Source organism: Massilia sp. GCM10023247 (assembly GCF_042653325.1).
Lineage (GTDB): Bacteria > Pseudomonadota > Gammaproteobacteria > Burkholderiales > Burkholderiaceae_D > Telluria.
This window is the reverse complement of the sequence record NZ_JBHSIB010000004.1, coordinates 1-115343: the sequence shown is the minus strand read 5'-3', so window position 1 is coordinate 115343 and position 115343 is coordinate 1. Positions and strand designations below refer to the sequence as shown.

General features: G+C 65.2%; 92 protein-coding genes (1 of these 92 running past the window's edge). 35 read left to right on the top strand and 57 right to left on the bottom strand.

The window, feature by feature from the left end:
- The 3 genes from fusA to rpsL form a co-directional block, all read right to left on the bottom strand.
- Window positions 1-1613 carry the 5' portion of an elongation factor G gene (gene fusA / locus ACFPAH_RS01415; RefSeq protein WP_379739501.1) on the bottom strand. Its footprint begins 493 nt before the window's first position, so the window shows 1613 of its 2106 coding nt (coding positions 1-1613); it begins with the start codon at window positions 1611-1613; the stop codon falls past the left edge of the window.
- An 89-nt stretch (window positions 1614-1702) separates the two neighbouring features.
- Window positions 1703-2173, bottom strand: coding sequence for a 30S ribosomal protein S7 (rpsG, locus tag ACFPAH_RS01410; RefSeq protein ID WP_182990690.1), 471 nt, complete (start codon window positions 2171-2173; stop codon window positions 1703-1705).
- A gap of 146 nt (window positions 2174-2319) precedes the next feature.
- Window positions 2320-2703 (bottom strand): 30S ribosomal protein S12, encoded by a 384-nt coding sequence (gene rpsL, locus ACFPAH_RS01405; protein ID WP_091877422.1) that lies wholly within the window; start codon window positions 2701-2703, stop codon window positions 2320-2322.
- A gap of 364 nt (window positions 2704-3067) precedes the next feature.
- On the opposite strand from rpsL, the gene ACFPAH_RS01400 reads away from it, so the two are divergent.
- The 10 genes from ACFPAH_RS01400 to ACFPAH_RS01355 all read left to right on the top strand — a co-directional run bounded on the left by ACFPAH_RS01400 (window position 3068) and on the right by ACFPAH_RS01355 (window position 17241).
- Complete coding sequence (locus tag ACFPAH_RS01400) at window positions 3068-4915, top strand: phosphoethanolamine transferase (protein ID WP_379739498.1); 1848 nt, start codon at window positions 3068-3070, stop codon at window positions 4913-4915.
- Between the two features lie 116 nt (window positions 4916-5031).
- Complete coding sequence (locus ACFPAH_RS01395; protein ID WP_379739495.1) at window positions 5032-6321, top strand: serine hydrolase domain-containing protein; 1290 nt, start codon at window positions 5032-5034, stop codon at window positions 6319-6321.
- A 168-nt stretch (window positions 6322-6489) separates the two neighbouring features.
- Window positions 6490-7755, top strand: a complete 1266-nt coding sequence (locus ACFPAH_RS01390; protein WP_379739492.1) for an efflux RND transporter periplasmic adaptor subunit — start codon at window positions 6490-6492, stop codon at window positions 7753-7755.
- Between the two features lie 42 nt (window positions 7756-7797).
- Window positions 7798-8508 (top strand): ABC transporter ATP-binding protein, encoded by a 711-nt coding sequence (locus ACFPAH_RS01385; protein ID WP_379739489.1) that lies wholly within the window; start codon window positions 7798-7800, stop codon window positions 8506-8508.
- Between the two features lie 9 nt (window positions 8509-8517).
- A complete protein-coding gene (locus ACFPAH_RS01380) occupies window positions 8518-9828 on the top strand; it encodes an ABC transporter permease (RefSeq protein WP_379739486.1) in 1311 nt (436 codons plus the stop codon).
- Between the two features lie 19 nt (window positions 9829-9847).
- Window positions 9848-11080: an ABC transporter permease gene (locus ACFPAH_RS01375; protein ID WP_379739482.1), complete on the top strand. Its 1233-nt coding sequence runs from the start codon at window positions 9848-9850 to the stop codon at window positions 11078-11080.
- A gap of 43 nt (window positions 11081-11123) precedes the next feature.
- The gene (locus tag ACFPAH_RS01370; RefSeq protein ID WP_379739479.1) at window positions 11124-12464 is read left to right on the top strand and encodes a sigma-54-dependent transcriptional regulator; all 1341 of its coding nucleotides are present in this window, start codon (window positions 11124-11126) and stop codon (window positions 12462-12464) included.
- An 11-nt stretch (window positions 12465-12475) separates the two neighbouring features.
- Window positions 12476-13807, top strand: coding sequence for a sensor histidine kinase (locus ACFPAH_RS01365; protein WP_379739476.1), 1332 nt, complete (start codon window positions 12476-12478; stop codon window positions 13805-13807).
- Between the two features lie 45 nt (window positions 13808-13852).
- Complete coding sequence (locus ACFPAH_RS01360) at window positions 13853-14629, top strand: spermidine synthase (protein ID WP_379739473.1); 777 nt, start codon at window positions 13853-13855, stop codon at window positions 14627-14629.
- 137 nt (window positions 14630-14766) lie between these two features.
- On the top strand, window positions 14767-17241 hold the full coding sequence (locus tag ACFPAH_RS01355) for a TonB-dependent receptor plug domain-containing protein (protein WP_379739470.1): 2475 nt from the start codon (window positions 14767-14769) through the stop codon (window positions 17239-17241).
- Between the two features lie 15 nt (window positions 17242-17256).
- Here ACFPAH_RS01355 and ACFPAH_RS01350 read toward each other — a convergent pair whose 3' ends face one another.
- From ACFPAH_RS01350 to ACFPAH_RS01290, 13 genes are all read right to left on the bottom strand, one after another.
- Window positions 17257-17994 carry an SDR family NAD(P)-dependent oxidoreductase gene (locus ACFPAH_RS01350; RefSeq protein ID WP_379739467.1) on the bottom strand — a complete coding sequence of 246 codons (738 nt, stop codon included), beginning with the start codon at window positions 17992-17994 and terminating at the stop codon, window positions 17257-17259.
- 10 nt (window positions 17995-18004) lie between these two features.
- Entirely contained in the window at window positions 18005-19312 is a 1308-nt protein-coding gene (locus tag ACFPAH_RS01345) for a family 1 glycosylhydrolase (protein ID WP_379739464.1), read from the bottom strand.
- A gap of 104 nt (window positions 19313-19416) precedes the next feature.
- Complete coding sequence (locus ACFPAH_RS01340; RefSeq protein ID WP_379739461.1) at window positions 19417-20412, bottom strand: DUF2268 domain-containing putative Zn-dependent protease; 996 nt, start codon at window positions 20410-20412, stop codon at window positions 19417-19419.
- A 40-nt stretch (window positions 20413-20452) separates the two neighbouring features.
- The gene (locus ACFPAH_RS01335) at window positions 20453-21988 is read right to left on the bottom strand and encodes a hypothetical protein (protein WP_379739459.1); all 1536 of its coding nucleotides are present in this window, start codon (window positions 21986-21988) and stop codon (window positions 20453-20455) included.
- On the bottom strand, window positions 21985-23985 hold the full coding sequence (locus ACFPAH_RS01330) for a DUF4175 family protein (RefSeq protein WP_379739456.1): 2001 nt from the start codon (window positions 23983-23985) through the stop codon (window positions 21985-21987). Before ACFPAH_RS01330 ends, ACFPAH_RS01335 begins: the two co-directional genes overlap by 4 nt.
- On the bottom strand, window positions 23969-24952 hold the full coding sequence (locus ACFPAH_RS01325; RefSeq protein WP_379739453.1) for a hypothetical protein: 984 nt from the start codon (window positions 24950-24952) through the stop codon (window positions 23969-23971). The genes ACFPAH_RS01330 and ACFPAH_RS01325 overlap by 17 nt, the downstream gene beginning before the upstream one ends.
- Window positions 24949-25839 (bottom strand): DUF58 domain-containing protein, encoded by an 891-nt coding sequence (locus ACFPAH_RS01320; RefSeq protein WP_379739451.1) that lies wholly within the window; start codon window positions 25837-25839, stop codon window positions 24949-24951. The genes ACFPAH_RS01325 and ACFPAH_RS01320 overlap by 4 nt, the downstream gene beginning before the upstream one ends.
- A 3-nt stretch (window positions 25840-25842) precedes the next feature.
- Window positions 25843-26766, bottom strand: a complete 924-nt coding sequence (locus ACFPAH_RS01315; RefSeq protein WP_379739504.1) for an AAA family ATPase — start codon at window positions 26764-26766, stop codon at window positions 25843-25845.
- A gap of 81 nt (window positions 26767-26847) precedes the next feature.
- The gene (locus ACFPAH_RS01310) at window positions 26848-27468 is read right to left on the bottom strand and encodes a DUF4159 domain-containing protein (protein WP_379739448.1); all 621 of its coding nucleotides are present in this window, start codon (window positions 27466-27468) and stop codon (window positions 26848-26850) included.
- The gene (locus tag ACFPAH_RS01305; protein WP_379739445.1) at window positions 27468-28805 is read right to left on the bottom strand and encodes a TldD/PmbA family protein; all 1338 of its coding nucleotides are present in this window, start codon (window positions 28803-28805) and stop codon (window positions 27468-27470) included. The genes ACFPAH_RS01310 and ACFPAH_RS01305 overlap by 1 nt, the downstream gene beginning before the upstream one ends.
- Before the next feature lie 9 nt (window positions 28806-28814).
- Window positions 28815-30452, bottom strand: a complete 1638-nt coding sequence (locus tag ACFPAH_RS01300; RefSeq protein WP_379739442.1) for a TldD/PmbA family protein — start codon at window positions 30450-30452, stop codon at window positions 28815-28817.
- Window positions 30453-30616: 164 nt separating this feature from the next.
- Window positions 30617-31951 carry a TldD/PmbA family protein gene (locus ACFPAH_RS01295; RefSeq protein WP_379739440.1) on the bottom strand — a complete coding sequence of 445 codons (1335 nt, stop codon included), beginning with the start codon at window positions 31949-31951 and terminating at the stop codon, window positions 30617-30619.
- Between the two features lie 14 nt (window positions 31952-31965).
- Window positions 31966-33603, bottom strand: a complete 1638-nt coding sequence (locus ACFPAH_RS01290; RefSeq protein WP_379739437.1) for a TldD/PmbA family protein — start codon at window positions 33601-33603, stop codon at window positions 31966-31968.
- 360 nt (window positions 33604-33963) lie between these two features.
- On the opposite strand from ACFPAH_RS01290, the gene ACFPAH_RS01285 reads away from it, so the two are divergent.
- Entirely contained in the window at window positions 33964-34752 is a 789-nt protein-coding gene (locus tag ACFPAH_RS01285) for a class I SAM-dependent methyltransferase (RefSeq protein ID WP_379739434.1), read from the top strand.
- A gap of 84 nt (window positions 34753-34836) precedes the next feature.
- On the opposite strand, the gene ACFPAH_RS01280 is transcribed toward ACFPAH_RS01285, so the two are convergent.
- The 3 genes from ACFPAH_RS01280 to ACFPAH_RS01270 all read right to left on the bottom strand — a co-directional run bounded on the left by ACFPAH_RS01280 (window position 34837) and on the right by ACFPAH_RS01270 (window position 39192).
- Entirely contained in the window at window positions 34837-35418 is a 582-nt protein-coding gene (locus ACFPAH_RS01280; protein ID WP_379739431.1) for a PEP-CTERM sorting domain-containing protein, read from the bottom strand.
- 267 nt (window positions 35419-35685) lie between these two features.
- Entirely contained in the window at window positions 35686-37314 is a 1629-nt protein-coding gene (locus tag ACFPAH_RS01275) for a serine hydrolase (RefSeq protein ID WP_379739428.1), read from the bottom strand.
- A 21-nt stretch (window positions 37315-37335) separates the two neighbouring features.
- Window positions 37336-39192: a M1 family metallopeptidase gene (locus ACFPAH_RS01270; protein WP_379739425.1), complete on the bottom strand. Its 1857-nt coding sequence runs from the start codon at window positions 39190-39192 to the stop codon at window positions 37336-37338.
- A gap of 154 nt (window positions 39193-39346) precedes the next feature.
- On the opposite strand from ACFPAH_RS01270, the gene ACFPAH_RS01265 reads away from it, so the two are divergent.
- On the top strand, window positions 39347-39922 hold the full coding sequence (locus ACFPAH_RS01265) for a TMEM165/GDT1 family protein (protein ID WP_379739422.1): 576 nt from the start codon (window positions 39347-39349) through the stop codon (window positions 39920-39922).
- A 139-nt stretch (window positions 39923-40061) separates the two neighbouring features.
- On the opposite strand, the gene ACFPAH_RS01260 is transcribed toward ACFPAH_RS01265, so the two are convergent.
- Entirely contained in the window at window positions 40062-41021 is a 960-nt protein-coding gene (locus ACFPAH_RS01260) for a PfkB family carbohydrate kinase (protein ID WP_379739419.1), read from the bottom strand.
- The gene (locus ACFPAH_RS01255; RefSeq protein ID WP_379739416.1) at window positions 41018-41632 is read right to left on the bottom strand and encodes a glutathione S-transferase C-terminal domain-containing protein; all 615 of its coding nucleotides are present in this window, start codon (window positions 41630-41632) and stop codon (window positions 41018-41020) included. Before ACFPAH_RS01255 ends, ACFPAH_RS01260 begins: the two co-directional genes overlap by 4 nt.
- A gap of 146 nt (window positions 41633-41778) precedes the next feature.
- Between ACFPAH_RS01255 and purB the strand changes: the two genes are divergently transcribed.
- Entirely contained in the window at window positions 41779-43158 is a 1380-nt protein-coding gene (gene purB, locus ACFPAH_RS01250; RefSeq protein WP_379739413.1) for an adenylosuccinate lyase, read from the top strand.
- 237 nt (window positions 43159-43395) lie between these two features.
- Here the strand turns inward: purB and ACFPAH_RS01245 are convergent, their stop codons facing one another.
- Window positions 43396-45366: a TonB-dependent receptor plug domain-containing protein gene (locus ACFPAH_RS01245; RefSeq protein WP_379739410.1), complete on the bottom strand. Its 1971-nt coding sequence runs from the start codon at window positions 45364-45366 to the stop codon at window positions 43396-43398.
- A 203-nt stretch (window positions 45367-45569) separates the two neighbouring features.
- On the opposite strand from ACFPAH_RS01245, the gene ACFPAH_RS01240 reads away from it, so the two are divergent.
- From ACFPAH_RS01240 to ACFPAH_RS01230, 3 genes are read left to right on the top strand one after another with little or no spacing between them, the layout of a single operon-like run.
- Window positions 45570-46103 (top strand): cytochrome b, encoded by a 534-nt coding sequence (locus ACFPAH_RS01240; protein WP_379739407.1) that lies wholly within the window; start codon window positions 45570-45572, stop codon window positions 46101-46103.
- 9 nt (window positions 46104-46112) lie between these two features.
- The gene (locus tag ACFPAH_RS01235) at window positions 46113-46664 is read left to right on the top strand and encodes a YceI family protein (protein WP_379739404.1); all 552 of its coding nucleotides are present in this window, start codon (window positions 46113-46115) and stop codon (window positions 46662-46664) included.
- A 24-nt stretch (window positions 46665-46688) separates the two neighbouring features.
- Window positions 46689-47258 (top strand): YceI family protein, encoded by a 570-nt coding sequence (locus ACFPAH_RS01230; RefSeq protein WP_379739401.1) that lies wholly within the window; start codon window positions 46689-46691, stop codon window positions 47256-47258.
- 83 nt (window positions 47259-47341) lie between these two features.
- Here ACFPAH_RS01230 and ACFPAH_RS01225 read toward each other — a convergent pair whose 3' ends face one another.
- A complete protein-coding gene (locus ACFPAH_RS01225) occupies window positions 47342-48835 on the bottom strand; it encodes a hypothetical protein (RefSeq protein ID WP_379739398.1) in 1494 nt (497 codons plus the stop codon).
- A gap of 297 nt (window positions 48836-49132) precedes the next feature.
- Here ACFPAH_RS01225 and ACFPAH_RS01220 point away from each other — a divergent pair, with 297 nt between their 5' ends.
- The 3 genes from ACFPAH_RS01220 (at window position 49133) to ACFPAH_RS01210 (ending at window position 53036) form a co-directional block, all read left to right on the top strand.
- Window positions 49133-49402 carry a GlsB/YeaQ/YmgE family stress response membrane protein gene (locus ACFPAH_RS01220; RefSeq protein WP_020656446.1) on the top strand — a complete coding sequence of 90 codons (270 nt, stop codon included), beginning with the start codon at window positions 49133-49135 and terminating at the stop codon, window positions 49400-49402.
- Between the two features lie 70 nt (window positions 49403-49472).
- The gene (locus tag ACFPAH_RS01215) at window positions 49473-50750 is read left to right on the top strand and encodes a phospholipase D-like domain-containing protein (protein WP_379739395.1); all 1278 of its coding nucleotides are present in this window, start codon (window positions 49473-49475) and stop codon (window positions 50748-50750) included.
- Window positions 50751-50876: 126 nt separating this feature from the next.
- Complete coding sequence (locus ACFPAH_RS01210; protein ID WP_379739392.1) at window positions 50877-53036, top strand: S46 family peptidase; 2160 nt, start codon at window positions 50877-50879, stop codon at window positions 53034-53036.
- A 230-nt stretch (window positions 53037-53266) separates the two neighbouring features.
- Here ACFPAH_RS01210 and ACFPAH_RS01205 read toward each other — a convergent pair whose 3' ends face one another.
- On the bottom strand, window positions 53267-54733 hold the full coding sequence (locus ACFPAH_RS01205; protein ID WP_379739389.1) for an APC family permease: 1467 nt from the start codon (window positions 54731-54733) through the stop codon (window positions 53267-53269).
- A 181-nt stretch (window positions 54734-54914) separates the two neighbouring features.
- On the opposite strand from ACFPAH_RS01205, the gene ACFPAH_RS01200 reads away from it, so the two are divergent.
- Window positions 54915-55382, top strand: a complete 468-nt coding sequence (locus ACFPAH_RS01200; protein ID WP_379739386.1) for an RrF2 family transcriptional regulator — start codon at window positions 54915-54917, stop codon at window positions 55380-55382.
- A 78-nt stretch (window positions 55383-55460) separates the two neighbouring features.
- Complete coding sequence (locus tag ACFPAH_RS01195; protein ID WP_379739383.1) at window positions 55461-56654, top strand: globin domain-containing protein; 1194 nt, start codon at window positions 55461-55463, stop codon at window positions 56652-56654.
- Window positions 56655-56853: 199 nt separating this feature from the next.
- On the opposite strand, the gene ACFPAH_RS01190 is transcribed toward ACFPAH_RS01195, so the two are convergent.
- From ACFPAH_RS01190 to ACFPAH_RS01135, 12 genes are all read right to left on the bottom strand, one after another.
- The gene (locus ACFPAH_RS01190) at window positions 56854-57969 is read right to left on the bottom strand and encodes an NADH:flavin oxidoreductase/NADH oxidase (RefSeq protein WP_379739380.1); all 1116 of its coding nucleotides are present in this window, start codon (window positions 57967-57969) and stop codon (window positions 56854-56856) included.
- A gap of 138 nt (window positions 57970-58107) precedes the next feature.
- Complete coding sequence (locus tag ACFPAH_RS01185; RefSeq protein WP_379739377.1) at window positions 58108-59106, bottom strand: succinylglutamate desuccinylase; 999 nt, start codon at window positions 59104-59106, stop codon at window positions 58108-58110.
- Between the two features lie 4 nt (window positions 59107-59110).
- Window positions 59111-63802, bottom strand: a complete 4692-nt coding sequence (locus ACFPAH_RS01180; RefSeq protein ID WP_379739374.1) for an NAD-glutamate dehydrogenase domain-containing protein — start codon at window positions 63800-63802, stop codon at window positions 59111-59113.
- A 306-nt stretch (window positions 63803-64108) separates the two neighbouring features.
- Window positions 64109-65452 carry an N-succinylarginine dihydrolase gene (gene astB / locus ACFPAH_RS01175; RefSeq protein WP_379739371.1) on the bottom strand — a complete coding sequence of 448 codons (1344 nt, stop codon included), beginning with the start codon at window positions 65450-65452 and terminating at the stop codon, window positions 64109-64111.
- A 3-nt stretch (window positions 65453-65455) separates the two neighbouring features.
- The gene (astD, locus tag ACFPAH_RS01170; RefSeq protein WP_379739369.1) at window positions 65456-66937 is read right to left on the bottom strand and encodes a succinylglutamate-semialdehyde dehydrogenase; all 1482 of its coding nucleotides are present in this window, start codon (window positions 66935-66937) and stop codon (window positions 65456-65458) included.
- The gene (astA, locus tag ACFPAH_RS01165; RefSeq protein WP_379739366.1) at window positions 66930-67961 is read right to left on the bottom strand and encodes an arginine N-succinyltransferase; all 1032 of its coding nucleotides are present in this window, start codon (window positions 67959-67961) and stop codon (window positions 66930-66932) included. Before astA ends, astD begins: the two co-directional genes overlap by 8 nt.
- A 10-nt stretch (window positions 67962-67971) precedes the next feature.
- The gene (locus ACFPAH_RS01160; RefSeq protein WP_379739363.1) at window positions 67972-68997 is read right to left on the bottom strand and encodes an arginine N-succinyltransferase; all 1026 of its coding nucleotides are present in this window, start codon (window positions 68995-68997) and stop codon (window positions 67972-67974) included.
- 124 nt (window positions 68998-69121) lie between these two features.
- A complete protein-coding gene (astC, locus tag ACFPAH_RS01155; RefSeq protein WP_379739361.1) occupies window positions 69122-70363 on the bottom strand; it encodes an acetylornithine/succinylornithine family transaminase in 1242 nt (413 codons plus the stop codon).
- A 339-nt stretch (window positions 70364-70702) separates the two neighbouring features.
- Window positions 70703-71281, bottom strand: coding sequence for a hypothetical protein (locus ACFPAH_RS01150; RefSeq protein WP_379739358.1), 579 nt, complete (start codon window positions 71279-71281; stop codon window positions 70703-70705).
- Window positions 71282-71747: 466 nt separating this feature from the next.
- A complete protein-coding gene (locus tag ACFPAH_RS01145; protein ID WP_379739356.1) occupies window positions 71748-73553 on the bottom strand; it encodes an AAA family ATPase in 1806 nt (601 codons plus the stop codon).
- Window positions 73554-73632: 79 nt separating this feature from the next.
- A complete protein-coding gene (locus tag ACFPAH_RS01140; protein ID WP_379739354.1) occupies window positions 73633-74574 on the bottom strand; it encodes a GlxA family transcriptional regulator in 942 nt (313 codons plus the stop codon).
- Window positions 74575-74595: 21 nt separating this feature from the next.
- A complete protein-coding gene (locus tag ACFPAH_RS01135; RefSeq protein ID WP_379739352.1) occupies window positions 74596-75498 on the bottom strand; it encodes a DMT family transporter in 903 nt (300 codons plus the stop codon).
- A gap of 120 nt (window positions 75499-75618) precedes the next feature.
- Between ACFPAH_RS01135 and ACFPAH_RS01130 the strand changes: the two genes are divergently transcribed.
- From ACFPAH_RS01130 to ACFPAH_RS01115, 4 genes are all read left to right on the top strand, one after another.
- Window positions 75619-76089, top strand: a complete 471-nt coding sequence (locus ACFPAH_RS01130; protein WP_379739350.1) for a MarR family winged helix-turn-helix transcriptional regulator — start codon at window positions 75619-75621, stop codon at window positions 76087-76089.
- Window positions 76086-76367, top strand: a complete 282-nt coding sequence (locus ACFPAH_RS01125; protein ID WP_379739347.1) for a hypothetical protein — start codon at window positions 76086-76088, stop codon at window positions 76365-76367. The genes ACFPAH_RS01130 and ACFPAH_RS01125 overlap by 4 nt, the downstream gene beginning before the upstream one ends.
- 72 nt (window positions 76368-76439) lie before the next feature.
- A complete protein-coding gene (locus tag ACFPAH_RS01120; protein ID WP_379739344.1) occupies window positions 76440-77273 on the top strand; it encodes an HDOD domain-containing protein in 834 nt (277 codons plus the stop codon).
- A gap of 595 nt (window positions 77274-77868) precedes the next feature.
- On the top strand, window positions 77869-78753 hold the full coding sequence (locus ACFPAH_RS01115; protein WP_379739341.1) for a hypothetical protein: 885 nt from the start codon (window positions 77869-77871) through the stop codon (window positions 78751-78753).
- 462 nt (window positions 78754-79215) lie between these two features.
- On the opposite strand, the gene secF is transcribed toward ACFPAH_RS01115, so the two are convergent.
- The 5 genes from secF to queA form a co-directional block, all read right to left on the bottom strand.
- Window positions 79216-80235, bottom strand: a complete 1020-nt coding sequence (gene secF / locus ACFPAH_RS01110; protein WP_379739338.1) for a protein translocase subunit SecF — start codon at window positions 80233-80235, stop codon at window positions 79216-79218.
- 16 nt (window positions 80236-80251) lie between these two features.
- Window positions 80252-82129 (bottom strand): protein translocase subunit SecD, encoded by a 1878-nt coding sequence (gene secD, locus ACFPAH_RS01105; protein ID WP_379739336.1) that lies wholly within the window; start codon window positions 82127-82129, stop codon window positions 80252-80254.
- A 57-nt stretch (window positions 82130-82186) separates the two neighbouring features.
- Entirely contained in the window at window positions 82187-82519 is a 333-nt protein-coding gene (gene yajC / locus ACFPAH_RS01100; protein ID WP_379739333.1) for a preprotein translocase subunit YajC, read from the bottom strand.
- Between the two features lie 242 nt (window positions 82520-82761).
- Window positions 82762-83901: a tRNA guanosine(34) transglycosylase Tgt gene (gene tgt, locus ACFPAH_RS01095; protein WP_379739331.1), complete on the bottom strand. Its 1140-nt coding sequence runs from the start codon at window positions 83899-83901 to the stop codon at window positions 82762-82764.
- A gap of 19 nt (window positions 83902-83920) precedes the next feature.
- Complete coding sequence (gene queA, locus ACFPAH_RS01090) at window positions 83921-84943, bottom strand: tRNA preQ1(34) S-adenosylmethionine ribosyltransferase-isomerase QueA (RefSeq protein ID WP_379739328.1); 1023 nt, start codon at window positions 84941-84943, stop codon at window positions 83921-83923.
- Window positions 84944-85048: 105 nt separating this feature from the next.
- Between queA and recG the strand changes: the two genes are divergently transcribed.
- Window positions 85049-87109 (top strand): ATP-dependent DNA helicase RecG, encoded by a 2061-nt coding sequence (recG, locus tag ACFPAH_RS01085; protein WP_379739326.1) that lies wholly within the window; start codon window positions 85049-85051, stop codon window positions 87107-87109.
- Window positions 87110-87211: 102 nt separating this feature from the next.
- Here recG and ACFPAH_RS01080 read toward each other — a convergent pair whose 3' ends face one another.
- The 6 genes from ACFPAH_RS01080 to ACFPAH_RS01055 all read right to left on the bottom strand — a co-directional run bounded on the left by ACFPAH_RS01080 (window position 87212) and on the right by ACFPAH_RS01055 (window position 91784).
- Complete coding sequence (locus ACFPAH_RS01080; protein ID WP_379739323.1) at window positions 87212-87580, bottom strand: glyoxalase superfamily protein; 369 nt, start codon at window positions 87578-87580, stop codon at window positions 87212-87214.
- 2 nt (window positions 87581-87582) lie between these two features.
- The gene (locus tag ACFPAH_RS01075) at window positions 87583-87933 is read right to left on the bottom strand and encodes a hypothetical protein (protein WP_379739320.1); all 351 of its coding nucleotides are present in this window, start codon (window positions 87931-87933) and stop codon (window positions 87583-87585) included.
- 98 nt (window positions 87934-88031) lie between these two features.
- The gene (locus tag ACFPAH_RS01070) at window positions 88032-89021 is read right to left on the bottom strand and encodes a Gfo/Idh/MocA family protein (RefSeq protein WP_379739318.1); all 990 of its coding nucleotides are present in this window, start codon (window positions 89019-89021) and stop codon (window positions 88032-88034) included.
- A gap of 8 nt (window positions 89022-89029) precedes the next feature.
- Complete coding sequence (locus tag ACFPAH_RS01065) at window positions 89030-89848, bottom strand: DUF3025 domain-containing protein (RefSeq protein ID WP_379739316.1); 819 nt, start codon at window positions 89846-89848, stop codon at window positions 89030-89032.
- Between the two features lie 9 nt (window positions 89849-89857).
- Window positions 89858-90907, bottom strand: coding sequence for a dihydroorotase (gene pyrC / locus ACFPAH_RS01060; protein WP_379739313.1), 1050 nt, complete (start codon window positions 90905-90907; stop codon window positions 89858-89860).
- Window positions 90908-91058: 151 nt separating this feature from the next.
- Window positions 91059-91784, bottom strand: a complete 726-nt coding sequence (locus ACFPAH_RS01055) for an amino acid ABC transporter ATP-binding protein (protein WP_379739311.1) — start codon at window positions 91782-91784, stop codon at window positions 91059-91061.
- A 191-nt stretch (window positions 91785-91975) separates the two neighbouring features.
- On the opposite strand from ACFPAH_RS01055, the gene ACFPAH_RS01050 reads away from it, so the two are divergent.
- From ACFPAH_RS01050 to ACFPAH_RS01040, 3 genes are all read left to right on the top strand, one after another.
- A complete protein-coding gene (locus ACFPAH_RS01050) occupies window positions 91976-93244 on the top strand; it encodes a dicarboxylate/amino acid:cation symporter (protein WP_379739308.1) in 1269 nt (422 codons plus the stop codon).
- Between the two features lie 76 nt (window positions 93245-93320).
- Entirely contained in the window at window positions 93321-94613 is a 1293-nt protein-coding gene (locus ACFPAH_RS01045; RefSeq protein ID WP_379739305.1) for a metal-dependent hydrolase family protein, read from the top strand.
- A 30-nt stretch (window positions 94614-94643) separates the two neighbouring features.
- On the top strand, window positions 94644-95732 hold the full coding sequence (locus ACFPAH_RS01040) for a type II asparaginase (RefSeq protein WP_379739302.1): 1089 nt from the start codon (window positions 94644-94646) through the stop codon (window positions 95730-95732).
- A 163-nt stretch (window positions 95733-95895) separates the two neighbouring features.
- Here the strand turns inward: ACFPAH_RS01040 and ACFPAH_RS01035 are convergent, their stop codons facing one another.
- Window positions 95896-97746, bottom strand: a complete 1851-nt coding sequence (locus ACFPAH_RS01035) for an ABCB family ABC transporter ATP-binding protein/permease (RefSeq protein ID WP_379739299.1) — start codon at window positions 97744-97746, stop codon at window positions 95896-95898.
- Window positions 97747-97808: 62 nt separating this feature from the next.
- Between ACFPAH_RS01035 and ACFPAH_RS01030 the strand changes: the two genes are divergently transcribed.
- Window positions 97809-98249, top strand: coding sequence for an acyl-CoA thioesterase (locus tag ACFPAH_RS01030; protein ID WP_379739296.1), 441 nt, complete (start codon window positions 97809-97811; stop codon window positions 98247-98249).
- A 1-nt stretch (window position 98250) separates the two neighbouring features.
- Window positions 98251-99816: an alkaline phosphatase D family protein gene (locus tag ACFPAH_RS01025; protein WP_379739293.1), complete on the top strand. Its 1566-nt coding sequence runs from the start codon at window positions 98251-98253 to the stop codon at window positions 99814-99816.
- On the opposite strand, the gene ACFPAH_RS01020 is transcribed toward ACFPAH_RS01025, so the two are convergent.
- Entirely contained in the window at window positions 99803-100804 is a 1002-nt protein-coding gene (locus ACFPAH_RS01020) for a GlxA family transcriptional regulator (protein ID WP_379739290.1), read from the bottom strand. The genes ACFPAH_RS01025 and ACFPAH_RS01020 overlap by 14 nt on opposite strands.
- An 81-nt stretch (window positions 100805-100885) precedes the next feature.
- On the opposite strand from ACFPAH_RS01020, the gene ACFPAH_RS01015 reads away from it, so the two are divergent.
- On the top strand, window positions 100886-101566 hold the full coding sequence (locus ACFPAH_RS01015; RefSeq protein WP_379739287.1) for a DJ-1/PfpI family protein: 681 nt from the start codon (window positions 100886-100888) through the stop codon (window positions 101564-101566).
- Window positions 101567-101677: 111 nt separating this feature from the next.
- On the opposite strand, the gene ACFPAH_RS01010 is transcribed toward ACFPAH_RS01015, so the two are convergent.
- The 5 genes from ACFPAH_RS01010 to ACFPAH_RS00990 form a co-directional block, all read right to left on the bottom strand.
- On the bottom strand, window positions 101678-101932 hold the full coding sequence (locus ACFPAH_RS01010; protein ID WP_379739284.1) for a hypothetical protein: 255 nt from the start codon (window positions 101930-101932) through the stop codon (window positions 101678-101680).
- Window positions 101929-103611 (bottom strand): long-chain-fatty-acid--CoA ligase, encoded by a 1683-nt coding sequence (locus ACFPAH_RS01005; RefSeq protein WP_379739281.1) that lies wholly within the window; start codon window positions 103609-103611, stop codon window positions 101929-101931. The genes ACFPAH_RS01010 and ACFPAH_RS01005 overlap by 4 nt, the downstream gene beginning before the upstream one ends.
- 106 nt (window positions 103612-103717) lie before the next feature.
- Window positions 103718-105427, bottom strand: coding sequence for a long-chain-fatty-acid--CoA ligase (locus ACFPAH_RS01000; RefSeq protein ID WP_379739278.1), 1710 nt, complete (start codon window positions 105425-105427; stop codon window positions 103718-103720).
- Window positions 105428-105591: 164 nt separating this feature from the next.
- Complete coding sequence (locus ACFPAH_RS00995) at window positions 105592-106722, bottom strand: aminopeptidase (RefSeq protein ID WP_379739276.1); 1131 nt, start codon at window positions 106720-106722, stop codon at window positions 105592-105594.
- Entirely contained in the window at window positions 106703-108811 is a 2109-nt protein-coding gene (locus ACFPAH_RS00990; protein ID WP_379739274.1) for a molybdopterin-containing oxidoreductase family protein, read from the bottom strand. The genes ACFPAH_RS00995 and ACFPAH_RS00990 overlap by 20 nt, the downstream gene beginning before the upstream one ends.
- A 148-nt stretch (window positions 108812-108959) precedes the next feature.
- Between ACFPAH_RS00990 and ACFPAH_RS00985 the strand changes: the two genes are divergently transcribed.
- Complete coding sequence (locus ACFPAH_RS00985) at window positions 108960-110153, top strand: M20 aminoacylase family protein (protein ID WP_379739272.1); 1194 nt, start codon at window positions 108960-108962, stop codon at window positions 110151-110153.
- Window positions 110154-110217: 64 nt separating this feature from the next.
- Here ACFPAH_RS00985 and ACFPAH_RS00980 read toward each other — a convergent pair whose 3' ends face one another.
- Entirely contained in the window at window positions 110218-111117 is a 900-nt protein-coding gene (locus ACFPAH_RS00980) for an NAD(P)-dependent oxidoreductase (RefSeq protein ID WP_379739270.1), read from the bottom strand.
- A gap of 105 nt (window positions 111118-111222) precedes the next feature.
- Between ACFPAH_RS00980 and ACFPAH_RS00975 the strand changes: the two genes are divergently transcribed.
- Both ACFPAH_RS00975 and ACFPAH_RS00970 read left to right on the top strand, forming a co-directional pair.
- Window positions 111223-111786: an acyloxyacyl hydrolase gene (locus ACFPAH_RS00975; RefSeq protein WP_379739267.1), complete on the top strand. Its 564-nt coding sequence runs from the start codon at window positions 111223-111225 to the stop codon at window positions 111784-111786.
- Between the two features lie 124 nt (window positions 111787-111910).
- Window positions 111911-113341 carry a DHA2 family efflux MFS transporter permease subunit gene (locus ACFPAH_RS00970; protein ID WP_379739265.1) on the top strand — a complete coding sequence of 477 codons (1431 nt, stop codon included), beginning with the start codon at window positions 111911-111913 and terminating at the stop codon, window positions 113339-113341.
- A 17-nt stretch (window positions 113342-113358) separates the two neighbouring features.
- Here ACFPAH_RS00970 and ACFPAH_RS00965 read toward each other — a convergent pair whose 3' ends face one another.
- Window positions 113359-113658 (bottom strand): hypothetical protein, encoded by a 300-nt coding sequence (locus tag ACFPAH_RS00965; protein WP_379739262.1) that lies wholly within the window; start codon window positions 113656-113658, stop codon window positions 113359-113361.
- A 95-nt stretch (window positions 113659-113753) separates the two neighbouring features.
- Complete coding sequence (locus tag ACFPAH_RS00960; protein ID WP_379739259.1) at window positions 113754-115064, bottom strand: metallophosphoesterase; 1311 nt, start codon at window positions 115062-115064, stop codon at window positions 113754-113756.
- Window positions 115065-115343: the final 279 nt, after the last annotated feature.

Sequence of the window (115343 nt, the reverse complement as noted above, 5' to 3'; positions counted from 1 at the left end):
CCGCCCTTGATGGCGTCGATGAACTCGAAGCCCTTGCCCGGCTCTTGCGGCTCGATCGACAGGACTGCGTGACCGTACTGACCACGGCCGCCCGACTGCTTGACGAACTTGCCTTCGACGTCGGTGACTGCCTTGCGGATCGTTTCGCGGTAGGCAACCTGTGGCTTGCCGACGGTTGCTTCGACGCCGAATTCGCGCTTCATGCGGTCAACGATAATTTCCAGGTGCAGCTCGCCCATACCACCGATGATGGTCTGGCCCGACTCTTCGTCGGTACGCACGCGGAACGACGGATCTTCCTGTGCCAGGCGGTTCAGGGCCAGGCCCATCTTTTCCTGGTCGGCCTTGGTCTTCGGCTCGACAGCCTGCTGAATGACCGGCTCAGGGAAGACCATTTTTTCCAGCGTGATGATGGCCGAAGGATCGCACAGGGTTTCGCCGGTGGTCGCTTCTTTCAGGCCGACCGCTGCGGCGATGTCGCCGGCGCGGACTTCCTTGATTTCTTCGCGCTGGTTCGCGTGCATCTGCAGAATACGGCCCAGACGTTCCTTCTTGCCCTTGACAGGGTTGTAGACGGTGTCGCCCGAATTGACCATGCCCGAGTAGACGCGGAAGAAGATCAGCTGGCCGACGAACGGGTCGGTCATGATCTTGAATGCCAGCGCAGCGAACTTCTCGCTGTCGTCGGCCTTGCGGGTGACCGGCTGGTCGTCCTCGTCGGTACCGGCGACCGGTGGGATGTCCACTGGCGATGGCAGGTATTCGATGACGGCGTCGAGCATGGCTTGCACGCCCTTGTTCTTGAACGCGGTACCGCACATCATCGGAACGATTTCCGATGCGATGGTGCGCTGGCGCAGGGCGGTCTTGATGTCTTGTTCCGACAGGTCGCCTTCTTCCAGGTACTTGTTCATCAGCTCTTCGTTCGCTTCAGCAGCGGTCTCGACGAGCTTTTCGCGCCATTCGTTGGCTTGATCGACCAGCTCGGCCGGGATGTCGGCGTATTCGAACTTCATGCCCTGCGACGCGTCGTCCCAGACGATGGCCTTCATCTTGACCAGGTCGACCACGCCCTTGAAGCTGTCTTCGGCGCCGATTGGAATCTGCAGCGGGATCGGGTTTGCCTTCAGGCGAGCGCGCATCTGCTCGTAGACCTTGAAGAAGTTCGCACCGGTACGGTCCATCTTGTTGACGAAGGCCAGACGCGGGACTTTGTACTTGTTAGCCTGGCGCCACACGGTTTCCGACTGTGGCTGCACACCGCCGACTGCGCAGTAAACCATGCAGGCGCCGTCCAGGACGCGCATCGAGCGCTCGACTTCAATGGTGAAGTCAACGTGGCCCGGGGTGTCGATGATGTTGATGTGGTGCGGCTCGAAGTTCTTGGCCATACCGCTCCAGAAGCAGGTCGTCGCTGCCGAGGTAATGGTAATGCCGCGTTCCTGCTCCTGCTCCATCCAGTCCATCGTTGCTGCGCCGTCGTGCACTTCGCCCAGCTTGTGGTTCACGCCCGTGTAGAACAGGACGCGTTCGGTCGTCGTCGTCTTGCCGGCGTCGATGTGAGCGGAAATACCGATGTTGCGGTAGCGCTCAATGGGGGTCTTGCGTGCCATAATTTTTCCTAAATCTTTGAATGGACAAAACCGAGCAGCATCTTGAATCAAAATGTGCCCGGCCTGAACAGCAGATATTACTTTTTTGCTTAGAAGCGGAAGTGCGAGAACGCTTTGTTCGCTTCAGCCATACGGTGGACTTCGTCACGACGCTTCATCGCGCCGCCGCGCATCTCTGCCGCTTCCATCAGTTCACCGCCGAGGCGTTGTGGCATGGATTTTTCGCTGCGCTTGTTTGCGGCTTCGCGCAACCAACGCATGGACAGCGCCATACGACGGACCGGACGAACTTCCACTGGCACCTGGTAGTTGGCGCCGCCGACACGGCGGGATTTCACCTCGACCATCGGCTTGCAGTTGTTGATCGCGGCCGCGAACACTTCCAGTGGGTCCTTGCCCGATTTTTGCTGGATATGTTCAAACGCACCGTAGATGATGTTTTCAGCGACCGACTTCTTGCCGGACAGCATCAGAACGTTGACGAACTTGGCGACATCGGTGTTGCCGAATTTTGGATCTGGCAGGATCTCGCGCTTGGGTACTTCACGACGACGTGGCATTTCAATTCCTTCCTATCTTCAGTTGAGTGCCTGGCAGCACTCGCGAGGGCCATCATGACCACTCACTTACTCGACCTTCCGGCCGGCTCAACTTAACTTTTAAATGTGACCTCGATGTGACGAGACCGCGAATTGCTACTCCGCTATTACTTCTTCGCAGCCTTGGCACGCTTGGCGCCGTACTTCGAGCGCGCTTGCTTACGGTCTTTGACGCCCTGGGTATCCAGTGCACCGCGAACCATGTGGTAACGCACACCTGGCAAGTCTTTCACACGGCCGCCGCGCAGCAGGACAACGCTGTGCTCTTGCAGGTTGTGGCCTTCACCGCCGATGTACGAAATGACTTCGAAACCGTTGGTCAGGCGAACTTTGGCGACCTTACGCAGAGCCGAGTTAGGCTTCTTTGGGGTCGTGGTGTACACACGGGTGCAAACACCGCGCTTTTGCGGGCAGTTTTCCAGTGCCGGCGACTTGCTCTTCACAACCGCGGCAACGCGCGGCTTGCGAATCAGTTGATTGATGGTTGGCATCGTTCCTAATCCAACAAAGTACTACAGTTGATGACCCGGACATGTGCCCGGGGACTGAAACCTAGTCCCGGATTGTCTGACAGCGGAGGCGACGAAAGCCACTCACCGAAGGAGCGGCTGCGAATGCGTAGGCGATGTGCAGAATAAATCGAGAACTCGCGAGTATAGACCCCTCGCAAAATGCGGTCAACCAATTTGCTGATTTTCTGGGCAGCGGCCCCGGCAAAAAGCCGAACGGCTGTGGCAAGCGTGACACAGACGACAATGTTGCCGGAGGCCTCAGCCCCGCGCGTGCACGGCGAATATAGCCGCCCCGGCAATAAAGGCAGGATAATAGCCGCCTTTGCCCCGCCACCATTTCTTCATGCCATACAAGCTGCGCCCGTTGTTGCGACCATTATTGCGCCCCGCCAACCTGACGCTCGTGCTGACCTACCTGGCCTTGTCGCTGGTGCCGCTGTTCCCGCTGGCGCTGAGCCTGCCCGTTGCGCGGCCGGCCCAGTTGGCCGGCATGGCCGTGTTTGCCTGGATCGGCGCCTGGGCCCTCTTCAAGCGGCCGGCGTATTTCCACTGGCTGCTGCTGCCCAGCTTCCTCGCGCTGCCTGCCGAACTCTACCTGTACGCCTATTACGGCCAGGGCATTTCGACCCACCACCTGGGCATCATGCTCGAGACCAGCCCGCTCGAGGCGATGGAATACCTGGGCGCCCGGGTCTGGCTGATGCTGGCGGTGGTGCTCGCCATGCTGGCCTGGTGGGCCGCCAGCTACCGCGCCGCCCTCGCCACCCGCGACCTCGACTGGAACGACCGCTCGCGCTGGCTCGTGCTCGGCGTGCTGCTGGCCGGCGCCGGCCTGTTCGCCTACGGACTCAAGGCCGGGGTCGCCGCGCCCGGCGGCATACCCGTCCCCGCGGCGTCGAAGCCGGACCCGATGCGCCTCGATGCGGGCGCGCGCAAGACCTCGTCCGGCTCACTACCGTCCTTGCCGCCCTTGCCGCACTGGGCCCAGCCGCCCTTCGACATCCAGGCCTTTGCCGGGTCCTGGCCCTTCGGCGTGGTGCTGCGCGGGCTCGATTTCTACAAGGAGCGCGTGTATCTCGCCGCCCTGCACCAGCGCAGCGCGGCCTTCCATTTCGGTGCCACCCAGGCCGACCCGGCCAATGCCCCGGACGTGATCGTGATGGTGCTGGGCGAATCGGCCCGCTACGACCGCTGGAGCATCAACGGCTACGCGCGCCAGACCAATCCGCTGCTGGGCCAGGAACCGAACCTGGTGACGCTGCAGGACCTGATCACCTCGGTCTCGGCAACGCGCCTGTCGGTGCCGGTCATCATTTCGCGCAAGCCGGCGATGCAAAGTCTCAAGGACGGGTTCACGGAAAAATCCTTCCTCAGCGCCTTCCGCGAGGCCGGCTACAAAACCTTCTGGCTGTCGAACCAGATCTCGTTCGGCAAATTCGACACGCCCGTGTCCGTGTTCGCCAAGGAGGCGGACGAGGTCGAGTTCCTGAACCTGGGCGGCTTTACCCACCGCTCGAACTACGATGAAGTGCTGCTGCAGCCTTTTTCCCGCGCCCTGCGCGATCCGGCGCCGAAGAAACTGATCGTGTTGCACACGTTGGGCAGCCACTGGAATTACGCGCAGCGTCATCCGGCCGCCTTCGACCGTTGGCAACCCTCGCTGGCGGGCGTGGCAAAACCGGTGCTGACCGATGGCGCGATCGAAGCGCAGCTGAACAACAGCTACGACAATTCGATCCTGTACACGGACTGGTTCCTGGCCCAGCTGCTCAAGCAATTGAAGGCGGGCGAGAACGCGGCGGCGCTGATGTATGTCGCCGACCACGGCCAGACCCTGTACGACGGCGCCTGCCGCCAGGTTTTTCATGGCCACAACAACCAGCACGAATTCCACGTGCCCGCCTTTGCCTGGTATTCGGATGCCTATGGCGCGCGCTTCCCGGACAAGGTGGCGCAGCTGCGCGCGCACCGCGCGGCGCGCCTGTCCACCGAAAATGTGTTCCATACGCTGGTCGACCTGGGCGACATCCGTTATCCCGACGAGCGCCTGGAGCGCAGCATCGCCAGCGACAAGCTGAAACGCCACAAGCGCTATGTCGACAGCTACGGCTGGACCGACTACGACAATGCGCGCATGAAGGGCGATTGCCGCGAAGTCATTGATAAAGGCACGCCGCTGCCGCGTAGATAAGTCGAATCGCGCGCCGCAGCCAATTCGCTATACTGGCCCATCGTATTTTCCGGGTTCCTTGATTACCAGAATCAAAGGAGGCGAGCATGGCAGGCGGCGTGATACCAGCGGTATTGATGGCACTCCTCGTACCGGGCAGCGTTTCCGGCGCCGAACAGTTTCCCAACGCAATCGCCTCCGACCCCGCGCGGCTGGGCTGGATGGTCGGCTCGCCCCCGCCGCCGGACCGCATCCTGCGCTTCGATGACGGCAGCTACTTTCAATTTCCCGCGATGCGCTGGAGTGTGTCGCACTTCAGGCAGTTGATGCCGACCGTGAACGTGTCGCGCGGACTGGGCGCGCCAGGCAAACTCAAGCGAGCTCTGCGGGACGATATCGACCGCGTCAGCTTCCTGCCGACCGGCAGCGAGCGCCCGATGAGCTGGCAGGACTCGCTCCTGGCCAACTATACCGACGGCATCGTCGTCCTCCATGAAGGGCGGGTGGTCTACGAGCGTTACTTCGGCGTCCTCAAGCCGGCGGGACAGCACGGCGCCATGTCGGTCACCAAGACCTTCACCGGCACGCTGGCTGCCATGATGGTTGCCGAGGGAACGCTGGACCCGGGCCGCAAGGTCGCCGACTACGTCCCGGAACTGGGACGCTCCGCATTCGGCAGCGCGACCGTACGCCAGCTCATGGACATGACGACCGGGATCAAGTTCAGCGAGGACTATGCCGACCCGAAGGCCGAGGTGTGGAAGCACGCCGCCGCCGGCAACCCCTTGCCGAAACCGAAGGACTACAGCGGCCCGCGCACCTATTACGAATTCCTGCAAACCGTACAGCCCGAGGGCGCGCACGGCGAGGCATTCCACTACCGTACCGCCAACACGGACGCGCTCGGCTGGGTACTTGCCCGCGTGAGCGGACGCTCGGTGGCGCAGCTGCTGTCGGAGCGCATCTGGAGCAAGCTGGGCGCCGAACAGGACGCGTACATGTCGGTCGATTCGATCGGGACCCCGTTCGCAGGCGGCGGCCTGAACACCGGGCTGCGCGACCTGGCACGGTTCGGCGAAATGATCCGCAACGAAGGGCGCTTCAACGGCCAGCAGATCGTCCCCAGGGCGGCGGTCCAGGATATTCGCAAGGGCGGCAATCGCGCCGACTTCGCCAAGGCCGGTTACACGCTGCTCGACGGCTGGAGTTACCGCGACATGTGGTGGGTGACGCACAACGAGCACGGCGCATTCATGGCCCGCGGCGTCCACGGCCAGGCACTCTACATCGATCCGAAGGCAAAGATGGTCATCGCGCGCTTCGCCAGCCATCCGACCGCAGCGAACGCCGCGAACGACCCGACTTCGCTGCCCGCTTATCATGCGCTCGCCAAGTTCCTGATGAATAAGCGTCCGGCCAACAAATAAGCGGGCGTCCAGCACACCCGTCCACCGGACACGCCCGTGTCCGCGTACGTACGCCCGCTCCCGTACGGACACCCCGGACACCCTTCCACTCGAATCGAATCAAGCACTTAGCTGCTGGCACGGATCGTGCAATAACGACCGCATCCACGTCGTTACCGAAAACACATCATGATCCGCGATACATCCCATCAAGACACTGTCGTTGCCGCGCCGCCGGGGCAACACCTGAAGCGCCGCGCCCTCTGGATCGGCGCCGCCGTGCTGCTGTCCGCCCTGGCCGCCGTGCTGTTCTCGCGCTGGGGCGACAGCGCGCATTCCGTCAGCGCCAGCCGCCTGCGCATCGCCGAAGTCGGCCGCGGCACCCTGGTGCGCGACGCTTCGGTCAACGGCCGCGTGGTGGCCGCCGTCAGCCCGACCCTGTTCTCGACCGCCCCGGCCACCGTCAACCTCAAAGTGGCCGCCGGCGACACCGTCAAAAAGGGCGATGTCCTCGCTGTGCTCGAGTCGCCCGACCTGTCGGACGCCCTGAAACGCGAACAGTCGACCTACGAACAACTGAAAGCCGAGGTCGCGCGCCAGCAGATCCTGTCGCGCAAACAAAAGCTGCTGGCCCAGCGCGAAGCCGACGTCGCCGAGATCGACCGCCTGTCGGCCCAGCGCACGCTGGAACGCTACGAGAGCGTGGCGCAGGTCGGCGTCATCGCCAAGATCGACTACCAGAAGGCCAAGGATGCGCTGAACTCGGCCGGCATCCGCGCCAAACACGCGGCCCAGGCGGCCAACCTGGAAGGCGACGACGTGGCGCTGGCGATCCGCACCAAGACCAACGAACTCGAACGGGCGCGCCTGTCGATGGCGAACGCCCAGCGCCGCGTCGACGAGCTGACGGTGCGCGCGCCGGTCGACGGTTTTATCGGCACCCTGAACGTGCAGAACCGGATGGTGGTGGCCGCCAATGCGCCCTTGATGACCCTGGTCGACCTGTCGCGCCTGGAAGTCGAACTGGAGGTCCCGGAAACCTATGTCTCGGACATGGGCCTCGGCATGACCGCCGAGATCGCCCTGCCCGCCGGCACGGCCAGCGGCAAGCTGGTCGCGCTTTCACCTGAGGTGGTCAAGAACCAGGTGCTGGCGCGGGTACGCTTCGATGGCGAGCAGCCCAAGGGCCTGCGCCAGAGCCAGCGCGTCACGGCCCGTTTGCTGATCGAGGAAAAGCCGAACGTCGTGATGGTGGCGCGCGGCCCCTTCGTGGAAAGCGAAGGCGGCCGCTTCGCCTATGTCGTGAAGGATGGCGTCGCGGTGCGCACCCCGATCGAGCTTGGCGCCACCAGCCTGTCCTCCGTCGAAATCATCAAAGGCCTGAAACCGGGCGACAAGATCGTCGTCGCCGGCACCGACACCTTCGAGAACGCAGAGCGCGTCTCGATTAATTGACTCACTGAGCGTTAATAAAAACTTCTCCTGAAAGGACATCCCATGCTGCGCATGACCAACCTCTCCAAGGTGTACCGCACCCACATGATCGAGACCCACGCGCTGCGCGGCTTCGAGATCCAGGTCAACAAGGGCGAATTCGTCACCGTCACCGGCCCCTCGGGCTCGGGCAAGACCAGCTTCCTGAACATCGCCGGCCTGCTCGAGGAATTCACGAGCGGAGAATATGTGCTCGACGGCGTCAACGTGAAGGGCATGAACGACGACGCCCGTAGCCGCCTGCGCAACGAAAAACTCGGCTTCATCTTCCAGGGGTTTAATTTGATCCCCGACCTGAACCTGTTCGACAACGTCGACGTGCCGCTGCGCTACCGCGGCTTCAACGCCGCCGAACGCAAGGAACGCATCGAGGACGCGCTGGCGAAAGTCGGCCTGGCCTCGCGCATGAAACACTTCCCGGCCGAGCTCTCGGGCGGCCAGCAGCAGCGCGTGGCGATCGCGCGCGCGCTGGCCGGCTCGCCGAAACTGCTGCTGGCCGACGAACCGACCGGTAACCTCGACACGCAAATGGCGCGCGGCGTGATGGAACTGCTGGAAGAGATCAATGCCGCCGGGACCACCATCCTGATGGTCACCCACGACCCGGAGCTGGCCGTGCGCACCCACCGCAACGTGCACATCATCGACGGCCAGGTCTCGGACCTGGTGCGCAGAAGCCCGACCCTGGCCGCCAGCGCCGGCGCGCACGCATAAGGAACGGCCATGTTCAGCTATTACTTCAAGCTCGGCGTGCGCAGCCTGCGCCGCAATCCCGCCCTGACCGCGCTGATGGTGCTCACGCTGGCCATCGGCGTGGCCGCCAGCGTCTCGACGCTGACCATCCTGCACATGATGTCGGGCGACCCGATCCCGCACAAGAGCGACCGCCTGTTCGTGCCGATCTTCGACGTCGCGCCGCTCGACGGCTACAACCCCGGCGAGAAGCTGCGCGAAAACCAGGTCACCTACAAGGACGTGGTGAACCTGTTGAAAAGCGGCCAGGGCGTGCGGCGCACCGGCCTGTACGGCATCGCCGGACCGATCGAGCCGCCGCGCAAGGAACTGCCGGTGTTTACGGGCCCGGGCCTGGCACCGACACGTGACTTCTTCGCCATGTTCGAGGTGCCCTTCCTGCATGGCCAGCCCTGGAGCGCCCAGGACGACGAGCGCGGCGCCGACGTCGTCGTGCTCAGCCGCGAGATTTCCGAAAAACTCTACGGCACGGCCAACCCGGTCGGCCAGCGCCTCAACCTGCTGGGTTTCCCGTACACGGTCGTCGGCGTGACCGACAAGTGGAACCCGCAGCCGCGCTACTACAGGCTGGTCGGCGGCGAGCAGTTCGGCGACAGCGAGGACTTTTTCATTCCGCTGGCCAGCGCGATCCGCCACGAAACCGGCCATAACGGCGGCATGAACTGCTCCGAGCGCTCAGACCCCGGCTTCCAGGGCAGGCTGCGCTCGGAATGCACCTGGTTCCAGTTCTGGTTCGAGACCGAATCGAGCGCCGACCGCGCCGAACTCAAGAATTACCTCGACAACTACGCCGCCGAACAGCGCAAGCTGGGCCGCATGAAGCGCGCCGCCCCGATCGGCCTGTTCAACGTCAACGAATGGATGGAAGAGCGCGAAGTGGTCGGCAAGGACACGAAGCTGTCGGCCTGGCTGGCCTTCGGCTTCCTGCTGCTGTGCCTGGTGAACACGATCGGCCTGCTGCTGGCGAAGTTTTCCGTGCGCGCCGCCGAAGTCGGCATCCGGCGTGCCCTGGGTGCCTCGCGCCGCGAGATCTTCCGCCAGTTCCTGATCGAGAGCGCGGTGGTCGGCCTGGCCGGGGGCATGCTCGGCCTGGTGCTCGCGTTCGGCGCGCTGGCCCTGATCGGGATGGGCAGCCGCGAAGCGGCGGTCGTGGCGCACATGGACGTCACCATGCTTGCCTTTACCTTCGTGCTGTCGGTGCTGGCCGCCGTGCTGGCCGGGCTGCTGCCGACCTGGCGCGCCTGCCAGGTGACCCCGGCCCTGCAACTCAAGTCGCAATAACCAACAAGAGATCACCATCATGGAAATCCGTCCCATCCTGTCCGCGCTCCTGCGCAACAAGACCGGTGCAATCCTGGTCGCGCTTCAAATCGCGCTGAGCCTGGCGATCCTGGCCAACGCGCTGCATATCGTCAGCGAGCGCCGCGAAGCAGCGGCGCGCCCGAGCGGCGTCGCCGACGAGCAAGCGGTCTTCTCGATCAGCGTGCGCAACCTCTCCAGCGGCGGTCCCGAGCAGCAACTGGCGACCCAGAAACGCGAGATCGAGGTGATCCGCGCCGTGCCCGGCGTGCTGGCGGCGGCCAACGTCAACCAGATCCCGATGTCGCAGTCGGGCTGGAACAACAGCGTCGCCGTCGACCGCAAGCAGGTCGACGAATCGGCGCCCTCGTCCTTCTACTTCTCGCCCGATTCGCTGATCAAGACCTGGGGCCTGAAACTGGTCGAAGGCCGCGACTTCCTCCCCAGCGAATACATCGACGTCGACGCCAATACCGACATCACCCCGCGCTTCGTCATCATCACCAAGGCCCTGGCCGACAAGCTGTGGCCCGGCACGCCGGCGGTCGGTCGCAACATGTATTTCGGCACCGGGGAAGACGCCATCGAAGTACGCGTGGTCGGCGTGGTCGAACGCCTGCAGACCCAGAGCGCGCAGGTGAGCGAACGCGGCGAGTTTTCCAGCATCGCCCCGATGCGCATGTACGGTAACTATCCCGGCGCGCTGTACACGGTGCGCGCCGAAGCCGGCCAGCGCGAGCGCGTGATCCGCGAAGTCGAAGCGGCCCTGCGCAAGGCGTCGGCAACGCCGGTGGTGCTGGAAACGACGACGCTCGACCAGTACCGCAAGGACCGCTACCGCGCCGACCTCGCGCTGTCGTGGATGCTCGTCACCGTCAGCGTGCTGCTGCTCTTGATCACCGCCAGCGGCATCGTCGGCATGGCCAGCCTGTGGGTCACCCAGCGCCGCAAGCAGATCGGCGTGCGCCGCGCGCTGGGCGCGAAGCGCTCGGACATCCTGCGCTATTTCGTGACCGAGAATTTCATGATCACCAGCGCCGGCGTGGCGGGCGGCGTGCTGCTCGGGGTGGCGCTCAACCAGCTCCTGGTGAGCAAACTGGAAATGGCGCGCCTGCCGCTCGAATACCTGGTCGTCGGCGGCATCGTGTTCTGGTCGCTGGGCGTGATCGCCGTCTACGGGCCGGCCTGGCGCGCGGCCAGCATTTCGCCGGCGCTGGCGACCAGAAGTGCTTGATGGCAATGCACGAATGCTCAGTGCCAATGTTATCCTGACGCCCATGCCTACCGTACTCATCATTGACGACAACGCCGCCGTCGGCATCGCCCTCGACGTGCTGTTCTCGCTGCACGACATCGCCGCCCTGCATGCGGCCTCGCCCGAAGAGGGGCTGGCGCTGCTGGCGCGCGAGCGCGTCGACCTGGTGATCCAGGACATGAACTTCACGCTCGAGACCACCTCGGGCGAGGAAGGCGTGGCCTTGTTCAAGCAGATCCGCGGCCTGTATCCGGACCTGCCGGTGATCCTGCTCACCGCCTGGACCCACCTCGACGCCGCGGTCGACCTGGTCAAGGCGGGCGCCGCCGACTACCTCCCGAAGCCCTGGAACGACGAGCGCCTGCTCGCCACCGTCACCAACCTGATCGAACTCGGCCAGGCCAACCGCGCGCTGGCCCAGCGCGTCGGACGCGAACGGCGCGAGCGGCGCGAGCTGGAAACCCAGTACGACCTGCGCGGCCTGGTCTGGGCCGACCCGGCCACCGAACGGGTGCTGCAGCTGGCCTGCCAGGTGGCGCGCGCCGACGTGCCGGTGTTGATTACCGGCCCGAACGGCACCGGCAAGGAGCGCATCGCCGAGATCATCCAGGCCAACTCGCAGGTGGCGAACGGTCCCTTCGTCGTGCTCAACTGCGGCGCCCTGCCCTCGGAATTGATCGAAGCCGAGCTGTTCGGGGCCGAAGCCGGCGCCTACACGGGCGCCACCCGCGCCCGCGAAGGCAAGTTCGAGGCGGCCGACGGCGGCACCCTGTTCCTGGATGAGATCGGCAACCTGCCGCCGGCCGGCCAGATGAAGCTGCTGCGGGTGCTGGAGACGGGCCGCTTCGAGCGCCTCGGCGCGAACCGCGAGCGGCAGGTGAAGGTGCGGGTGATCAGTGCCACGAATGCCGACCTGGCGGCGATGATCCGCGCCGGCAGCTTCCGCGAAGACCTGTTCTACCGCCTGAACGTGATCGAGCTGCGCCTGCCGGCCTTGAGCTGCCGTCCGCTCGACATCCTGCCGCTGGCCGTCAGCTTCCTCGCGCCCGGCAAACGCTTCGACGCGAGCGCCGAGCGCGCGCTGCTGGCGCATGCCTGGCCGGGCAACGTGCGCGAACTGAAAAACGTGATGGCGCGCGCCAACCTGCTGGCCCAGGGAGAGACCATCCGCGCGGCCGACCTCGGTTTGCCGGCCCCTGCGCAACTGCCGCCGCCGGCCTTCGAGGCCGAGCCCGACCGCGACGCCATCGCCGCCGCCCTGGCGCGCGCCGGCGGCGTGGTGTCGCAGGCGGCCGCCGACCTGGGCCTGTCGCGCCAGGCCCTGTACCGCCGCATGGAGCGCCTGGGCATCGGGCGCCCTTGAACCTCCCGCGCATGCGCCGCTCCCTCCGCCTCTCGCTCGTTACCCGCTTCTCGGCCCTGGTCGGCACCCTGCTGGCGGTCGGCATCGCCATCGCCCTCGGGCTCGACCACCTGCTGCCGGGCCAGCCGCTGCTGGTGGCAGGCCTGTGCCTGGCCTGCGTGGTCCCGGTCGCCGTCATCACGGTGCGCTCGCAGGTGCAGCCGATCCTGTCGCTGTTTCGCGCGCTCGAGGGCACCGTGACGAGCTACCGCGACGGCGACTTTTCGTTCAGCCTGCACTGGCCGCAGAACGACGAACTGGCCGACCTGATCCGCGCCCACAACGAACTCGGCAACGTGCTGCGCGAGCAGCGCCGCGACCTGGTGCAGCGCGAACTGCTGCTCGACACCATGGTGCAGAACACCCCGGTGGCGATGCTGCTGGTGGCGGACGCGCCGCAGCGCGCCGGCACCGTGGTCTACGCCAACCTGGCCGCGCGCCAGCTGCTGGGCGATGGGCGCAAGCTCGAAGGCCATGGCTTGCAGGCGCTGCTGGCGCAAGCCTCGCCGGCGCTGGGCGAAGCCCTCGAACGCGGCGGCGACGGCCTGTTCACCGCCGGGGAAGGCGAGGACGAACAGGTCTACCACCTGGCGCGCAGCCATTTCAGCCTGAACGGGCGCCGCCACGAACTGCTGCTGCTGCGCCACCTGACGGCGGAATTGCGGCGCCAGGAAGTGCAGACCTGGAAAAAAGTGATCCGCGTGATCAGCCATGAACTGAACAATTCGCTGGCGCCGCTCGCCTCGCTGGCCCATTCGGGCGCCGAGCTGGTGCGGCGCGGCCAGACCGAGCGCCTGCCGCAGATCCTGGAGACCATCGGCGAGCGCACGCGCCACCTGGAAAGCTTCATCCTCGGCTATGCGCGCTTCGCCAAGCTGCCGACGCCGCGCCTGGAACGCTGCCCCTGGCCGCCCTTCGTCGCGCGCCTCGCTGCCCAGGTGGACTTCCGCCTGGTGGGAGAGCTGCCGCTTGACCCCGCGCTGGTCGACCAGGCCCAGCTCGAACAGGCACTGCTCAACCTGCTGAAAAACGCCCACGAATCCGGCGCGGCACCCGGCACCGTCGAACTGCGGGTACGCCGCGTGCAGGACCTGCTGCGCATCGAAGTGCTCGACCGCGGCAGCGGCATGAGCGAAGCGGTGCTGACCAATGCGCTGGTGCCCTTCTACTCGACCAAGCGCAGCGGCACCGGCCTCGGCCTGGCGCTGGCGCGCGAGATCGCCGAAGCCCATGGCGGACGCATCCTGTTGTCGAACCGCGCAGGCGGCGGGCTGGCGGTGACGCTGATCCTGCCGGCATCCTGAATCCTGCTCTGGTAAGATCGGCCTTCCCCGCCGATCCAGCGCACCATGTCCAGCAAGCCGCCTCCACTCGATCCCCGCTTTGCCCAGCCGGGCCATCCGCCCGCCACCATCACCGAATTCGACGGCGTGCGTTCGCTGCACCTGGGCACGTCCTGGGAACAGGGCGCGATGCGCCTGGCGCGCCCGGACGCGATCGAACTCGAATACGTGCAGATGATGATGGCCTGGCTGCTGTTCCAGCCGGCGCCGCGCCGCATCGTGCAGCTGGGCCTGGGCAGCGCGGCGCTGACCAAGTTCTGCTACCGCCGTTTCGAGGAGGCGCAGGTGACGGCGGTCGAACTCAATCCGAACGTGATCGCCATCTGCCGCGCCCTGTTCGAGCTGCCGCCGAACGACGCGCGGCTGCAGGTGCTCGAAATGAACGCGCTCGACTTCGTGCTCGACCCGCGCCGCCGCGGCACGATCGACGTGCTGCAGGTCGACCTGTACGACGAACAGGCGCGCGGCCCGGTGCTCGACACCCCGGAGTTCTACCAGGCCTGCTTCGACTGCCTGGCCCCGGACGGCATCATGACCGCCAACGTCTTTGGCGAGACCGGTAACTACGACAAGAACCTGGCGGCGATGATCGACGTCTTCGATGCGGTGGTCTGGCTGCCGGAAGTGCACGACGCCAACATCGTCGTGATCGCCTTCAAGCGCGCGCCCCAGCTCGATTTCTCGACCCTGTACGAGCGCGCAGGCGAGATCCGGCGCCGCCTGAACCTGCCCGCCCGCAGCTGGGTCGACGGCCTGAAGGAGTGGATGCGGGACCAGACCTAAGCGGCGAATCCCTGCCGGCTGTTGCCTACACAACACACCGCCACTGCTTCTCCCGGCCGCCTTGCTCCAGCGCAAGCCCCGAAGAGTTACTGCGAGCAAGATTCCTCAGTCACTGACCCTGTTCAAGAGGAACCGCGATGCCGCACAAAAAACACGCACTGACCCTGCTGGCCGCCGCCTTGCTGGCCGCCTATCCGCATGCGCAGGCGCAAACCCAGGCCCAGGCCAGCGAGGACGACGCGACGCACAAGGTGGTCGTGGTCGGCTCGCGCGGCGCGGCCCGCTCGGAACTCGACACCGCCGTGCCGGTCGGCCTGGTCAGCGCGAAGGACCTGGCCTCGACCGGCTCCCTGGAGCTGGGCAAGGCGCTGCAGGAGCTCGATCCCTCGTTCAACTTCAGCACCACCTTCATCAGCGACGGCACCGACATCATCCGCCCGGCGACGCTGCGCGGCCTGGGGCCGGACCAGCTGCTGGTGCTGGTCAACGGCAAGCGCCGCCACCAGCAGGCCCTGGTCAACGTCCAGCAGACCGTCGGGCGCGGCTCGGCCGGCACCGACATCAACGCGATCCCGATCTCGGCGATCAGCCGCATCGAGGTGCTGCGCGACGGCGCCGCCGCCCAATATGGCTCGGACGCGATCGCCGGCGTGATCAACATCGTGCTGAAGGAGGGCCCGGGCAAGGGACTGGCCAGCCTCAGCGGCGGCACCACCGCCGAGGGCGACGGTGACACGTATGGCGCGAGCGCCTACCGCGGCTTCGCCCTGGGCAGCGACGGCGGCTTCCTCTCGCTGGCGGTCGAAGGCCGGCGCCGCGGCGAGACCAATCGCGCGGGCGTCGACTCGCTGCGCGTGACGCCGGCGCGCGTCACCCAGCGCATCGGCGACAGCCTGGCGAAAGACGCCTATGTATGGACCAACGCGATGCTGCCACTCAAGCATGGCGGCGAACTGTACTGGTTCGGCGGCGCCTCGCGCCGCCTAGGGGAAGCGGCGGGTTTCTATCGTCCGCGCGAAGACGCGCGCAATGTCCCGGCGGTCTATCCGCAAGGCTTCCTGCCGAACATCCTGACCGAGGTGCGCGACGGCTCGTTCGCCTTCGGCTACCGCGGGCAGCTGACCGGCGAGTGGAAGTTCGACGCCAGCTTCAACCACGGGCGCAGCGAACTCGTCTTCAACGAGCGCAATTCGATCAACGTCAGCTACTGGTACGAACCGAACTGCGCCTGCAGCGTCCACGCCGAATCGCCGCGCGAAGCCTACACCGGCACGCTGGGCTTCCAGCAGTCGACCTTCAACTTCGACCTCAAGGGGCCGGTCCGCTTCCTCGGCCAGGAGATCTTCGTCGGTGCCGGCTTCGAATACCGGCGCGACAGCTACCGCATCGAGGCCGGCGAACCGGTGTCGTATCAATATGGCCGCACCAACAATTCGACCATCGTCATCCGCGACCAGCATGGCGGCATCGCCCAGGCCGGCATCCAGGGTTTTCCGGGCTATACCCCGGGCACGCAAGTCTACGAAGGGCGCCACAACACCGCGTTCTACCTCGACGCCGAACATAAATGGAGCGAACAGCTGACCCTGGGCTCGGCCCTGCGCCGCGAACGCTATTCCGACTTCGGCAACACAACGACCGGCAAGCTGATGATGCGCTTCGACCCGCTGCGCGCCTTCGGCCTGCGTGCCAGCGCCTCGACCGGCTTCCGGGCGCCATCGGTGCAGCAAAAGTTCTACAGCTCGGTGTCGACCAACCTGAACAATGCCGGCGTGCTGACCGAGACCCTGACCGCGCGCGAAGGCAGCGCCGTCACCCGGGCGCTCGGCATCGCCCCGCTCAAGGAAGAAAGTTCGCGCAGCGCCAGCATCGGCATGGTGCTGCGCCCGGCGCCCAATTTCTCGCTGACGGCCGACCTGTACCGCACCGGCATCGATGACCGCATCGTTTTCTCGAGCACAATTTCACCAGAAAGCGCGCCGGGGGCCGGAGCCTGCGCCAGCCGCGCGTCCTGCCCGATCCGCGCCGTCCTCGGCCCGCTGCGGGTCGGCCAGGCGCAATTCTTTACCAACGCGATCGATACCGAAACGCGCGGGCTGGACCTGGTGGCCGAGCACACGACGCGCGGCCTTGCCTCCGGCACGCTGGTGCTGTCCGGCCAGGTCGGCCTGAACCGCACGAAGGTCAAGGCGCGCCGCTCGCAGTCCCCGCTGCTCAGCGGCGCCCAGCTGTTCGACGATGCCCAGGTGACCCTGATCGAACGCGGCCAGCCGCGCCAGCACCATGTGGTGGCCGCCGACTACACGCGCGGCGCCTGGAACGCCAATGCCCGCGCCAACTACTACGGCGCAGTGCAGGGCCAGGGCTTTACGGCGCCCTACGTCCAGACCTGGGAAGGCAAATGGCTGCTCGACCTGTCGCTGCGCCACGCGCTCACCCGCAGCCTGTCGCTGTCGCTCGGCGTGAACAACGTGTTCGACACCTACCCGACGCGCTGGGACACGACCCGCGCCGCGCCCTTCCCGCAGATGGGCTTTACGCACTGCTGGGAGACCTGCCCGTTCGGGATCAACGGGCGCACGATGGTGGCAAAGGCCGAGTACGCGTTTTGACCAGGATGGCGGGCGCTACAGCTGGCTGAGGCGCCCGCCGTCGATGAGCAGTGATGCGCCCTGGACGAAGGCCGATTCCCCGGCGGCGAGGAAGGCAATCCCGGCTGCGACGTCCTCCGCTTTTCCTACCTCGGCGGGAACGATATGCTCGACCCCGGAGGCCACCTGCGGGTTATTCCACAACATCGGCGTGTCGATGGCGCCGGGCAAAATGGCATTGACCCGGATACCCTTGGCCATGCCTTCCAGCGCCGCCGAGCGCGTCAGCGACAGCAAGGCCGCCTTGGCCGCGGCATAGGGCGCGACATGGGGCTCGGTCCTGATTGCATGCACGCTCGACAGGTTGACGATGGCCCCGCCCCGCTTCATGTGCAGGAAGGCCTGCTTGATGAAGAAGAAGGCGCCGAGCAGGTCGACCTGCAAGACCTTCATCCAGTCGTCTCCGGTCAGTTCCGCGATCGGTTTGAAGATCATCAGGCCGGCGTTGTTGACCACGACATCGAGTTGCCCGAAGCGCGCCATGGCCTGCTCGACGGCGGCGACGACGGCGCGCTCGTCGCCGACATCGCACACCAGTTCCAGCGTCTCCCCGCGCCCGTGCTCGCGCAGTTTGGCGGTTGCCGCCGGCAAGCCGGCGGCATCGCGGTCGACCAGCACGACGCTGGCGCCCTCGGCGGCAAAACGCATTGCCGAGGCCAGGCCGATGCCGCTGGCGGCGCCGGTGACGAGAACGACCTTTCCCTCGAATCGCATGACTTGCCTCCTATTCCGTGTTTTTCGGCGCGCTGGTGGCCGTGTCGGGGTCGGGCGCCAGGTGCGGGGACACGCCGCCCAGGTCCGGATAATCCTGGCTGAGCGACATCGGCACCTGCAGGCAGACGCTCTGGGTCGGCAGCACGTCGGTCCAGTCCCGGATCAGCTCGCGGTAGGCATGCCCGACCGGGCGCAGCTTGCGCTCGAGGTCGGCCAGGCCCAGCGCGTTGACGCGGCCATTGTTTTCGCGCAGGCCCGTGTCCCAATCGACCTGGTCCGTCAACGAATACCAGGTAAAGCCGACGATGGGCACGCCATTGTTGCGGACCCGTAGCACGTTGGCCCATTCCTTGTGCAGCCAGTTGACGGCCTCGTCGCCGCGCGGCCCTTCGCACAGGTTGGTTTCGGTATGCATCACCGGCAGGCGGTAGCGGTTGTAGTACTGGTGCGTGATGACGGCATAGCCGAAGATTTCGCCGGACGCCCTGGTCGAGCCGTCGGCGGACACCCGATGCTCGTTGGTCTGGTAGTAATCGTTGCCCATCAGGCAATGATGCTTCAGGTTGTTATTCAGGAAAAAATGGTACTCGTCGCGGGTCATCCCGTTGTCGAGCAGGTATTCGTACATGGTGGAGTCGACCCGGCGCCCGTAGTTCAGGTCGAGCGACAGGAAGCGGCGCGCATTCATCGTCTCGGCCGGGCCGATCGCCCTTGGCGTCGCGGCATGAAAATACTCGGTCGATTCGCTCTGGATGAACAGCGCATCCGGACGCACCTGCAGGATGGCGCGCATGGCCAGCAAATTCGCCTTGACGATGTGTTTCAGCGCCGTGACGAAGGCCTTGTCGCTGCGCAATTGCTCGTTCCACCAGCCGTAGAGGGCGGAAAACAGGGCGCAGATCGACATCTCGTTGACCGGCGTGTACAGCTGGAGCCAGGGATAGCGCTGGGCAAAAGCGCGCGCATAGGCGGCGAAGATCTCGGGAAAGTCCGGATTCTGGAAATTGCCGAGGAAATCGGGCAGCCCGAAATGGCACAGATCGACGATCGCCACCAGGCTGCGCCGCCGTAGGTCGGGAAAGACCTCGTCGGCGAACGACCAGTCGTACCGCGCCGCACCGAGCAGCGTCGTGTGCAGCGGCGGGCCATAGCGCAGGAAGCGGATGCCGAGTTCCTGCACTAGGTCGAAGTCGCGCCGCCAGTGCCGGTAGTGCCCGCACTTGTCCATCTCGTCCATGCGGACCCGGCCGGCAGCAATGGTCGGAATGCTGTTTTCTATGCCGGTTGCAAAGATAAAGCCTGGCTGACTGGATACCATATCGCCGTCCCGTTCGCGTGCGCCAACGAAGCCACCACTATAGCGGAAGCGGCAGCAGGTTTCAGCGCGGAACACGCCGGCGGCTCAGGGGGACCCGGCGGGCCTCACAATCCGTAGCCGCTGGCCTTCAGGATCGCCCCCGGATCGCGCAACTCGAGCAGCTCCCGAACGGCAGCGTGTTTGTCCTGTGCACGCGCCACGTATGCTTCAGCGATGCGCATGCCGACCCAGTAGCCCGCTTCCACAGGCCATCCTTCGGGCGCCGAACCATAATTTGCGAGCCAGCGCCGAAAGCGCGGGCTCGCCTTGGGTGTGCGCATGCTCTCGCTGTCCGCCAGCATGGCCTGGCGATCGCGCTGGAACTCTTGCCATAACCAGGATTCCCGCTGGCGGGCCCACGCGTCGCGGTCCAGGTCGGGCACGGTTCCGGTAACCAGGCTGGCAAGGTAATCGGCGACGCCCTCGCGCAAGGACTGGCCCAACAAGGGATCGGCCATTTCTTGCGGCGTCCTTTCTCCCTGCCAGGCATGGACCGTTTCATGCGCAAAAAAGTCACGCATGGTGCTGCGGAACTGCTCGGGCGTGGTACCGGGCAGGCAGGTGACCTCCAGGCCGATGACTTGCGCCTCGGTGTTCGCCGTCCCGCCCGAGTTACCGGCGCCGAAGACGACTTTGATGGCAGGCAGCGGACGTTCCGGCAGCAGGCCTGCATACGCCAGGTAGATCGCCCGCAGATCGCTGCGCAAGGCCGGCAACTGGGGCAGGCACTCCCGGATGGCATAGCGATAGTGCTCGGGCCTGGCAGCAACCGCCTGCGCCAGGCGCTGGGCGTCGACGATCCGGTTCGGCGTGAAGATTTTGACGCCGAGTCCGGCGCCATCCAGGTAAGCGCGCTGCAGGATGTCGGCCGTGGGCAAGGCGCTATCCTGCATGAGCGGCGCGAAACGCAGCGCGTCGCGCGCGTCGATGTCGGCAGTCAAGGGATCGACGCCGGCGGCGGGGACGGCACGGGCCGGTTTTGCGACCTGGCCCGCGACCGGAGCCGCCGCGGCCTGGTGTGCGATGGCGGCGGCGGCAAGGAGAGCGGCAAGCTTTTTCATCGTTGTCCTGATCGGTCGATAGTCAAGTCGAACCAGCGCCTCAGCGCCGCTCGCGCCACCACAAGCCCAGCATGGCCAGCACGAACAGCACGGCGAACGGCCAGGGATCGAGCATCCGCTCCGATGGCGCGCCTGGTACAGGCGTGCGCGCCGCATAGCGGCGGGTGGCGTCGCGCCGCTCGGCGGCCTGCCACAGCGGCCAGTCGCCTGGAGCATGCACGTACACCTGCCCCGTGACCGGCTGGGACTGCGGTTTCTCCCCCTGGGTCTGCATGTGCAGCCAGCCGGCCCGTTTCGGCCACACCGCCACGCAGGACGCATCGACCCGGTCGCTGCGGCGCTGCCAGGCCAGGGTCTGGCCGAGCTCGGGGAAGCTCACGTTACCGCGCACCCCCTGGGCGCAGACTTCGAGGCGCTGGCCGGGCAGCGGCATCTCGGCCGGGGCCAGCCAGCGCACCGCTTCGATCCGCTCGACGCCGAGCGTATCGAGCACGCCCTGCCACCACAGCGCCAGTGCGCGCGGTTCGCCGATCGCATGGCGGTGCCAGTCGGCCACGCCCAGCCAGCCGATGCGGCCCTTGCCCCAGTCGCGCGCCCACACCGCAGCGTCGGACCCGAGCCAGGCCCCGGCCCGGCGCGCGGCCGGGTTGAGCGGCGCCAGCGGCAAGGGCAGCGGCCCGCCGCTCAGGCGCTCGGCCGGCTGCCCCTGCAGGTTCAGGGCGACGGTGCGCGACCACACGGCGGCATCGTTGGCATTGCCGGCCAATACCAGCAGCGCGGCGCCCTGCCCGACCTGCTCCAGCAAGGCCGAACGGGCGCCCGCGGAGGCGCGCTCGAACCAGGCGGCATCGACCACCAGCAGATCCGGCTTGTCGATTTTTTCGCGCGCCGTTTCGCTGCGGGTGACGGTCTTGCCGAGGGCGACCTGCCAGTCGATCACGGCGCGGCTGTGCGCCAGCACCTCGTTCAGGACGCGCAGGTCGAAGGACGGCGCGCCGAAGCGGCCGCGCACCGTCAATGGCCGGGATTCTTCGACCACGACCGGCACCGGCCCCTCGGCCAGCACGGCGTTTTTTTCTCCCAGCAGGCGCGCCCTGAGTTCCAGGGTTTCCGCCAGCGGCGGCAGCCAGGTCACCGTCAAGTCGCCGCTGCCGGCCGTTTCGGCCAGCACCTGGCCGTTTTCGGCCAGCAGTTGCAGGCGCGCCGGCGTCTTGCTGCTCCGTTGCACCGTGAGCGCGAACATGCGGCCCAGCGGCAGGCGGCGCGGGAAATCGAGGCGCAGGGTGTCGGTGGCCGGCGCGGTCCACGCCAGCGGCCGTGCCGGCAGATCCTGCCACTGGGCGGCGCGCAAGCCGTCGCCGGCGAGCGTCAGCGCGCGCACCCCAGTCAACGAAGCGGGCGGCCGGGCGGCGTCGATCGCCAGCGTGCGGCCGGCGTCCCCGGGCAGCGGCACGCCCCCGGCCAGCAGCGCCAGCGCGGTCGCGGCGAGCGCCGCCAGCACGGCGTCGAACCAGCGGCGGCGCCACAGGTAGAGCAGCACGCTTGCCGCTCCAATGAGGGCGATGGCGATCGTCATTTGCCCGCTCCTTCGCGCCAGGCCCGCGTAAACGGCGTGTGCACGGCCGGTGTTGCCTGCAGCAGCACCGGCGCCTCGGCAATGCCGGCGCGCAGCCAGGCGCGCAGGGCCGGACGGCAGCGCAGGCAGCCGTCGGCGACGTCCTGGATCGCGCGCTGGGCGCCGAGCCGTTGCTCGTCGTTCGCCAGGCGCTCGCGCACCCAGTCGTGGGCGGTGCGCGTCCACAGGGCCGGCAGCGGGCCTTCGCTCGACAGGCTTGCTACCAGTTCGCGCAGCGGCGCCGGAATCGCCTCCCCCGCGCCGCTTTGTTCGCGCCCGTAGCTGGCCGCGCCAAGGACGTCGCCCGTCATGCGGATCTCCTCCTTGATCGGCGGCGGCACGAAGGCGGTCTTGTGCAGGTAGATGCGGTCGGCCTGCTGCAGCTCCTTGATCGCCTCGAGCGCCTTGTGTTCGGGCGCGAGCGCGCTCTTCGGGTTGATCGCGCGCAGCGCCTTTTCGGCCTCCCACATCGCCACCAGCGCGCGGCGCAGGATGGTCTTGGTTTTTTCGTCGTACAGCGTCGCGTTCTCGGCTTCGTCGTGGGCGTGCCCGTACTGGTGCAGGATGTCCTGGGTGCCGCCCGCTTTGCCGTGCTCCTCATGCTCGCCTTCGTGCTCGTCACCGTGCTCTTCTCCGCCGAACAGCGTCGATTCCTCGCCCAGGAACTGGCCGTAGCGGCGCCGCAGCTGGCCCTGGTCGGCGGCGATCGTTTCGCTGCGCTCGCGCACTTCGCCAGGAGGGATGCGGGTCGACTTCATGTCGGCGATCAGCTGCTCGGTGTCGATGATGATCTGGCGCTGGCTGCGCAGGCTCTGGGGTTTGACCAGCATCGGCATGGCCGCCGTTTCCTCGTCGTCCTCCTGTTCGGGCGCCGGCAGGCGCAGCGTGTAGGTGGCCGATTGCACCGTGTGCGGACGCGCCGCGTTATCGACGGCGCGGACAAAGAAGTACAGCTCGTCGCCCGGCTCCATGCCGAGCTCAGTCAAGGTCCAGGTCTTGCTCCAGTTGCGCACCTTCGGGTCGTTCGAGGCCGGCAACGGCATTTCACGGTCGGTGAACTTGATGTTTTCCCCGCTGCCGCGCGCCAGCGTCAGGTGCAGCGTGGCACGGCGCACGGCGTAGTCGTCGCGCACGCTGATCGCCATCGCGGCCGTGGTCGCGCCTTCTTTCAGTTCGTGGATCATCTGGGTCGGCTTCGAAATCGTGATCAGCGGCGCGGCGTCCGGCGTGACGCGCAGCAGCCAGCGCGTGCCGCGCCAGCGCCAGAACAGCGATTCGGTGACCACCAGCGCGGCGCATTGATCGCCGACGCGCAGGCTGCGGCCGTCGCTCAGTTCCAGCGTGGTGCTGCCGGCAGCCGGATTTTTGAGGCACCATTCGACGGTGCTGCCCTCGGGCAGGTCGATGTTGCGCGGCGCGCCGGCGCTGCGGGCCGCGCCGGTGTAGGCCGGCGGCGTGGCGCTCACCACCAGCTCCGGGATCACGGCCGCTTTGGCGGCCTGCACGCCGGGCGCCGCCGGCCGGGCCGTCGCTGCCGGCGCTTGGCCGAGCGACCAGACCACGGCCGCCAGGGCCAGCCAGGGCAGCAGCCAGAGCAGGCCGGTCTTGACGTGGGTGCGCACCACGCGCCGCACGGCGGCCGCGTCGAGCGCGCTGTCGAGCCGCGCCAGCAGGCGCCGGCGCTGCAATGCCGCTAGCGGCGTGTCGGCCGCGGCCTCGTCCAGCAAGGCGCTGCTGTCTTCCAGTTCGGGCACGGCGGCGTCGAGCCAGGCGCTCCAGCCGTTCGCCACCTGCTGGCGCAGGCGCGCGCCGTCCCACATGCAAAAGGCCACCCAGGCCAGCAGGCCGGGCAGCAGGCGCAGCGACAGCCAGGGCAGCGTGCCCAGCACCCACAGCGGCAGGCGCCGCAACAGGGCCGCACGCCACAGGCGCCGCGCGATATCAGCGTCGCCGTGCATGAGTGAACATCCTCTCCAGAGCAAACAGGGCGACCAGCGCCATCGTCAATATGTCGCGCAGCGCGCCATCGGCGTGGGCCGCGGCCGGCGCCGCCGACGCCGCAAACTGTGCCGCAGGCGCCGTCCAGGCGACCGGTGCGTAGTGCAGGGCGCGCCAGGATTCCAGCAGCCGGCGCGCCGCCGCGGGATCGCCCGGCGGCCAGGCGTCTGACGTCCACACCCTTCCGCGCGCAGTGTCGGCGTAGCGGATGCCGTCGACGCTGTTCGCCTTTGCCAGTTCCGGGAACGCGGCCGCGTTGGTGACCCACCAGAGCGGCGCGCGCAGGGCCGCAGGCGGCGCGTCCGCCGTATCCCAGACGATCAATTCCGTCTTCGCCGTCGGCGCCGGCTCGACCAGCACGCGCAAAGGCTCGCCCGCGGCGGCGAACATGCGCCGCCATTCGGCTGCGCGCGCGCCGACGATGGCCACCCGCACCTCGCTGCGCGCGCTTGGGGCCGGCAGCGTGCGCAGGTCTACCGGCTGGCGGAACTGCGGCAAGGCGGCAGGCATCGGGATATCCCCGAGCACCAGCAGGCGCGCACCGGGCTCGAATTCGCGCTCGTGGGCACGAATCCAGGCCAGTGCCTCGGCAGCCGGCAAGGGCAGGCGCGTCGCCTGGGTGAACCCGGCCGCCTTGATTTCGCGCTCGGCCCATTCGGCGTCGGTCCCTTGCGCCAGCACCACCGTATTCCCGCGCCATGGCAAGACCGGGTCGGCCAGCCAGGCGATCGCGCAGGCCAGCAGCAGGCAGCGCAGGATCAGCAGGATGATCTCGGACCAGCGCCAGACCCGCATCTGCTTCGGTTCGGTGCGCGGCAGGAAGCGCGCGCTGGCGAGCGGCTCGGCTGTCAGCTGGACGCGCTTCTTGCGATGCCACCAGACCGGCAGCAGCAGGGTCGGCAGCGCCAGCCACCATAAACTATTCATCGGCGCCCTCCCTGCGACTGGCGCAGCCATTGTCTCAGCACCTCACCCGGCGCCTGCTCGATGCGCGCATGCACCAGCGGCACGTCGCTCGCGCGCAGGGCTGCCGTCACGGCGCCGAAATGGGTGTCGCGGTTGCGCAGATACGCTTCGCGCAGGTCGGCGCCGAAGCGGAATATGCCCCCTTCGTTTTCGGGATCGCGGTAGGCGGAAGCCGCATCGAAGCTGCCCGTGCATTCCGCTTCGGTCTGCAGGCAGGCGGCGCGCACGTCGTGGCGCATGTGGCGCAGGCGCACCAGCGCTTCCGATAACGGCGAAGGCCAGTCGAGGAAATCGGTGGCGGCAAAGATCAGCGACGGCGAGCCGGTGAAGCGCAGGCCCGAGCGCAGGGCCTCCGCGTCCGGCAGGCCGCCTGCCGCCTCGGCCTGGGTCAGCTTCGCCAGCACCCGCTGCAACTGGCGCGGGCCGCGCGCGGCGGGCACCAGGTGTACGCGGCCGTTATTCAGCACGGCCAGCCCGAAGGCATCGCCCTGGCGCTGGGCGATCGCCGCCACGCAGGCCAGCAGCGTGCGCGCATAGCCCAGCTTGTCGAGCCCGGGAATACTGCGGCTCGGCTCGGCCATCGAGGCGCTGGCATCGAGCACCAGCCACACCGCGACGTGGCTGTCGCGCTCGGCCTCGCGCACATAGTATCGGTCGGCGCGCGCGAGCAGCTTCCAGTCGACCCGGCGCCACTCGTCGCCCGGCGCATAGGCGCGGTACTCGGAGAACTCGACGCCGGAACCGCGTTCGCGGCCGGCGTGGACGCCCTGCCCCAGGCCCGCCAGCACGTGCCGGATGACGATCTCGAGCTTGGTCGTGTGCGCGATCAGCGCCGAACTAGCCAACATGAATCAATCGATCCTGATCTCGGTGCGGATCGCCTGCAGGATGTCGGCCATCGCCACGCCGTCCGCTTCGGCCTCGAAGTTGCGCAGCACGCGGTGCGCCAGCACCGGCAGCAGCATCGCCGCGATGTCGTCGCGCGTCACCGCGAGGCGCCCGGCCATCAGGGCGCGCGCCTTGGCCGCCAGCACCAGGGCCTGGCCGGCGCGCGGACCGGCGCCCCAGCCGACGTGTTTCTTGACCGCGGCGACCGTGGTCTCCGAGGGCCGGGTGGCGCGCACCATGCGTGTTGCATAGCGCACCAGGTGCTCGCCGATCGCGATGTCGCGCACCAGCTGCTGCAGGCGCAGCAGGGTGTTCAGGTCCATCGCCGGCTCGGCGTCCTGCAGGCCGGCATGGGTGGTCTTCGAGACCATCATGACTTCCTCGTCCTCGGTCGGATAGACGACGTCGATGCGCAGCAGGAAGCGGTCGAGCTGGGCTTCCGGCAGCGGATAGGTGCCGGCCTGCTCGATCGGGTTCTGCGTCGCCAGCACGAAGAAGGGGCGCGGCAGCATGTGGGTGTGGCCGGCAAAGGTCACCGAGCGCTCCTGCATCGCTTCGAGCAGCGCCGACTGGGTTTTAGGCGGGGCGCGGTTGATCTCGTCGGCCAGCAGCACCTGGGTGAACACGGGACCCGGCTGGAAGCGGAACGCGCGCTGGCGCGTGGCCTGGTCTTCTTCCAGGATTTCGGTGCCGACGATATCGGACGGCATCAGGTCGGGCGTAAACTGCACCCGGCGGAACTGCATGTCGGTGGCCTGCGCCAGCGATTTCACCAGCAGGGTTTTACCCAGCCCCGGCACACCTTCCACTAACGCGTGCCCGCCCGCCAGCAGGCAGGTCACCAGCAGATCGACGACCTCTTCCTGGCCGATGATCACGCGCGCCATGCTGCTTTTCAGCGCCCCTACTTTTGCCACCAGGCTTGCCACTTCCGACTCGCTCCAGCTTACTGTTCCATGTTCCGCCACTTAGGCTCCCAACGCATATTGAATGATGTTCACCGCGAAGCGGGTGTTGTCGACCGCCAGGAAGCGCTTGTTCCGGAAGTCGTAATCCCACTCGCAGCCGTAATCCTTGTTCGAGTACAGCACCCGCACCCGGCCGCCGATCTCGATCGCCTTCAGATATTCGTGCACCAGGTCGTCGCCCCAGCCGTTCAGTTCCACCGAGGTGTTCGGCGGGCCGTCGAATTTAAAGAAGCTCGAATACAGCGGATGATTATTTGGAATCTTGCGCAGCGCAGAAGCGCCGAAGATCTTCGCCATCTCGGCTTCGAAACTCTTGGCGAACAGGCCGTCGATGTCGTGGTTGCAGTCGTCGACAAAGACAAAACCGCCGCCGCGCACGTAGCGCTCGAAGTTCTTGCGCTCGGCTGGCGTGAACTGCACCAGCTTGTGCCCGGCCAGGTAGCAGAACGGGGACGCCAAGACCTTCGGGTCGGCCAACGCGATCATCCGCTCGGCCGGGTCCACGCGCAGCGTCGTGTACTCGACGAGCGAGTTGAGCACGTTGCTGGGCATCCGGATATCGACGTCCCAGTCCCCCGACTCGTACATGAGCCGGGTGAAATAGAAGTCATAGCGGGCCATTACACCGCATCGGACAGCGAAGTGAAATTAAAATCGCGCACCTTCATCGGCGGCAGCACCATCTGGTACGGCACTTCGTCGCCGCCGATGACGACCGGCTTGCCCAGCTCCTCGACGTTGTTCAGGATCGTGACCGGGCTTTCGTTGAAGCGGAAGTTCTTGATCGGGTACTTGATCTTGCCGTTCTCGACATAGAAAGTGCCGTCGCGCGTCAGGCCCGTCAGCAGCAGCGACTGCGGATCGACCATGCGGATGTACCAGGTGCGGGTGACGACCACGCCCTTCTTGGTCGACGCGATCAATTCGTCGAGCGACTTGGTGCCGCCGGCCATGATCATGTTGCCGTGGCCGGCGGTAGCCGCCACGCCCTTCTTCTGCGCCCAATAGCGCGAGTAGTCGAGCGAGGCGATGCGGCCGTTCTTGATGATGTCGGTGCGCTGGCGCGCCAGCATCGAGCCGCCGTCCCAGGGCGCGACCGGCACGTCCGGATTCCACGGATCGGCCCAGACGTTGATCTTCTCGTCGAACAGCTTGTCGCCGAGGCGGTTCTTGCCGCCGGCCTTGGTGAGAAAACTGCGGCCCTCGTCGGCGTCGCGCGCATCGAAACTGCCGAACATATTGCCCAGCACTTCGGAGGTCGCCGCCGGCTCGAGGATCACCGTGTAGCGGCCCGGTTCCAGCGCTTTCGCCTCGACCGAGCGCAGCGCCTTTTCGATCGCCACGCCGGCCGCTTCGCGCGCGTCGAAGCGGCTCGCGTCGACCGCCGAGCGCGTGACCCAGCCCGAGCCGCGCCCGTCTTCGGTGCGCACCGTGCAGGTGTAGGCGAGATCCGTCAGTTCCTGGAAGCCGAACACGCCGTTCGAGTTGGCGATCGCCTCGAAACGCTTGGCGTCGTTGAAGAAGCCGGCCGCGACCAGCCCCGCCTTTTTCGCCGCCTCGATGCTGTAGGCCGCGACCTGGGCGCGGTATTCTGGATCGATGTCGGCGGTGCTGCGGATAAAAGTCGGCGTCGGCTTGTATTCCTGCTTGCCCACGGCCGGCATGAACTCCGGGTTTTCCGGCGCCAGGCGCGCCAGCTCCTCGGCGCGGCGCACGGCTTTTTCGAGCGACTTGTCGTCGAACTCGTTCAGTTGCGCGACGCCGGCCTTCTTGCCGAAGGCGACGCGCACCGTCAGCGTCATGTTCTCGTTCAGGCCCGCGGTCGAGATGCTGTTGCGCGCGAAGCGCACGTTGCCCTCGCGCGCGCCGTTGATCGACACGCTGCACTCATCGGCCTTGGAGAACTTGACGACGCGCTCGCAGATGCGTTTTGCTTCTTCCTGGTTCAGCTGTTTCATCGTCTCTCCTTAACCGATCTTGCGAGCGGTATTGATCACATTGATGCCGTTGAAGCGGGTCGTGCTCGAGCCGTGCGAGACCGCGCTGACCTGGCTAGGCTGGCCCTTGCCGTCGAAGAAGGAACCGCCCATGCGCCAATCTCGCTCGTCGCAGATCGCGCTGCAGGCGTTCCAGAATTCCTGGGTGTTCGACTGGTACGCCACGTCTTCCAGGGGATTGGTGATCTTGCCGTTCCTGATCTCGTAGAAGGTGGTGCCGCCGAACTGGAAGTTGTAGCGCTGCTGGTCGATCGAGTAGGAACCGCGGCCGACGATATAAATGCCCTTCTTGACGTCGGCCACCATCTCGTCCGGGGTCAGGCGCGCCTTGCCGGGCGCCATCGACACGTTCGGCATGCGCTGGAACTGCACGCTGCTCCACGAGTCGGCGTACGAGCAGCCGTGCGATTCCTTCTCGCCGATGATGTGGGCCTGGTCGCGCGTGGCCTGGTAGTTGACCAGGACGCCGTCCCTGATGATGTCCCACTGCTTGGCGCGCACGCCCTCGTCGTCGTAGCCGATCAGGCCGAGCGAGGTCGGCGCGGTGCGGTCTGCGATGAAGTTCACGCGATCCGAGCCGAACTTGAATTTTTTCGATTGCCACTTGTCGAGCGTGGCGAAACTTGTCCCGGCGTAATTCGCCTCATAGCCAAGCACGCGGTCCAGTTCCGTCGGGTGGCCGACGGCTTCGTGGATGGTCAGGAACAGGTGTTCCGGCGCCAGCACCAGGTCGTACTTGCCCGGCTCGACCGATTTTGCGGACAGCTTTTCCCGTGCCTGCTTGCCGGCCAGGCGCGCGTCCTCGATCACGTCGTACGACTTGGTGTAGAGCGTGGTGACGCCGCCGGCGGCGCGCACCTTGTGCTCGGGACGCGGGTCGAAATATTCGTAGCCCATGCTGACCGGCGCACCGAGGCCGCCGCGCGAGCGGAATTTACCCGTCGCCTTGTCGACGGCGGTGGCGTTGATCGGTGCCCACAGGCGGTGGATATCCTGGTCGATGTAGGAGCCGTCGGTCGACGCGAAATACTTTTGCTGGTTAATCTGGAACAGGTTCGCCGTCATGAAGCTGGCGCCGGCCTCCAGGCCCGCCTTGTTGGCGGCGATCAGCATGTCCGCCTTTTCCTTGACCGGGACGGCGCGCCAGTCCTTCTTGAACGGCGTGGCCCAGGCCACCTCGCCCACGCCTTTCACCGGGGCCAGCTGCACCGGCTCGGTCTGCAGCTTGGCATTGGCTTTGGCGATCGCCACGGCCTGGCGCGCGGCAGCGGCCACGGCGTCCGGGTTCATGCTGTTGGTGGCGGCAAACCCGTAGGCGCCGCCCGCGATCACGCGCACTCCCACGCCGGTCGATTCCGTATTCGTGATGTTCTCGACGTTCAGGTCGCGCGTCGTGATGAACTGGTTCAGGTAGCGGCCGATGCGCACGTCGCAGTACGAGGCGCCGGCCTTGGTGGCGGCGTTCAGGGCCGCGTCGGCGAGCGTCTTTTTGAAGCTCGTCGCCATCGGATTGAGGAGGTCTTCGGCCGCGATCGCGTTGCCGAATACCGGGACCAGCATGGCGCCCGCCGTGCCGGCGCCGATTTTTAAGAAGTGACGTCGTTCCATTTTGTCTCCGTTGCCGCGGTTTCAATCATCACACGGCGTTTCCACGTAGGGTGGACGGGTCTCCCGTCCACGCGTTCAACCCATGTTTGCATGGCCACCTACGTGTTTCGACATGCATGCGTGCGTTGAACGCGTGGACGGCGGAGCCGTCCACCCTACGATCATCAAACTGCGTCCGACAGCGAGGTGAAATTAAAATCGCGCACCTTCATCGCCGGCACCACCATCGGGTTCGGGCCCTCGTCACCGCCGAGCACCACCGACTGGCCGATTTCCTCGATGTTGTTGAGCATCGAGACCGGGCTTTCGTTGAAGCGGAAGTTCTTGATCGGGTGCTTGATCTTGCCGTTCTCGACGTAGAAGGTGCCGTCGCGGGTCAGGCCGGTCAGGGCCACCGATTGCGGGTCGACCATGCGGATGTACCAGGTACGGGTGACCAGCACGCCCTTCTTGGTGTTGGCGATCAGCTCCATCGTCGTCTTGTCGGTGCCGCCCATGATGAAGTTGCCCGGGGTGCCGATGGCGCGCTTGTTCTTCTGCTTGGCCCAGTACTGCGAGTACTGCAGGTCGGCCACGCGGCCGTCCTTGATCCAGTGCTGGCGCTCGCGCGGCAGCATGTTCTGGTCCCACGGCAGCACCGGCGCCAGCGGGTCCCAGGGGTCGGACCAGATGTTGACCTGCTGGTCGAACAGCTTGTCGCCGACGCGGTTCAGGCCGCCCTGCTTGGACAGGAAGCTGCGGCCCTCGTCGGTGTTGCGCGCATTGAAGCCGCTCATCATGAAGTTCATCAGGTCGTTGGTGGCGGCCGGTTCCAGGATCACGGTGTAGCGGCCCGGTTCCAGCGCCTTGGCGTCGACCGAACGCAGCGCCTTTTCGATGGCGACGTCGGCCGCTTCGCGCGGGTCGAAGCGCGCCAGGTCGCGCGCCGAGCGGCGCACCCAGCCCGAACCGCGGCCGTCTTCGGTGCGGATGGTGCAGGTGAAGTCGAGCGAGGTCGAGGCCTGGTGGCCGAACACGCCGTTCGAGTTGGCCACCGTCTGGAACGAGGTGGTGTCGGTCAGGAAGCCGGCGCTGACCAGGCCCTTCTTGCGGCAGGCCTCGATCGCGTAGGCGGCGGCCTGGGCGCGGATCTCGGGGTCGATGTCGGCGGTCTTCTGGACGAACGTATTGGACGCCTTGTACTGCTGCTTGGCGACGGCCGGCATGAACTCCGGATTTTCCGGCGCCAGGCGCGCCAGGTCCTCGGCGCGGCGCACGGCCTTTTCCAGCGACTTGTCGTCGAACTCGTTGATGCTGGCCGTGCCCTGGCGCTTGCCGAAGGCGACCCGCACCGTCAGGGTGGTGTCGTCGGTCAGGCCGGCGGTGGAGACGGCGTTGCGCGCGAAGCGGATGTTGCCGGCGCGTTCACCGCCGATGCTGACGATGCACTCGTCGGCCTTCGAGAGCGACAGCACGCGGTCGCAGATGCGTTTGGTTTGTTCCTGGTTCAAGATGGTCATGAGTGTTCCCTGCCTTAGCCGATCTTGCGAGCGGTGTTGATCACGTTGATGCCGTTGAAGCGCGCGGTCGAGGAGCCGTGCGAGACGATGCTGATCTGCGGCGGCTGTCCTTTGCCGTCGAAGAACGAGCCGCCCATGCGCCAGTCGCTCTGGTCGCAGATGCCGGCGCAGGCCGTCCAGAATTCCTGGGTGTTGGCCTGGTAGGCCACGTCTTCCAGCATCTCGCCGATCTTGCCGTCCTTGATTTCGTAGAACAGCTGGCCGCCGAACTGGAAGTTGTAGCGCTGCTGGTCAATCGAGAACGAGCCGTCGCCGACGATGTAGATGCCCTTCTTGATGCCCTTGACCATGTCGTCCGGGCTCATCTTCTTCTTGCCGGCCGCCAGCGAGACGTTCGGCATGCGCTGGAACTGCACATTGCTCCACGAGTCGGCGTACGAGCAGCCGTGCGATTCCTTCTCGCCGATGATGTGGGCCTGGTCGCGCGTGGCCTGGTAGTTGACCAGGATGCCGTCCTTGATGATGTCCCACTGCTTGGTCCGGACGCCTTCGTCGTCGTAGCCGACCGCGCCCAGCGAGCCTTTCGTGACCTTGTCCGCGTACAGGTTGACGATCTCCGAGCCGTACTTGAATTTCTTGGTTTCCCACTTGTCGAGCGTCGCAAAACTGGTGCCGGCGTAGTTGGCTTCGTAGCCGAGCACGCGGTCCAGTTCCGTCGGGTGGCCGACCGATTCGTGGATGGTCAGGAACAGGTGTTCCGGCGACAGCATCAGGTCGTACTTGCCCGGGGTGACCGATTTCGCGGTGAGTTTACGCTTGGCGTCGCGGCCGGCAGCGCGGGCGTCGCCGATCATGTCGTAGGAGTCCGTGTACAGGGTGGCGACGCCGCCGGCGGCCTTGATCTTGTGCTCGGGACGGGCGTCGAGGTATTCGTAACCCATGCCGACCGGGGCGCCGAGCGCCTGGCGCGAGCGGAACTTGCCGCTGGCCTTGTCGACTGCCGTCGCGGTGAATGGCGCCCACAGGCGGTGCAGGTCCTGGTCGATATAGGAGCCGTCGGTCGAAGCAAAATATTTTTGCTGGTTCACCTGGAACAGCATCGACTGCATGAAGTTCGCGCCGCCGTCCATGCCGGCTTTATTGGCGGCGATCAAGAGGTCGGCCTTGTCCTTGATCGGCACCGTGCGCCAGTCCTTCTTGTACGGCGTCGCCCACGACACTTCGCCGACGCCTTTCACGGGCGCCAGGCGCACCGGCTCGGTCTGCAGCTTGGCGTTGGCCTTGGCGATGGCCACGGCCTGGCGCGCCGCGTTGGCGATGCCGTCCGGGGTCATGTCCGAGGTGGCGGCAAAGCCGTAGGCGCCGTTGCAGATCACGCGCACGCCGACGCCGGCCGATTCGGTGTTGACGACATTCTCGACATTCAAGTCACGCGTGGTCACGAACTGGTTCAGGTAGCGGCCGATGCGCACGTCGCAGTAGCTGGCGCCGGCCTTGGTGGCGGCGTTCAGCGCGGTGTCGGCAAGCGCCTTCTTGGCGGCGACCGCCATCGGATTGAGCAGTTCCTCGGCGGCGATGGCTCGCCCGGCGACCGGGATGAGCATCGTTCCGAATGCCAGGGTACTGATGTTGAGAAAGGTACGACGTTCCATGGTGTCTCCTGAATTCAACCTGCTTCTTGGGGGCGGCGCGTACACGGGCACTGCCGCGTATGTATATGTAGAACTCCGATGCCATCGGGAACAAACTGAATGGCAAACCGCTAAACATTAGCAGCAACTCAAGATTTTGAATAGGCAATCTTTGTACCAGCTCAAAGTAGTAAATACATACTTGTGGTAAGCCGCTGACAGTGCGATTCGTTCGCGTGAGCAGCCCTTGTCCGGAAGCTGTCCGATCTGTCCGCGCGGACACTTTCGGACAGCTCAGGCATGGTGCATACGCGACTTCGCTTGACTACGCCTGTTGCTTGTTCGATCATCGGGCGCGACCCAACAACGAACGGAGACTTTATGAAACGACTGATCCTGGCCGCCTTGCTGGCATGCAGTGCTGCAGGCGCCGTGCAGGCCGACGACGCCCTGAAAGCCGTCATCGCCGGCGAGCACCGCGTGGACAACGCCAAGCGCGACCAATGGCGCCATCCGTACGAAACCCTGACTTTCTTCGGCATCAAGCCGACCATGACGGTGGTCGAGCTGGTGCCCTCCGGCGGCTGGTACACCGAGATCCTGGCGCCCTACCTGCGCGACAAGGGCAAGCTGATCGGCGCCGGCCAGGCGATCGAGCCGGGCAAGCGCTATGGCGAGGCCTTCAAGAAGAAGCTCGACTCGAATCCTGCCCTGTACGGCAAGGTCGTCACCAGCGTCTTCGAGCCGCCAAGCCGTTATGAGATCGCGCCGCCGAACAGCGTCGACATGGTGCTCACCTTCCGCAACCTGCACAACTGGGTCGGCTTCGGCGACGAGGCAGTCAAGACCACCTTCAAGGAAATCCACAAGGTGCTCAAACCGGGCGGCGTGCTGGGCGTGGTCGACCACCGCCTGCCGGCCACCATGAAGCAGGACGAGAAGGCATCGAGCGGCTATGTGCACGAAGCCTATGTAATCAAGATGGCCGAGAGCGCCGGCTTCAAGCTGGCCGGCAAGTCCGAGGTCAACGCCAACCCGAAGGACACGGCAAACCACGAAAAAGGCGTCTGGACGCTGCCTCCGGTGCTGGCCAACAAGGACAAGGACCGGGAGAAGCTCATGGCGATCGGCGAGAGCGACCGCATGACCCTGAAATTCGTGAAGCAGTAAACCGTTTCGCGGCAAGAGAAATGAAAACGGCCCGGTGATCACCGGGCCGTTTTATTTGATGGGCATCGCGCCCTCGAGCGTGGCTCAGGCGCGGCGGCGGCGCGCTGCCAGGAAGCCCAGCATGCCCAGGCCCAGCAGGGCGGCCGATGCAGGCTCCGGAACGTCGACTGGCGGTACGACGACGACAGGCTCGTTGAAGTTGGCGTACAGATGGGCGCCGGTGACGAAGAAGTCGCCGGAACGGCTCCTCAGCGCAACATTGGCGTTCAGCAGGCCATCGGCTTTCAGGTCATTCAAGGCCTCGACCAGGTCAATCCTGACCGTGGTGACGGTATTACCGTTTGGCACATTATTATTGCCGGCCGGCTCCAGCTTCTGCATATCGGCGCCAGTACCGACCGAGATCGTGTACTGCTCGTTATTCTGGCCCATGCCAGGATCGTTCAGGAAAACGTTGAGGTAGGCCTCGAAGATGTCCGACGAGCTGACACCCCAGCCAGCCAGCAGGCTGGTCAGGTTGAAGTTAAAACCGAAGGAATTGGTGGCCGTGATCTTGACGGGAGACGCCAACAACTGCTCCTGGTCGATGGTGATGACGTTGGCATTGGCAGCACCGACAGCCAGCGAGCACAGCGCGGCAACAAGCATTTTCTTAACGATTTTCATTTTTATTTCCCTTGAGTTTAGGACTGTTCTGTATTCAGCAATCAGGCGGGATGGTTTTATGCGATCCGCGTAGGGTGATAAGCAGATTCCATGCCACAAGGAAAATTTCGTTTCAAATCATTACGTTAGTAAATATCGTGTTCTGCCAAGAATCGGCTGTGTAAAAATTGTCGACAAATCAATAATTGTTTCATTTGTGAAATTTCACAAATGGCCGGCCCAGTTGACCCGGCAGCGCTGCTACCGGATCAACTGGGCCAGGCTCGCTTAGGTGGACTTCTGCTTTACCGGCGTGAACAGCAGGTCGTGGAAGTCGTAGCTGAAGTCGGTCTCGGTGGATACCGCCTTCATCTTGACGTGCTCGATGCTGCCGTCGTGGTCGAGCGCGAAGGTGACGTAGGCGTCGGCATTGAAGTTGCGCTCCTTCCAGCGCACGATAAAGGTGTCGTGCTGGAAGTGCTCCATCTCGCCGGTGAGATCCGGGGTGCGCGTGAACGACATGACCAGCTTGTTCCCCGGCCCGCGCTTGATCTGCATGGCGCCGTACCACGGGTCCTCGTACTGCCCTTCGTAGCCGGCCAGCGCCAGCGAGGGCTTCGAGGCGGCGGCGCGCGTGGTCGCGGCGCCCTTCAGGCGCGCCTTTTCCTTCTCGTGCGCCTCGTGCTCGAGGTCGGCGATCAGCTTGATCCAGTCGGTCGGGGCCGCGCCCGTCATGTACTGGTCGAGCAGGCGGTATTGCAGCGCGTTGAGCGCGCCGCCGCTTTCGGCATTGGTCAAGATCGCGATGCCCAGTTTCGATTCCGGCACCAGCAGCACGCGCGAATAAAAGCCCTGCAGCGCGCCGCCGTGCATGGCGATCAATTGCCCCTTGTAGTCGCGCAGCTGGAAGCCCAGGCCATAGGCGAAGAAGTTCGGCTTCGTGGCAGCCAGCGGCGGCTTCGGCGTGCCGATCTTCATCGGCGTCTGCGCGGTCCACATCTCGCGCGCCTGCGCCTCGCTCCACAGGCGCAGCTCCTTGCCGTCCGGCCCCTTGGCACCCTCGACGCGGCCGCCGTCGAGCAGCACCTTCATCCACCTGGCGATGTCTTCGGCATTCGTGTTGATGCCGACCGCGCCGACGGCGTTATCGACCGGCATCGACTTCACGGCGGCGATCTTGTCGTTGATCTTGCTGTGCGCGTGCGAGGCGTTCGGGTTGCCTGCGTTTTCGGCCAGGCTGGTGGTGGTCGTGTTCATGCCGACCGGTTTGAGGATGCGCTCGCGCACCGTGTCGCCCCAGGTTTTACCGGACTTTTGCGCGATGATCTTGCCGGCCACGATGTACAGCAGGTTGTCGTAGGCATAGCTGTTGCGAAAGCTCGTCGCCGGTTTCACGTAGCGCAGGCGCTCGATGATTTCGTCGGTGCTGAAATTCGTCGTCGGCCACCACAGCAGGTCGCCGGCGCCCAGCCCCAGGCCGCTGCGGTGCACGAGCAGGTCGCGCACCGTCATCTCGCGCGTCACGTAGGCGTCGTACATCTGGAAGTCCGGCAGGTGCTTGACGACCGGGTCGTCCCATTTCAGCTTGCCCTCGTCGACCAGCATCGCCAGCGCGGCGGCCGTGAACGCTTTCGAGTTGGAGGCGATCTCGAACAGGGTCTGGCCGTCGACTTTGGCCGGCGCGCCGAGTTGACGCACGCCGAAGCCGCGCGCGGCCACGACCTGCCCGTCCTTGACGACGGCAATCGCGATGCCGGGCACGTCGAAGGCCTGCATGACGCGGCTGACGTCCTGCTCCAGGTCGAATGCCGCGGCCTTTGCCGGGGCGGCCGCGGGCGCTGGCGCGGCTGGCGCAGCCGATACGTGGGCGCCGGCGGCGCTGAACGCGATCAGGATCGCGGCTGCAATGCGTTTCATGTGCTGCACTCTTCGGTTCCTTTACTGTTTGGCCATCTGTTTGTCGACACTGCCTTGGGTTTCGGGGTGGTAGCGCTCGCGCGCCGCCTTGTAGACGCTCTCGGCCCAGGCGCGGTCCTCCCCGTTGGCGCGCAGCGCCGTGTACAGCGGCACCACGAACTTCTGCCGGCCCACGCTCATCAGGAATGCCTGCAGCTGCGGGCGGATCTCGCGGTAGCCGGCATGCACGGCCGCGCGGTAGAAGCGGAAGGCCACTTCGTTGTTGCGGGTGCTGGCCAGGCCGAAGGCGGCGTCGAGCTCCTTCAGGCGCTGCGCGTCGGCCTTGTTGTCGATGTCGTTCAAGAACTTCATCCACTCGGTGGCGGTCCAGGTCTTCGTGTCGAGCTGGGCGGTGGCCAGGCTGCCCTTGAGCCAGGCGGCCGTGGTCGCGTCCAGCGCGACCAGGCGCTGCGACTTCGCATACTGCGCGCTGGCCGGGATGCCCGGACCGTACAGCCATTCGTCGAGCTCGGCGTCGCTCATCACCTGCGGATGCTTTGCCAGCAGGTTGGTGCGCAGGTAGGCAACGAACTGGTCGGTGGTGACGCTCTGGAAGGCGTGGCTGTCGAACCAGCCGCGCAGGAATGGGTCGAACACGGCGCGCCCGGCGCGCTGCTCCAGGGTGCGCAGCAGCCAGGCGCCTTTCGGATAGGCCAGGCCTTCGTCGGTATAGGTGCCGGAACCGGTGTCGGGGTCGCGCGTGACGAGGGCCTGTTTTTCTTTCGGCAGGTCCTTGAGCGACTCGATCGCCTCTTCCTGCTCGAGCTGCAGGTTCATGGTCGCCACCTCCTCGCCGTACAGCGCCTCGAGGATGCGGGTCGTCACGTAGGTAGTAAACCCTTCGTTGAGCCACCAGTGCTTCCAGGAGGCGTTGGTCACCAGGTTGCCCGACCAGCTATGCGCCAGTTCGTGCGCGATCAGGTCGACCAGGCTGCGGTCGCCCGCGATCATGGTCGGCGTCAGGAAGGTCAGGCGCGGGTTTTCCATGCCGCCGATCGGGAACGAAGGCGGCAGCACCAGCATGTCGTAACGTCCCCAGCGATACGGGCCGTACAGCGATTCGGCGGCGGCCACCATCTTTTCGGTGTCGGCCAGCTCGTAGGCGGCGGCGTCGATGCGCCCCGGCTCGGCGTAGACGCCGGTGCGCCCGCCGAGCGTGCGCGCTTCCAGTTCGCCGATGCCGATCGCCAGCAGGTAGGACGGAATCGGCTGCGGCATCTTGAACTTCCAGCCTCCCTTGCCGGTCGCCTGCGGGTCGTTATCGGCGCTCATCACGACGCGCAGCCCCTGCGGCGCCTCGATCCGGGCGCTGTAGGTGAAGCGCACCGAGGGCGTGTCCTGCACCGGCACCCAGGAACGGGCGTTGATCGATTGCGACTGGCTGAACATGAAGGGGCGCTTGCCCGACAGCGTCTGCGCCGGCGTCAGCCACTGCAGGGCGCTGGCGGTGGGCGCGGTGCGGTAGTGGATGCGCACCTTCGGTGCCTGCTTGTGCAGGTGGATGTGCAGCGCCTGGCCCTTCTCCTGGTCGAACGCGTCGAGTTTGTACTTGACCGGCGCCCAGCGTCCGAGCGCGTCGACCGCTTCGACCTTCGAGATCGTCAGTTCGCGCGTGTCGAGGTCGAGCCGGCGCGCCGACTTGTCGAGCCAGTCGAGCGTCAGCTCGGCATGGCCGGCCAGGGTCTTTTTCGTGAAATCGGCTTTCAGGTCGAGGTGCAGGGCACTCGTCCTGACCTGGTCGTAGTTCGCATAACTCAAGGGGTCGAGCGCGAACGCCGCGCTGCTTGAGAAGCCGAGGATGGCGCAGGCGCTGGCGCGCAGGAGGGTGCTGGTGTTCATATATAGGGTAGGCAGGCTGAGCGGAAGGCGCGAGCAGAATAGCACTTTCAGGATGGGCTTGAAAGCGCCTGCGGCGCAGGCAGACCGGCGTACTGCGGCCGGCCCGACTCTGCTATGATCCGCGCTTTTCCGCTTTTACCCTCCTCGCACCCTTATGGATGCCTTTCTTGTCGCAACCGGCATCGTCGCCCTCGCTGAAATCGGCGACAAGACGCAGCTCCTCGCCTTCCTCCTCGCAGCCCGCTTTCGCCGGCCGCTGCCGATCGTGCTCGGCATCTTTGTCGCCACCCTGCTGAACCACGCCTTCGCGGCCGCCGTCGGCGCCCTCGTCAGCGAGCTGCTGGGGCCATCGGTGATGCGCTGGGTGCTCGGCCTGTCCTTCCTGGCGATGGCGATCTGGACCATGATCCCCGACGAGATCGACGAGACCGAGGCCGCGCTGGCCAGGTTCGGCGTGTTCATGACGACCCTGATCGCCTTCTTCGTCGCCGAAATGGGCGACAAGACGCAAGTGGCCACCGTGGCCCTGGCCGCGCGCTACGGCGAGATGGCGATGGTCGTCGCCGGCACCACGCTCGGCATGATGCTGGCGAACGTGCCGGCCGTGTATTTCGGCGAGCGCATCGCGGGCAAGGTGCCGCTGGCGCTGGTGCACGGGATCGCGGCGTTCATTTTCCTCGGCCTGGGGATCGCGACGCTGCTGGGCGCGGGCGAAGGTTTTGGGTTGTAGACACGGCGTGTCCGTGCGTGGGCTGGTTGAACGCGTGGGCGGGAGACCCGCCCACCCTACTCATAGAAGATGGCGTAGGGTGGGCGGCTTCGCCGCTCACGCGTTCAACCGGTATCGAAAACACCGCAACGCCCGGCACTTACCGCCAGCGCGCCATCCACTTGTCGTAAAACCCCAGGTCGCGCGGCACGGCGCCGGGAATGGCGCAGATCGCGCCGGCGAATTCGTTGGCGCGCGCCAGCGTCAGCTCGAGCGGCCAGGCGCGCGCGCGGCCCAGCAGGAAGATGGCCGAGAAGGCGTCGCCCGCGCCCACGGTATCGATCACGAACGGCGGCGCCGGCGCGTCGCGGGTGTCGATGGTGCTGCCGTCGGCGCCGAAATAGATGGAACCGCGGTGCCCGAGGGTGACGATCAGCGCCTGCAGCCCGAACATCTGGAGCAGCGCGCGGCAGGCGGAGCGCGCCTCGTCGGCCGTCATCGGCGGATCGTTCGGGCCGAGCTGGAAGCGGGTCTGGAACAGGAACTGCAGCTCGTCTTCGTTGAGCTTGGCGATGTCGGCCGCGTGCAGCGCGTCGGCGATGGTGCGCTCGTCGACCTGGCCGTCGCGCAGGTTGAGGTCGAGGAAGCGGGTCGCCGTGGTGCTCGAGAGCAGGGCCTTGAGGGTGCCGCGCGAACGCTCGCCGCGCTGGGCCAGCGTGCCGAAGTACAGGGCGCCGGGCGCGGCGCCGAGCGCGGCCAGCGCCGCCAGCGCCTCGTCGCGGCCGATGTAGTCGTAGGCCTGGTTGGGCACGATGACGAAGCGGTGCCCTTTCGGCGTGCGCTCGACCAGCACGCGGCCGGTTTCCTCGATCGTGTCTACCTGCAGGCCGGCCTGCGACATGGCAAAGCGCTCGAACTCGGCGCGGATGGTGTCGCCGTTGTGGTCGGTGCCGACGCGGGTGACCATCAGTTGCGGCGCCATGAAGGCGGCCAGGTGGCGCGCCACGTTGAAGGGCGCGCCGCCGACGATTTGCTCGGTGGCGAAATCGTCGACCAGGGCCTCGCCGAAGACCACGGTCGCCGCCGTGGCGCCCGCCTCGCTCACCCGGGAGGCGCTCATGCTTCGAACGGGACGGTGTCCTTGAAGGAGGCGCGCTCGGCCAGCTTGTCGTGCAACCTGGCCAGGTTCGGGTAGTCGTCGCGCCAGCCGATGTCGGGGAAGCGGAACGCGAGCCAGCCCAGCGTGCAGCCGACGGCGACGTCGGCCAGCGTGTACGACTTGCCCATGCAGAAAGGCTGCTCGCCGAGTTTTTCGGCCATCACGGCCAGGCCCGCGTGCACCTTGCCGAGCTGGCGCGCGATCCATTCCGGGCTTTGCTGCTCCGGCGGGCGCAGCGTCTTTTCCAGGCGCGCCAGGATGGCGGCATCGAGCACGCCGTCGGCCAGCGCTTCCCAGACCTTCACGTCGGCGCGGTCGCGCCCGTTCGGCGGCAACAGCTTGCACACCGGCGTGAGGGTGTCGAGGTATTCGGCGATCACGCGCGAGTCAAACAGGGCGCTGCCGTCTTCCATTACCAGGCAGGGCACCTTGCCCAGCGGGTTGGAGCGCGGCACTTGCGTCTCGGCGCTCCAGACGTTATCGAGCTCGAACGAATAGTCGAGCTTCTTCTCCGCCATCACGACGCGGACCTTGCGCACATACGGACTGGTGTTCGAACCGATGAGTTTCATAGCTGCTCGCAAAGGGGGATTTATTATGAGTATAGCATCGACCCGGCCGCCGAATCCGGCCGCGCCGGTCCGTTTCAATCTACCCCCGACAAGGGCGCCGGACGCCCACGGTGGTAAAATCCGCGTTTTTGCACGGACCGCCCGCCATGACCGCTACCGCCCCACTTTCCTCCCTGTCGGCCCTGTCGCCGCTCGACGGCCGCTATGCCGCCAAGACCGACAAGCTGCGCCCGATCCTGTCCGAAGCCGGCTTCATGCACCATCGCGTGATGGTCGAGATCGCCTGGCTGCAAGCCCTGGCCCAGGCCGGGTTTGACGAGATCAAGCCGTTCTCCAGCGAGGCGAGCGCTCACCTCGACAAGATCGCGGCGAATTTCGGCGAGACCGACGCCGCGCGCATCAAGGAAATCGAGGCGGTCACCAACCACGACGTCAAGGCGGTCGAGTACTGGCTGAAGGAGCAAGTCAAGGATGTGCCGGAACTGGTGGCGGCCTCCGAGTTCATCCACTTCGGCTGCACCTCGGAAGACATCAACAACACCTCGCACGGCATGATGCTCAAAGCCGCGCGCGATACCGTGATGCTGCCGGCTTTACAAAACATCGTCGCCAAGCTGACCGAGATCGCCCACACCAACGCGGCGCTGCCGATGCTCTCGCGCACCCACGGCCAGACCGCCAGCCCGACCACCCTCGGCAAGGAATTCGCCAACGTCGTGGCCCGCCTGCAGCGCGCCGTGAAACGCATCGCCGATGTCGAGATCCTCGGCAAGATGAACGGCGCGGTCGGCAACTACAATGCCCACCTGTCGGCCTACCCCGGCTTCGACTGGCCGGCCTTCTCGAAGGACGTGATCGAGTCGCGGCTTGGCTTGACCTTCAATCCGTACACCATCCAGATCGAGCCGCACGACTACATGGCCGAGATGTTCGACGCGATTGCCCGCGCCAACACCATCCTGCTCGACCTCAACCGCGACATCTGGACCTATGTCTCGCTGGGCTACTTCAAGCAGAAGCTGAAGGCAGGCGAAATCGGTTCGTCGACCATGCCGCACAAGGTCAACCCGATCGACTTCGAGAATTCGGAAGGCAACCTGGGCCTGGCCAACGCCGTGCTGCGCCACATGGCCGAGAAGCTGCCGGTCTCGCGCATGCAGCGCGACCTGACCGACTCGACCGTCCTGCGCAACATCGGCGTCGGCTTCGGCTACGCGCTGCTGGCCTACGACAGCTGCTTGCGCGGCCTGAACAAGCTGGAAGTGAATGCCGCCCGCCTCGAGCAGGACCTGGACGCGAACTGGGAAGTGCTGGCCGAGCCGGTGCAGACGGTGATGCGCCGCTACGGCATCGAGAACCCTTACGAACAGCTCAAGGAACTGACCCGCGGCAAGGGCATCACCCGTGCAGCGCTGCAGGAATTCATCGGCAAGCTGGCCATCCCGCAGGATGCCAAGGACCTGCTGCTGGCGATGACGCCGGCCAATTACACGGGTATCGCAGCGGAGCTGGCGAAGGCGATTTAATTTCGTCGAGACGCCGCAGTCAAAAAAAAAGCCCGCGCCAGCAATGGCGCGGGCTTTTTTGTAGGGTGGACGGCTATACCCGGGAACTTGCATTGACGCGGCTTATGCGCCGCCCACGCGTTCAACGCACAGTCAACAATCACGGTGCATCCCGGCACCCGATGGTTGAACGCGTGGACGGCGTGAAAGGCGCAGCCTCTCACCCGACCGGGTATAGCCGTCCACCCTACGCCCCCCTCAGTTCTGCCAGACCATCTTGACCGCCACGGTACGCGGCGCCTCCGAGCGCGTCGCGATGGAGCCGTATTCCGGGTGGCTGCCGTTCAGGTTCATCGCCGCGACCGACAGCTCCAGCCCGCGCCGGACGCGCCAGCCGAAACGCGCGTCGACCGCCGTATAGGCCGGCACGGGGCCGATATCGAGCGCCCCCACCTTGCGCACGGCAAGCTCCACGTCGCGCGCCGCGTCGATGCTGTAATGCGAGCGCAGCTGCAGGCTGTGCGAGGGGTCGAAGCCGGCGCGCAGGGCGCCGGCGGCATCGTTGCTGCCGGGTTGCAGGTGGAAACGCTCGCGCATCGCCGTCAGCCCGCCCGACAGGCGCCATGATTTCGTGGCCTGGTAACTGCCCCACATCTCGATGCCGAGCGCGTGGCCGTCCAGCAGGTTCGCGAAACGCACCATGGTGCGGCTCGGCGCCAGCTCCTGGGTGCGCAGGTGGTCGTAATCGTTGTAGAACAGCGTGGCCGAATAGGACAGGCGCGGCAGCGGCTGGCCGCGATAGCCCAGTTCGAACACCTTGGCCACCTCCGAACGCACGCCATTGCCGCCGTCGAGGACGTAGGGAGGACGCCCCGGGATGTAGGCGTCGGCATCCAGGCGCGACGGCGCGCGCACTGCGCGCGAGGCGGCCGCCCAGACGGCGTGGCCCGGCGCCACGCTCCACGACAGGCGCGCGCTCGGCAGGAATTCGTAGCCGGTGTAGTCGTTGCGCTCGGCGCGCGCGCCGAGCGTGGCGCGCAGCGTGGGGGTGAGCGCGATCTCGTCCTGCGCAAACAGGCTGAGCCAGGTCTGGTTCAGGCGCTCCGGCAGGAAGGCGACGTACTCGCTGCCCTGCACCCGGTCCCAGCTGTGGCGCAGGTTCGCGCCCCAGGCGAGGCTGTGCGCGCCCCTCGTTGCCAGCGTGTGCTGGAACTGCAGGTCGACGATATCGAGCGATTCGGTAAAGGTCGGCGGCACCTCGCGCCGGGTATAGTCGTAATACATCTGGAGGTTGAGGGTGCCGCCATCCTGCAGCGCATGCAACCAGTCGGCGGTCAGGTTGACGCCCTCGGTATCGATCGTGCCCAGCTGCGGATCGGTGCCGCCGACACTGATCAAGCCCGGCTTCGGCTGCGCGAAGCTGCCGCGGTTGGCGTTGCCGTTCAGGGTAAAACGGTCGGCACCGCGCTCCCAGTCGGCGCGGAAACCGACCTGCCCCGCGTGCCAGGCATCGTCGACCGGCGCGCCGCCGGCCAGTTCCGTGTGCGAGCGCGCCCGCGCCTTGCCGTAGACGCGCCAGTTGGCGTCTCCCTCGCGCCCGCCCTGGCGGAACGCGACATCGGCGCCGTCGTTGGCGCCGCGCAGCACAGCCAGGCTGCCCTGGGTATCGTGGGCCGCGCGGGTGGTGATGTTGATGACGCCATTGACCGCGTTCACGCCCCACAGGGTGCCGCCCGGGCCGCTGATGACTTCGATGCGCTCGATGTCTTCCAGCATCAGGTCCTGCACGTCCCAGAACACGCCGGAAAACAGCGGCGTGTAGACCGAGCGTCCGTCGACCAGCACCAGCAGCTTGTTCGGGGCACTGTTGCCGCCGCCATTCAGGCCGCGCGCCGTGATCGCGTACGAGGGGCCGTTCGCCTGCGCCACCTGGAGGTTGGGCGCGAGCCGCAGCGCGTCCGGCAAGCTCGCGGCACCGGAGCGGCGGATGTCGTCGGCGGTAATCACGAACACCGACGCAGGCGCCGCGAGCAGGCGTTCGGGCCGCTTCGATACCGATGTCACCTCGATGTTGGCCAGTTCCTCGATCGACAAATCGGCAAAATCGGCAACTTGCGGGTGGTCGGGCTGGACCGTTGCCGCAGCCGTAGCCGACGCGGCAGCCAATGCGCAACCGAGCAGCAAGGCCACACGGTGCAGGCGCGGCCGCCTTCGATAACAGTTGTACATACGATTCCTCGACACGGGGCGAACAGGCTCGCCATGGTTTTCAGGACGCGCTCGCTTGTTTGAATTTTACATTCCGCGTCGCTTGCGCCTGTGCACGTTTAACAATTGCTGGTAGTGTACAAAAGAAACAGTCCTTCGGTGAGCGTCGTCCGTTCTTTTTTGCTATAGTTTAGTTCTAATCAGTACCATATCAGGCATTTCTTATGCAGCGCTACTCTTCCATCGCCATCGCCTTGCATTGGCTGATCGCCCTCCTGATCGTCGCCACCTTCACGCTGGGCCTGGTAATGACGGACATTCCCGGCTTGACGCCGACCAAGCTGCGCTATTTCTCGTGGCACAAATGGGCCGGCGTGACGGTGCTGGCGCTGGCCGCGCTGCGCCTGCTGTGGCGCCTGCGCCGCACCCCGCCCGCCTACCCGGGCACCATGGCTCCGTGGCAACGCCGGGCTGCGCACCTGCTGCACGGCCTGTTGTATGTCATGATGTTCGCCGTTCCCCTGTCGGGTTATTTCTACAGCCTGGCGGCCGGCGTGCCGGTCGTGTACTTCGGGCTGTTCCCGCTGCCGGTCCTGATCGAGGCCGATCCTGTCCTGAAACCCGTTTTGAAAGCGCTGCACTACTGGCTCGCCATGGGCCTGGCAAGCCTGGTCGCCCTGCACGTCCTGGCCGCGTTCAAGCATCTGCTGGTCGACCGCGATGGCGTCATGGGCCGCATGCTGCCCTTCTCCAAATAAGGAAATCCGATGAAAACCCTGCACCTGTTCACCGCCGCCGCGCTGCTGTCGAGCTCGCTGGCATTTGCCGTTCCTCTTAAAACCGACCCCGCCAGGAGCAGCGTCGCCGCCGTCTTCAAGCAGATGAGCGTGCCGGTCGAAGCCAGGTTCAAGACGTTTACGGCGAATATCGACTACGACGCGGCCCGCCCCGAAGCGTCCAAGGCCGCCGTCGAGATCGCGACCGCCAGCATGGACCTGGGCGACCCCGAGTACAATCGCGAAGTTACAAAAAAGGAATGGTTCAACACGGCGCAATTTCCTAAAGCAAGTTTCGTCTCGACTGCGATCAAGGCTGCCGGACCGGGCAAGCTGAACGTGGCCGGCAAGCTGACGCTCAAGGGCAGGACCGCCGACGTGAACTTTCCGCTGACCGTGAAAACCGAAGCCGGAAAACAGGTGTTCGAGGGACAGTTGCCGATTCGACGGCTGGCTTTTAATATCGGCGAAGGCGAGTGGAAAGACACCAGCATGGTCGCCGACGAAGTTGTCATCAAATTCCGCGTCACCGCGGGCCAATAACCCATCAACCAAGGGATGTTACGAATGAAACTCAAGCTCCTGATTGCCGCCACGCTTGCCACCAGCGCCAGTTTCGCCTGCGCCGCCGCCGACACCTACCAGATCGAGCCGAACCACACCTACCCGAGCTTCGAAGCCGATCACATGGGCATCTCGGTCTGGCGCGGCAAGTTCACCAAGACCAGCGGCACCATCGTGCTCGACCGTGCGGCAAAAACGGGCAGCGTCGACATCACGGTCGACATGGACAGCGTCGACTTCGGCCACCAGAAGATGAACGAGCACGCCAAGAAGCCGGACATTTTCGACGTCGCCAAATATCCGACCGCGACCTTCAAGGGCAATAAAATCCGCTTCAACGGCGACACCCCGGTTGCCGTCGACGGCGACTTCACGCTGCACGGCGTGACCAAGCCGCTGACCCTCACCATCAACAAGTTCAAGTGCATCGAGCACCCGATGCTCAAGCGCGAAGTCTGCGGCGCCGACGCCTCGGCCACCTTCCAGCGCAGCGACTACGGCGTGAACTTCGGCCTGCCGCGCTTCTCGCCGGAAGTAAAGCTGGCGATCCAGGTCGAAGCGGTCAAGCAGTAAGCTTTTCGTCCCCAAAGAAAAAGCCCCGCTACCTTCCGGCAGCGGGGCTTTTTTCATCGTGCTGACGCTAGGGTGAGACCGGATTAACGGCCGTCACGGTCCGCGTCGCCCGGAATGGCGCGCTCGACCTTGTGCCAGGCGGCACGGCTGGCCATCTTGGCCTGGTCCCACGACAGGCGCGAGTTGCCGCGCGCGGTGCTCCACTCGTCGGCCAGGTAGTGCTCGTTCTGGTCGTAGCTGCCCGGGTAACGGCTCTTGCCGTTGTAGCCCAGCGCATACGCCGGCTGGTAGTCGTCGTAGGTGTAGCCCGGCGTGTAGTACGACTCGGTCTGGTAATGGTCGCGCCAGTGCGCGTCTTCGTGCGCCGGGTTGACCAGGCCGCCGACACCCTTGCCGGCCATGCCGCCGACCGCAGCGCCGACGCCCGCGCCGACCACCATGCCGACCGGGCCGCCGACCGCGCCCACCGCCGCGCCCGCTGCCGCGCCGCCGCCGGCGCCGACACCCTTCGCCAGGTTATGGTCGTGCAGCTCGTCGCCCGGCTTCGAGTTGACGACCTCGCCCGCGCCCTTGCCGGCAGCGCCGCCAGCCAGGCCGCCGATCACGGCGCCCGCAGCCGCGCCGACCGGGCCGCCGACCGAACCGACCGCCGCGCCGGCCATGGCGCCACCGGCCCCACCGACGCCTTGCGCCAGGTTATGGTCGTTCAGGTCGTCGCCGGCCTTTGGATTGACCACTTCGCCGGCGCCCTTGCCGGCAGCGCCGCCAGCCAGGCCGCCGACAACGGCGCCCGCTGCCATGCCGATCGGGCCGCCCACGGCACCGAGTGCCGCGCCGGTGGCCGCGCCGGTGCTGGCGCCGACGCCCTTGGCCAGGTGGTGTTCGCTCAGGTCGTCACCGGTCTTCGGATTGACCACTTCGCCCACGCCCTTGCCGGCCATGCCGCCGGTGACGCCGCCGATGGCGGCACCTGCAACGGTACCGATCGGACCGGCTGCGGAGCCGATCGCGGCGCCGGCCAGCGCACCGCCGACGGCGCCGACGCCGGTGCCGATCACGTGCGAGCCGCCGTGTTCGGTCCACGAACGCTCGATGTGGGCCGCGTCTTCGTCCGAACGGGCATGCACGCCCATCAGGATGCCGCCGCCCTTGATGCCTTCTTCATAGTGCTTGGCACGCTCTTCCGGAATACCGGCGCCGATCAGCGCGCCGATCAGGCCGCCGGTGATGCCGCCCGCGCCGGCGCCAGCCAGGGCTGCCGCCAGGGGACCCGCCACAACCAGGCCAACGCCCGGCAGCACGAGGGTGGTGCCGACGGCAGCGATGCCTGCCAGGACGGCGCCGATGGTGCCGCCGATGCCGGCGCCGATGCCGGCGCCTTCCGCGGCCTTGCTGCCGAGTTCGGTATCGGTATCGCCGAAGTGGGTCTTGCGGGTGGTATCCGACATCATCAGGTTGACGTCATCCCGGCTGTAACCACGTTCCGAAACGGTGCCGTACGCGCGTTCCGCGCTGGCGCGGTCCGGGAACAGGCCGGTGACCATGCGCGAATTTTGTTTGTTGGTGTCGTAGCTCATGTTGGATCCCTTTCGAAGGTGGTTATGGCGTTCAAGTCTTGCAACAGTTGGGTTGCCAGTGATCGAACAATATGCCCGCTGGACACTAGCTTCTGTTCGCTGACGCACTCACCTCATACATTCCAAAATAGCAATGAATCATGCCGAAAAGCGTGTATGGAACGTCATGTGCAGATTCGTCGTCTAACGTGAGTTGCCGCACCGACCCGCTGTGCCGTACTTCCGTAGACTTTTTCACATGGCCACCGTAATCAATTGGCCTCGGGTAGGTTTTTTTTACTATGAGGAGGAATCAAAATGCTATTCATCATTTGGATCGTTGTCGGTGGTATCCTGGGCTGGCTCGCAAGCATGGTCATGAAGACGGATGCTGAGCAAGGTATGATCCTGAACGTTGTGGTTGGTATCGTTGGCGCCTTCCTGGGTGGCTGGCTGCTGTCCCCGCTGTTCGGTTCCGGTACCATCAATTCCGATGACTTCAGCGTGTCGTCGCTGCTGGTTTCGTTCCTGGGTGCTGTTATCCTGCTGGCAATCGTGAACCTGCTGCGTCGCGGTCGCGTTCGCTAATAAAAAGTTGGTCTGCCCCACATAAAACCAACGCTTTCATGCGTTGGTTTTTTTTCGCCCGGATAAAGCCATGCGTGCCAATACCGTCTCCGTTGCCATTACCACCAGCATCCTGACCCTCCTTGTCGGCTTTCTCGCGCTCAATTTCATGCCGAGCGAGAAGCAGATCGAGACCCAGTTGGTGCGCCAGTACGATGTCCACGACTCCCAGTTCCGGCGCTCGATGGGTGTCCTGCTGGGCCCGCCCATCATCGAGGGCAACAAGGTCGAGACCCTGCTCAACGGCGACCAGATCTTCCCGGCCATGCTCGCCGCCATCCGTGGCGCGCAGAAAAGCATTACCTTCGAAACCTATATCTATTGGTCAGGAACGATCGGCCGCGAGTTTTCCGAAGCGCTGGCCGAGCGTGCCCGCGCTGGCGTCAAAGTCCACCTGATGCTCGACTTTATCGGCAGCATGAAATTGGAGGATGCCGCCATCCAGCGCATGCGCGATGCTGGTGTGCAAGTTCAGCGCTACCATAAACCTGCTTGGTGGAAACTAGCCCGGCTGAACAACCGTACCCACCGCAAGCTGCTGGTCGTCGACGGCATGGTCGGGTTTACGGGCGGCGTCGGCATTGCCGACAAGTGGCGCGGCAATGCCCAGGACGAAGAGCACTGGCGCGATACCCATTTCCGCATCGAAGGTCCCGTGGTCGGCCAGGTCCAGGCCGTGTTTACCGACAACTGGACGAAATCGACCGGCGTCGTGCTGGACGGCCCGCTGTATTTCCCGCCCCTCGCCCCACGCGGCACGATGCCGGCGCAGATGTTTTCCAGCTCCCCGACCGGCGGCAGCGCCAGCATGCACCTGATGTATCTGCTCGCCATCACCGCCGCGCGCGAGTCGATCGACCTGTCGGCCTCGTATTTCGTGCCGGACGAACTGGCGATTCACGCCCTGGTCGCCGCCGCCAAGCGCGGCGTGCGGGTGCGCATCATCACGCCCGGCACGAAAATCGACGCCGAAGTGGTGCGCCAGGCCTCGCGCGAACGCTGGGGCGAATTGCTCGAAGCCGGCATCCAGATCGCCGAATACCAGCCCACGATGTACCACGTGAAAGCCTTGATCGTCGACTCCCTGATGGTCTCGGTGGGCTCGACCAATTTCGACAACCGCTCGTTCAGCATCAACGACGAAGCCAACCTGAACGTGCTGGACGAAGACTTCGCGCGCGCCCAGGTGGCCGTGTTCGAGGACGACTGGCGCCGCGCGCGCCCGATCACGCTGGCCGCCTGGCGCAACCGGCCATGGACCGAAAAGCTGAGCGGCGAGATTTTCTCGCTGTTCGGCGCCCAGCTGTAAATACGCCGGGCGGCACGGCGGGACCAGCGGGAAATAACGGTTGACGACCGGACTGGGGATTACGGATACTCTCGGGATACTCGATAGAGCCCGGACGTATCCGATAAACCTTCTTACCGATCGCGAATGAAAAAGACTCTCCTCTCGCTTGCCATCCTGACCAGCTTCGCCGCACACGCGGACGAAGGCATGTGGATGCCGCAGCAGCTGCCACAAGTAGCCCAGCAACTGAAGGCCGCCGGCCTCGAACTCGACCCGGCAACGCTGACCAAACTGACCGAATTCCCGATGGGCGCGATCGTCAGCCTGGGCGGCTGCTCGGCTTCGTTCGTCTCGCCGCAGGGCCTGGTGGTCACCAACCACCACTGCGTCTACAACAGCATCGCCGTCAACTCGACCCCGCAGAAAGACCTGCTGGCGAACGGCTTCCTGGCCAAGACCCTGGCCGAGGAAGTGCCGGCCGCACCGGGCAGCCGCGTGTTCGTGACCGAGGAAGTGGCGAATGTCACCGACCAGATCATCGACGCCAAAGTGGCCAAGCTGACTGGCAAGGCACGCATCGACGCGATCGAGAAGAACCAGAAGGAAATGGTTGCAGCCTGCGAGAAGACCCCGGGCTACCGCTGCACCGTGGCCAGCTATTACGGCGGTCTCGAGTTCTACCGCCTGAAGCAGCTGGAAATCCGCGACGTGCGCCTGGTGCACGCGCCGCCGTCGGGCGTGGGCAAATTCGGTGGCGACACCGACAACTGGATGTGGCCGCGCCACACCGGCGACTACGGTTTCTACCGCGCTTACGTGTCGAAGGACGGCAAGGCCGCCGACTACTCGACCGACAACGTCCCTTACGTGCCGAAGCACCACCTGAAGATCGCCGCCGAAGGCGCGAAAGAAGGCGATTTCGTGATGGTCCTGGGCTACCCTGGCCGCACCAACCGCCACCGCCTGCCGTCGGAAGTGGCCTCGACCTTCGAATGGAACTACCCGGCCTTCGTGCAGGCCTCGGGTGACGTGCTCGCCATCATCGAACGCGAAACCAAGAACGATCCGGCTGCCAAGCTGAAGTACGCCGGCCAGATCGCGGGCGTGAACAACTACTACAAGAACCGCAAGGGCATGCTGACCTCGTATGGGGAAAGCGACTTCCTGGCGCGCAAGACCGCCGAGCACAATGCGATGAAGGCCTGGGTCAACAGCGACGCGGCCCGTAAAAAACAGTTCGGCGCCGACATCGAAGCGGCCGAAAAGCTGATCGCCGAGCGCGACGCCAAGGCCAAGCAGGGCTTCTACGCGAGCTACACCCAGCCGCGCTTCCTGGGTTCGGCACGCACCCTGTACCGCCTGGCCAACGAGCGCACCAAGCCGGACGCCCAGCGCAAGTCGGGCTTCCAGGAACGCGACATGGCGCGCCTGAACGCAGTCATCACCGGCCAGGACCGCACCTACGACGAAAAGGTCGACAAGGCACTGGTCGCCCACTTCCTCGGCAAATACCTGGCCCAGCCGGTCGCCGAGCAGGACGCGACCTTCAACGCCGCCCTTGGCCTGCGGACCGGCATGAGCCAGGACGAGATCAAGGCTGCGCTCGACAAGGCGTATGCCGGTTCGACCCTGGCCAACAAGGAAGCGCGCACTGCGTGGCTGACCAAGTCGCCGGCCGACTTCAAGGCCAGCAACGACAGCTTCATCAAGGCTGCGGTCGCCATGTACGAGGCCGACCTGAAGAACGAAGCCAAAGAGGAAGAGCTCGGTGGCAAGATCCAGAAGGCGTACTCGGGCTACATGAAGGCGAAGATCGCCTACATGAACAGCAAGGGCCAGGCCGTCTACCCTGACGCCAACGGCACCCTGCGCGCCACCTTCGGCAAGATCGCCGGCCGCGACCATGGCGCCGACGGCACCGGCGCCTGGACCGCGTTCACCACCACCAAGGGCGTGGTCGCCAAGCACACCGGCGAAGGCGAATTCAACGCACCGACGGCGCAGCTGGCGGCGATCAAGGCCAAGGACTTCGGCAAGTACGTCGACCCGGCCCTGAAAACGGTCCCTGTGAACTTCCTGGCGACGCTCGACATCACCGGCGGCAACTCGGGTTCGGCAGCGCTCAACAAGCGCGGCGAACTGATCGGCCTGGCCTTCGACGGCACCCTCGATTCGATCATCTCGGACTGGGATTTCAATACGGCCAACACCCGTTCGATCCAGGTCGACTCGCGCTACATGCTGTGGAACATGAAGCATGTGGACAAGGCGGATAACCTGCTGAAGGAAATGAACGCGCTGTAATCACTGCGCGCTCATGGAAAAAGCCACGCTGCCGCAAGGCGCGTGGCTTTTTTTTATCCGTCCTGCCAGTCAGTCTCGTCCACCGGGCCGCTCACCTCCGTGCCGGGTTCAGGCACAGGTTTTTGGCTTCCGAAGTACGCATCCGGCCCCTTCTTATGCAGTTCCCCGTGGTACGACACGGCCGGCACGCGCCCACAAAAACGCCGCGTCGGGCGCGGCGTTCAGTTCCATCAATTCTTCTTGTTCAGCCGGCTATGCCGCACGCTGTACAGGAAATAGGTCGCCACCGCGGCCGCCATCCAGATGAAGAACACGCGGTAGGTCGCCAGCGGCAGGTCTTTCATGATGTACAGGCAAGCGAGGACCGACAGGCCCGGGATCACGTAAGGGCCGAAGGGCACGCGGAAGCCGACTTCGGCGTTCGGGCCCTGCTTGGCGCGGATCACCGGCACCGCGATCGAGACCACGATAAAGGCCGTCAGCGTGCCCATGCTGACCATGTCCCACAAGAAGGTCGAGTCGACCAGGCCGGCGACCAGGCCGACCACGATGCAGACGATCACCGTGTTCGAGAACGGCGCGCCGGTACGCGGATTGACCTTCTGGAAGGTCTTCGGGATCAGGCCGTCGCGGCTGATCGCGTACAGGATGCGGGTCTGGCCGTAGATCGTCACCAGCGTCACCGAGAACACCGACACCACGGCGCCGGCCGACAGCACCAGCGCCGGCCAGGCCTGGCCCGTCACGTTTTGCAGGATCACCGACAGCCCCGCCTCCTGCCCTTCGAACAGGTGGGCCGGCTGCGCGCCCATCGCGGCGAGGGCGACCAGCAGATAAAACACGGTGACGATGACCAGCGCCATCAGGATACCGATCGGCACGTTGCGGCGCGGGTCCTTGACTTCCTCGCCGGCGGTGGCGATGGTGTCCAGGCCGATAAAGGAGAAGAACACGGTGCCGGCGGCGGCCGTCACGCCGGCCATGCCGGCGAAGCCCTTGCTGTCGTCCGTGTTGAAGAAGGGCGTGAAATTGTTGGCGTCGAACCCGGTGAAGGCGATCGCGGCAAAAAAGGCCAGGATCGCCAGCTTGATCACCACCATGACCGCGTTGGTCGTGGCCGACTCCTTGGCGCCGCGCACCAGCAGGATGCAGCACATGAGGACGAGCAGCACCGGCGGCAGGTTGAAGTTGCCGGACTGGACGGACAGGTTACTGTGGTCGGACACGAACATCGGAGAACGCAGGTGCGCCGGGATCTGCCAGCCGAAGGCGTTTTGCAGGAAATTGTTCAGGTAATCGGACCAGCCGATCGCCACCGCACTGCCCGCCAAACCGTATTCCAGCAACAGGCAGGCGGCAACGATGAAGGCGGCGAACTCGCCGACGGTGGCGTAGGCGAACGAGTAGGAAGATCCCGAGGCGGGCACGCGCCCGGCCAGCTCGGCGTAGCACAGCGCGGTGAGACCGGCGGTGACGGCGGCGATCAGGAAGGACAGGATCACGGCCGGGCCGGCTTTCGGCACCGCTTCGACCATCGTGAAGAAGATGCCGGTGCCGACGGTGGCGCCGACCCCGATCATCGTCAGCGGGAACAGGCCCAGCGAGCGGGTCAGGCCGCCACCGTGGGCCTGGCTGTCTTCGTGCGCGCGTTCGGCCGGTTTGGTACGAATCAGCTTTTGGCCCAGGGTCAGATTCACGGGTATCCTTTTATCGTGCTTTATAAGGGAATGGCTGAGCAGTAAACGCCGCCAAAGTTCGCGATTATAGGGTGGTTCTGGGCGCTTCGGCTGTTGTTGAGAAAATTGTTTTCTTAAAATATGCATTTCCAATGCGTATTTTAAGCGTTAGAATATCCGTGTTCTTTCTCAACGGCATCCCATGCGTCTGACCCGCTTTTCCGACATCGGCTTGCGCGTGCTGATTTACCTCGAGCGCGCCGGCACCCGCCCGCATCCGGTGACCGTCGCCGAGATCGGCGCGCAGTTCGACATCCCGCTGAACCACCTGGTGAAGGTCGTCGGCCACCTGGCCCGCGCCGGCTGGGTGCGCGCCACGCGCGGCCGCAACGGCGGCCTGCGCCTGGCCGCCGATCCGCAGCTGTTGACCGTGGGCCAGGTGCTGCGCGAACTCGAAGGAGAGGACGAACTGGTCGACTGCGCAGGGACCAACTGCGCGCTCAGCCTGGATTGTCAGCTGCGCGGCGTGCTCAAGGCCGGCATGCGCGCCTTTTATCGGGAGCTGGACCGCTACACCCTGGCCAACATGACCGAAGGCGGCACCGGCGAGCAGATCGTCCGCATGCACCAGATCTTTTGGGATAGAACGACCGCCGGCGCTGCTGCCTGAGCCGGCCTTGAATGCGCCCTCGCGGGCTTTTTTTTGAATGTTAAATATGCATTTTTGATGCATCAAAAGGAAAACACCATGATCTCCGCCGCTTCCCGTCCCTACATCGATGCCAGCGTCCCGGTCCTGCGCGAGCACGGGCTCACCATCACCCGCCTGTTCTACCAGAACATGCTGGCCGAGCACCCGGAGCTGACGCGCATCTTCAACATGGGTAACCAGGCCAGCGGCGCCCAGCAGCAGTCGCTGGCCTCGGCGGTGTTCGCGTATGCGGCCAACATCGGCAATGCCGCGGCCCTGGGCCCGGTCGTGACGCGAATCGTCCACAAACACGTCTCGGTCGGCATCCGCGCCGAGCACTACCCGATCGTCGGCCGGCACCTGTTAGCGGCAATTAAGGAAACCCTGGGCGACGCCGCTACCGATCCCCTGATCGACGCCTGGGCCGAAGCCTACGGCTCGCTGGCGAACCTGTTGATCGCCGCCGAGGCCGAGCTGTACAGCACGGCCGGCGTGCAGCCGGGAGAAACGCGCCCGATGCGCGTGCTTGATGTCAAACGCGAGAGCGACAACGTGCTGTCGATCCGCTTTGTGCCGGCCGACGACAAGCCGCTGCCGCCCTTCCACGCCGGCCAGTACGTCAGCGTCGCCGTCGACCTGCCGGGCGGGCGCCACCAGCTGCGCCAGTACAGCCTGTCCGATGCCTTCGGCAAGGACAGCCTGCGCATCTCGGTCAAACGCGAGGATGCCATCGAGGCTGCTCCTGCCGGCGAGGTGTCGAACTGGATCCATGCCAACGTCAAGGAAGGCAGCGTGCTGCAGGTCACGCACCCGTTCGGCGAATTCGCGCCCGATACCGAGTCCGATGCGCCGATCGTGCTGCTCTCGGCCGGCGTCGGCATCACGCCGATGGTCTCGGCGCTGAACCGCATCGCCATGGTGCACCCGCAGCGCAAGGTGATCTTCGCCTACGCCGCCCGCGACGCGCACCACCATCCGCTGCAGTCGGACGTCGCCGCCGCCCAGGCCGCGATGCCGAACCTGCATGTGGTGACCTTCTACGAGGAGGTGGGCGAGGCCGCCAACGTGCTGGCCGGGCGCATGGACATTGCCCGCCTGCCGGCCTGGAACCGCGAGCAGGCCGAGGTCTGGCTGTGCGGCCCGCTGAAGTTCATGCAGGCGCAGTGGCTGGCCCTGCTGGACGCCGGCGTGCCGGCCGCGCGCCTGCACCGCGAGGTGTTCGGGCCGGACATGCTCGATCACCTGCTGTAATCGTTTGGCACGGACGCCGGGCGTGGAACCGTAGGGTGGGCGGCTCCACCCGGGCGCCCGGCATCCATGCTGCGTCAACGCCGCCCACGCGTTCAGCTGCCGCCTGAACCGACGCGAGGGTTCCCGAGCTGGCTGAACGCGTGGGCGGCATCATCGCCACCAAGGATCACACGCCCGGGTGCAGCCGCCCACCCTACGGTTAACGCTGCCTGATGCTGGTGTCCCCGAACAAGTGCTTGTATTGGTGCGGCTGCGAGCGCCAGTACTGGGGCGGCGCCGCCACCTGCGCGCCCAGTTCGGCGGCGGCGTGCCACGGCCAGCGCGGGTTGTACAGCATCGCGCGCGCCAGCGCCACGATGTCGGCCTGGCCCGACTGCAGGATGTGTTCGGCCTGCTGCGGCTCGGTGATCAGGCCCACGCCCATCGTCGGCATGCCGGTCTCGCGCTTGATGCGCTCGGCAAAAGCGATCTGGTAGCCGGCGCCGACCGGGATCTTCTGCGCCGGCGACAATCCTCCGCTCGACACGTGCATGAAGTGGCAGCCCAGCTTCTCCAGCTCCCGGGCGAAACGCACGCTCTGCTCGATCTCCCAGCCTCCCTCGACCCAATCGGTCGCCGAAATGCGCATGCCCACGCTCATCGAGGCCGGCACGGCCCCGCGCACGGCGGCGAATACCTCGAGCGGAAAGCGCATGCGGTTCTCCAGCGAGCCGCCATACGCGTCCTCGCGCCGGTTCGACAGCGGCGACAGGAACTGGTGCATCAGGTAGCCATGGGCGCCGTGCAGCTCGATCGCATCCAGGCCGAGTGCGTGGGCGCGCAGGGCGGCGTCGACGAAACCCTGCTTGACGCGCCGCATGCCCTCGGCGTCGAGCGCCAGCGGCACGGTCTCGCCTTCGGCGTGGGCGACGGCCGACGGCGCGACCGTCTGCCAGCCGCGCGGCTCGTTCGGTTTGATGTTCGCCCCGCCCAGCCAGGGCGCCGCGCTCGAGGCCTTGCGCCCCGCGTGCGCGAGCTGCACCGCGACCTTGATCGGCGCATGGCGGCGGATGGCGGCGATGACCGGTTTCAGCGATTCGGCGTGCGCGTCCGACCACAGTCCCAGGTCGTCGGGCGAGATACGCCCTTCCGGCGTGACGGCGGTCGCCTCGATGATCAGGAGCGCGGCGCCGGAAATGGCGAGCTGGCCGAGGTGGATCATGTGCCAGTCGGTGGCGTGGCCCTCATTGGCGGAATACTGGCACATCGGGGCGATCGCGATGCGGTTCGACAGCGCGAGCGGCCCGAGTTGGTAGGGGGAAAAGAGCATGCTCATGGGATTTGTCGGTTCGTGTTCGGATCGACAAGTCTAGCGAACCTCAGGAGATCGTGCAGTTTTGTAGGGTCAAGCACTAGCGTTTCGGGCAAAAAAAAGCCGCGATTGCTCGCGGCTTCGGTCCTGCAATTCACACGCTCAGCTGACGCGCACCACCATCAGGCCGGCGCGCAGTCCGACCCGCACGTCCGGATTCGGAAACACCACCATCTCCTCCTCGTGGAACACGGTATACACCGTCTCCCCGTCGGTGGCGATGACGTCGCCGCGCTTGAGCGAGGCGAAGTTCGGGGTGTCGCGACCAAAGCCCATTTTAAAATCGTCGGACAGCTTGACGATCTCCTGGGCCACCTTGAACACATGGGGCTCGGTCCGGGCTCCCGCATCCACGCCGCGCAGCAGGCCGGCTAGCGCCCGCGAGGCGTCGACGAACTGGGCCATGTTGTTCTGGCCCAGCGTGCCGACCCGGCCCAGCTCGACGGTGCTGCCTGCCGCGCCGTGGTGCTCGGCCGAATAATAGCTGTAGGTGCCGGCCGACTTCGGGTTCATGATGATGGCGCCGATCGCCGCCTGGCCCAGCCAGTCGATCAGCATCGCCTTGCCCTCGTCGGCGATCAGGTCCGGCACGATCGCGAACATCGGGTAGTGCGAAGCGCGGATCGCCGTGTGCAGGTCGAGGTGCCAGCGCACCGGTCCGGCGCCTTCGAAGAAGGCGTCGGTGGCCGCGATCAGCTGGTCGGCCCGGGTGCTTTCCGCGGTGCCGGCCAGCGTTCCACGGTCGGGCCTGAACATGCGGTTCAGGTCGGCGTCGATGAAACGCTTGCCGGCGGCAATCGCGTCGATGTTGCCGACGCAAAGCATCAGGTCGACCAGCAGCGCGTCCGGCGTGCGCGACAGCGCCTCGATCACGTGCGCGACCAGTTCGATCGGCCCGGTCTCGTCGCCGTGCACGCCCACCGACAGCAGCACCGCCGGGCGCGAGATGTCGGGCTGCCGGCTTTTCACCGTCATGACACCCCTTGCGGGGAGCATGACGGCGAAGCCGCCATCCTCGAAGCGCTGCGCGACCGTGCCGAAATCCGCTTCGGCCAGGGCGCGCACCGCCTCGGTCACCACGGGAATGACGGGGGCGCTCATGCTGTTACGCTGCCAGGCGCTCGGGGTTCGAGCCTTCCGACAGCGTCCAGACGTCCAGCATTGCCTGTTCGAGGTCGGTGGCCGGCGCGAAACCGGTCAGGCCCTTTTCCGAGGTGACGGCTTCGACCGCCGCCAGCGCATCGCCGCTGCCGGCACGCTCGATCACCTGCAGCAGCAGGCGCTGCTGGGTGCGGCGCAGTGCCTGCATCGCGTAGTTGCGCAGCTGCTCCTGCGACTTGCTCTGCGGCGGCAGCTTCAGGCCGCGCTCGAGGGTGTCGATACCGGCGCGCTCGCGCAGCGCCATGCCCACTTGCAGGAACTGGGCCAGCGACATGCCGGCCGGGCGCGGCACCGACACCGCGGCGAACAGGAAGGTCGCCAGCGACTCGATGGTCTCGACCGACTTCCAGGCATGCACGAACTGCGCGTTCAGGCCGGCGTGGCCGTCGGCTTCCGACTTGGCCGGCATCAGCTGGCGCAGTTGCTCGCCGTTGGCGAACAGCGACTTCAGCTCGTCCATGCCGTCGGTACCCTGCGGCAGCGACAGCACGCCTTCGATCACGGCGCGCAGCAGCGCGCGGGTGCGCGCGTCGACCGCGATCGACACTTCGCGCGGCACGTTCAGGGCATCGGCGTCGAGCGCGTCGAACACCGGCGCCAGGTTCAGCGCCGCCCAGGCACGGCCCCAGGCCTTGACCACTTCGGCTTCCTCGACGCGGTGTTCGGCGGCGAGGTCGCGGATCATCAGCGGGCCGCAGCGGTTGACCGCCTCGTTGGCCAGCACGGTGGCCAGGATGGCGTTGGCCAGCGGGTGGTCCAGCGCGCTGCGGGTAGCGACCAGCTGCATCGGGAAGTAAGGACGCAGCACGGTCTCGGCCCATGGCTCGCTTGTGAGCGGCAGCATCGCCAGCACGCGCTTGAAGCGGTTCTTGACGTTGGCGATGGTGACGGCCAGTTCCGGCGCGGTGAGACCGATGCCCAGGCCCTTGCGGCGCTGCAGTTCGGTATCGAGCGGCAGCTGTTCCAGTTCGCGCGAGACGGCGCCTTCGGCTTCCAGGTCGGTGATCAGGGCGGCGTAGCCGTCCACGATCGCGCCGTTGGCCTGGGCCTGCACTTCGCGGGTCAGCAGGCGGGTCTGCTGGGCGTTGTCGCGCAGGACCAGGCGCTCGACTTCGCCCGTCATGTCTTCGAGCAGGCTGTTACGGTCGGCCTCGGCCAGCTTGCCGGCCTTGACTTCGGTTTCCAGCCAGATCTTGAGGTTGACTTCGTGGTCCGAGCAGTCGACGCCGGCCGAGTTGTCGATCGCATCGGTGAAGATGCGCCCGCCCGTCAGCGCGAATTCGATACGGCCGGCCTGGGTCGCGCCCAGGTTGCCGCCTTCGGACACCACCTTGCAGCGCATTTCGTTGCCGTTGACGCGGATGCGGTCGTTGGCGCGGTCCTTCACCTGGGCGTGGGTCTCGCTCGAGGACTTGATGTAGGTGCCGATGCCGCCGTTGTAGAACAGGTCGACCGGCGCCATCAGGATGCGGTGCATCAGTTCTTCCGGCGCCAGCGCGGTTTCTTCGATGCCGAGCACCGAACGCACCTGCGGCGACAGTTCGATCGAGCGCGCGGTGCGCGGGAACACCCCGCCGCCAGCCGAGATCAGCTCCTTGTTGTAGTCGTCCCACGACGAGCGTGGCAGCGCGAACAGGCGCTGGCGCTCGGCGAACGACACCGCGACGTCCGGTGCCGGGTCGAGGAAGATGTGGCGATGGTCGAATGCCGCCACCAGTTTCAGCTGGCGCGACAGCAGCACGCCGTTGCCGAACACGTCGCCCGACATGTCGCCCACGCCGACCATGGTGATCGGGGTGGTGCTCATGTCGTGGCCCAGTTCGTAGAAGTGGCGCTTGACCGCCTCGAAGGCACCTTTCGCCGTGATGCCCATCTTCTTGTGGTCGTAGCCGTTCGAGCCGCCCGAAGCAAAAGCGTCGCCCAGCCAGAAGCCGCGCTGCACGGCGATGCCGTTGGCGATGTCGGAGAAGGTTGCGGTGCCCTTGTCGGCGGCGACCACCAGGTACGGGTCGTCCTGGTCGTAGCGCACGGTCGATTCCGGCGGCACGATCGCGCCCTGCACGCGGTTGTCGGTCACTTCCAGCAGGCTGGAGATGAACAGGCGGTAGCAGCCTTCGCCCTCGGCCGCCACGACGTCACGCGCGGCGTCCTTCGGCATCTGCTTGCAGACGAAACCGCCCTTCGAGCCGGCCGGCACGATGACGGCGTTCTTGACCATCTGCGCCTTCACCAGGCCCAGCACTTCGGTGCGGTAGTCTTCCATGCGGTCCGACCAGCGCAGGCCGCCGCGGGCGACCGGGCCGCCGCGCAGGTGGACGCCTTCGAAGCGGCGCGAGAACACGTAGATCTCGCGGTACGGACGCGGTTCCGGCGCCAGCGACAGGCTCGCCGTGTCGAACTTGAAGATGATCTTCTCGCCGTCGTTCTGGAAGTAGTTGGTGCGCAGGGTGACCAGCGCCAGCTCGACCAGGGCGGACATGATTTCTTCGGTGTCGGCGTGGTTCACTGCGGACAGGCCGGCTTTCAGCGAGGCCAGCTTGGCGGTGCCGGCATCGCGCTCGGACTGCGACAGCGCCGGGTTGAAGCGCTGCAGGAAGGCGGTCACGAATTCCTTGACCAGGGCCGGCTGCGCGCGCAGGGTCTCGGCCATGTAGCGCACCGTGAACTTCGAACCCAGCTGGCGCCAGTAGCTGATGTAGGCGCGCACCAGCTGCACTTCGCGCATCGACAGGCCGCCTTCGATCGACAGGCCGTTCATGCGGCCGTCTTCGGCTTCGTCGTTGAACAGCGCGGCGAACAGTTCCTCGGCGACGTCGACGATGCCCGGCTTGGCCAGCTTGGCGGCCGACTCGGCATCGACTGCCAGCGCGGTCACATAGTGGCGGCCGCCGTCCGGCGTGGTGATCTTATAGGTCTGCTCGCGCTCGACCGAGACGCCGGCGTTATGCAGGGCCGGCAGGATGCGCGACAGCGGCGGCACGCTCTCGTCCGAATACAGGCGCACCGAGGCTTGTCCGGCGTCGCCGGCTTCGATACGGGCCGACACGCGGTTGTTCTGGCCGTTCTGCAGGATCGCCTGCAGGTCGCGGAAGGCGACCGACGGCTCGGTGGCGGTGACGTAGTTGACCGGCAGGGTCGACACCAGCTTGCGCAGGCTGCTGCGCAGGGGGACGTCCTGCATGTCGTTGGTGAGGGTGGCGAAGCGGTCGTGCCAGTCGTCCATCACGGACAGCAGCGGCTTCTGGATGTCGTTTTCCAGGTCGAGCGGGTTGCGCGCGCCGTGGGCGATCAGGTAGACGCGGGCCAGCGGGCCGTCGGCGACCAGGGTCTGCGAGCGCACGTCATGGGCGCCCGAGCTTTCCTTCAGGGCCTGGGCCAGCGAGGCGGCGACCGCTGCGCTGTAGCGCTCGCGCGGCAGGTAGACCAGCACGTTCATGTGGCGGCCGTAGACGTCGCGGCGGGCGAAGACTTTCGCGCGCGGCTGCTTGTAGAGCGAGACGACCGAGCTGCACACTTGCGCCAGCCATTCCGGATCGGCTTCCAGCGCTTCGGTGCGCGGCAGCGATTCGAGGATCTCGAGGAATTTCTCGGCACGGAAGCCTTCCTGGCGCACGCCGGCCAGGCTCAGCACTTTCGCCACGCGGCCGCGTGCGAACGGCAGGCGCGCCAGCGGGGTCGAGGTGGCGGCGCGGGTGAACAGGCCGACGAAGCAGTGCTCGCCCAGGATGTTGCCCTGTGCATCGGTGTTGCGCACGCCGATGAAGTCCAGCGGCTGGTCGCGGTGCAGGGTGCCCTCGACGTCCGCTTTGACGATCGACAGGGTTTCGGCGCGGCCAGACAAGGTATTCAATTCGCCCGGGATGTTGGCCAGGCAGGTGCCGTAGACCGGGTGCGCGGTGTCCTTCAGCACGCCGATGCGGCTCGGGATGTCGCGAGCCAGTTCGTTCTGGCCCGGCTGCACGGTGTAGTAGGCGTAGCCGAAGGGCTCGAAGCCTTCGTTCTTGGCCCACTCGAGGAAGGCGGCCACTTCCTGGCCGGCCGGGGTGCCGGAGGCAGCTGCCGCGGCAGCGACTTCGGTCATGCGGTCGCCCATGGCGACGGCGTCGCGGTGCACGACGGCAGCGTCGTTGGCGACCATGCGGATGCGCGCGGTCAGGCGGTCGAGTTCGTCGAATGCGAGTTCGTCGTTCATCAGCACCAGCACGACCGATTCCAGCGGCGCGCCTTCGACGACGGCGGTGACGACGCCGTTCGCGTCACGCTGGACCGGCAGCACGGCGTTCATGACGCCGGCGGCGGTGATGCGCTCCTTGCGCATGGCCATGACGAACGAGTCGACCAGGTAAGGCATGTCTTCGTTCAGGATCAGCAGCGCCGTGTCCGAGTTGCCCTTGGCATCGGTGTAGCGCAGTTGCGCGATCTGGCATCCAGGACCGGTGCGCTTGGCAACCTGCATGAAGCCGTCCCACAGGACAGGCGCCAGGGCTTGCGGCGTGGTGCCGGCCAGGTCTTCCTCGTCGAGCGAGCGCAGCCAGGCGCTGATCAGCGCGGCGACAGGTTCAGTGGCGCCCGCGGCTGGCTGGTTTGCCACCAGCGCGAGGGTCTGGGTACGCAAATCTTGCGGCATGTAGTTCATTGTGCTTCTCCAAAAGCTAATGTTGTCGCCTGCCCGCGCTACGGCTTGTGGCTTTGCGCGGGCCGGCGTTTTGGTGGACGGGGTTGTCCCGTCCAGGTCCCTGGCTTCCTTGTCCCGGAAGCGTGAAAGTCGTGGTTCGTGTGCGCTGCGTTCGTGCAGGCGCTCGTTTTTACTTCTGCGGCGCTGTTTTTTGCGTCGTCTTTTTGTTGGTGTTTCGTGTTCGTTACCGCCGTACCGCATGGGGTCCTTGAGGCTGGGGGCCTCAAGGACGTGCCCACGCGGTTTCACCGATTGATCGTCGGCGGCCTAACTGAAATCATACAAACCCGGCAAGCCGAGAATCCGCTCGAGCGCCTCGAGCGCCGTATGACACTCGATGGCCAGCTGCGGATCGGCCAGGTCCTTCGGCTCGACGTGATCGCGGTAATGCTTCTCGACCCAGGCCACCAGCTGCGCATACAGCGCTTCGGTCATGATCACGCCGCCATGCAAGGCCGCCGCCTGTTCGTCGGTCAGGGCCACGCGCAGGCGCAGGCAGGCGGGGCCGCCGCCGTTGCGCATGCTCTGGCGCAGGTCGAATTCGAGCAGCTCGTCGATCGGGCCGCCGCTGGCGACCAGGCCGGCCAGGTAGTTCGCGACCGCCGCGTTCTCGCGGCACTCGTGCGGCACCAGCAGCGCCATCTTGCCGTCGGGTTTGGACAGCAGCTGGCTGTTGAACAGGTAGCTCGCCACCGCGTCCGCCACCGGCACCATGCCGCCCTCCACGCGCACCGGCACGAACTCGGCGCCGACACCAAGCACCGCGCGGCGCAGCGCCTCGATCGTCGCCGCCTCGTCGGCGAACGCCTGCTCGTGATAGAACAGCACGTTGCCGTTGCCGACCGCGATCACGTCGTTGTGGAACACGCCCTGGTCGATCACGTCCGGGTTCTGCGCGGCGAAGACGGTGCGCGCCGGGTCCAGGCCGTGCAGGCGGGCCACGGCCTGCGAGGCTTCCAGGGTCTGGCGCGCCGGGTATTTCTTCGGGAACGGCGCCGACGGATCGAACTCCACCCGACCATACACGAAGAACTCGACCCCGGGCGCGCCGTGGGCGGCGGCAAAGCGCGTGTGGTTCGCCGCGCCCTCGTCGCCGAAGGCCGGCGTCGGCGGCAGCGGGTCGTGCACCATGAAATGGTCGTGGTCCGCAAAGATCGCGCGCAGGGTGCGCGTGGCCTGCACGTGCTCTTCCGAGCGGTGCAGCTTGTTGTTCAGGTTGGCGGCCGTGAAGTGCACGCGGCCGTCGCGGGTGTCGGCCGAGGGGCTGACGGTGGCCGCGTTGGCGGTCCACATCGGCGCGGCCGACCAGGCGCAGGACAGGATCACCGGGGCCTCCCTCCAGGCTTGCGCCAGCACGTCGGCGTCGGTGCCCGAGAAGCCCAGGCTGCGCAGCAGGCGGAAGTTGGGACGCGCCTGCGGCGGCATCACGGCCTGGGCGAAGCCGCGCGCCGCCAGGTCCCGCATCTTGGCCAGGCCCTGCAGCGCGGCCAGCTTCGGGTTCGAGGCGCTCCTCACATTGCTGAACGAAGCGACGTTGCCGAACGAAAGGCCGGCGTAGTTGTGCGAGGGGCCGACCAGGCCGTCGAAATTGAATTCGCGAGCGTTGCGCATGATTTACAGCACCAGTCCCGGCGACAGCTTGGCCGGCAGTTCGAGTTCGGCCGTCTCGATCGAGGCGACCGGGTAGGCACAATAATCGGCCGCGTAATACGCGCTCGGGCGATGGTTGCCCGATTTACCGACGCCGCCGAACGGCGCCGAGCTGGCCGCGCCGGTGGTCGGGCGGTTCCAGTTGACGATGCCGGCGCGCGCTTTCACGGCGAAGCGCTTCCACAACGCCTCCGAGGGCGACAGCAGCGCCGCGGCCAGGCCGAATTCGGTGGCGTTCGCCACGTTGACCGCCTGATCAAAATCTTTTACGCGCACCACTTGCAGCAGCGGGCCGAACCACTCTTCGTCCGGAATGCCCTGGGCGTCGGTGACGTCGACGATGCCGGCGGTGACGAAACCGGCGTGCGGATCGAGCTGGCGCATCTGCAGCAGCACCTTGCCGCCCTTGGCTGCCATGTCGGCCTGGGCCTGCACCAGGCGCGCGGCGACGGCGTTTGATACCACCGGGCCCATGAAGGGCTGCGGCTCGGCGGTCGACGGGCCGACCTGGAGTTTCGATGCGACCTCGACCAGGCGCTCGACGAATTTCCGGCCCTGCTCGTTGTCCTGCACCACCAGGCGGCGCGCGCAGGTGCAGCGCTGGCCGGCGGAGATAAAGGCCGACATCACGGCGTGGTGGACGGCGGCGTCGAGCGCTTTCGGATCGTCCTGCAAGTCCCAGACGACGAGCGGATTGTTGCCGCCCATTTCCAGCGCCAGCATCTTGCCCGGCTGGCCGCCGAACTGTTTATGGAGGGCGGCGCCGGTCTGGCTGCTGCCGGTGAACAGCACGCCGTCGATCAGCGGGTTCTGGCCGAGGGCGATGCCGGTGTCGCGGCCGCCGTTGACCAGGTTCAGCACGCCCTGCGGCAGGCCGGCCTGCTCCCACAGCTGCACGGTTTTGACGGCGGTGCGCGGCGCGTATTCGCTCGGCTTGAAGACGATCGTGTTGCCGGCGATCAGGGCCGGCACGATGTGGCCGTTCGGCAGGTGGCCCGGGAAGTTATACGGGCCGAACACGGCGAACACGCCGTGCGGGCGGTGGCGCAGCACGGCATTGCCGTCCGCGACCTTGGCCGCCGTTTCGCCGGTACGCGCGCCGTAGGACTGGACCGAGATGTCGATTTTATTGGCCATGGTCGCCACTTCGGTGCGCGCTTCCCACAAGGGTTTACCGACTTCCTCGGCGATGATCGCCGCCAGTTCCTCGGCGTGTTCCTTCAGGAGGTCGCGAAAGCGCGTGCACACCGCGATGCGTTCTTCCAGCGGGCGCAGCGCCCAGGCTTCGAAGGCATCATGGGCGGCCTGGGCGGCGCGCTGCACGTCCTCGAGCGTCGATTCCTTGCTGCTCCAGGTCTGGCGTCCGCTGGACGGGTCGATCGTGACCAGTTCCGCGCCACTGCCGGGCAGCCATGCGCCGTTGATGTAGTTCGACAGGTTAGCCATTGTTCTTCCTTACGTTGAGTGACAGCGTGCGCACCGGGTCGCCCGCCTGGACATGCAGCAGTGCCAGTTCCTGGGCCGAGAGCGGCACCTCGAGGCCGTCGACCGTGGCCTGCGCCAGCACCATCCGGAAATCGTCGAGTCTGGTGTTCGACACCAGCAGGCATTCGGTCTCGCCCTCGGGACGGCCTTCGGCGGCCACGCGCAGCACGCTGTCGCGCACCGAGCGCAGTTCCTTGACGCGGCCCTGCAGCACCGGGCCGGCATCGAAAATGTCGACATAGCCCTCGTAGTGCATGCCTTCCTGCTCGAGCAGCTTGCGCGCCGGCAGCGTCGAGCGGTGCACCTGGCCGATCACTTCGCGCGCCGACTCCGGCAGGTAGTCGACGTACAGCGGCTGCCGCGGCATCAGCTCGGCGATGAAGGATTTCTTGCCCATCGCGGTCAGGCTGTCGACGTGGTTGAAATCCATCTTGAAGAAGTGGCGTCCCAGGCCCTCGTAGAAGGGGCTGGTGCCGTCTTCGAGCAGGTAGCCGCGCATCTCGGCGATGATCTTTTCGGTGAACAGCTGCTGGAACTGGGCGATGAACAGGAAACGGCTTTTCGACAGCCACTTGCCGTTGTAGCCGGTGCGGTAGTCCGGCTGCAGGAACAGCGAACAGAGTTCGGTGGCGCCGGTCAGGTCGTTCGACAGGTACAGCGTTTCCATGCGCGTAAACACGCCCAGCTCGCGGCTGGAATGCACCAGGGTGCCGATCCGGTAGTTATAGAAGGGCTCGGTGAGGCCGACCGCGCCCTTGATGGCGCAGATCCCGGCCAGTTGGCCGTTCCCGGTGTCTTCCATCACGAACATGTAGTCGCGCTCTTCCGGCGGGATGGTGCCGGCAAACGAGGCGACGGCGCACTCGACGCGGTCGCCCAGCATCTTGCGGTCCGGCTTGAGGGTGGTCATGCCGCCGCCGACCTGGCGGGCGATCTCGATCAGCGGGTCGAGGTCGGAAGCGGCAATGGAGCGAATGACGAGCATGGTGCCTCTTTCAGATTCTGACGCAGGTAACAAGGTCGCCCGGCGCCACGCCCAGCGCCTGCTGCGCGGCGAGCGGCAGGCAGAGCGCGTCGGAGGTGTCGCACGGCGGACAGGCCACGGTGATGGCGCGGAAGCGCTCGGCATTCGCCGCCACCGCATAGGTGACGAGCTGCTCGGTGCCGCCCTCGGCAGCGGTCTGGACGCGGCGCTGCTGCGAGCCGCAGAACGAGCGCAGCGACATCTTGTGCGCCGCCAGGATCGGGCCGCCGTCGAAGATGTCGACATATTCGTCCGCTTCGAAGCCCTCTTCGGTCAGCAGTTTGAAAGCCAGCTGGCCGCTCGGATGGATCTGGCCCATCGCGGCCTGGGCGTCGCCCGGCAGCAGCGGCACGTAGACCGGATAGTGCGGCATCAGCTCGACGATCATGGTGCGGTTGCGCGCGCCGCCGACGACGCGCTCGGCGTCGAGGAAATCCATCTTGAAGAACTTGCGGCCGAGCGCATTCCAGAACGGCGACTGGCCCTCGGGGTCGGTGACGCCGGCCAGCGGCACGAAGAAGCGGTCGCCGAAGCGGTTCGGCGCCAGCACCGCGTACAGCAGGCGCGCGCGCGACAGCAGGGCCGCCTCGATGCCGGCCCGCTCGCGGTCGCGCAGGTGGAAACCGGCCAGCTGCGAGCAGGCGGTCAGTTCCGAGCACAGCGTCAATGCATGCACGCTGTGGCTGATGTTCAGGTCGCGCGAGACCTGCTGGATGACGTCGTTGCGGAAGGCAAAATAGGTGCCGTTCGATCCGGCCGACGCGTGCACGGCGGCGGTACCGACGACCTCGCGGGTCGCGCTCTCTTCCAGCACGAACAGGTAGGACTCTTCGCTCGGGATGTCGACCTGGGCCGCAAAGGAAGCGATCGAGCGCTCCACGAAAGCGGCGATGGTGTCGCGCGTGCGCGGCAGCGTGTGCACGCCCGGCGTCAGCACGGAGGCCAGGCTCTCCAGCGCATCGATATCCGTCACTTCTACCGGACGAACTACATACATATGAACTCCAAGAAGAAGACACCGCGCGACACTGCGCTCACTACGCTCGCTTCGTCCGCTGTGCTGCGAACGAACCCGGCCCGCGTCGATGCGCGGGCCGGACAGGATGGAAACGCGGTCAGCGTCAGGCGGCCAGGAATTCCTCGATCGCGGCGCGCAGGATGCGGTCGGCTTCCATGATCTGCTCGTCGGAGACGATCAGGGCCGGCGCCATGCGAATCACGTCCGGACCGGCGATCAAGAGCATCAGGCCCATCTTCTCGGCGATCTTGGTGAGGTCCTTGGCGCGGCCTTTATACGCTTCGGCCAGCGGCAGGCCGATCAGGAGGCCCATGCCGCGCGCCTTGCCGAACAGCTGGGGAAACTCGGCAGTCAGTTTTTCCAGGTTGGCGAAGATTTTCGCGCTGGCTTCCTTGACGCGTGCCAGGAATGCCGGCTGGTTGATCATCCCGACCACGTTCAGGGCGACGGTCGCGGCCAGCGGGTTGCCGCCGTAGGTGGTGCCGTGCGAGCCGACGTTGAAGTGCTGGGCGATCTCGTTCGTGGTCAGCATGGCGCCGATCGGGTAGCCGTTGCCGAGCGCCTTGGCGGTGGTCAGGATGTCCGGCGTCACGCCGGCGTCCATGTAGGCGTAGAAGGCGCCGGTGCGGCCCACGCCCGATTGCACTTCGTCGAAGATCAGCAGCGCGCCGGTCTTGTCGCAGAACTCGCGCAGCGCCTTCAGGTAGGCCTTGTCGCCCGGGATGACGCCGCCCTCGCCCTGGATCGGCTCGACGATCACGGCCGCGACGTCGTCGAGGATGGCGGCGCGCGCCGCTTCGATGTCGTTGTACGGGATATGGTTGATTTCCTGCGGCAGCGGCTCGAAGCCTTCGGTGTACTTTGGCTGGCCGCCGACCGAGACGGTGAACAGGGTGCGGCCGTGGAAGGACGACAGGCAGGAAATGATGCGCGACTTGTGCGGGCCGAACTTGGTGTGCGCGTACTTGCGCGCCAGCTTCAGCGCCGCTTCGTTCGCTTCCGCGCCCGAGTTGCAGAAGAAGACACGGTCGGCAAAGGTCGCGTCGACCAGGGCCGAGGCCAGGCGCAGCACCGGCTCGTTGGTGTAGCCGTTACCGAGGTGCCACAGGGTGTTGATCTGCTTGGTCAGCGCGTCGACCAGCACCGGGTGGGCGTGGCCGAGGCTGGAGACGGCGATGCCGGCGGTGAAGTCGAGGTAATGCTTGCCCTCCTGGTCCCACACGTCCAGGCCCGACGCCTTCACCGGCACCATGGCGGCCGGAGCGTAGGTCGGGACGAGGACTTCGTCGAAGGTCTGCCGAGTGACAGGCCGCGTTGTGACACCCGAATCGAGCTTTGCATTCATGACTTTTTTCCTCATCCACAATGGTGACTGGCGCGCCAAGAGACGGGCGCCGAACCTGATCATTATAGGAAGACGGGGTGGCAAGTTCTTGCAGAAGTGCGACGGGGATTTTCATTTTTGGCCGGAGACTGCAGGGCTGGCGATCGTGGAGCGACAGGACAGAATACGAATCGGAGACGACGGTTTTCCAATACGCAAGCATGTCCCGCAAACCATGACCCAAGCAGAAATGGACGCGTTACTCAAGAAAAGCGAACGCCCGTGTCAATAGGACGCAGGGACCGCCATGGATTGCAATATTGCGGGTCGATATTGATGGAACGATCGCGCTCCGGCCCGCTACCCGCAGGTCTCCACATAAGCCACTGCCGGCAGGAGACCGGCGCGCATCTTGGTCACCTTGCCGCCTGACTCTTCCAGGATCACAGCCGAACGGCCGTCCGGCTCGGGAAAGGTGAGGTAATGCCCGTTTTCGTCGTACTTGTGGGCGCTGACCTGGACTTCGGGGTGGCGGGCGCGGACTTGCGCCAGGGTGTCGCCGATCGCCACCCCCAGCGCCGTTTCGACGCCTGGGCCGGCGTCGGCCCGGGTCACGATGCCGTTTTCGAGCATGAAGCGCAGTGCCGGTAAGGCAGGAAAACGCACCATGCTGCACGCGGGATCGAAGGAGGTGGGAAGGACCGCCTTGGCGCCGCTGGCCTGCTCGGCTTGCGCGAGCGTCATGCCGAAACGGATGCCCCCTACCCCGCTGGCGCGCAGCAGGTTCGCGCTTGAAGCAGGGGCAATGTCCACGCTAGGTGCCGGGAGCGCTTCCGGCATCGACACGCTGGTCCGGTTGACCGCCTTGTCGGGCACGGGAGGCGGTGCCGTCCCATCCTTGTTCGAGCACGCGCTCAACAGCGCAATGGCTCCCGCCACGATGCTTCTTCTCACTTTATCCCCGGTTGAGTCCTGGCCATCCGGCCTGCATCCCGACTATACGGCGAGCGCCTGATTTGCGACGCACGGTCCGCCGGGATGCGCCCACGTCAAGCATGCACACCGACAGACAGCCGCCATTTCCGCGCCAACCAAACGAGCTTGGTGCCCACACGAGCTTGGGGTCAAACACGAGCTTGGGGTCAGATCTGATATCCGGACACGACCTGAACCACGCAACGACGAGATCAAACCGACGGACTATTGCAGAGGCCGTGTCTGAATGCCAGACCTGACCCCAGCCGTGCAGCAATACATATCTGGCTGCTTAGCTAGCAAACGGATTCCTAACACGCATCTTCTAGCACCACAGAGTTGCAGCTTTTAGCTGCCCCCTTTCTACATGCAGTGATAACCGGAGACTTAACTCCTCTTAAAAACCGTCCTACCGGTTTGTTGACGAACTTCAGGGACCAAGTACCTTCTTGAATGTTTCCGCCACATCAACAGGAAGAAATTGAGGGAACTCCCCAACGACCTGGAGGACACCAAGTTTAAGCGCAGAGTCACCTTGACCTTTTGAGATGGAATTTAATTCTACGAATGCAGACCTAACCTTGGCTTCATATTCATGGCCTTGAAGTAGCAGTATAGATTTAGGGTAATTAATGGCAAATCCATTTTCTAGACTAACTTTTAAGATTTCGTCAGAAGGTGCCCCGAGCAGGCTTACGAAATTGTCAATTATCGTTTGGCACTCCAACTGGGATAGATTACCCGCATCTGTATAAGCACCTTTACCGATCACACCGAAGTCATTAAAACCCTTTCTCCCATACCTGATCAGCGTGAGTGCAACAAATAGCGGATCCAGCAGATAATTCTCTATCGCATATCGCGCCCCGTCCCCTAGAACAAAGACCGCATCGGTCGACCTATTGGAGCAGTCAAAGTCGATAACTCCAAAGACCAAATCACTTCCTGAAGCGCGGAGCTTCTCAACAATCGCAATCACATCACTGCAGTTAGAAGTACCGCTATGCGGCTCTAGAAAAACCGGCTCGTATTCGAAGCTATGCCGCCTGCGAAGAATATCATAAAGACGTTGAAAATATTGAACGTCATATCTACTCTCCACAAAAACTTGCCTCCTTTTTTCAAAGGATATTTTCAAGAAACTGATGCCTTCCGTAAGTATCTCAACAGCATATGAATTACTAACTTCTCTTGGCATCTTAGTGTCCCTATCGATCTCATATACTGTGCCTTCTGGTGCCATGGCTACAGTAGAAGGCGAGTGCGTAGTCATTAAGACATTAACACCAGCTTTCTGAACGATAGTTTCCAACAAAGTATCGATGAGAAGTTTGGAGAACTGCGGATGAAGCGGGGCATCAGGCTCGTCAAGCAAAAGCAGATCCGGTTTCGACCCACCTTCGCTTGTGTTGTAAATCGCCAAAGCAAGCGACATCAAAACCTTCTCCCCCGATGAAAGATCATTCACCGATATGTCCACACCTCGCACAGAGTCGATTAAACGTAGCCTATACGGAAGTTCAAAATCGCCAACATCGGGGCTCTGCACTTGATATGGGAGCCCTGCTCTTTTCAGAACATCGTTAATTAACTCCCATGGCGCAGGACCATACTTCGTAATAAACTCGTCCTTACTTAAAACCGGCAGTGCCAAACTTGGATTTTCTGAATTACGAAATTTAGCGAAGTCATTCTTAAGCTGCCGCGTATGATACGCTTTAAATATTAAAGCGCATTGCGAAAAAAATAATTGACTTTGCGTCATATCAACAAAGCTAATATTACTCGCAACGTCGTCTTGAGTTAAATCTTCAAACCGCTTTCCTGACTGCTTGAGAATGCGAGATATTGCTGCATAAAGCGCGGGGTTGGGACCATAATGCGGTATAAGGTATTGCGAAATGATGTCGGCATAAACATTCCCTTGACTCATGAGCTGCCGATAGTTTTGAGAAAAGTTTTGGATTTGCTGCCAGTAACCGTTAATTGTATTAATAATCTGAGCGGAATCGGACTGCTCGTCCACCTGAGGATTGAGCCCATTATATCCGACATAATGCACGACTTTGGCTGGCTCTCCGCAAATAAATACCGCGGCAACACTACCGTTGGCAACTGCCTCTAACAAATGGCTTTTCCCACTCCCGTTTTTTCCAGTAAGAACACAGAAGCTTGGGAGTTCAAAAATCAGACCTTTAGGTATCGACTTGTGTTTGTTATTTATCGTTATCTTCACGAGTAGCTCTTCTGAAATTATTGAATGAAATCTAGAAAACCCGCCACCAGCATTCTAAACTTTACGGCGCCCCTATCACTTACTCAGCCAATCTCCGTTGCCTCTCCTCCCTCGGCGTATTCCCGAACAGCGCCCCGAACGCCGTCGAAAAATGCGAGCCCGACGAAAACCCGCACATCAGCCCGACCTGCACGATCGAATAATTGGTATCGATCAGCAGCTGGCGCGCGCGGTTCAGGCGCAGCTCGAGGTAGTAGCGCGACGGCAAGCTGCCGAGGTACTGCTTGAACAAGCGCTCCAGCTGGCGGCGCGACACCCCGGCCAGCTGGGCGATCTCGTCGGTCGAGAGCGGCTCCTCGATGTTCGCTTCCATCAAGGTCACCGCCTCGGTCAGCTTCGGCTGCAAGGTGCCGAAACGCGCCTGCAGGGCCACGCGCTGGCGCTCGTCGCGGCCGCGCACCCGGTCCACGCACAGCAATTCCTTGACGGGCGCCTGCACGCTGGCGCCGAAAATGACCTCGATCAGGGTCAGCGCGAAATCGACGGAGGCGGCGCCGCCGCAGCAGGTCAGGCGGTTGCCGTCGATCTCGTAGAGGTGGGGCGTAAAAATGGCTTGATCGGCGCGGCTGTCGGCGTCGGCATACAGCGACCACGGGAAGGCGGTGCGCACGCCGTTCAGGGCGCCGGCTTCGGCCAGCCACAGCACGCCGGCGCCGACGCCGCCCCAGAACGGCGCGGCGCGGCAGCGGTCGACCAGGGCGCGGAAGTTCGCCGGCTTCAGGCCGGCGTGCGCCTCGTCGGCGGCCAGCAGGACCAGGTGCCAGTGGCGCTGGGCGTCGCTGGAAAATTTGTCGGGGCTGCGCACGTCCACGTGCAGGCGCTCGGGGCCGACGATTTTCGCGGCCTGGCGGAGCGGCTGCACCAGGCCCGACCAGGTCAGTGCGTCCGGTTCGCCGGCGTTGATCAACAGGACGCGCAGCGGCCGTTCCTGCGCCAGGACGGACAGTTCAGCTTGCGGCATCGGGAAGGGTCGGCAAGGTCATCACTCGGGGGCGAGCGCCGCGGCGGGCCGGCGCTCTGAATTCCATTGACTGACTATCATACCGGAGATCAACAGCAGGCCGCCGAGCCAGCCGCGAGGCGTCAAGGCTTCGCCCAGCCACAGGAAGCCGAAGAAGGCGGCGGCGGCCGGCTCGAAGGCGTAGACCACGGCTGCCTCGTTGGCGCTGGTGCGCGACTGGCCCCAGGTTTGCAGCGAGATGATGGCGGCGGTGGCGATCACGCCGAGGTAGGCGAAATTCCAGGCGTGCTGGCCGATGGCAGTGAGGACGCCGCCGACCCAGGCGCTGCGCGCCGCCGCGTCACCCGGCACTTCGCGCGCCAGCAGCCACAGCGCCGCGCACAGGGCAACGGTGCCGATCTGGCTGGCGGTGACGGTCAACAGGCGCGTGGCGCGGCGGGTGCGCACTTCCATCACTTTCACATAGACGCCGAAGCACAGCGCACTCATCAGGGCGAGCGAATCGCCCAGGCCCCAGGCACCGCCGTCCCAGCAGAGGGCGGCCAAACCCGCCACCGACATCACCAGCGCCAGCACGATGCGGCGCTCGGGCAGGCGTCCGCCGAGCACGCCCAGCAGGGGCACGACCAGCACGTTCAGGCCGCAGATGAAGGCGTTGCGGTTCGAGCTGGTCAGGGCCAGGCCCTCGACCTGGAACACGAAGCAGAAAAACAACAGCCCGCCGAGGATGGCGCCGGAACGCATGTCGTCCAGTTTGCCGCGCCACAGGAAGGGAGCCAGGATCAATGCTGCGAGGGCAAAGCGGACGAGGATGATCCAGACTGCCGAGAAGTGGCCCGTTAAATCCTTCATGGCCGGGAAGGTCGTGCCCCACACGAGCGTGACAAGCAAGAGCGCGAGAATGCCGTGGAGGTGACGGGTCATATAGTGCAATGCGGCATGGCTGATCGGAAAAGCGGCTATGGTACGCGCCTCTGCAGTGAAAAGCGAACTGCGGGCGAATGTGAGGGGATAAAGGGCCGCGCGCGGCTATAATCGCCAGTCATGGGGGAACGATATTTAAAGAGCGTCCGCTTGCTGGCCGAATGCCTGCAAGGCTTCGAGCGGTATTCGGGCGAATCGGTGCGGCAATATGGCCTGACGCATGCGCAGTTCGACATCATTGCCACACTCGGCAATACGCCGGGCATGAGCTACAAGGAACTCGGCGAGCGCACCCTGATCACGAAGGGGACGCTCACCGGCGTCATCGAGCGTCTCGAACAGAAGGGCCTGGTTGTGCGCGAGCGCAACAGCGACGACCGGCGCTCGTTCCAGGTCAGCCTGACCAGGGAAGGCGCGGCCGTGTTCCGCGAGGTGTTCCCGAAGGTGATCGCCCACGGCAAGCAACTGTTTGCGGGGTTTAGCGATGCCGAGTTCGACGAAATGGATGGCGCGCTGCTCAAGCTGCGCGAGCGCATCAGCCAGGCCGGACGCCCGGTCCCGTTATCACTACAACAAAAGGAAGAATCTTGAAAACTACCCTGCTCGAGGGCAAAAAGCCCGCCCATTTCGACAAGCACATCATCGGTAACATCCTGCTCGACGTGGCGCCGGAGGACGAAGTGCGCCAGGAAAAGATGCTGATCGGCGTGCGCAACGAGGCCGGCGAAATCTATCGCCTCATCGGTGCCACCAAGGTGAACAGCTTCATGAATGCCGTCGAGGAACTCATCGACCTCGGCCTGGTCGACGAGCTGCAAGAAACCGAAGAGCCGAAGGACGGCTACGACGCCATCTTCAGCGAAGAGTAATCGGCGTTGTAAAAGTGCCCTGGAGAAAAGTTTATCTGGGGCACGTCTGTACCTTCCGAGTATAATTTTTCGATGGACAGACTTGACGCCCTCAAGAGTATCGCAGCCCAGGCCATCCGCGGCGAGCTCAGTTTCCCGACGAATGTCGAGGCCACCCTCAGGCTGCAGCAAGCCCTGAACGATCCCGAATGCCACGCCGACGCCGCCGCGCGCCTGGTGCAGGCCGAACCGCTGCTGGCGGCGCGTGCCGTGGCGATCGCCAATTCCGTTACCTACAACCGCTCCGGCAACGACGTCACCAATGTGCGCGCGGCCGTGCAGCGCGTCGGTTTCCGCACGCTCGGGGCGCTGGCGGCGAGCGTCATCGTGCGCCAGCTGAGCAGCGAAATCACCGATCCCAAGCTGCGCGCCCACGCCGACGCCCTGTGGCACCACTCGGCCCACGTGGCGGCGCTGGCGCAGGTGATCGCGCGCCGGGTGTCCTTCGTCGATCCGGAGACGGCGATGTTTGCCGGCATCGTGCACGAGGTGGGCGGCTTCTACCTGCTGTCGCGGGCGCACGAGTACCCAGGGCTGCTCGACGGCGGCGCCGACGAATGGCTCGAGCATGGCGAAGTGGCGATCGGGCGCGGCGTGCTGCTGCGCCTGGGCGTGCCGGCGCCGGTGATGGGCGCGATCGAGGCCATGTGGAACGGCATGCGCGCGCTGCCGCCGGAAACGCTGGGCGACACCCTGCTGCTGGCGAACGACCTGGCGCCGGTGCCCTCGCCGCTGCTCGAGCGCCCCGGGGCGACCACCGCCGCGGCGGCCGCGACCATCGATTTCGCGGTGGGTGACGGCACGCTGGCGCGCATCATGGAAGAGTCGGCGCATGAGGTGCAGAGTTTGACGGCCGCGTTAATGTAACGCAGCGGATCGCTCGCACGGACCGCCAAAAAAAATGCCCGCTCAGGGAGCGGGCAAAGTCCAAAACTAGGGATGTCCTGAAAGAGACAGCTCCACTATAGTTTCCAGTTCCCGCCTACTCTGTGCGCCAATTCACATTTATGTGACATTTTTTTGCCGATCGCTTGTGCCAGCGCAGCGGCAAGGGTGTTAATAAGCAGTTGGCCCAAAACGATAAAAATCAAATACTTGGCGGGTCTTCAAGAGTTCGGGTGCGAAGTTCCCTCGATGTGCCTATGCAGCGACTAAGAAGTTGCCTCTAGCCCTCGTAACCATCGTGGGGTTAATTGCACCGTCATCACAGCTTCGATTTCGACAGTGTGGCCGAAGTCAGCTATGCTTGAGAAAAAAACAAGGCTCTATCACAAATCTGTCTTGGTGGTGGGGCTAAATCGTGCGGGAAGCCGCGTCGCGCCTAACTTTCACCATGGCGAGCGCAAGCGTGGTTTTCAGAAACCGTGGGTGCCCGCACGATTTTGTGACCGAGCCTTTCGGAACCTATACTTCGTATGTCGACTCAATTTCGAACCACCGCGTGTCTCGTCGGGGGCACGCGATGAAAGGCCTTTACGTGCACCCGAGGGCAGGCGCGGTGGGCCATGTACTCAATCTGTTAGTCAATTCGCGGCGGCTGGCCGCGTGTCGGCGCGCGGTGCTGTCTCACTTGCCATTCGCAGTGCTCGAAAGTGACGTCACCGATGTCATCTATGCCACTTGGATGGTTGACGTGCGTAAGGCAGCTACCTTTGCACCCGCCGGTGCACAGCTGTGGCAATGCCAGGGCAAGACCCCCTTTACTATCCTCTGCTATCGCCACGGCCATTTCGGCCCACGTTTTGCCGGGCCGCTACGCCGCGTGTTTCCCTCGCCTTTGCAAAGCAATTGGCGGCTGTATCTTGAACAACCGATGCCTGCTGCGCCTCAGTTGGCGACGGTGGCGTTCGTGCAGAACGTTTTTAGCAGCGCAGTTTACGCCGCGAGCACGCGGCTGTTCAGCGATGCCCTTCCATCCCACTTGGCCGCATGCTTCGAGCTGGTGGTTGACGCGCAAACTGCGTGCGTCCGCATTGACCCCGGGTTAGGCAGCGCTCCGCAGCTCGCGATGACGCTCAAGAGAGGCTGCGAGCCCGAACTTCCACCTGCGTTCCGAGGCATGTTCAAGTCCTGGGGCGAAGCGGTTGAGCGCCTGGCATCACAGGAAGCAGCAGTCGTCGAGGTTGTGAGCGCAGGGGCAGTAGCACTGGCTACCATCAGCCTGCCCGTCGCCGTTGAGCGCATCGAACCACTTCAGCTCGATACACGCGCGCTACGCTGCCCGATGCTCGATAAGATGGGAGCTTCTTCTGAAGCTTTCGGCTTCCTGTTACCGAAGGTGCGCTTCTCGGCACTGTCGGAAGCGCTGCTTCCCGCACAGCGCGGTGACATAGGCTTACTTTACTAGCACAAGCTTGTGACAGAGCCAAAACAAAGACGAGAGTAACGTGACCGAACTGCACTGCCCGCTGGACACAAACCTTAGTCAGTAGCGCAACGAAAAGTCGCAAGCCCGGCCGCCGGTCAGCTTAGGCCGTCCAATTCCTTGCCGCGATGCGGTAAAGTGCGACCTAATCCCTTTGGTTCTGAAGGAAATGGACCACCTGCTTATTCACACCCAGCGGCAAAAAAAAACCCGCTCCAATGGGAGCGGGTGAAGTCCAAAACTAGGGATGTCCTGAAAGAGACAGTTCCACTATAAGGTTCCGTAAGCGGGCTGCTCTGTGCGTGAACTCACACAAGCCCGGCAAATGTCACATTTCGTGCAAATCGCTGTAAAAATCGTGGCGCGGAATGAAAAACGCCGCCCGGGCCAAGGCCGGGGCGGCGTTTTTTATGCAGCGCGCATGAGGGCGCGCCGCTGGGCGATTCAGACGACGGCGCCGTCGGTCTCGTCCTTTTCCTTGACCGGCTTGATCAGGTCTTCGCGCTTGACGCCGAACCACATCGCCAGCGCCGCGGCCACGAACACCGACGAATAGATACCGAAGCAGATACCGATCGTCAGGGCCATCGCAAAATAATGCAGCGACGGGCCGCCGAAGAACAGCATCGACAGCACCATCATCTGGGTCGACGCGTGGGTGATGATCGTGCGCGAAATGGTGCCGGTAATGCCGTGGTTGATGACTTCGACGACGCTCATCTTGCGCTGCTTGCGGAAGGTTTCGCGGATCCGGTCGAAGACGACGACCGATTCGTTGACCGAGTAGCCGAGCACGGCCAGGATCGCCGCCAGCACCGTCAGCGAGAATTCCCACTGGAAGAAGGCGAAGAAGCCGAGAATGATGACGACGTCGTGCAGGTTGGCCAGGATCGCGGCGACGGCGAATTTCCATTCGAAACGGATCGCCAGGTAGACCACGACACCGATCACGACCATGATCAGCGCGTTCAGGCCGTCATGCGCCAGTTCGTCGCCGACCTGCGGGCCGACGAAGTCGACGCGCTGCAAGGTCACCAGCTCGGCGCCGGCCGGGTTGGCGCAGGTGGTGCGCGCCACTTGCTGGCCCTTTTCAAGCACCGAGATCTGCTTCGGCGCGCCGCCTTCCGATGCGCAGATGGCAGCGAAGGCTTCGGACGAGACGGTGGCGCCGGCGGCGGTCTTCACCGGCGGCAGGCGCAGCATGATGTCCTGGGCGGTGCCGAAGCTGGCCACTTCCGGGGCCTCATGGCCGATGCCGCGCAGGGCGCTGCGGATCTTTTCCTGGTCGGCCGCGTGCGGATAGCGCAGCTCCATCACGGTGCCGCCTGTGAACTCGACCGAGAAATTCAGGGGCTTGGTCACCAGGAAGAACACGGCGGCCAGGAAGGTCACGATCGAGATCACGTTGAAGATCAACGCGTGACGCATGAACGGGATGTCCCGTTTGATTTTGAAAAATTCCATGACGATTTCCTAGTCGTTATTTCTTTTCAGCTGGCAGGCCTGGCGTCCAGACCGTGCCCACCGACAGCTTCGTGAGTTTCTTGCCGCGGCGGCCGTACCACAGGTTGACCAGGCCGCGCGAGACGAACACCGCCGAGAACACCGAGGTCAGGATGCCGAGCGTGTGCACGACCGCAAAACCGCGCACCGCGCCCGAGCCGAAGATCAGCAGCGCGAGGCCGACGATCAGGGTGGTCACGTTCGAGTCGAAAATCGTGTCCCAGGCATGGCTGAAGCCGAGCGTGATCGCCTGTTGCGGCGTCGCCCCCGCACGCAGTTCCTCGCGGATGCGCTCGTTGATCAGCACGTTCGCGTCGATCGCCATACCGAGCGCCAGCGCAATTGCGGCGATGCCAGGCAGGGTCAGGGTTGCCTGCAGCATCGACAGCAATGCGAGCAGGAACATCACGTTGGCCGCCAGCGCGAGCGCGCTGAAGAAACCGAACATGTGGTAGTACAGCACCATGAAGATGACGATGGCGACGAAGCCCCACAGCGTCGAATGCAGGCCGCGGCTGATGTTCTCGGCGCCCAGCTGCGGGCCGACCACGCGTTCCTCGATGAATTCCATCGGCGCCGACAGCGCGCCCGAGCGCAGCAGCAGGGCCAGCTCATTCGCGTCTTCGATGGAGCCGATGCCGGTGATCTGGAAGGTCGAACCGAGTTCCTGGTTGATGGTCGGGGCGGTCGGCACCGTGTACTTGCCCTTTTCCTTGAGCAGCACCGCCAGGCGCTTGCCGACGTTTTCGCGGGTGGCCAGGCGCATCTTGCGGCCGCCGTCGCCGTTCAGGTCGAGCGAGACGGCCGGCTGCTGGTTCTGGTCGAAGGTGGCGACGGCGCTCGAGATGTAGTCGCCGGTCAGGATGATGTCTTTCGAGACCACGACCGGGGCGCCGCGGCCTTCGGTCATCAGTTCCGAGTTCAGCGGAATGGCGGCCGACAGTTCGGTGCCCGGGGTGATGGTCGGATCGACCATGCGGAATTCCAGGGTGGCGGTACGGCCGATGATGTCTTTCGCACGGGCCACGTCCTGCACGCCCGGCAATTGCACGACGATGCGGTCGGCGCCCTGGCGCTGGATGACCGGCTCGGTCACGCCGAGTTCGTTGATACGCTTGGACAGGGTCGTGATGTTCTGGTTGACGCCCTCTTCCACCGTGCGCTTGAGCGCTTCCGGCTTCAGGGTTGCCAGCAGTTTCAGTTCGGTGCCGTCGGCGGCGTCGGCCAGGGCCAGGTCTTGCACCTGGCTCGAGAGCGTCTGGCGGGCGGCGGCGCGGGTTTCGGCATCGCGGAAGCTGATTTCCACGGTGTTGCCGTTGCGTTCGATGCCGGTGTGGCGGATGTTCTTGTCGCGCAGGATGCTGCGTACGCTGGCCTGCATGCCCTTCATCTTCGTTTCCAGCACGGCGCGGGAATCGACTTGCAGCAGGAAGTGGACGCCGCCGCGCAGGTCGAGGCCGAGGTTCATCGGCAGCGCGCGCAGTTTTTGCATCCAGGCAGGGGTATTCTTGACCAGGTTGACGGTGACGATGTAGTCGGGGTCGGCCTGGTTACGGTTGAGCTGGCGCTCGAGCACGAGCTTGCCCTTGAACTGGGCGTCGGTGGTGTTGAAACGGGCGCGCACGGCCGTCGAGTTACCCGCGCCGTCCAGGGTCACCTGGTTTGCTGGAACACCTTCGCGTTTGAGAACCTCCTCGACTTGCGTCGCGGTATCGCTCGTGATCTTGACCGTCGTTTTGCCGGTAGTGACCTGCAAGGCCGGCGATTCGCCGAAGTAGTTGGGCGCCGTGTACAGCGCGCCCAGCAGGAGCGCGACAGCGATCAGTATGTATTTCCAGACGGGATAGCGATTCATAGTGTTCCAGCGTTCAATGTTGAGCGGCGCGCGGCTTGTTACGGCCGCAGCGCGAGCTTACAGGGACTTGAGCGTGCCCTTCGGCAGCAGCGTCGTCACAGCGTTCTTCTGCACGACCATCTCGGTACCGGTCGCCACTTCCAGCGTGACATAAGCATCGACCACTTTCACGACACGGCCCAGGATACCGCCGGCGGTGACGACTTCGTCGCCCTTGGCCAGCGCCTCCATCATTGCCTTCATTTCCTTCTGGCGCTTCTGCTGGGGACGGATCATGAGGAAATACATGACCACGAACATGATGATCAGCGGGGCGAAGGTCGTCAGACTGCCCATCAGGCCAGGATCGGCGGCGGTGGTGGTTTGCGCGTAAGCGTTGGAAATGAACACAAGGACTCCGATTGTGAGATAAAAAATTAGCGCTGTATTCTAGCACCGGCGAACTGCCAGCGGCCATTCCGCGGTATATGGAATGCGTTTCAGAAATTGCAAGTGGGAAATCAGGCCGGAGAGGCAAGAATCGTAGGGTGTGGCCGGGCCGCGCAGGCTCCCGAGTCCACCGCGCTGGGACGCTGGCATGACGCGTGGACTCGGGAGTCCACCCTACGGAGTCCACCCTACGGAAAACAGCCTCAGACGCCGCGCGTGCGGTCGGCGGCGAACTGCACCCGGAACGCGTTGAAACCGTCGGCATCGATCGCGTCGCGTATTTCCTGCATCAGGTTCAGGTAATAGTGCAGGTTGTGGATCGTGTTCAGGCGCGCACCGAGGATCTCGTTCGAGCGATGCAGGTGGTGCAGGTAGGCGCGCGAAAAATTCTTGCAGCAGTAGCAGGTGCAGGATTCGTCGAGCGGCGCCGTGTCTTCCTTGTAGCGCGCGTTCTTGATCTTGACGTCGCCGAAGCGCGTGAACAGCCAGCCGTTGCGGGCATTGCGGGTCGGCATCACGCAGTCGAACATGTCGACGCCGTTGGCCACGCCCTCGACCAGGTCTTCCGGCGTGCCCACGCCCATCAGGTAGTGCGGCTTGTTTTCCGGCAGGCGCGGGCCGACGTGGGCCAGGATGCGCTTCATGTCTTCCTTCGGCTCGCCGACCGACAGGCCGCCGATGGCCAGGCCCGGGAAGTCGATCTCTTCCAGCCCGGCCAAGGACTCGTCGCGCAGGTGCTCGTACATGCCGCCCTGGACGATGCCGAACAGCGCGTTCGGGTTCTCTCCGCGGTTGAACTCGTTCATCGAGCGCTGGGCCCAGCGCAGCGACATGCGCATCGACTTCGCCGCCTCCTCACTCGTCGCTGCCCTTCCATCGATTTCGTACGGCGTGCATTCGTCGAACTGCATCACCACGTCCGAATTGAGCGCGCGCTGGATCTGCATCGACACTTCCGGCGACAGGAACTTGCGGGAACCGTCGATCGGCGAGGCGAAGGTCACGCCCTCTTCGGTAATCTTGCGCATCGCGCCCAGCGAAAACACCTGGAAGCCGCCCGAGTCGGTCAGGATCGGCTTGTCCCAGCCCATGAACTGGTGCAGGCCGCCGAACTTGTTGAACACCTCGACGCCCGGGCGGAGCCACAGGTGGAAGGTGTTACCCAGGATGATCTGCGAGCCGACTTCCTTCAGCTCGACCGGGTCCATCGCCTTGACGGAACCGTAGGTCCCGACCGGCATGAAGATCGGCGTCTCGATGGTGCCGTGGTTCAGGGTCAATCGGCCGCGGCGCGCGTGCGACAGGCCGCTGGTGTCTTTTTTAAGGAGGGTAAATTCGAGCATCGGTTGATTAGCGTAGGTGTTAGCGAGACCCGGTGGTCAGCAGCATGGCGTCGCCGTAGCTGAAGAAACGGTATTCGTTGGCGATCGCGTGCTGATAAGCCTTGCGGATCTCGGCATAGCCGGCAAAGGCCGACACCAGCATCAGCAAGGTCGACTTCGGCAGGTGGAAATTCGTGATCAGGCGCGTCACGGTCTTGAAGGTGTAGCCGGGCGTGATGAACAGGGCCGTGTCGGCGCTGCCGGCGACCAGCTCGCCCGATTGCGAGGCCGATTCGAGCGCGCGCAAGGAGGTCGTGCCGACCGCGATGACGTCGCGCCCGGCCGCTTTCGCGGCGCGCACCGCGTCCACCGTGTCCTGGCCGATGGTGTACCACTCGGTGTGCATGTTGTGCTGCGAGAGATCCTCGACCCGCACCGGCTGGAAGGTGCCGGCGCCCACGTGCAGCGTGACGTAGGCGAAGTTGACGCCCTTCGCCTTGAGTTTGTCGAGCAGCGGCTGATCGAAATGCAGCCCGGCGGTCGGCGCGGCGACCGCGCCCGGCTCCTTCGAGTACACCGTCTGGTAGCGCTGCTCGTCGAATTCGTCGGCGCTGTGCTCGATGTAGGGCGGCAGCGGCAGGCGGCCGTGGGCCTCGATCAGCTCGAACACGTCGCCCTCGAAATGCAAGGTAAAGAATTCGCCGGCGCGCTCGCCGGTGGTGACCTCGAAGGCATCGGCCAGGCGAATGCGGTTGCCGGGCTTCGGCGACTTCGAGGCGCGCACCTGCGCCAGCACCGTGCGGTTGTCCAGCACGCGCTCGACCAGCACCTCGACCTGGCCGCCGGAGGCCTTGACGCCGAAGAAGCGGGCCTTCAGGACGCGCGTGTTGTTCATCACCAGCAGGTCGCCCGGCGCGAGCTCGTCGACGATGTCGGCGAAATGGCGATCAAGGATCTGCTCGCCGTTGAGCTGCAGCAGGCGCGAGGCGCTGCGGTCCGGCAGGGGCAATTGCGCGATGCGCTCGGGCGGCAGGTCGAAATCGAAATCGGAAAGCGAGTACATTCTGTTCAATTCTGGGAAAATGGGTGCTGGCAGCCTTACAATATGGCCCCAAGTATGTGCGGCGAACCCTCTATTTTACGTTACCCCGCGCCGGAATGCCGCGATATGCCTGCCCCAAAGACTCCTCCCGCCCCGAAAACGACACAATCCCGGCTCGCCAAGCTCGGCCTGCACAGCGACATGGACCTGGTCCTGCACCTGCCGATGCGCTACGAGGACGAAACGAAGATCGTGTCGATCCGCGAGGCCTGCCTGCGCGGCGGCCACGTGTCGCAGGTCGAGGGCGTCGTCACCAAAAACGAGATCAGCCTGAAACCGCGGCGCCAGTTGCTGGTGACGATTGCCGACGACAGCGGCGAGCTGCTGCTGCGCTTCATGCATTTCTACGGCAGCCAGGTCAAGCAGCTGGCCGAAGGGGTGCGCGTGCGCGCCCGCACCGAAATCAAGCACGGCTTCTTCGGGGCCGAGATGGTGCACCCGGCCTATAAGGTGGTCAACGAGCACGCGCCGCTGCCGACCTCGCTCACGCCGGTGTATCCGTCCGGCGAGGGCTTGTCGCAGCCGATCCTGCGCCGCGCGATCGCCGAAGCGATGCGCCGCGTGAGCTGGGTCGACACCGTGCCGCCCGGCGTGCGCCGCCACTTCGGCCTGGTCGACTTCGAGCCCGCCGTGAAGCTGCTGCACAACCCGCCGGTCGACGTCGACGAATACGCGTTGATGGACAAGTCGCACCCGGCCTGGACGCGCGTCAAGTTCGACGAGCTGCTGGCGCAGCAGCTGTCGCTGAAGCGGGCCCAGCGCGCCCGCCGCGACAAGGGCGCGCCCCATTTGCGCGCCATCGGCGACCTGTCGGAAGGTTTTTTGCGCGCCCTGCCCTTCACCCTGACGGGCGCCCAGGCGCGCGTGGTGCAGGAGATCCGCGCCGACCTGCGCGAGGGCTACCCGATGCAGCGCCTGCTGCAGGGCGACGTCGGCAGCGGCAAGACGGTGGTCGCGGCGCTGGCTGCCGCCCAGGCCATCGACAGCGGCTACCAGGCCGCGCTGATGGCGCCGACCGAGATCCTGGCAGAACAGCATTTCCGCAAGATCGCCGCCTGGATGGAGCCGCTCGGCGTGAAAGTCGCCTGGCTCACGGGCAGCCTCAAGAAGAAGGACAAGACGGCCGCCGTCGAGATGGTCGAATCGGGCGAGGCGCGCCTCGTGATCGGCACCCACGCGCTGATCCAGGACACGGTGCAGTTCGCGAAACTGGGCCTGGTGATCGTCGACGAGCAGCACCGTTTCGGCGTCGGCCAGCGCCTCACCCTGCGCAACAAGGGCAGCGACGGCCTGGTGCCGCACCAATTGATGATGTCGGCCACGCCGATCCCGCGCACCCTGGCCATGACGTATTACGCCGACCTGGAAGTGTCGGTGATCGACGAGCTGCCGCCGGGGCGCAGCCCGATCGTCACCCGCGCGATCGACCAGAACCGCAGGGACGAGGTCATCGAACGCGTGCACGCGGCCGCGCTCGAGGGCCGGCAGGTGTACTGGGTCTGTCCGCTGATCGAGGAGTCGGAGGCCCTGCAGCTGCAGACGGCGACCGAAACCTACGAGACCCTGGCCGAGGCGCTGCCCGATTTGCAGGTCGGGCTGGTGCACGGGCGCATGAAGCCGGCCGAGAAACAGGAAGTGATGGATGCGTTCTCGAACGGCCAGGTGCACGTGCTGGTGGCGACCACCGTCATCGAAGTCGGCGTCGACGTGCCGAACGCCTCGCTGATGGTGATCGAGCACGCCGAGCGGTTCGGCTTGTCGCAGCTGCACCAGCTGCGCGGACGCGTCGGGCGCGGCTCGGCGGCGAGCGTCTGCCTGCTGCTGTATCAAAGCCCGCTGGGCCAGGTAGCCAAGCAGCGCCTGATGACGATGCGCGAAACGACCGACGGTTTCGAGATCGCGCGGCGCGACCTGGAAATCCGCGGTCCGGGCGAATTCTTGGGCGCGCGCCAGTCGGGACAGGCGATGCTGCGCTTTGCCGACCTGGAGACCGACCAGTGGCTGGTGGAGCACGCGCGCGACGTCGCCGCCAGTTTGCTCGAGCGCGAGACCGAGCAGAGCATTGCGATTGTCGATGCGCACCTGGCGCGCTGGCTCGGCGGGCGGGAAGAGTTCCTGAAGGTGTGAGGTAGGGTGGACGGCTTCGCCGTCCACGCGTTCAACAGACACGCGCACTCCGCTCCGCGTATCGAAAGATCAAACGCCGCTTGAACGGGTCAATCCTGACCGTCAGCCAGCGATCGCACCGGTAAACGTCAGCCGGTTCCCGAACGGGTCCTTCACCGTCATCTCGCGCGTATCCCAGGGCGTGTCCTCGACCTGCGGCCGCGCATAGCCATACTGCTTGCCCGCCAGCTCGGCGCAATAGGCGTCGATGTCGTCGCAGGCGATGCGCAGCGCCGCGCCGGGGCAGCAGTCGCCATGGTGCTCGCTCAGGTGCAGCACGCAGCCGTCGCGCGCCACCTGCAGGTAAAGGGGCAGGTCCGGCTCGTAGCGGTGCTCCCAGTCGACCCGGAAGCCGAGGAAGTCCAGATAAAACTCTCGTGCCTTGGCGGCGTCGAAGATGCGCAGGATAGGGGTGACGCTGGAGAGCTGCATCGCTACCTCCGCTCGGTGCAGTCGACCCGGGTCAGCTCGACGCCATCGACCGTCATCTTCCACTTGTCGCCCACGCGATGCGGCGGCTTGCTGACGACAAAGGTCGAACGCACGACGCTGACGCCGGCATCGAAGTTGTCGCCATTAAAACCCTTGAGCTCGATGTCCAGGTTGATGTTCTTGCCCGGCTGGTCGCGCTTGTACGCGACCTTGCCTTCTTTCGACAGCTTCAGGCGCATGTCCTTGCCCTGCCAGTCGCCGACATAGTGCATTTTATCGGCAGGGACGGGATCGGCGTAGGCTGCCAGCGGCAGCAGGCAGGCGGCAAGGATGGCGGTGCGCAGGATAGGCATGAAAACTCCGGAAGGGTCGGGAAGCGGAACAGCGAAGCGAGTATTCGCCTGTCGGGTTCCCTTGTCAACATGCATACCCCGCACCTGCGGCGCGGGGGCTACGGCCGGTCGGCCGCGTAGACCAGCCCGATCTGGCGCCGGATCTCGTCCATCACGCCCATCAGCGCCAGCGTCTCGTCGTGCGGCATGCCCGGGCTTTCGAGCAGCCCGGCGCGCCAGCAGCGCTGGGCCTCGAGCACTTCGTGCACATAGCCGTTGCCGAGGTAGGGCGTGTCGATGGTGCGCGTGCTGCCGTCGTCCAGCGCCACCGTCACCGAGCGGGCGCGGTGGAACATCGTGTTCATGCGTACATGGCCGCGCGTGCCCGACAGCGTCAATTCTCCCGGTGTGCGCGCCAGGAAGGAGCAGCTGCACACCGACATGCCACCGCCTGCATGTTTCAGGATAAAACCCGTCTGCACGTCGACTCCGGTCGAGCCCAGCTGCGCCTGCGCCCTGACCTCGCGCACGGGGCCGAGCAGCGCGGCGGCGATCGACAGCGGATAAATCCCGAGGTCGAGCAGCGCGCCGCCGCCGAGCGCCGGGTTGTACACGCGGTGCTCGGGACCGAAGTTGGCGGTAAAGCCGAAGTCGGCCACGACCTGGCTCACCTCGCCGATCTCGCCGGAGGCGGCGATGCGCCTGACCTCGGCCAGCGCCGGCAGGAAGCGGGTCCACATCGCCTCCATCAGGAACAGCCCCCGGGAACGGGCCAGTGCGACGACCTGCTCGGCTTCGCGGCGGTTCACCGTAAAGGCTTTCTCGACCAGCGCGCCCTTCCCTGCCCCGAGGGCCAGCAGCGCGTTGGCGGCATGCTGCGGATGGGGCGTGGCCACGTACACCAGGTCGATGTCGGGCGCCGCCGCCAGGTCTTCATAGCTGCCGTAGGCTGCCGTGGCGCCGAACTCGGTGGCGAAGGCGTCGGCCTTGTCGCGGCTGCGCGAGGCGACGCCGGCCAGCACCGCATCCGGCACGTCGCGCAAGGCCTCGGCAAACGCCCGCGCAATCTTGCCCGTGCCGAGGATGCCCCAGCGAACCTGGCCGGCCATGTGCGCCGTCATGGATTGCGTTTAGGACGAAACACGGTCGCGTCCAGGTAAAAATCGCGGTCCTGGCCCGGCCACCAGCCGGGCACGCCGAGCACCGGCAGCGGCGTGAAGCCGGCGCTGGTCAAGCCTTCGCCGCGCAGCGTCGCGGCGACGCTGGCGTCGATCCAGCCGCGCTGCGCATCCGGGGCCAGCGCGAAATACTCGTCGTCCACGAACACGACGCGGGTGTGGGCGGTGATGGCCTTGCGCGGCGCGACCAGCTTTTCCATCAGCGCGTGGCCGAACAGCCAGAGCTGGGCGTGCGGCCCGCACAGCGCGCGCTTTTCGAACAGCGCCCGCTTTTCAAATAGTGCCCCTTCCCAGCAGTGCGCGCGCAATTCGTCGACCAGCGCGCGTCCCTCGGTCGAGGCGCGCACCACCAGCAGCGCGGCGTTTTCGTCGAAGATGGTGGCGGCGTCGCGCGCCGGCCCGCGCGATTTGCCGACGCCGCCGGCGGCGGCAATCTGCGCCGCCTGCAGCGCGTTGAGTTCGCGCTTGATCAGGGGGAAGGTTTGCCAGACCAGGCCATTGAAGAAGTCGTGCAGGTTGTCGCGTGTCGGCACGTTGCCGGTGGCGCTGATGAATTCCTCATACGCCGTTCCCTCGGGCAGCGACTCCTGCGGCACGAAGGCGAGCGGCAGGCCGCGGTGGTTGCGCAGGGCAAGGCGCGCGGCGTTGCGGTTGAAGGCGGCCGCGAAGTCCTCGCCGTCGAGCGCCAGGGCCTCGTACGCCGGCCGCACCGCGTCGTACCACGGCCGCGACCAATCGAGTTGCGCAATCTGCGCCATGTCCGACACTTAGAGCATCTTCCAGTCGATGCGTTCGCCGGCGTTGAGCGGCACCAGCTCGTTCTCGCCCATCGGCACGGTGGCCGGCAGGTTCCACGATTCGCGCACCAGCGTGATCGTGCCTTCGTTGCGCGGCAGGCCGTAGAAGGCCGGGCCGTTAAAACTGGCAAACGCTTCCAGTTTATCCAGCGCGCCGGCCTGGGCGAAGGCTTCGGTGTACAGCTCCATCGCGTGCAGGGCCGTGTAGCAGCCGGCGCAGCCGCAGCTGGACTCCTTGGCGCCGATGGCGTGCGGGGCGGAGTCGGTGCCGAGGAAGAAGCGCTCGTCGCCGCTGGTGGCGGCCGTGACCAGCGCCAGCCGGTGTTCTTCGCGCTTCAGCACCGGCAGGCAGTAATAGTGCGGGCGGATGCCGCCGCGGAAGATCTCGTTGCGGTTGTACAGCAGGTGGTGCGCCGTGATGGTGGCGGCGATCGGCCCTTCGGCCTCGGCCACGTACTGGGCCGCGTCCTTGGTGGTGATGTGCTCGAAGACGATCGAGAGGGCCGGCAGGTCGCGCCGCAACGGGCGCATCACGCGCTCGATGAAGACGGCCTCGCGGTCGAACAGGTCGATGTCGTTGTCGGTCACTTCGCCGTGCACCAGCAGCGGCATGCCGACTTCCTGCATCACCTCGAGCACCTTGTAGCAGTTGCGCAGGTCGGTCACCCCGGCATCGGAGTTGGTGGTGGCGCCAGCCGGGTACAGCTTGACCGCATGGATGAAACCGCTGTCCATGGCACGCCGGATCTCGTCCGGATCGGTATTGTTGGTCAGGTACAGCGTCATCAGCGGCTCGAACTGGGCACCTTCCGGCAGCGCGGCCAGGATGCGGTCGCGGTAGGCTGCCGCCGCCGCGACCGTGGTGACCGGCGGTTTCAGGTTCGGCATCACGATGGCGCGCGCGAACTGGCGCGCGGTATGCGGCAACACGCTGGCCAGCGCCGCGCCGTCGCGCAGGTGCAGGTGCCAGTCGTCTGGACGGGTGATCGTGATGGATTGCGGGGTCTCGATGGTGGACATGGCGGCTCTCGGATTGCGGGACGGCGTTATTTTACCCGTATGGGGAATTTGTGGTCCGTCCAGAGTACGGGCTCGCGGAGGAGCGCGTACCGCGTGGGGTCATCGAGGCCGGGGGCCTCAATGACATGCCCAGCCTACAACAACGGTCTGCTCAGTGGATGATCCTGGCGAGGAACTCGCGCGCACGCTCCGAGCGCGGGGCACTGAAGAACTGGTCCTTCGGGGTGTCCTCGACGATACGGCCGTGGTCCATGAAGACGATGCGGTCGGCCACCTTGCGCGCAAAGCCCATCTCGTGGGTGACGACCATCATGGTCATGCCGTCCTGCGCCAGCTTGACCATCACCTCCAACACTTCGCCGATCATCTCCGGGTCGAGCGCGGAAGTCGGTTCGTCGAACAGCATCGCCACCGGGTCCATCGCCAGCGCCCGCGCGATCGCCACGCGCTGCTGCTGGCCGCCGGAGAGCTGGCTGGGGAATTTGTCCTGGTGCGCCAGCAGGCCGACCCGGTCGAGGTAGGCCAGGCCGCGCTCGATCGCCTCCGCCTTGCCGCGCCCGAGCACCTTGACCTGCGCCAGCGTCAGGTTCTCGCGCACCGACAGGTGCGGGAACAATTCGAAATTCTGGAATACCATGCCGATCCTGGCGCGCAGCCTGGGCAGGTCGGTCTTGCGGTCGGTGACCGCCACGCCATCGACGCGGATCGTCCCCTGCTGCACGGGCTCGAGACCGTTGACCGTTTTGATCAGCGTGGATTTGCCCGAACCGGAGGGCCCGCACACCACCACCACGTCGCCGCGCGCGACTTGGGTACTGCATTCGGCCAGCACCTGGAAGTCGCCATACCATTTGCTGACCTTGTCAATTTCTATCATGTTTAACTTGTTGTTTCAGCATCTTGAGCGTGCTTGACAGCACTAACAGCGCCTAGGATACTGCGGAACTTGCCAAGATACTCAGAACGAGCTCTCGTTCTTCATAGAACACCCGATTTGCCCTGTCGAGCGCGCCTGGATCACAAGTCCGGGCGCGCTCGGTGGACGCACAGGCCGACCACTGGAAGCATATGAATAATCGAAACCGCCTCACTACTTATATCCTGATCGGCCTCGCCCTGGGCATCGGCATGGGTTACGTTGCCAACACCAACTTCGCCGACCCGGCCGCTTTTGCCGACAAGATGTCGCTGATCACGACGATGTTCCTGCGCCTGATCAAAATGATCATCGCGCCGCTGGTCTTCGCGACCCTGGTGGTCGGCATCGCGCGCATGGGCGACGCCAAGGAAGTCGGCCGCATCGGCGTCAAGGCGCTCGGCTGGTTCGTGATCGCCTCGATCATTTCGCTGGCGCTGGGCCTGGTCCTGGTGAACCTGTTCCGTCCGGGCGATGCGATGTTCGCGGCCGGCATGGCGCCGCCGATCGGCACCGATTCGGGCATTGCCACCACCAGCCTGACGCTCAAGGAATTCATCACCCACCTGATCCCGTCCTCGATCGTCGACGGCATGGCCAAGAACGAGATCCTGCAGATCGTCGTGTTCTCGCTGTTCTTCGGCACGGCCGCTGCCGCCGTCGGCGCGCGCGCCACGCCGATGATCGACGCCATCGACGGCGTCGCCCACGTGATGCTGAAGGTGACCGGCTATGTGATGAACTTCGCGCCGATCGCCGTGTTCGCGGCAGTGGCCGGCGTCATCGCCAAGAGCGGCCTCGGCGTGCTGCAAACCTACGGCATCTTCATGGCCGAGTTCTACCTCGGCATCGTCCTGCTGTGGGTGGTGCTGATCCTGGCCGGCATGGCCTTCCTCGGGCCGCGCGTGCTGCGCCTGATCGGCCTGCTGAAAGAGCCGACCATCCTGGCCTTCACCTGCGCCTCGTCGGAAGCGGCCTTCCCGAAGACCCTGGAAAGCCTGGAGAAATTCGGCGTCAAGAACCGCCTGGCCGCGTTTGTCCTGCCGGTCGGCTACTCGTTCAACCTCGACGGCTCGATGATGTACTGCACCTTCGCCGCCGTCTTCATCGCCCAGGCCTACGGCATCGAGCTGTCGTGGTCGACCCAGATCACGATGATGCTGGTGCTGATGCTGACCTCGAAGGGCATGGCCGGCGTGCCGCGCGCCTCGCTGGTCGTGATCGCCGCCACGCTCTCCCAGTTCAACATTCCGGAAGCCGGCCTGCTGCTCCTGCTGGGCATCGACCACTTCCTGGACATGGCCCGTTCGGCCACCAACGTGATCGGCAACGGCATCGCCACCGCGGTCGTCGCCAAGTGGGAAGGCGAACTCGAGGAGCATGTACCGCACAAGGACGTTGCGACGTCACCGCTGCGCTGACGTCGACAAGCAAGCACACGGGCCTTCCAGCGATGGGAGGCCTTTTTTTTGATAAAAAAAGCATGGGGGAGCACACATGAAACAGCTGTATGCAGCAGGTTTGCTGGTAGTCCTGAACGGCGCCAACGCCGCCACTCAAACGGTCGACTGCGGCCGCCTGCTCGACGTGAAAAGCGGCACCTGGCGCGAGCGCGTCAGCATCGTGATCGAGAACGGCACGGTAACCTCGGTCGGCCCGATGACGCCGCCCGCCGCCGGCACCGATCACATCGACCTGTCGACCAAATCCTGCCTGCCCGGCCTGATCGACATGCACGTGCACCTGACCAGTGAAACCGCGCCGGCGATCGACGCCTACCGCGACCGCCTCACCGCCGACCCGGCCGACATGGCCTTCCGCTCGGTCAAGTACGCCGAGCGCACGCTGCTGGCCGGCTTCACCACGGTGCGCGACCTCGGCGCCGCCGATGGCCTGAACGTGTCCCTGAAACGCGCGATCGCGGCCGGCGCGGTGCCGGGCCCGCGCATGTTCACCGCCGGCAAATCGATCGCCACCACCGGCGGCCATGCCGACCCGACCAACAACCTGTCGCACTTCCTGAGCGAAAAGGTCGGCACGCCGGGACCGGAACAAGGCGTGATCGACAGCCCCGAGCAGGGCCGCCAGGCCGTGCGCCAGCGCTACAAGGAAGGCGCGGACCTGATCAAGATCACCGCCACCGGCGGCGTGCTGAGCCAGGCCGCGAACGGCCAGAATTCGCAGTACACCGAAGACGAACTGAAGGCGATCGTCAGCACCGCCAAGGATTACGGCTTCCGCGTCGCCGCCCACGCCCACGGCGCCGAAGGCATGAAGCGCGCCCTGCGCGCCGGCGTCGACTCGATCGAGCACGGCACCCTGATGGACGACGAAACGGTGGCCTTGTTCAAGAAGACCGGTCACTGGTACGTTCCAACCATCTCGGCCGGCCGCTATGTCGCCGACAAGGCCAAGCTCGACGGCTATTATTCGGCGCTGGTGCGTCCAAAGGCGGCCGCCATCGGCCCGCAACTGCAGGCGACGTTTGCGCGCGCCCACAAGGCGGGGGTAAAAATCGCGTTCGGCACCGACGCCGGCGTGTTCCCGCACGGAGAGAACGCGAAAGAGTTCGGCTACATGGTCGAAGCGGGGATGTCGCCGCTCGAGGCGATTCGCAGCGCCACGCTGCACGCGGCCGCCCTGCTCGACCAGCCGCAACGCCTGGGCATGATCGCGCCCGGCTTTGCCGCCGACATCGTCGCCGTCGACGGCGACCCGCTGCGCGACGTGAAACTGCTCGAGCAGGTCAAGTTTGTGATGAAGGACGGCGTCGTCTACAAGAAGCTGTAAGGCGCCGGTAGTTTTAAGAGGAGAAGTAGCATGCTGTTCCAACGATCCACCCGTTCGGCCGCCGCGCTGTTCGGGTTCCTGTTCTGTCTCGCGCTGGCATCGACGGCGCAGGCCGAGAGCGCCGCCCGGCTGCCGAACGTGACCATCCTCGCCACCGGCGGGACCATCGCCGGCACCGGCGCGACCAGCACCACGACGGTCGGCTACACGGCCGCCACGGTCGGCGTCCAGGCGCTGATCGCGGCGGTGCCGGAGATGACGAAAATCGCCAAGGTCAGCGGCGAGCAGGTGTTGCAGATCGCCAGCGAAAACATGGGCAACGAGCACTGGCTGCTGCTCGCCAAGCGCGTCAACACCCTGCTGGGGCAAAGCAACGTGGACGGCATCGTGATCACCCACGGCACCGACACGCTGGAGGAAACGGCCTACTTCCTGAACCTGGTCGTCAAGAGCAAAAAGCCGGTGGTGGTGGTCGGGTCGATGCGCCCGTCCACCGCGCTGTCGGCCGACGGCCCGATCAACCTGTACAACGCGGTGATGCTGGCAGGTTCAACCGAGGCCGTCGGGCGCGGCGTGCTGGTCGCGATGAACGACCAGATCCACGGCGCGCGCGACGTCACCAAGGCGAACACGACCACCACCGACACCTTCCGCGCGGCGGAACTGGGCATGCTCGGCTACATCCAGGGCGGCAAGCCGTATTTCTATCGCGCGCCGCTGCGCCGCCACACGGTCGAGACCGAGTTCGACGTGACGAACCTGTCGGCGCTGCCGGCAGTCGAAGTGGCCTACGCGTATGCGAACGTGGGGCCGGCGGCGGTCGAGGCGCTGGTGGCCACCGGCGCCAAGGGGCTGGTGCATGCCGGCGTGGGGAATGGCTCGCTGCCGGCCAAGGTGCGCCCCGCCCTCTCCGCCGCGCGCAAGCAGGGTGTGATCATCGTGCGTTCGAGCCGGGTCGGCCAGGGCATCGTGGCGAGGAATGGCGAAGCCAATGACGATGAGCTCGATTTCGTGGCGGGGGATAATCTGTCGCCGCAGAAGGCGCGCATTCTGTTGATGCTGGCGCTGACCAGGACGAACAATACGCGCGAGATTCAGCGGATGTTCTCGACCTATTGATCGGGTTTATACGGGGCACGTGGCGCTGTTGCGTGCCCTGTTATTGGTGTTTTACATCCGCGTGGGCACAAGTGCCCACCCTACGGTCACCATCATCGGCGAGATCATTCGCAACCCGTAGGGTGGACTCCGAGTCCACGCGGATCAACAGCGCCAAGTCGCCTTATTCCCCCTGCAACTCCAGCGGCGCCGACGCCACATCCTCATCCGGCCGCGCCAGCTGGCGTTCCCACATCTGCGCATACAGGCCGCGCGCCGCCAATAAACTCTGGTGCGTGCCGCGCTCGACGATTTTCCCGTGGTCGAGCACGATGATCTGCTGGGCGTCGGCAATCGTCGACAGGCGGTGCGCAATGACCAGGGTCGTTCGATTGCGAGCGATCTCCTTCAGCTGCGCCTGGATTGCCTGCTCCGACTTCGAATCGAGCGCCGACGTCGCCTCGTCGAAAATCAGGATCGCGGGGTTCTTCAATAACGTGCGCGCGATCGCCACCCGCTGCTTCTCGCCCCCCGACAGTTTTAGCCCGCGCTCGCCGACCATCGTCCCGTAGCCGTCCGGCAGGCTCTCGATGAAATCATGGATCGAGGCCGCGCGCGCCGCGGCGACAATGTCGGCACGGCTGGCGCCCGGCCGTCCGTAGGCGATGTTGTATTCGATGCTGTCGTTGAACAGCACCGTATCCTGGGGCACGATGCCGATCGCGGCGCGCAGCGAAGCTTGCGTGACGCTGCGGATGTCCTGGCCGTCGATGCTGATCGATCCCTGGTTCACGTCGTAGAAGCGGAACAGCAGCCGCGACAGGGTCGACTTGCCCGAGCCGCTGTGCCCGACCACGGCCGTCGTGGTCCCGGCCGGAATGGCGAAATCGACATCGAACAGGATCTGGCGCTTGGCTTCATAGCTGAATTCCACATGCGAAAATTCGACCCGCGCGCCCTTCGCGACCAGCGCCTGGGCGCCCGGCGTATCGGCCACCTCGCGGTTCTGGTCGAGCAGGCCGAACAGGCGCTCCATGTCGGCCAGCGCCTGCTTGATCTCGCGGTAGATCACCCCTAGAAAATTGAGCGGAATGTACAGCTGGATCATGAAGGCGTTCACCAGCACCAGGTCGCCCAGCGTCATGGTGCCGGCAATTACCCCTTCGGTCGCGCGCCACAGGATCAGGGTGACGGCGGTGGCGATGATCAAGGACTGGCCCGTGTTCAGCACCGACAGCGAGGTCTGCGAGCGCACGGCCGCGTTCTCGTAATGCTGCAGGCCCTGGTCGTAGCGCTTGGCCTCGTAGTCCTCGTTGCCGAAGTATTTGACGGTCTCGTAGTTGATCAGCGAGTCGATCGCCTTGGTGTTGGCTTTCGAGTCGAGGTCGTTCATGGTCCGCCGGAAATGGGTGCGCCACTCGGTGACGAGCACCGTGAACACGATGTAGGTGACCAGCGCCACCGCCGTGATGATCGAGAACCACTTGTCGTACTTGACGACCAGGTAGCCGAGCACGAGCGTGATTTCGACCAGGGTCGGCAGCACGTTGAACAGCGAGTAGGAGATGAGCGAATTCACGCCGCGCGTGCCGCGCTCGATGTCGCGCGTCATGCCGCCCGTCTGGCGGTTCAGGTGAAAGCGCAGCGACAGCGCGTGCAGGTGGCGGAACACTTGCAAGGCGATGGTGCGTACCGCCCGCTGGGTGACGCGCGCGAACAGGAATTCGCGCAGTTCCGTAAACACCGTGGTCGACAGGCGCAGCAGGCCGTAGGCGATCAGCGCGCCGACCGGCAGCACCAGCAGCGCCTGCGGGTTCGCCGGGTCGATCGCCAGCCGGTCGATCAGTTGCTTCAGCACCAGCGGCACGCCGACGTTGGCCATCTTCGCGCCGATCAGCGCGCCGAGCGCGGCGATCACGCGCCATTTATATACCCACAGGTAGGGGAACAGGGTCTTCAGCGTGGCCCAGTCGCTGCGCTGCCGGCCTTTCGCATCGGGCGGTGGCGGGAGGGAGGAAGCGGAAGAGCGTCGCATGGCAGGGGTCCGGGATTTATGGTTCAATTCGGGACGATTGTAGCTTCTCACGGAAATTCAAGATGACCACCCCCGAAAACACCACCCCTGTCCACACGAACCGCCTGCCGGAGGGAAAGATGCCGCAGCTGCGCGTGATGCCGGCGCCGCATGACGCCAACGTGTACGGAGACGTGTTCGGCGGCTGGATCATGGCGCAAGTCGATATTGCCGGCTCGCTGCCGGCCACTCGCCGCGCGAACGGCCGCGTGGCCACCATCGCCGTGAACTCCTTCCTGTTCAAGAACCCGGTGTTCGTGGGTGACCTGCTCTCCTTCTATGCCGACATCGTCAAGGTCGGCAATACCTCGATCACCGTGTATGTCGAGGTGTACGCGGAACGCAACCGCCTGCAGACGAACGTCGTCAAGGTGACCGAAGCGACGCTGACCTATGTCGCCACCGGCGAGGACCGCAAGCCGCGCCAGCTGCCGCCGCTCGAGTCGCTGATCTCGCATCAATAAGTTGGAGGCGCGCCGGACCTTCCTGCTCGATGCGGCGCGCCTGCTTGCCCTCGGCAGTGCCGGCGCCAGCCTGCCGGCCAGCGCTGCTTCCTCGTACCCCTTTTCGCTCGGCGTCGCCTCCGGCTCGCCGCTGCCGCATGCCGTCATCCTGTGGACCCGCATCCTGCCCGACCCGCTCGATGCGGCCTCCAGCCCCGCGATCGCGCTGACCGTGCGCTGGGAAGTGGCCGAGGACGAGGCGTTTCGCAAGGTCGTGGCGCAAGGCAAGGCGGTCGCTTCCCCGGCGCTGGCGCACAGCGTCCACGTCGACGCCACCGGATTGCGGCCGGACCGCGTCTACTGGTATCGCTTCATGCTCGGCAATGCCGTCAGCCCGGTCGGCCGCACCCGCACCGCACCGTTGGCCGACGCCCTGCCCGCGCTATTCAGACTGGCGGTCGCCTCCTGCCAGCACTGGGAATTCGGCCACTACGCCGCGCACCGCCACATTGCCGCCGCCGCGCCGGACCTGGTCGCCTTCCTGGGCGATTACATCTACGAATGGGGTCCCTACCAGCTGCGCCATCCGGCCCGGGCGATCCGCAGCCACGAATCGTTCACGCTGGCCCAGTACCGCGCGCGCTACGCGCAATATAAAAGCGATCCCGACCTGCAAAACGCGCACCACGCCGCGCCCTGGATCGTGACCTGGGACGACCACGAAGTCGCCAACGACTACGCCGGCGACATCGACGAGCGGCTATCGGGCGACTTCGCCGCGCGCCGCGCCGCCGCCTACCAGGCCTTTTATGAACACATGCCGCTGCGCCTGCCGCCGCCGCAGAGCGGGCGCTTCGGTTCCCTCCGTATGTTCCAGCGCTATGACTGGGGCCGCCTGGCGCGCTTCCACGTCCTCGACGACCGCCAGTACCGCTCGCCGCTGCCCTGTCCGAAACCCGGGCGCGGCGGCTCGAACGTGGTGCTGGCGCGCGCCTGCGAAGCGCTGCGCGACCCCAGCCGCACGATGCTGGGCAGCGAGCAGGAAGCCTGGCTGGCCCAGGGTTTGTCGTCTTCGCGTGCACGCTGGAACATCCTGGCCCAGCAGACGCCGATGGCGCAGTCGAGCGGGGTGCCGGTGCGGCTCCCCGAGGATGGGCGCTTCTGGACCGATGGCTGGGACGGCTATCCGCTGGCGCGGCGGCGCCTGCTCGACGCGCTCGTAAAAAGCGGGGCGAACAATCCGCTGGTACTGGCCGGCGACGTGCACACCTTTTATGCCAGCGAGTTGCGGCGCGATTTCGGCCGGCCGGTCTCGAAAAGCAACCCGGTGCTGGCGCCGGAATTCTGCGGCACCTCGATCACCTCGAGTTCGCGCCCGCAGCACCGTACCCAGGAAAACGTCGAGCGCAATCCGCACATGCTGTACGGGCGCAGCGACAAGCGCGGGTACATGCTGATCGAGGTCACGCCGCAGGCGGCGAACGCCCGCTTTATCGCACTCGACAATGTGCACGACGCGGACTCCGGCCAGTCGGTGCTGGCTTCGTTTGCCGTTCAGGCCGGTTCGCCCACGCTCACGCGCCGGTAGGTGCGCACTCCCGCATGGCTGGCGATTGCGCGTGCATGTCGCGAAACAGCGCCGGCGCCATGCCGAAGCGACGGTCGAATGCCTTGGAAAACTGTGCCGCCGTCGCATAGCCGGTGCGTGCCGCGATCTCCTTGAGCGGAGCGCCGGCAGCCAGCAGGCTGCGCGCCTCCTCCAGCCGCAGGGTTTCCACGAAACGCGCGGGGGTGTCGCCAACGGCCTGCGTGAATTTCCGGTGAAAACTGCGGTCGGACATCGACATCCGCGCGGCCAGCGTCGGCACGTCGAGCCTGGCCGACAGGTGGCTCCGGATCCAGTCGATCAGGCCGGAAAACGGTGCGCTGGCCTGGGCCTGGGCCATCAACAAGGAGCTGAACTGGGACTGGTAGCCGGGACGCCGCGCGTACAGCACCAGGCCCCTGGCGACGGCGCCGGCGACGGCAGCGCCGAGATCGCGCTCGACGAGCGCCAGCGCCATGTCGATCCCGGTCGTGACACCGGCGGAGGTCCACACCCGGCCATCCTCCACATACAGCGCGTTCGCATCGACCTGTACCTGCGGATAGCGCCTGGACAGTTCGGAGCAGGCTTGCCAGTGGGTCGCGACGCGCTTGCCGTCGACCAGGCCCAGGTGTGCCAGCAGGAAGACTCCGGTGCAGATCGAACCGAAACGCCGTGCGCGCGTGCTCGCCTCTCTCAGCCAGGCCGCGACCGCGCCATGCCGGGCGAGCTGGCGCAGCGCGGCCGCATCGCCGCCGGCGACGAGCACGGTGTCGAGCGTGCCCGCTTCGACCGTGCAGAAGGGCTGGGTGCCGAGCGCGAGGCCGCAGTTACTGCTCACTTCCCCACCCTCTGGCGACAGGACATGCAGCCGGTAACGCGGGTTGCCCGCCGCCTGGTTGGCGGCGGCGAAGACGGCGGCGGGACCGGTCACGTCCAGGATCTGGACGCCGGCATAAGCCAGTATGGCAATGTTGAGCGGGGGTGGCATTGGCAGAATTTAACGTGATTCTGTCATTTCTGCCATTTAAAAGCTTTCTAGAATGGCACTTTCTCTCACGACGGTGCAGACATGAACGAAACCATTCACATCGGCTTCCTGCTGTTTCCCAATCTCACCCAGCTCGACCTGACCGGCCCGGTCCAGATCCTGAGCCGGGTCCCGCATGCGAAGGTGCACCTGCTGTGGAAGGATACGGAGCCGGTGATGACGGACGCCGGTTTCGCCATCGTCCCCACTTGCCGCTTCGATGCCAGTCCGCGGCTCGACGTCCTGTGCGTGCCGGGCGGCTTTGGTATCGGCGAACTGCTGGGAGACCGCGAGACGCTCGATTTCCTGCGCCGCCAGGGTGAGGCTGCGCGCTACGTCACGTCCGTCTGCAACGGCTCGCTGGTGCTGGGCGCGGCAGGCCTGCTGGACGGCTACCGGGCGGCCTGCCACTGGATGTGGCGTCATCACCTGCCCCGTTTTGGTGCGGAGCCCGTGGCGGCGCGGATCGTGCGCGACCGCAACCGCATTTCCGGCGGCGGGGTGACCGCGGGTATCGATTTCGGCCTGGCGCTGGCGGCCGAACTGGCAGGCGACGCGCTGGCGAAAACCCTGCAACTGGCCTTCGAATACGACCCGCAACCGCCCTTCGATTGCGGGTCGCCCGACAAAGCGGGCGCGGAACTGGTCATGAGACTGCAGCAGCTGCAAGCGGCGCGGCTTGCGGCCGTCGAGCAGCGCATCGATGCGGCGGCCTTGTACTGATCCGGCCGAGAAGCAGCCGCCAGCCGGCGAGGGTCCGTCGGCGGGCTCTGTCACATCATGTTGCAGGGTAGGCGCGCACGGCCGGGGTCAGGCCGGTGCGCGGCGCCGGTTTTAAAGCTTGATCCCGAAGCGCCGTATGGCGAACCGCTGCCCCCACCCGACGCACAGCGCGAGCACGATAACGCGCAACCAGCCCGCTCCGCTCCCGCTCAGTTCGTAACCCACCGATGACACGCAGGCGAGGATGGCCTGAGTGAGCGCGAGTCCCACAAACACAGCGAGGGCGGATGCCAGGCCCAGCAGACCGAGATCGCGGGCCTTCGTGGCCGGCTTCTTGTGGGCGCTGCGATTTGCCGGCCCCTTCATGCCGACTGCTTCTCGTCCCTCAGCTCGCGCCGCAGGATCTTGCCGACGTTGGTCTTCGGCAGCGTCTCGCGGAATTCGACGTGGCGCGGGCGCTTGTAGCCGGTCAGTTCAGTCTTGCAGAAGTCGAGCAGCGCTTCGGCGGTGAGCGCCGGGTCCTTTTTCACCACGTACAGCTTCACCGCCTCGCCCGAGTTCTTGTCCGGCACGCCGACGCAGGCCACTTCCAGCACGCCCGGGTGCGAGGCGACCACGTTTTCGACTTCGTTCGGGTACACGTTGAAACCCGAGACCAGGATCATGTCCTTCTTGCGGTCGACGATGCGGGTGTAGCCCTTCTCGTCCATGATGCCGATGTCGCCGGTCTTCATGAAGCCATCCGGGGTCATCACCTTGGCCGTTTCGTCGTCGCGCTTCCAGTAGCCGGCCATCACCTGCGGGCCGCGCACGGCGATTTCTCCGGACTGGCCGAAGGGCACCGGCTGGTTCGCCTCGTCGAGGATCGCCACCTCGGTCGAGGGCAGCGGCAGGCCGATGGTGCCCGTGAAATCGCTGATGTCGCAGCGGTTGGCGGTGACGACCGGCGAGGTCTCGGACAAGCCGTAGCCCTCGACAATCGGAGTGCCGGTGATTTTCAGCCATTTGTCGGCCACCGCCTGCTGCACGGCCATGCCGCCGCCCGGGCAGACCAGGTAGCCGGAATGATCGAGCTTGGCAAAGCCGGGCTGGTTGACCAGGCCGTTGTACAGCGTGTTCACGGCCGGGAAGACGTTGATCTTGTACTTGCCCAGTTCCTTGATGAAGCCGTCCATGTCGCGCGGGTTCGGGATCAGGACGTTCATCGCGCCCAGGCGCATGCCGAGCAGCGCGCAGACGGTCAGCGCGTAGATGTGATACAGCGGCAGCGCGCACATGAATTCGAGCTGGCGCCCGCTTGGTGCGCGCGACAGCGAAGGGCCGAACCAGGCTTCGTTCTGCAGCACGTTGGCCAGCACGTTCCGGTGCAGCAGCACGGCGCCTTTCGAGACGCCCGTGGTGCCGCCGGTGTACTGCAGGAAGGCGACGTCGTCGTGGCCGAGCGTGACCGGTTTAAAACTCATGCGGGCGCCGTCGGCCAGCATCCTGTTGAACGGGGTGCTGCCGGGCAGCGACCAGGCCGGCACCATCTTTTTCACCTTGCGCACCACCAGGTTGACGATGGTGCCCTTCACGGTGCCCAGCAAATCTCCCATGCTGCCGACGATGACGTGCTTGACCTGGGTGTGGTTGACCACCTGCTGCACCGTATGCGCAAAGTTTTCCAGCACCACCAGCGCCTCGGCGCCCGAATCGACCAGCTGGTGCTGCAGTTCGCGCGGGGTATACAGCGGGTTGACGTTGACGATGGTGTAGCCGCCGCGCAGCGCTGCCGCCATCGCCACCGGGTATTGCAGCACGTTCGGCAACATGATCGCCACCCGCGCGCCCGGCTGCAGGCCACGGCTTTGCAGCCAGGCGGCCATCTGCTGGGACATGCGGTCGAGCTCGCCGTAAGTGATGGTCTTGTCCATGCAGGCAAAGGCGCGTTGGCCTGCGTACTTGCGGAAGGATTCCTCCAGCAAATGGGTCAGGGAGCGGTACTGCGCCGGGTCGATCTCCGCCGCTACGCCAGCCTGGTACGACTTGAGCCAAAACTTGTCCATCTATGCCTCGCCTTCTTGAATGCTGTGTGTCCAATAAAATGCAAAGCCGCCCGGAAAGCCGGGCGGCGATGCCAACGGACAGCAGGCCTGTTGCGCCGAGGGCGCGTCAGGCTACCTGCTTGTCCTGCTTGTCCTTCCTTTGCTGCTGTTCGTCGCGCAGCGCGCGCCGCAGGATCTTGCCGACGTTGGTCTTCGGCAGCTCGTCGCGGAATTCGATGTACTTCGGCTTCTTGTAGGCGGTGAACTGCTGCTTGCAGTAGTCCATCAGCGCCGCTTCCGTCAGGTTCGGGTCCTTGCGTACCACGAAGGCCTTCACGGCCTCGCCCGAATTCTCGTCCGGCACGCCGACGATCGCGCATTCGAGCACGCCCGGATGGGCGGCGATCACGCCTTCGAGTTCGTTCGGATAGACGTTAAAGCCCGACACCAGGATCATGTCCTTCTTGCGGTCGACGATTTTCACGTAGCCGCGCTCGTCCATGATGCCGACGTCGCCCGACTTGAAGAAGCCGTCGGCCGTCATGACCTTGGCCGTTTCGTCCGGGCGGTTCCAGTAGCCGGCCATCACCTGCGGGCCGCGGATCGCGATCTCGCCGGGCTCGCCCACAGGCACCGGCTTGCCGTCGTCGTCGAGGATGGCGATGTCGGTCGACGGCACAGGCAGGCCGATGGTGCCGGTGAACTCCTTTTCGTCGGCGCGGTTGCAGGTGGCGACCGGCGACGTCTCCGACAGGCCGTAGCCCTCGATGATGGCGCGGCCGGTGACCAGCTTCCACTTGTCGCTGACCGCCTTCTGCACGGCCATGCCGCCGCCGTTCGAAATCTTCAGGTTCGAGAAGTCGAGCTTGGCGAAGTCCGGGTGGTTGACCAGCGCGTTGTAGAGCGTGTTCACGGCCGGCAGCATGGTGATCTGGTACTTGCCCAGTTCCTTGATGAAGCCGGGGATGTCGCGCGGGTTCGGGATCAGGATGTTCAGGGCGCCGACGCGCATGCCCCACATGGCGCAGGCCGTCAGCGCGAAGATGTGGTACAGCGGCAGCGCGCAGACGATGGTCGGGAAGGCGGCCACCGGCGGCTCGGCCATCGCCGGCTGCGACCAGGCTTCGGTCTGCAGCACGTTGGCGATCACGTTGCGGTGGGTCAGCGTGGCGCCCTTCGACACGCCGGTGGTGCCGCCCGTGTACTGGAGGAAGGCGATGTCGTTCGCCGTCAGCGTGGCCGGGGTGAACGGCATCTTGCCGCCCTGCGCCAGCGCTTCCTTGAAGCGCACCATGTTCGGCAGCGCGAAGTCGGGCACCATCTTCTTGACGTTACGGACGACGAAGTTGACCAGCATGCCCTTGGCGCCGCCGAGCATCTCGCCCATGCTGGCCACGACGATGTGGCGCACCGGGGTGTTCTTCAGCACCTGCTCGAGCGTGTGTGCGAAGTTCTCGAGCACGATGATCGCTTCGCTGCCCGAGTCCTTCAATTGATGTTCGAGTTCGCGCGGGGTGTACAGCGGGTTGACGTTGACCACGGTGTAGCCGGCACGCAAGATCGCGGCAATGGCAATCGGGTACTGGAGCACGTTCGGCATCATCACCGCCACGCGCGCGCCCTTGGCCATGCCGCGGCTTTGCAGCCAGCCGGCCAGCTTCTTCGAGCAGGCGTCGAGTTCCGCATAGGTGAGGAACTTGTCCATGCACACGTAGGCGTTGTTCTGCGCGTACTTCTGGAACGATTCGTCCAGCATGTGCACGAGCGACGTGTACTGGTCGGGATTGATCTCGGCGGGGACGCCGGGCGGATACGACTTCAACCAATTTTTGTCCATCAGTTACCCCTGTCTCCAATAGTATCGTTATATCCGATACCGTCGCCTTCCAGTGCGAACGGTATGGGCGTGCAGCGTGCTTGCGCCTTTGCTATTGCTGATTGTGATGCTATCGGGCAGCGGGCAGAGAAGCAAGCTTTTTGCGGCCGATTGGAACAGGCACTCTACGGGGCGGCGGCGCTGGTGCGGTGCACCATGAAGGTGCCTGGCGGCGCGGCGACGTCGATCAGCTTCAGGGCACGCTGGCGCTCGTCCTTGTCGAGCCTGGCCAGGCCGTTGACCTTGCGGTAGAAGGCCCCGAAGTTTTTCTCTTCGCGCAGCAGCGCGCGGAAGGCCGGGACGTAGTCGTTATAGGTCGCTATCGAGGCCAGGTGGGCGTTCGACAAGGGCTCGGCGAAGAAGCGGTCGTAGCCCGCATAGCCGCCCCAGCTCGCCTTGAGCACCTGGTACTCGTCCTTCAGGCCGAGGAACAGGCGCGCCTTGGCCACGCGCTTGTCCTCGTCGCCGATGGGCAAGGCATAGGTGCGCTCCAGCTCGCGCCGGTACTTCAGCAGCAATGCCAGGAAATCCTTTCTCCGCACCGTGTAGCGCTGGTAGCTCTCGCGCATCGCCGGGTTGCCGAAGCGCTCGAGCCAGAGCTCGACGCCGGCTTCCTCGACCGCGCTGGCGAAGGATTCGTTGAAGCGCGAGTCGCCCGCCACATAAGTCACCTGGTGGGCCAGCTCGTGGAAGATCAGGCGCGCCAGTTCCGCATCCGGGTAGTTGATGAAGGTCGAGATCAGCGGGTCGCGGAACCAGCCGAGGGTCGAATAAGCACTCACGCCGCCGACCTCGACATCGCGGCCCTGGGCGCGCAGTTCCCTGGCATAGGCGTCGGCGTCGGCCTTGCTGTAGTAGCCGCGGTAGTTCACGCAGCCGGCCACCGGGAAGCACCACTGCAGGGGTTTCAAAGACAGTTCCGGCGTGGCCACGACATTCCACAGCACGTACTTGCGGTTCAGGGAGGCGTAGTTGGTATAGCTGCCGTTGTCCGGCAAGCCCATCTGCTGGACGGCGAAGCGGCGGATCTGGCGCGCCGTCTCGAGGCGGTGCCGCAGCGAGGTGTTGGTGGCCGGATCGGCCAGCCAGTCATCGATGGGGCGGGCGTCGGCGAGGAGTTCGAGCTGGCCCTGGGCGGCCTGGCTGTAGTAATTCAGAGTAGAACAACTGGCAAGTAATGCGGCGGCGCCGGCGGCGGCCCCCATGACGAGGGCACGCCGCAACAGGCGCGAAAGGCTAGAGGATGGCGTCTTCATGTCCGGGTATCGGTGCGGCTTTTTCGACCTGCACCAGGGTATCGTAGAAAGTGGGCGCCCGGCCCATGTCGGTCAGGCGCTGGCTGGTCACTTCATTGGCGTTCTTGCCGTCCTTGGCGAGTTTCTTCCACCAGATCGACAAGCCCACCACCAGGCCAGGCCGCGCTTTCTCGGTGACGCGCGCCTTGGCAATAAACGAGCCGCGATCGTTGAAGATACGTGCCATGTCGCCGTGGGCGATGCCGCGCGGGGCGGCATCGAATGGGTGGATGTCGAGGTGCGGCTCGCCCTCGGTTGCACGCAGGCTTTGTACGTTGACAAAGGTGGAGTTCAAGAAGTTGCGGGCAGGCGGAGAAATCATCGCCAGCGGGTATTTTTCGGCCAGCTTCGGATTCGAGGCCTTCGATTCGTAGGGCGCGATATAGCTTGGGAGCGGATCGAGGCCATCGCGCGCCATCGTGCTCGAATAAAACTCGCACTTGCCCGAGGGCGTAGGGAAACCGCCCTGCGCAAACGGCGCATCGGGCATCGCCAGTTTTTGCCAGCCCTTCTGTTTGAGCGATTCCCAGTCGAAGTGGATCGCGCGCGCATGGGATTTATCGAAGGCTTGCGCGGCCAGCTGGTCGTCCGTTTCAAGGAAGCAGGGATCGTCGAAACCCATGCGCGCCGCGAGCAGCCGGAAGATTTCCGTGTTCGGCTTGGCTTCTCCCATCGGCGCAATCGCGGCGTTGTTCGCCATCATGTACAGGTGGCCATAGGCCAGGTGCGCATCGACGTGTTCGAGCTGGGTCGTGGCCGGCAGCAGGATGTCGGCGTAATCGGCGCTGTCGGTGCGGAAGTGTTCCAGCACCACCGTGAACAGGTCTTCGCGCTCGAAGGCTTGCTGCACCTTGCTCGAATCGGGCGCGATCGCCAGCGGGTTGGCGTTATACACGATGACCGCTTCGACCTTCGGGCCGAACTCGGGCGAGGACTCCTTCAGCAAGTCGTCGCCGATGGTCGTCATGTTGATCGTGCGCGGCGTGCGTCCTTCGAGCAAGTCGGGCCGCTGCAGGGCCGCGCGGTTGGCCGGGAACGAGCCCGAGGTCGACAACTGGATGCCGCCGGCCGCGTGGCGCCAGGCGCCGACCAGCGCCGGCAGGCAGCTCATGTTGCGCACCGCCATGCCGCCGCCGCGTGCGCGCTGCACGCCGTAGTTGCAGCGGATCGCGACCGCTTCGCCCTGCCTGGCCATGCCGCCGTACAGGCGCGCCAGGTCCACCACTTCCCTGGCCGTGATGCCGCAGGTCTCGGCGGTGCGCTCGGGCGTCCACTCGGCCACGCGGCCCTTGAGTTCCTCGAAGCCGAGGGTGTGGTTGGCGATGTAGTCGTGGTCGAGCAGGTCTTCCTGGACCAGCACGTGCATCAGGCCCAGGGCCAGCGCGGCGTCCGTACCGGGCAGCAGCGCAATGTGCTGATGGCATTTTTCAGCCGTCAGCGAGCGGTAGGGATCGATCGCGATCAGCTTGGCGCCGCGGCGCTTGGCTTCCTGGGCGCGCATCCAGAAGTGCAGGTTGGAGGCGATCGGGTTGCCGCCCCAGATGATGATCAGCTTGGCGTCCTGGAACTGCTCCATGTCGGTGCCGATCGAGGCGCCGATCGTGTACTTGTAGCCGGTAAAGCCGGCGGTGGCGCAGATGGTGCGGTCGAGCAGCGAGGCGCCCAGCTTGTTGAAGAAGCGCATCGACATCGCTTCTCCCTGCACCAGGCCCATGGTGCCGCAATAGCTGTAGGGGAGAATGGCCTGCGGGTCGCGCGCGGAAATCAGCTTCAAGCGATAGGCGATCTCATCCAGGGCAGTATCCCAGCTAATGCGCTCGAATTTTCCCTCTCCCTTGTTGCCGACGCGGCGCATCGGGTACAGCACCCGGTCCGGGGAATAGGTGCGCTCGACGTAGCGCGACACTTTCGTGCACAGCACGCCGGCCGTGGTGGGATGCTCCGGATCGCCGCGCACTTCGGTCGCCACGCCGTCTTCGACGGTGACAAGCAGGGCACAGGTATCGGGGCAATCGTGGGGACAGGCGGCGCGGACTTGGGTGATGGACATCGGGATCGATTCTAGGGAAAAACGTCGAAAAACCAATACTTTAGCGGATTCCGCCAGGGCCGGGGCCGCAGGCTGGATTTCGCATGTTGAGACGGGCTACAATAGTTCAAACACTTGCATAGCTGTCCATACAGCCAGGGAGAACCAGATGAGACTCGTTGAACCTATCCTTGCATTTCAAGCCGAGCTGGAGCATATCCGCCGCGACCTGCACGCCCACCCCGAACTCTGCTACGAAGAACAACGCACCGCCGACGTGGTCGCCGCGCGCCTGGCCGAATGGGGCATCCCGGTCGTACGCGGGCTGGGCAAGACAGGCGTGGTCGGCATCATCAAGAACGGCACCTCTTCCCGCGCGATTGGCCTGCGCGCCGACATGGATGCGTTGCCGATGCAAGAACTCAACACATTTGACCATGCGTCGCGCCACGCCGGCAAGATGCATGCATGCGGCCACGACGGCCATACGACGATGCTACTGGGCGCAGCCTACTATTTGTCGCGTCATCGCAACTTTGACGGCACGGTGTACCTGATTTTCCAGCCGGCCGAGGAAGGCGGCGCCGGCGCCCGCAAGATGATCGAGGACGGCCTGTTCGAGCAATTCCCGATGGAGGCCGTGTATGGCATGCACAACTGGCCGGGCCTGCCCGTGGGCAGCTTCGGTGTTATCCCGGGGCCGATGATGGCTTCCAGTAACGAGTTCCGCGTCGTCGTGAAGGGCAAGGGCGCACACGCTGCCCAGCCGCACCGCGGCATCGATCCGGTGATGGTGGCGGTGCAGATCGCGCAAGCCTGGCAAACCATCGTCTCGCGCGAAAAAAATCCGCTGGAGACGGCGGTGCTGTCGATTACCCAGATCCACGCCGGCAGCGCGACCAACGTGATTCCCGACGAGGCGGTGCTGATCGGCACCGTGCGCACCTTCTCGACCGAAGTGCTCGACCTGATCGAGCGCCGCATGGGCGAGATGGCGCAGGGCGTGGCCGCCGCGTATAACGCGAGCGTCGACTTCGACTTCAAGCGCAATTACCCGCCGCTGATCAACCATCCGGAGCAAACCGAGTTTGCGGTCGAGGCGATGCGCTCCGTGGTCGGCGCCGCCAATGTGAACACGGCGGTCGAGCCGACCATGGGCGCGGAGGATTTTGCGTTCATGCTGCAGGCCAAGCCAGGCTGCTATGTCTTCATCGGCAATGGCGACGGCGACCATCGCGCGGGCGGACATGGACTCGGCCCATGCCAGCTGCATAACGGTAGTTATGACTTCAATGACCGATTGCTGCCGATCGGGGCGAGTTATTGGGTCAGGCTGGTGGAGACGGGGTTGCCGGCGGCGTGATGTGGCGTGGGCACAAGTGCCCACGCGGTCATGCTCATGCACACCCGCCGGCCCGCAGCACCGCCTACGGCAAGCGGTCCGGCCCCGCCCCCAACCTCTGCCCCGGGTTGATCCGCTCCAGCGCCAACAAGGCCGCCGCGTGATCGGCCGCACCGAATTCTCCCTCGATCGACTCGTAGCTGTGGGTGGCGGCCGTCGCCATCGGCAGCGCCAGCCCCGCCTCCCCTGCCGCCGCCAGCACGTTGCGCAAGTCTTTTAATTGGCTTTTGACCTGCCCGCCCGGCACGAAATCGCGCTCGAGCATGCGCCGCCCGTGTACCTCGAGCACGCGGCTGCCGGCGAAGCCGCCGCGGATCGCATCGGCCACGGCGGCCGGATCGGCCCCGGCCGCCTGGGCCAGCAACAAGGCTTCGGCGACGATATTGATGGTCGCGCCAACAATCAACTGATTGCATAGCTTGGCAACCTGGCCGCTTCCGCCCGGCCCCACCAGGCGCGCGCTGCCCAAGGCGGCAAACAAGGGCGCGGCCTGCTCGAAGTCGGCCAGGCTGCCGCCAACCATGATCGCCAGCGTCCCCGCCTCGGCGCCCGGCACGCCGCCGGACACCGGCGCGTCGAGAAAACGCATGCCCTGGTCCGTCAAGCGCGCATGAAAGGCCAGCGCTTCGTCGTGGCGGGTCGAGCTCATGTCGATCCAGAGCGTACCCGGCGCCAGCGCGGGCAAGGCCGCGTCCATGGCTGCCTCCACTGCCGGCCCCGCTTCCAGCATCGAGATCACGACCCCGGCACCGGCCACCGCCTCCGCCAGCGAAGCGCATGGCTGCACGCCGTACGGCGCCAGTGCCTGCGCTTTTGCTGCCGTCCGGTTCCAGGCGCGCACGGTCATGCCGGCGGCGGCGAGACGGGTTGCCATCGGGCGGCCCATCAGGCCAATGCCGAGAAAAGCGACAGTGGAAATGCTCATATGGTTCCTTTATACGATTTGAGTGCGAGCTACGCGTTTTCGTTCGTACCAGTACAATAATTCATGGTTCCAGCATGGACTGGCGCCTTTCTAACGAAAGCAATTATGTCCTCACTTCAAAACACACTTGGAATTTTTCTTGGCGCAACGCTCACGATGGCGAATCCGGCCTTCGCCGCCGATCAGGGCCTGATCGACTCCGCCTCATTCGACTATGGCAGCGGCGCCAAGGTGCGCATGGTGCGCCTCGCCCTGCAGTCGGACTGGAACCCGGACTGGCGCTGGTTTGCCTCGAATGGCCGCCACCTGTCCGGCTACTGGGACGTATCGGCGGCCTATTGGCGCGGCACCGCCTACCGCGGCGTGCGCGGCCAACGCCAGCACATCGGGGTGATCGGTTTTACGCCGGTCTTTCGCTATCAAAGCGATGACAAACTCGGCTGGTATGTCGAGGGCGGCATCGGCGCCAACCTGCTTTCCGAGCTGTATGACAACTACGACAACAAGCTCTCCACTGCTTTCCAGTTCGGCGACCATGTCGGCATCGGCTACGTCACGCGCAACAAGTGGGACCTGGGCCTGAAGTTCCAGCATTATTCAAACGCCAGCATCAAGCAGCCGAACAGCGGCGTCAATTTCGTCATCGCCAGCGCCCGTTACAGCTTCTGATGCGAGGGCAGGCGGCCTGGCCGGATCCGCCGTTCCAGGCCTGCCAGAAATCGGCCTTTGTCGATTTATGTGACAATTCGATCAGGCGCGCGCACCCGTGCGCGCCGGACCGGATGAGAGCCGATTGAATAGTTCCAGCGTCAAGACTTACCTTCCCTGGCTCGTCGCCACTGCCCTGTTCATGGAGCAGCTCGACGCGACGGTCGTCAACACGGCGATTCCCAGCATTGCGGCCAGCCTCGGGGTGACGCCGCTGAGCCTGAAATCGGTCGTCACCAGCTACATCCTCGGCCTTGCGGTCGGCATCCCGGTCAGCGGCTGGATGGCCGACCGTTACGGCACCCGGCGCGTGTTCCTGATCGCCATCGGCATCTTCACCCTGGCCTCGGTCCTCTGCGGCCTTGCGCCCAACGCCGACATGATGACGGCGGCGCGCCTGCTGCAGGGCCTGGGCGGCGCCATGATGATGCCGGTCGGCCGGCTCGCCATCGTCCGCACCTTCCCGAAGTCCGAACTGCTGGGAGCGATGAACTTCGTCATCATCCCGGCGCTGATCGGCCCCTTGCTCGGGCCGACCGTGGGCGGCCTGATCGTGCACTGGACTTCCTGGCGCGTGATCTTTTTCATTAACATCCCGTTCGGCCTGATCGCGATGTACCTGGTCTGGCGCCACATGCCGGACTACCGCGGCGACGAGCGCCGTCCGCTCGACGTGATCGGCCTGATCCTGTTCAGCTCGGGCACGGCCATCCTGTCCTGGCTGCTGGAAGTGTTCGGCGAACATGCGCTCAGCGGCACCATGATGGGCCTGATGCTGGCGCTGTCGATCGGCCTGCTGGCGGCCTACGCCTTGCATGCGTCGCGCATCCGCTTCCCGCTGTTGCAGTTGACCTTGCTGAAGGTGCGCACCTTCCGCATTTCGGTGGCCGGCGGCTTCCTGACCCGCCTCGGCATCGGCGGCCTGCCCTTCCTGCTGCCCCTGCTCTACCAGCTCGGGCTCGGCATGCCGGCCTGGCAGTCGGGCCTGATGATGATGCCGGCGGCTGCGGCGGCGATGGGCATGAAATTGATTGCACCCAAGGTGTTGGCGCGCTTCGGCTACCGCCAGGTGCTGGTGGTCAACACGCTGTGCATTGGCGTGACGATCGGGCTGTTCGGGCTGGTCGGGCGCGACACGCCGCTGGCGGCGATCGTCTGCCTCAGTCTCATGCAAGGCTTCTTCAATTCGCTGCAGTTTTCCAGCATGAATACGCTGGCGTATGCCGACATCGAACCGAACGACACGAGCATGGCGAGCACGATCTCGAGCTCGTTCCAGCAGTTGTCGATGAGCTTTGGCCTGGCGACCGGTTCCCTGGTCACCGCCTGGTTCCTCGGCCGCATACCGCAAACGAACCAGGTGCTGGTCACCGATGCGCTGCACCGCGGATTCTGGGCGCTGGCCCTGATGACGGTGATCTCGGCCGCCGTGTTCCGGCGCCTGCGCAAGTCGGACGGCGACAGCATCAGCCGCGGCCGCGCCACCGCGAGCCAGGCCGAGCCCGTCGCGCAGTAGCGCCTTGCTGTTGCTCGTCAGGCGCCGGCGTGCGGCGCCGTATCGCCGGTCAGGCGGACCAGCAGCTTTTCCCGGTTGTTCATCACGAAACCGACAAACACGTGCTCTTTGATCGCCAGGCGCACGAGGCCCGGCAACAGGGGATAACAAAACACGGCCACCTTGCGTACCGCCTCGTCGTTCGTCAAGGCCGCGCGCGCCGCCGTTTCGCTGCCGCCAAGCAGCGGCATGAGCGAAGCGCGGTGGCGGCAGACGATGGCGTTGAAGGGCGCGGCCAGCTTGTCGGACAGGCCGGCGGGGTCGAGGGTCTCTTGCATATGTATCTCCGCGGAAAGGTGACCGGGAAATCATGCTCCCTGCGGCAAAACCCGCGATGAGCTAACGCAATGCGGCCCTGCAGGCGGAGCGGGCCCTAGTACGGATGAGGCAATTGGGATAGCGAATAGCTGCGCTGCACGACACTGCCGAGGGTACGCCAATCCTGCAGGTCGGCCAGGCGTAGCGGCCGGTTACGGGTACCGGTGCCTTCCTGTGGGAGCTCGCGCCGCGTGCGAAGCGGTACGACGCGGCTGATGCCGTCCTCGAACACGAGGGCTTCGGATGCCGCCGTGCTCGTGTTGACATCGATCGCGATGACACGTCCTTCATGGAGCGGCGTGACCTGTTCGACCGGGGTGTGGCCGACGACAATGGTATCGGCGCCGAATTGCGCCAGGATGCGCTGCACCTCTGCCGCGCTGGCCTGGTCGTCGCTTCTTGGCGCCTGCGGGAAATAGCCCCGGTACTGGCTCAGCCCGGCGCGGCCGAGAACGGCGTCGAGCGCCGGTGACGGCGTCCGCTCTCCTTCCCAATAATGGCGCTGGACGTCGTTCAACTGGGCGACCGACAAGCCGGTTGCCGCCACTGCGGGACTGATCCCGCCATGCGCCACCAGTACCCGCCCTGCCTGCAAGACGACCGGTTGCCGGCGCAGCCACGCGCCGAGCACGGTGTTGGGCGCAAAGGCCTTCCCCGTCCCCCCCATTTGCTCGAGCGCGTACAAATGCTCGCGATGCGCACGCGATACGTTACCTCGCAACATGTACTGTTCGTGGTTGCCCAGCAGTAGGTGTACCGCACCGCCTTGCGCCTGCGCCTGCTGGCTCAGCGCATACAGCCGCCAGAGTACGGCAAAGACATCACGCCCACGGTCGACAGAGTCGCCCGCGATGACCAGATGGCCGCGACCGTAGGTCCAGGTTCCGGCAGCGTCGGCCACGCCCAGCTCCTGGAGCGCGGCGTCGAGAAAGCGGATATTGCCTTCGAGGTCGCTCAACACCAGCATCTTCGCCGGCATGGCCATGCTTGCCGGCGGAATTGCCCGCGCCCGCCTCACTGGGTAGCGTGTGTCCTTGCCTGCACAATGGATGTCGAGCACCGCGTCCGTTCCGGTTTTCCGTTCGACCTTGTTCTCGCAAAACCAGGTTGCGGTCCAGCGCTGCCGGTCATCCAGGCGCACGATCGGACCATCGAGAAATCCGGGCAAGGTGGAGTCGTCTCCGGTGCCGGAATAGATGTGGATGCCGATCTTGGCAGCGCTGCTTGTGGGCAGTAGCAGCCGTGTGTGCACGCCGTTGGAAGTGGTTTCCAGGCGGGCCAGACGCAGCATGGAAACGATGGCGACGATGAACAACACCAGGGTGGCGAGCGCGATGCGCTTCCATCCTAATTGAAGCATTTTCATTCCGATCCCTCCAATTGATGAGAGATCGTAAGCGCCTGGACCAGGGCGAAGACGGAATTTGCGACGAAATGCCAGAAAACGCGCCTGAATTGCGTAGGTGTGGCCGGGCCGCGCAGGCTCCGTCCACCGTTTTACGGCTCGATCACCCTGGCGATGCTCGCATCCTGCAACCCCAAACGCAAAAAACCCCCGCAGAGATCACTCTACGGGGGTTTTGCTTATAACTAGCCTGACGATAACCTACTTTCACACTGGTTGCAGCACTATCATCGGCGCAAA

Excerpts from the sequence above, each read along its gene's own strand:
- ACFPAH_RS01235 (WP_379739404.1), top strand. The coding sequence starts at position 46,113 with ATGAAAACCCTGCACCTGTTCACCGCCGCCGCGCTGCTGTCGAGCTCG.
- ACFPAH_RS01115 (WP_379739341.1), top strand. The coding sequence starts at position 77,869 with ATGAAAGGCCTTTACGTGCACCCGAGGGCAGGCGCGGTGGGCCATGTA.
- ACFPAH_RS00990 (WP_379739274.1), bottom strand. The coding sequence starts at position 108,811 with ATGTCCATCACCCAAGTCCGCGCCGCCTGTCCCCACGATTGCCCCGAT.
- ACFPAH_RS00960 (WP_379739259.1), bottom strand. The coding sequence starts at position 115,064 with ATGAAAATGCTTCAATTAGGATGGAAGCGCATCGCGCTCGCCACCCTG.
- ACFPAH_RS01140 (WP_379739354.1), bottom strand. The coding sequence starts at position 74,574 with ATGCCGCAAGCTGAACTGTCCGTCCTGGCGCAGGAACGGCCGCTGCGC.
- ACFPAH_RS00965 (WP_379739262.1), bottom strand. The coding sequence starts at position 113,658 with ATGCAAGAGACCCTCGACCCCGCCGGCCTGTCCGACAAGCTGGCCGCG.
- ACFPAH_RS01050 (WP_379739308.1), top strand. The coding sequence starts at position 91,976 with ATGAATAATCGAAACCGCCTCACTACTTATATCCTGATCGGCCTCGCC.
- ACFPAH_RS01370 (WP_379739479.1), top strand. The coding sequence starts at position 11,124 with ATGCCTACCGTACTCATCATTGACGACAACGCCGCCGTCGGCATCGCC.
- ACFPAH_RS01215 (WP_379739395.1), top strand. The coding sequence starts at position 49,473 with ATGCGTGCCAATACCGTCTCCGTTGCCATTACCACCAGCATCCTGACC.
- ACFPAH_RS01315 (WP_379739504.1), bottom strand. The coding sequence starts at position 26,766 with ATGGCGCGCGTGATCATCGGCCAGGAAGAGGTCGTCGATCTGCTGGTG.
- secD (WP_379739336.1), bottom strand. The coding sequence starts at position 82,129 with ATGAATCGCTATCCCGTCTGGAAATACATACTGATCGCTGTCGCGCTC.
- ACFPAH_RS01335 (WP_379739459.1), bottom strand. The coding sequence starts at position 21,988 with ATGACGATCGCCATCGCCCTCATTGGAGCGGCAAGCGTGCTGCTCTAC.
- ACFPAH_RS01350 (WP_379739467.1), bottom strand. The coding sequence starts at position 17,994 with ATGCGATTCGAGGGAAAGGTCGTTCTCGTCACCGGCGCCGCCAGCGGC.
- ACFPAH_RS01030 (WP_379739296.1), top strand. The coding sequence starts at position 97,809 with ATGACCACCCCCGAAAACACCACCCCTGTCCACACGAACCGCCTGCCG.
- ACFPAH_RS01390 (WP_379739492.1), top strand. The coding sequence starts at position 6,490 with ATGATCCGCGATACATCCCATCAAGACACTGTCGTTGCCGCGCCGCCG.
- astC (WP_379739361.1), bottom strand. The coding sequence starts at position 70,363 with ATGAATGCAAAGCTCGATTCGGGTGTCACAACGCGGCCTGTCACTCGG.
- ACFPAH_RS01130 (WP_379739350.1), top strand. The coding sequence starts at position 75,619 with ATGGGGGAACGATATTTAAAGAGCGTCCGCTTGCTGGCCGAATGCCTG.
- ACFPAH_RS01345 (WP_379739464.1), bottom strand. The coding sequence starts at position 19,312 with ATGGTATCCAGTCAGCCAGGCTTTATCTTTGCAACCGGCATAGAAAAC.
- ACFPAH_RS01275 (WP_379739428.1), bottom strand. The coding sequence starts at position 37,314 with ATGAAACGCATTGCAGCCGCGATCCTGATCGCGTTCAGCGCCGCCGGC.
- recG (WP_379739326.1), top strand. The coding sequence starts at position 85,049 with ATGCCTGCCCCAAAGACTCCTCCCGCCCCGAAAACGACACAATCCCGG.
- ACFPAH_RS01340 (WP_379739461.1), bottom strand. The coding sequence starts at position 20,412 with ATGAAAAAGCTTGCCGCTCTCCTTGCCGCCGCCGCCATCGCACACCAG.
- ACFPAH_RS01360 (WP_379739473.1), top strand. The coding sequence starts at position 13,853 with ATGTCCAGCAAGCCGCCTCCACTCGATCCCCGCTTTGCCCAGCCGGGC.
- ACFPAH_RS01135 (WP_379739352.1), bottom strand. The coding sequence starts at position 75,498 with ATGACCCGTCACCTCCACGGCATTCTCGCGCTCTTGCTTGTCACGCTC.
- ACFPAH_RS01330 (WP_379739456.1), bottom strand. The coding sequence starts at position 23,985 with ATGCACGGCGACGCTGATATCGCGCGGCGCCTGTGGCGTGCGGCCCTG.
- ACFPAH_RS01395 (WP_379739495.1), top strand. The coding sequence starts at position 5,032 with ATGGCACTCCTCGTACCGGGCAGCGTTTCCGGCGCCGAACAGTTTCCC.
- ACFPAH_RS01120 (WP_379739344.1), top strand. The coding sequence starts at position 76,440 with ATGGACAGACTTGACGCCCTCAAGAGTATCGCAGCCCAGGCCATCCGC.
- ACFPAH_RS01210 (WP_379739392.1), top strand. The coding sequence starts at position 50,877 with ATGAAAAAGACTCTCCTCTCGCTTGCCATCCTGACCAGCTTCGCCGCA.
- pyrC (WP_379739313.1), bottom strand. The coding sequence starts at position 90,907 with ATGTCCACCATCGAGACCCCGCAATCCATCACGATCACCCGTCCAGAC.
- ACFPAH_RS01375 (WP_379739482.1), top strand. The coding sequence starts at position 9,848 with ATGGAAATCCGTCCCATCCTGTCCGCGCTCCTGCGCAACAAGACCGGT.
- ACFPAH_RS01265 (WP_379739422.1), top strand. The coding sequence starts at position 39,347 with ATGGATGCCTTTCTTGTCGCAACCGGCATCGTCGCCCTCGCTGAAATC.
- ACFPAH_RS01325 (WP_379739453.1), bottom strand. The coding sequence starts at position 24,952 with ATGAATAGTTTATGGTGGCTGGCGCTGCCGACCCTGCTGCTGCCGGTC.
- ACFPAH_RS00985 (WP_379739272.1), top strand. The coding sequence starts at position 108,960 with ATGAGACTCGTTGAACCTATCCTTGCATTTCAAGCCGAGCTGGAGCAT.
- ACFPAH_RS01285 (WP_379739434.1), top strand. The coding sequence starts at position 33,964 with ATGAAACGACTGATCCTGGCCGCCTTGCTGGCATGCAGTGCTGCAGGC.
- ACFPAH_RS01225 (WP_379739398.1), bottom strand. The coding sequence starts at position 48,835 with ATGAGCTACGACACCAACAAACAAAATTCGCGCATGGTCACCGGCCTG.
- ACFPAH_RS01055 (WP_379739311.1), bottom strand. The coding sequence starts at position 91,784 with ATGATAGAAATTGACAAGGTCAGCAAATGGTATGGCGACTTCCAGGTG.
- tgt (WP_379739331.1), bottom strand. The coding sequence starts at position 83,901 with ATGCTCGAATTTACCCTCCTTAAAAAAGACACCAGCGGCCTGTCGCAC.
- ACFPAH_RS00995 (WP_379739276.1), bottom strand. The coding sequence starts at position 106,722 with ATGAAGACGCCATCCTCTAGCCTTTCGCGCCTGTTGCGGCGTGCCCTC.
- ACFPAH_RS01270 (WP_379739425.1), bottom strand. The coding sequence starts at position 39,192 with ATGAACACCAGCACCCTCCTGCGCGCCAGCGCCTGCGCCATCCTCGGC.
- ACFPAH_RS00975 (WP_379739267.1), top strand. The coding sequence starts at position 111,223 with ATGTCCTCACTTCAAAACACACTTGGAATTTTTCTTGGCGCAACGCTC.
- ACFPAH_RS01200 (WP_379739386.1), top strand. The coding sequence starts at position 54,915 with ATGCGTCTGACCCGCTTTTCCGACATCGGCTTGCGCGTGCTGATTTAC.
- rpsL (WP_091877422.1), bottom strand. The coding sequence starts at position 2,703 with ATGCCAACCATCAATCAACTGATTCGCAAGCCGCGCGTTGCCGCGGTT.
- ACFPAH_RS01180 (WP_379739374.1), bottom strand. The coding sequence starts at position 63,802 with ATGAACTACATGCCGCAAGATTTGCGTACCCAGACCCTCGCGCTGGTG.
- ACFPAH_RS01190 (WP_379739380.1), bottom strand. The coding sequence starts at position 57,969 with ATGAGCATGCTCTTTTCCCCCTACCAACTCGGGCCGCTCGCGCTGTCG.
- ACFPAH_RS01160 (WP_379739363.1), bottom strand. The coding sequence starts at position 68,997 with ATGTATGTAGTTCGTCCGGTAGAAGTGACGGATATCGATGCGCTGGAG.
- astD (WP_379739369.1), bottom strand. The coding sequence starts at position 66,937 with ATGGCTAACCTGTCGAACTACATCAACGGCGCATGGCTGCCCGGCAGT.
- ACFPAH_RS01000 (WP_379739278.1), bottom strand. The coding sequence starts at position 105,427 with ATGGACAAAAATTGGTTGAAGTCGTATCCGCCCGGCGTCCCCGCCGAG.
- ACFPAH_RS01010 (WP_379739284.1), bottom strand. The coding sequence starts at position 101,932 with ATGAAGGGGCCGGCAAATCGCAGCGCCCACAAGAAGCCGGCCACGAAG.
- ACFPAH_RS01310 (WP_379739448.1), bottom strand. The coding sequence starts at position 27,468 with ATGGCCCGCTATGACTTCTATTTCACCCGGCTCATGTACGAGTCGGGG.
- ACFPAH_RS01080 (WP_379739323.1), bottom strand. The coding sequence starts at position 87,580 with ATGCAGCTCTCCAGCGTCACCCCTATCCTGCGCATCTTCGACGCCGCC.
- ACFPAH_RS01020 (WP_379739290.1), bottom strand. The coding sequence starts at position 100,804 with ATGCCACCCCCGCTCAACATTGCCATACTGGCTTATGCCGGCGTCCAG.
- ACFPAH_RS01400 (WP_379739498.1), top strand. The coding sequence starts at position 3,068 with ATGCCATACAAGCTGCGCCCGTTGTTGCGACCATTATTGCGCCCCGCC.
- ACFPAH_RS01255 (WP_379739416.1), bottom strand. The coding sequence starts at position 41,632 with ATGAAACTCATCGGTTCGAACACCAGTCCGTATGTGCGCAAGGTCCGC.
- ACFPAH_RS01380 (WP_379739486.1), top strand. The coding sequence starts at position 8,518 with ATGTTCAGCTATTACTTCAAGCTCGGCGTGCGCAGCCTGCGCCGCAAT.
- ACFPAH_RS01320 (WP_379739451.1), bottom strand. The coding sequence starts at position 25,839 with ATGTTGGCTAGTTCGGCGCTGATCGCGCACACGACCAAGCTCGAGATC.
- ACFPAH_RS01045 (WP_379739305.1), top strand. The coding sequence starts at position 93,321 with ATGAAACAGCTGTATGCAGCAGGTTTGCTGGTAGTCCTGAACGGCGCC.
- rpsG (WP_182990690.1), bottom strand. The coding sequence starts at position 2,173 with ATGCCACGTCGTCGTGAAGTACCCAAGCGCGAGATCCTGCCAGATCCA.
- ACFPAH_RS01385 (WP_379739489.1), top strand. The coding sequence starts at position 7,798 with ATGCTGCGCATGACCAACCTCTCCAAGGTGTACCGCACCCACATGATC.
- ACFPAH_RS01070 (WP_379739318.1), bottom strand. The coding sequence starts at position 89,021 with ATGGCCGGCCAGGTTCGCTGGGGCATCCTCGGCACGGGCAAGATTGCG.
- ACFPAH_RS01075 (WP_379739320.1), bottom strand. The coding sequence starts at position 87,933 with ATGCCTATCCTGCGCACCGCCATCCTTGCCGCCTGCCTGCTGCCGCTG.
- ACFPAH_RS01245 (WP_379739410.1), bottom strand. The coding sequence starts at position 45,366 with ATGTACAACTGTTATCGAAGGCGGCCGCGCCTGCACCGTGTGGCCTTG.
- ACFPAH_RS01005 (WP_379739281.1), bottom strand. The coding sequence starts at position 103,611 with ATGGACAAGTTTTGGCTCAAGTCGTACCAGGCTGGCGTAGCGGCGGAG.
- ACFPAH_RS01195 (WP_379739383.1), top strand. The coding sequence starts at position 55,461 with ATGATCTCCGCCGCTTCCCGTCCCTACATCGATGCCAGCGTCCCGGTC.
- secF (WP_379739338.1), bottom strand. The coding sequence starts at position 80,235 with ATGGAATTTTTCAAAATCAAACGGGACATCCCGTTCATGCGTCACGCG.
- ACFPAH_RS01280 (WP_379739431.1), bottom strand. The coding sequence starts at position 35,418 with ATGAAAATCGTTAAGAAAATGCTTGTTGCCGCGCTGTGCTCGCTGGCT.
- ACFPAH_RS01035 (WP_379739299.1), bottom strand. The coding sequence starts at position 97,746 with ATGCGACGCTCTTCCGCTTCCTCCCTCCCGCCACCGCCCGATGCGAAA.
- astA (WP_379739366.1), bottom strand. The coding sequence starts at position 67,961 with ATGCTCGTCATTCGCTCCATTGCCGCTTCCGACCTCGACCCGCTGATC.
- ACFPAH_RS01185 (WP_379739377.1), bottom strand. The coding sequence starts at position 59,106 with ATGAGCGCCCCCGTCATTCCCGTGGTGACCGAGGCGGTGCGCGCCCTG.
- ACFPAH_RS01230 (WP_379739401.1), top strand. The coding sequence starts at position 46,689 with ATGAAACTCAAGCTCCTGATTGCCGCCACGCTTGCCACCAGCGCCAGT.
- astB (WP_379739371.1), bottom strand. The coding sequence starts at position 65,452 with ATGCGCAACGCTCGCGAATTCAATTTCGACGGCCTGGTCGGCCCCTCG.
- ACFPAH_RS01065 (WP_379739316.1), bottom strand. The coding sequence starts at position 89,848 with ATGGCGCAGATTGCGCAACTCGATTGGTCGCGGCCGTGGTACGACGCG.
- ACFPAH_RS01040 (WP_379739302.1), top strand. The coding sequence starts at position 94,644 with ATGCTGTTCCAACGATCCACCCGTTCGGCCGCCGCGCTGTTCGGGTTC.
- ACFPAH_RS01240 (WP_379739407.1), top strand. The coding sequence starts at position 45,570 with ATGCAGCGCTACTCTTCCATCGCCATCGCCTTGCATTGGCTGATCGCC.
- ACFPAH_RS01015 (WP_379739287.1), top strand. The coding sequence starts at position 100,886 with ATGAACGAAACCATTCACATCGGCTTCCTGCTGTTTCCCAATCTCACC.
- ACFPAH_RS00980 (WP_379739270.1), bottom strand. The coding sequence starts at position 111,117 with ATGAGCATTTCCACTGTCGCTTTTCTCGGCATTGGCCTGATGGGCCGC.
- ACFPAH_RS01355 (WP_379739470.1), top strand. The coding sequence starts at position 14,767 with ATGCCGCACAAAAAACACGCACTGACCCTGCTGGCCGCCGCCTTGCTG.
- ACFPAH_RS01365 (WP_379739476.1), top strand. The coding sequence starts at position 12,476 with ATGCGCCGCTCCCTCCGCCTCTCGCTCGTTACCCGCTTCTCGGCCCTG.
- ACFPAH_RS01220 (WP_020656446.1), top strand. The coding sequence starts at position 49,133 with ATGCTATTCATCATTTGGATCGTTGTCGGTGGTATCCTGGGCTGGCTC.
- queA (WP_379739328.1), bottom strand. The coding sequence starts at position 84,943 with ATGTACTCGCTTTCCGATTTCGATTTCGACCTGCCGCCCGAGCGCATC.
- ACFPAH_RS01295 (WP_379739440.1), bottom strand. The coding sequence starts at position 31,951 with ATGACCATCTTGAACCAGGAACAAACCAAACGCATCTGCGACCGCGTG.
- purB (WP_379739413.1), top strand. The coding sequence starts at position 41,779 with ATGACCGCTACCGCCCCACTTTCCTCCCTGTCGGCCCTGTCGCCGCTC.
- ACFPAH_RS01260 (WP_379739419.1), bottom strand. The coding sequence starts at position 41,021 with ATGAGCGCCTCCCGGGTGAGCGAGGCGGGCGCCACGGCGGCGACCGTG.
- ACFPAH_RS01300 (WP_379739442.1), bottom strand. The coding sequence starts at position 30,452 with ATGGAACGACGTCACTTCTTAAAAATCGGCGCCGGCACGGCGGGCGCC.
- ACFPAH_RS01305 (WP_379739445.1), bottom strand. The coding sequence starts at position 28,805 with ATGAAACAGCTGAACCAGGAAGAAGCAAAACGCATCTGCGAGCGCGTC.
- ACFPAH_RS01290 (WP_379739437.1), bottom strand. The coding sequence starts at position 33,603 with ATGGAACGTCGTACCTTTCTCAACATCAGTACCCTGGCATTCGGAACG.